At 65.4% G+C, this 114068-nt stretch carries 100 protein-coding genes, 1 tRNA gene and 3 pseudogenes (2 of these 104 only partly in view); 53 read left to right on the top strand and 51 right to left on the bottom strand.

The window, feature by feature from the left end:
* Window positions 1-329, bottom strand: partial view of a 4-hydroxy-3-methylbut-2-enyl diphosphate reductase gene (gene ispH / locus ACOGXA_RS03220; protein ID WP_419925845.1) — the beginning only. The gene continues 709 nt to the left of window position 1, outside the view; only the first 329 of its 1038 coding nucleotides appear in the window; it begins with the start codon at window positions 327-329; its stop codon lies off the left edge, out of view.
* A gap of 53 nt (window positions 330-382) precedes the next feature.
* Here ispH and ACOGXA_RS03215 point away from each other — a divergent pair, with 53 nt between their 5' ends.
* From ACOGXA_RS03215 to ACOGXA_RS03200, 4 genes are read left to right on the top strand one after another with little or no spacing between them, the layout of a single operon-like run.
* Complete coding sequence (locus ACOGXA_RS03215; protein WP_419925844.1) at window positions 383-1780, top strand: DUF512 domain-containing protein; 1398 nt, start codon at window positions 383-385, stop codon at window positions 1778-1780.
* A complete protein-coding gene (gene der, locus ACOGXA_RS03210) occupies window positions 1773-3143 on the top strand; it encodes a ribosome biogenesis GTPase Der (RefSeq protein WP_419925843.1) in 1371 nt (456 codons plus the stop codon). The genes ACOGXA_RS03215 and der overlap by 8 nt, the downstream gene beginning before the upstream one ends.
* 51 nt (window positions 3144-3194) lie before the next feature.
* Complete coding sequence (locus tag ACOGXA_RS03205; RefSeq protein WP_419925842.1) at window positions 3195-4304, top strand: PP2C family protein-serine/threonine phosphatase; 1110 nt, start codon at window positions 3195-3197, stop codon at window positions 4302-4304.
* Window positions 4305-4356: 52 nt separating this feature from the next.
* Complete coding sequence (locus tag ACOGXA_RS03200) at window positions 4357-5541, top strand: ABC transporter ATP-binding protein (protein WP_419925841.1); 1185 nt, start codon at window positions 4357-4359, stop codon at window positions 5539-5541.
* A 31-nt stretch (window positions 5542-5572) separates the two neighbouring features.
* Here the strand turns inward: ACOGXA_RS03200 and ACOGXA_RS03195 are convergent, their stop codons facing one another.
* Together ACOGXA_RS03195 and ACOGXA_RS03190 are read right to left on the bottom strand one after the other, a co-directional pair.
* A complete protein-coding gene (locus ACOGXA_RS03195) occupies window positions 5573-6646 on the bottom strand; it encodes an LLM class flavin-dependent oxidoreductase (protein WP_419925840.1) in 1074 nt (357 codons plus the stop codon).
* A complete protein-coding gene (locus ACOGXA_RS03190; protein WP_419925839.1) occupies window positions 6643-7548 on the bottom strand; it encodes an aldo/keto reductase in 906 nt (301 codons plus the stop codon). The genes ACOGXA_RS03195 and ACOGXA_RS03190 overlap by 4 nt, the downstream gene beginning before the upstream one ends.
* Before the next feature lie 51 nt (window positions 7549-7599).
* Between ACOGXA_RS03190 and ACOGXA_RS03185 the strand changes: the two genes are divergently transcribed.
* Window positions 7600-8676: a Gfo/Idh/MocA family protein gene (locus tag ACOGXA_RS03185; RefSeq protein WP_419925838.1), complete on the top strand. Its 1077-nt coding sequence runs from the start codon at window positions 7600-7602 to the stop codon at window positions 8674-8676.
* Here the strand turns inward: ACOGXA_RS03185 and ACOGXA_RS03180 are convergent.
* From ACOGXA_RS03180 to ACOGXA_RS03165, 4 genes are all read right to left on the bottom strand, one after another.
* Window positions 8666-9658, bottom strand: a complete 993-nt coding sequence (locus ACOGXA_RS03180) for a carbohydrate ABC transporter permease (protein ID WP_419925837.1) — start codon at window positions 9656-9658, stop codon at window positions 8666-8668. The genes ACOGXA_RS03185 and ACOGXA_RS03180 overlap by 11 nt on opposite strands.
* Window positions 9659-9667: 9 nt before the next feature.
* A complete protein-coding gene (locus tag ACOGXA_RS03175) occupies window positions 9668-11290 on the bottom strand; it encodes a carbohydrate ABC transporter permease (RefSeq protein ID WP_419925836.1) in 1623 nt (540 codons plus the stop codon).
* 162 nt (window positions 11291-11452) lie between these two features.
* Window positions 11453-12832 (bottom strand): ABC transporter substrate-binding protein, encoded by a 1380-nt coding sequence (locus tag ACOGXA_RS03170; RefSeq protein WP_419925835.1) that lies wholly within the window; start codon window positions 12830-12832, stop codon window positions 11453-11455.
* Between the two features lie 100 nt (window positions 12833-12932).
* Window positions 12933-14255, bottom strand: coding sequence for a DEAD/DEAH box helicase (locus tag ACOGXA_RS03165; protein WP_419925834.1), 1323 nt, complete (start codon window positions 14253-14255; stop codon window positions 12933-12935).
* Between the two features lie 248 nt (window positions 14256-14503).
* Between ACOGXA_RS03165 and ACOGXA_RS03160 the strand changes: the two genes are divergently transcribed.
* Window positions 14504-14722 (top strand): hypothetical protein, encoded by a 219-nt coding sequence (locus ACOGXA_RS03160; RefSeq protein WP_419925833.1) that lies wholly within the window; start codon window positions 14504-14506, stop codon window positions 14720-14722.
* A 9-nt stretch (window positions 14723-14731) separates the two neighbouring features.
* Here ACOGXA_RS03160 and ACOGXA_RS03155 read toward each other — a convergent pair whose 3' ends face one another.
* The 3 genes from ACOGXA_RS03155 to ACOGXA_RS03145 form a co-directional block, all read right to left on the bottom strand.
* Window positions 14732-18886, bottom strand: a complete 4155-nt coding sequence (locus ACOGXA_RS03155; protein WP_419925832.1) for an NACHT domain-containing protein — start codon at window positions 18884-18886, stop codon at window positions 14732-14734.
* Window positions 18883-20160 carry an ATP-binding protein gene (locus tag ACOGXA_RS03150; protein WP_419925831.1) on the bottom strand — a complete coding sequence of 426 codons (1278 nt, stop codon included), beginning with the start codon at window positions 20158-20160 and terminating at the stop codon, window positions 18883-18885. The genes ACOGXA_RS03155 and ACOGXA_RS03150 overlap by 4 nt, the downstream gene beginning before the upstream one ends.
* 102 nt (window positions 20161-20262) lie before the next feature.
* Window positions 20263-20340 (bottom strand) — tRNA-Pro (locus tag ACOGXA_RS03145).
* A 63-nt stretch (window positions 20341-20403) separates the two neighbouring features.
* Here ACOGXA_RS03145 and ACOGXA_RS03140 point away from each other — a divergent pair.
* Window positions 20404-22125 (top strand): N-acyl-D-amino-acid deacylase family protein, encoded by a 1722-nt coding sequence (locus ACOGXA_RS03140; RefSeq protein WP_419925830.1) that lies wholly within the window; start codon window positions 20404-20406, stop codon window positions 22123-22125.
* Window positions 22125-23654: a DUF2079 domain-containing protein gene (locus tag ACOGXA_RS03135; protein ID WP_419925829.1), complete on the top strand. Its 1530-nt coding sequence runs from the start codon at window positions 22125-22127 to the stop codon at window positions 23652-23654. Before ACOGXA_RS03140 ends, ACOGXA_RS03135 begins: the two co-directional genes overlap by 1 nt.
* Here ACOGXA_RS03135 and ACOGXA_RS03130 read toward each other — a convergent pair whose 3' ends face one another.
* Window positions 23655-24059 (bottom strand): HIT family protein, encoded by a 405-nt coding sequence (locus ACOGXA_RS03130; RefSeq protein WP_419925828.1) that lies wholly within the window; start codon window positions 24057-24059, stop codon window positions 23655-23657.
* Window positions 24060-24171: 112 nt separating this feature from the next.
* Between ACOGXA_RS03130 and ACOGXA_RS03125 the strand changes: the two genes are divergently transcribed.
* The 9 genes from ACOGXA_RS03125 (at window position 24172) to gcvT (ending at window position 29599) form a co-directional block, all read left to right on the top strand.
* The gene (locus ACOGXA_RS03125; RefSeq protein ID WP_419925827.1) at window positions 24172-24771 is read left to right on the top strand and encodes a CDP-alcohol phosphatidyltransferase family protein; all 600 of its coding nucleotides are present in this window, start codon (window positions 24172-24174) and stop codon (window positions 24769-24771) included.
* A 38-nt stretch (window positions 24772-24809) separates the two neighbouring features.
* Window positions 24810-25196: a glycine cleavage system protein GcvH gene (gcvH, locus tag ACOGXA_RS03120; RefSeq protein ID WP_419925826.1), complete on the top strand. Its 387-nt coding sequence runs from the start codon at window positions 24810-24812 to the stop codon at window positions 25194-25196.
* Entirely contained in the window at window positions 25193-25678 is a 486-nt protein-coding gene (locus tag ACOGXA_RS03115) for an FHA domain-containing protein (RefSeq protein ID WP_419925825.1), read from the top strand. The genes gcvH and ACOGXA_RS03115 overlap by 4 nt, the downstream gene beginning before the upstream one ends.
* Window positions 25675-26418 carry a MerR family transcriptional regulator gene (locus ACOGXA_RS03110; RefSeq protein WP_419925824.1) on the top strand — a complete coding sequence of 248 codons (744 nt, stop codon included), beginning with the start codon at window positions 25675-25677 and terminating at the stop codon, window positions 26416-26418. Before ACOGXA_RS03115 ends, ACOGXA_RS03110 begins: the two co-directional genes overlap by 4 nt.
* A 15-nt stretch (window positions 26419-26433) precedes the next feature.
* Window positions 26434-26991, top strand: a complete 558-nt coding sequence (locus ACOGXA_RS03105; protein WP_419925823.1) for a phosphoribosyltransferase — start codon at window positions 26434-26436, stop codon at window positions 26989-26991.
* A 10-nt stretch (window positions 26992-27001) separates the two neighbouring features.
* Window positions 27002-27508 carry a bifunctional nuclease family protein gene (locus ACOGXA_RS03100; RefSeq protein ID WP_419925822.1) on the top strand — a complete coding sequence of 169 codons (507 nt, stop codon included), beginning with the start codon at window positions 27002-27004 and terminating at the stop codon, window positions 27506-27508.
* A gap of 119 nt (window positions 27509-27627) precedes the next feature.
* Complete coding sequence (locus tag ACOGXA_RS03095; protein ID WP_419925821.1) at window positions 27628-28125, top strand: MerR family transcriptional regulator; 498 nt, start codon at window positions 27628-27630, stop codon at window positions 28123-28125.
* Window positions 28126-28151: 26 nt separating this feature from the next.
* Window positions 28152-28517: a hypothetical protein gene (locus ACOGXA_RS03090; RefSeq protein ID WP_419925820.1), complete on the top strand. Its 366-nt coding sequence runs from the start codon at window positions 28152-28154 to the stop codon at window positions 28515-28517.
* 20 nt (window positions 28518-28537) lie between these two features.
* The gene (gene gcvT / locus ACOGXA_RS03085; RefSeq protein WP_419927036.1) at window positions 28538-29599 is read left to right on the top strand and encodes a glycine cleavage system aminomethyltransferase GcvT; all 1062 of its coding nucleotides are present in this window, start codon (window positions 28538-28540) and stop codon (window positions 29597-29599) included.
* 7 nt (window positions 29600-29606) lie between these two features.
* Here the strand turns inward: gcvT and ACOGXA_RS03080 are convergent.
* From ACOGXA_RS03080 to ACOGXA_RS03060, 5 genes and pseudogenes are all read right to left on the bottom strand, one after another.
* Window positions 29607-29882: pseudogene (locus ACOGXA_RS03080) on the bottom strand (TlpA family protein disulfide reductase); the annotation flags it as partial.
* 15 nt (window positions 29883-29897) lie between these two features.
* Entirely contained in the window at window positions 29898-30194 is a 297-nt protein-coding gene (locus ACOGXA_RS03075; RefSeq protein ID WP_419925819.1) for a hypothetical protein, read from the bottom strand.
* A 1-nt stretch (window position 30195) separates the two neighbouring features.
* On the bottom strand, window positions 30196-30423 hold the full coding sequence (locus ACOGXA_RS03070) for a TlpA family protein disulfide reductase (RefSeq protein ID WP_419925818.1): 228 nt from the start codon (window positions 30421-30423) through the stop codon (window positions 30196-30198).
* A gap of 75 nt (window positions 30424-30498) precedes the next feature.
* Complete coding sequence (locus tag ACOGXA_RS03065) at window positions 30499-31056, bottom strand: hypothetical protein (RefSeq protein WP_419925817.1); 558 nt, start codon at window positions 31054-31056, stop codon at window positions 30499-30501.
* Between the two features lie 69 nt (window positions 31057-31125).
* Window positions 31126-32823: a hypothetical protein gene (locus ACOGXA_RS03060; RefSeq protein ID WP_419925816.1), complete on the bottom strand. Its 1698-nt coding sequence runs from the start codon at window positions 32821-32823 to the stop codon at window positions 31126-31128.
* Between the two features lie 122 nt (window positions 32824-32945).
* On the opposite strand from ACOGXA_RS03060, the gene ACOGXA_RS03055 reads away from it, so the two are divergent.
* Together ACOGXA_RS03055 and ACOGXA_RS03050 are read left to right on the top strand one after the other, a co-directional pair.
* Entirely contained in the window at window positions 32946-35186 is a 2241-nt protein-coding gene (locus ACOGXA_RS03055) for an ATP-binding protein (RefSeq protein WP_419925815.1), read from the top strand.
* A gap of 49 nt (window positions 35187-35235) precedes the next feature.
* On the top strand, window positions 35236-38094 hold the full coding sequence (locus ACOGXA_RS03050) for an ABC transporter permease subunit (RefSeq protein WP_419925814.1): 2859 nt from the start codon (window positions 35236-35238) through the stop codon (window positions 38092-38094).
* Between the two features lie 34 nt (window positions 38095-38128).
* Here the strand turns inward: ACOGXA_RS03050 and ACOGXA_RS03045 are convergent, their stop codons facing one another.
* Together ACOGXA_RS03045 and ACOGXA_RS03040 are read right to left on the bottom strand one after the other, a co-directional pair.
* Window positions 38129-39163, bottom strand: coding sequence for an aldo/keto reductase (locus ACOGXA_RS03045; RefSeq protein ID WP_419925813.1), 1035 nt, complete (start codon window positions 39161-39163; stop codon window positions 38129-38131).
* Between the two features lie 35 nt (window positions 39164-39198).
* Window positions 39199-39897, bottom strand: a complete 699-nt coding sequence (locus tag ACOGXA_RS03040; protein ID WP_419925812.1) for an alpha/beta hydrolase — start codon at window positions 39895-39897, stop codon at window positions 39199-39201.
* A gap of 158 nt (window positions 39898-40055) precedes the next feature.
* Here ACOGXA_RS03040 and ACOGXA_RS03035 point away from each other — a divergent pair, with 158 nt between their 5' ends.
* From ACOGXA_RS03035 to ACOGXA_RS03015, 5 genes and pseudogenes are all read left to right on the top strand, one after another.
* On the top strand, window positions 40056-40256 hold the full coding sequence (locus ACOGXA_RS03035) for a type II toxin-antitoxin system HicA family toxin (RefSeq protein WP_419925811.1): 201 nt from the start codon (window positions 40056-40058) through the stop codon (window positions 40254-40256).
* A complete protein-coding gene (locus ACOGXA_RS03030; RefSeq protein WP_419925810.1) occupies window positions 40202-40573 on the top strand; it encodes a type II toxin-antitoxin system HicB family antitoxin in 372 nt (123 codons plus the stop codon). The genes ACOGXA_RS03035 and ACOGXA_RS03030 overlap by 55 nt, the downstream gene beginning before the upstream one ends.
* A gap of 25 nt (window positions 40574-40598) precedes the next feature.
* Window positions 40599-40964, top strand: a pseudogene (locus ACOGXA_RS03025) (nuclear transport factor 2 family protein); the annotation flags it as partial.
* A 1-nt stretch (window position 40965) separates the two neighbouring features.
* Window positions 40966-41925, top strand: coding sequence for a quinone oxidoreductase family protein (locus ACOGXA_RS03020; protein ID WP_419925809.1), 960 nt, complete (start codon window positions 40966-40968; stop codon window positions 41923-41925).
* A 14-nt stretch (window positions 41926-41939) separates the two neighbouring features.
* Window positions 41940-42167, top strand: a complete 228-nt coding sequence (locus ACOGXA_RS03015) for a hypothetical protein (protein WP_419925808.1) — start codon at window positions 41940-41942, stop codon at window positions 42165-42167.
* On the opposite strand, the gene ACOGXA_RS03010 is transcribed toward ACOGXA_RS03015, so the two are convergent.
* Genes ACOGXA_RS03010 through aroC form a run of 4 tightly spaced genes read right to left on the bottom strand, consistent with a single transcriptional unit; the run spans window position 42164 to window position 45701 of the window.
* Complete coding sequence (locus ACOGXA_RS03010; RefSeq protein WP_419925807.1) at window positions 42164-42874, bottom strand: indole-3-glycerol phosphate synthase TrpC; 711 nt, start codon at window positions 42872-42874, stop codon at window positions 42164-42166. The genes ACOGXA_RS03015 and ACOGXA_RS03010 overlap by 4 nt on opposite strands.
* A gap of 53 nt (window positions 42875-42927) precedes the next feature.
* Window positions 42928-43812 carry an LLM class flavin-dependent oxidoreductase gene (locus ACOGXA_RS03005; RefSeq protein ID WP_419925806.1) on the bottom strand — a complete coding sequence of 295 codons (885 nt, stop codon included), beginning with the start codon at window positions 43810-43812 and terminating at the stop codon, window positions 42928-42930.
* Between the two features lies 1 nt (window position 43813).
* The gene (locus ACOGXA_RS03000) at window positions 43814-44599 is read right to left on the bottom strand and encodes an enoyl-CoA hydratase (protein WP_419925805.1); all 786 of its coding nucleotides are present in this window, start codon (window positions 44597-44599) and stop codon (window positions 43814-43816) included.
* A gap of 4 nt (window positions 44600-44603) precedes the next feature.
* Entirely contained in the window at window positions 44604-45701 is a 1098-nt protein-coding gene (aroC, locus tag ACOGXA_RS02995) for a chorismate synthase (RefSeq protein WP_419925804.1), read from the bottom strand.
* A 105-nt stretch (window positions 45702-45806) separates the two neighbouring features.
* On the opposite strand from aroC, the gene ACOGXA_RS02990 reads away from it, so the two are divergent.
* From ACOGXA_RS02990 to ACOGXA_RS02980, 3 genes are all read left to right on the top strand, one after another.
* The gene (locus tag ACOGXA_RS02990) at window positions 45807-46589 is read left to right on the top strand and encodes an SDR family NAD(P)-dependent oxidoreductase (protein WP_419925803.1); all 783 of its coding nucleotides are present in this window, start codon (window positions 45807-45809) and stop codon (window positions 46587-46589) included.
* A gap of 40 nt (window positions 46590-46629) precedes the next feature.
* Complete coding sequence (locus tag ACOGXA_RS02985) at window positions 46630-48147, top strand: class I adenylate-forming enzyme family protein (RefSeq protein WP_419925802.1); 1518 nt, start codon at window positions 46630-46632, stop codon at window positions 48145-48147.
* Window positions 48148-48265: 118 nt separating this feature from the next.
* Window positions 48266-49498 (top strand): ATP-binding protein, encoded by a 1233-nt coding sequence (locus ACOGXA_RS02980; protein ID WP_419925801.1) that lies wholly within the window; start codon window positions 48266-48268, stop codon window positions 49496-49498.
* 7 nt (window positions 49499-49505) lie between these two features.
* Here the strand turns inward: ACOGXA_RS02980 and ACOGXA_RS02975 are convergent, their stop codons facing one another.
* The 4 genes and pseudogenes from ACOGXA_RS02975 to ACOGXA_RS02960 all read right to left on the bottom strand — a co-directional run bounded on the left by ACOGXA_RS02975 (window position 49506) and on the right by ACOGXA_RS02960 (window position 54491).
* The gene (locus tag ACOGXA_RS02975) at window positions 49506-52007 is read right to left on the bottom strand and encodes an ATP-binding protein (protein WP_419927059.1); all 2502 of its coding nucleotides are present in this window, start codon (window positions 52005-52007) and stop codon (window positions 49506-49508) included.
* A gap of 42 nt (window positions 52008-52049) precedes the next feature.
* Window positions 52050-52142 (bottom strand): annotated as a pseudogene (locus ACOGXA_RS02970) (hypothetical protein); the annotation flags it as partial.
* Complete coding sequence (locus ACOGXA_RS02965) at window positions 52139-53269, bottom strand: metallophosphoesterase family protein (RefSeq protein ID WP_419925800.1); 1131 nt, start codon at window positions 53267-53269, stop codon at window positions 52139-52141. The pseudogene ACOGXA_RS02970 and the gene ACOGXA_RS02965, both read right to left, overlap by 4 nt.
* A 79-nt stretch (window positions 53270-53348) precedes the next feature.
* Window positions 53349-54491 (bottom strand): CaiB/BaiF CoA transferase family protein, encoded by a 1143-nt coding sequence (locus tag ACOGXA_RS02960; protein WP_419925799.1) that lies wholly within the window; start codon window positions 54489-54491, stop codon window positions 53349-53351.
* 67 nt (window positions 54492-54558) lie between these two features.
* On the opposite strand from ACOGXA_RS02960, the gene ACOGXA_RS02955 reads away from it, so the two are divergent.
* Entirely contained in the window at window positions 54559-54960 is a 402-nt protein-coding gene (locus tag ACOGXA_RS02955) for a hypothetical protein (RefSeq protein WP_419925798.1), read from the top strand.
* On the opposite strand, the gene ACOGXA_RS02950 is transcribed toward ACOGXA_RS02955, so the two are convergent.
* Window positions 54957-56432 carry an AMP-binding protein gene (locus ACOGXA_RS02950; protein ID WP_419925797.1) on the bottom strand — a complete coding sequence of 492 codons (1476 nt, stop codon included), beginning with the start codon at window positions 56430-56432 and terminating at the stop codon, window positions 54957-54959. The genes ACOGXA_RS02955 and ACOGXA_RS02950 overlap by 4 nt on opposite strands.
* Window positions 56433-56711: 279 nt before the next feature.
* Between ACOGXA_RS02950 and ACOGXA_RS02945 the strand changes: the two genes are divergently transcribed.
* Window positions 56712-58328: an AMP-binding protein gene (locus ACOGXA_RS02945; RefSeq protein WP_419925796.1), complete on the top strand. Its 1617-nt coding sequence runs from the start codon at window positions 56712-56714 to the stop codon at window positions 58326-58328.
* An 80-nt stretch (window positions 58329-58408) separates the two neighbouring features.
* Here the strand turns inward: ACOGXA_RS02945 and ACOGXA_RS02940 are convergent, their stop codons facing one another.
* Window positions 58409-59767: a mycothione reductase gene (locus ACOGXA_RS02940; protein ID WP_419925795.1), complete on the bottom strand. Its 1359-nt coding sequence runs from the start codon at window positions 59765-59767 to the stop codon at window positions 58409-58411.
* A gap of 10 nt (window positions 59768-59777) precedes the next feature.
* A complete protein-coding gene (locus ACOGXA_RS02935; protein ID WP_419925794.1) occupies window positions 59778-60668 on the bottom strand; it encodes an SDR family NAD(P)-dependent oxidoreductase in 891 nt (296 codons plus the stop codon).
* Between the two features lie 59 nt (window positions 60669-60727).
* Between ACOGXA_RS02935 and ACOGXA_RS02930 the strand changes: the two genes are divergently transcribed.
* The gene (locus ACOGXA_RS02930; protein WP_419925793.1) at window positions 60728-61768 is read left to right on the top strand and encodes a D-2-hydroxyacid dehydrogenase; all 1041 of its coding nucleotides are present in this window, start codon (window positions 60728-60730) and stop codon (window positions 61766-61768) included.
* A gap of 35 nt (window positions 61769-61803) precedes the next feature.
* A complete protein-coding gene (locus ACOGXA_RS02925) occupies window positions 61804-62706 on the top strand; it encodes an alpha/beta hydrolase (protein WP_419925792.1) in 903 nt (300 codons plus the stop codon).
* A 16-nt stretch (window positions 62707-62722) separates the two neighbouring features.
* On the opposite strand, the gene ACOGXA_RS02920 is transcribed toward ACOGXA_RS02925, so the two are convergent.
* Window positions 62723-63832: an acyl-CoA dehydrogenase family protein gene (locus tag ACOGXA_RS02920; RefSeq protein ID WP_419925791.1), complete on the bottom strand. Its 1110-nt coding sequence runs from the start codon at window positions 63830-63832 to the stop codon at window positions 62723-62725.
* A 19-nt stretch (window positions 63833-63851) separates the two neighbouring features.
* Entirely contained in the window at window positions 63852-65039 is a 1188-nt protein-coding gene (locus ACOGXA_RS02915) for an acyl-CoA dehydrogenase family protein (protein ID WP_419925790.1), read from the bottom strand.
* 132 nt (window positions 65040-65171) lie between these two features.
* Between ACOGXA_RS02915 and coaE the strand changes: the two genes are divergently transcribed.
* Window positions 65172-65783, top strand: a complete 612-nt coding sequence (gene coaE, locus ACOGXA_RS02910) for a dephospho-CoA kinase (RefSeq protein WP_419925789.1) — start codon at window positions 65172-65174, stop codon at window positions 65781-65783.
* A gap of 10 nt (window positions 65784-65793) precedes the next feature.
* On the opposite strand, the gene ACOGXA_RS02905 is transcribed toward coaE, so the two are convergent.
* The 8 genes from ACOGXA_RS02905 to ACOGXA_RS02870 all read right to left on the bottom strand — a co-directional run bounded on the left by ACOGXA_RS02905 (window position 65794) and on the right by ACOGXA_RS02870 (window position 76712).
* Window positions 65794-66996: an acyl-CoA dehydrogenase family protein gene (locus ACOGXA_RS02905; RefSeq protein WP_419925788.1), complete on the bottom strand. Its 1203-nt coding sequence runs from the start codon at window positions 66994-66996 to the stop codon at window positions 65794-65796.
* Between the two features lie 33 nt (window positions 66997-67029).
* On the bottom strand, window positions 67030-68232 hold the full coding sequence (locus ACOGXA_RS02900) for an ABC transporter permease (protein WP_419925787.1): 1203 nt from the start codon (window positions 68230-68232) through the stop codon (window positions 67030-67032).
* 1 nt (window position 68233) lies between these two features.
* Entirely contained in the window at window positions 68234-69013 is a 780-nt protein-coding gene (locus ACOGXA_RS02895; RefSeq protein WP_419925786.1) for an ABC transporter ATP-binding protein, read from the bottom strand.
* A gap of 45 nt (window positions 69014-69058) precedes the next feature.
* A complete protein-coding gene (locus ACOGXA_RS02890; RefSeq protein WP_419925785.1) occupies window positions 69059-70957 on the bottom strand; it encodes a peptidoglycan-binding protein in 1899 nt (632 codons plus the stop codon).
* Window positions 70954-71793, bottom strand: coding sequence for an amidohydrolase family protein (locus tag ACOGXA_RS02885; RefSeq protein ID WP_419925784.1), 840 nt, complete (start codon window positions 71791-71793; stop codon window positions 70954-70956). Before ACOGXA_RS02885 ends, ACOGXA_RS02890 begins: the two co-directional genes overlap by 4 nt.
* A 2-nt stretch (window positions 71794-71795) precedes the next feature.
* A complete protein-coding gene (locus tag ACOGXA_RS02880; protein ID WP_419925783.1) occupies window positions 71796-72596 on the bottom strand; it encodes a crotonase/enoyl-CoA hydratase family protein in 801 nt (266 codons plus the stop codon).
* An 89-nt stretch (window positions 72597-72685) separates the two neighbouring features.
* The gene (gene gcvP / locus ACOGXA_RS02875; RefSeq protein ID WP_419925782.1) at window positions 72686-75601 is read right to left on the bottom strand and encodes an aminomethyl-transferring glycine dehydrogenase; all 2916 of its coding nucleotides are present in this window, start codon (window positions 75599-75601) and stop codon (window positions 72686-72688) included.
* A 13-nt stretch (window positions 75602-75614) separates the two neighbouring features.
* Window positions 75615-76712 (bottom strand): hypothetical protein, encoded by a 1098-nt coding sequence (locus ACOGXA_RS02870; protein WP_419925781.1) that lies wholly within the window; start codon window positions 76710-76712, stop codon window positions 75615-75617.
* Window positions 76713-76831: 119 nt separating this feature from the next.
* On the opposite strand from ACOGXA_RS02870, the gene ACOGXA_RS02865 reads away from it, so the two are divergent.
* The 8 genes from ACOGXA_RS02865 (at window position 76832) to ACOGXA_RS02830 (ending at window position 87596) form a co-directional block, all read left to right on the top strand.
* Window positions 76832-77581 (top strand): SDR family NAD(P)-dependent oxidoreductase, encoded by a 750-nt coding sequence (locus tag ACOGXA_RS02865; RefSeq protein WP_419925780.1) that lies wholly within the window; start codon window positions 76832-76834, stop codon window positions 77579-77581.
* A gap of 34 nt (window positions 77582-77615) precedes the next feature.
* Window positions 77616-78074 (top strand): Zn-ribbon domain-containing OB-fold protein, encoded by a 459-nt coding sequence (locus ACOGXA_RS02860; protein WP_419925779.1) that lies wholly within the window; start codon window positions 77616-77618, stop codon window positions 78072-78074.
* Entirely contained in the window at window positions 78071-79261 is a 1191-nt protein-coding gene (locus ACOGXA_RS02855; RefSeq protein ID WP_419927035.1) for a lipid-transfer protein, read from the top strand. Before ACOGXA_RS02860 ends, ACOGXA_RS02855 begins: the two co-directional genes overlap by 4 nt.
* A 53-nt stretch (window positions 79262-79314) precedes the next feature.
* Window positions 79315-80532, top strand: coding sequence for a cytochrome P450 (locus ACOGXA_RS02850; RefSeq protein ID WP_419925778.1), 1218 nt, complete (start codon window positions 79315-79317; stop codon window positions 80530-80532).
* A 93-nt stretch (window positions 80533-80625) separates the two neighbouring features.
* Window positions 80626-81819: a sugar ABC transporter substrate-binding protein gene (locus tag ACOGXA_RS02845; protein WP_419925777.1), complete on the top strand. Its 1194-nt coding sequence runs from the start codon at window positions 80626-80628 to the stop codon at window positions 81817-81819.
* A 120-nt stretch (window positions 81820-81939) separates the two neighbouring features.
* Window positions 81940-82953 carry an ABC transporter permease gene (locus tag ACOGXA_RS02840; RefSeq protein ID WP_419925776.1) on the top strand — a complete coding sequence of 338 codons (1014 nt, stop codon included), beginning with the start codon at window positions 81940-81942 and terminating at the stop codon, window positions 82951-82953.
* 71 nt (window positions 82954-83024) lie between these two features.
* On the top strand, window positions 83025-84494 hold the full coding sequence (locus tag ACOGXA_RS02835; protein WP_419925775.1) for a sugar ABC transporter ATP-binding protein: 1470 nt from the start codon (window positions 83025-83027) through the stop codon (window positions 84492-84494).
* A 99-nt stretch (window positions 84495-84593) separates the two neighbouring features.
* Window positions 84594-87596, top strand: a complete 3003-nt coding sequence (locus ACOGXA_RS02830) for an insulinase family protein (protein WP_419925774.1) — start codon at window positions 84594-84596, stop codon at window positions 87594-87596.
* Between the two features lie 13 nt (window positions 87597-87609).
* On the opposite strand, the gene ACOGXA_RS02825 is transcribed toward ACOGXA_RS02830, so the two are convergent.
* The 3 genes from ACOGXA_RS02825 to ACOGXA_RS02815 are packed head-to-tail and all read right to left on the bottom strand — an operon-like array spanning window position 87610 to window position 90405.
* Entirely contained in the window at window positions 87610-89169 is a 1560-nt protein-coding gene (locus ACOGXA_RS02825; protein ID WP_419925773.1) for an AMP-binding protein, read from the bottom strand.
* 11 nt (window positions 89170-89180) lie between these two features.
* On the bottom strand, window positions 89181-89588 hold the full coding sequence (locus tag ACOGXA_RS02820) for a nuclear transport factor 2 family protein (protein ID WP_419925772.1): 408 nt from the start codon (window positions 89586-89588) through the stop codon (window positions 89181-89183).
* Between the two features lie 4 nt (window positions 89589-89592).
* Window positions 89593-90405, bottom strand: coding sequence for an SDR family NAD(P)-dependent oxidoreductase (locus ACOGXA_RS02815; protein ID WP_419925771.1), 813 nt, complete (start codon window positions 90403-90405; stop codon window positions 89593-89595).
* 121 nt (window positions 90406-90526) lie between these two features.
* On the opposite strand from ACOGXA_RS02815, the gene ACOGXA_RS02810 reads away from it, so the two are divergent.
* The 5 genes from ACOGXA_RS02810 to ACOGXA_RS02790 are packed head-to-tail and all read left to right on the top strand — an operon-like array spanning window position 90527 to window position 94924.
* On the top strand, window positions 90527-90925 hold the full coding sequence (locus ACOGXA_RS02810) for a Zn-ribbon domain-containing OB-fold protein (RefSeq protein WP_419925770.1): 399 nt from the start codon (window positions 90527-90529) through the stop codon (window positions 90923-90925).
* Window positions 90922-92073 (top strand): thiolase family protein, encoded by a 1152-nt coding sequence (locus ACOGXA_RS02805; RefSeq protein ID WP_419925769.1) that lies wholly within the window; start codon window positions 90922-90924, stop codon window positions 92071-92073. The genes ACOGXA_RS02810 and ACOGXA_RS02805 overlap by 4 nt, the downstream gene beginning before the upstream one ends.
* A gap of 4 nt (window positions 92074-92077) precedes the next feature.
* Window positions 92078-93304: a cytochrome P450 gene (locus ACOGXA_RS02800; protein WP_419925768.1), complete on the top strand. Its 1227-nt coding sequence runs from the start codon at window positions 92078-92080 to the stop codon at window positions 93302-93304.
* Entirely contained in the window at window positions 93301-94059 is a 759-nt protein-coding gene (locus ACOGXA_RS02795) for an SDR family NAD(P)-dependent oxidoreductase (protein WP_419925767.1), read from the top strand. The genes ACOGXA_RS02800 and ACOGXA_RS02795 overlap by 4 nt, the downstream gene beginning before the upstream one ends.
* Before the next feature lie 7 nt (window positions 94060-94066).
* Window positions 94067-94924, top strand: a complete 858-nt coding sequence (locus tag ACOGXA_RS02790) for an aminoglycoside phosphotransferase family protein (protein WP_419925766.1) — start codon at window positions 94067-94069, stop codon at window positions 94922-94924.
* Here the strand turns inward: ACOGXA_RS02790 and ACOGXA_RS02785 are convergent.
* Genes ACOGXA_RS02785 through ACOGXA_RS02775 form a run of 3 tightly spaced genes read right to left on the bottom strand, consistent with a single transcriptional unit; the run spans window position 94908 to window position 97961 of the window.
* On the bottom strand, window positions 94908-95702 hold the full coding sequence (locus ACOGXA_RS02785; protein WP_419925765.1) for an inositol monophosphatase family protein: 795 nt from the start codon (window positions 95700-95702) through the stop codon (window positions 94908-94910). The two genes, ACOGXA_RS02790 and ACOGXA_RS02785, sit on opposite strands and share 17 nt — an antisense overlap.
* Window positions 95699-96496: a DeoR/GlpR family DNA-binding transcription regulator gene (locus ACOGXA_RS02780; RefSeq protein ID WP_419925764.1), complete on the bottom strand. Its 798-nt coding sequence runs from the start codon at window positions 96494-96496 to the stop codon at window positions 95699-95701. Before ACOGXA_RS02780 ends, ACOGXA_RS02785 begins: the two co-directional genes overlap by 4 nt.
* Window positions 96477-97961, bottom strand: a complete 1485-nt coding sequence (locus tag ACOGXA_RS02775; protein ID WP_419925763.1) for a mannitol dehydrogenase family protein — start codon at window positions 97959-97961, stop codon at window positions 96477-96479. The genes ACOGXA_RS02780 and ACOGXA_RS02775 overlap by 20 nt, the downstream gene beginning before the upstream one ends.
* 246 nt (window positions 97962-98207) lie before the next feature.
* Here ACOGXA_RS02775 and ACOGXA_RS02770 point away from each other — a divergent pair, with 246 nt between their 5' ends.
* The 4 genes from ACOGXA_RS02770 to ACOGXA_RS02755 all read left to right on the top strand — a co-directional run bounded on the left by ACOGXA_RS02770 (window position 98208) and on the right by ACOGXA_RS02755 (window position 102563).
* Window positions 98208-99569 (top strand): ABC transporter substrate-binding protein, encoded by a 1362-nt coding sequence (locus ACOGXA_RS02770; protein ID WP_419925762.1) that lies wholly within the window; start codon window positions 98208-98210, stop codon window positions 99567-99569.
* Window positions 99570-99771: 202 nt separating this feature from the next.
* On the top strand, window positions 99772-100596 hold the full coding sequence (locus tag ACOGXA_RS02765; RefSeq protein WP_419925761.1) for a carbohydrate ABC transporter permease: 825 nt from the start codon (window positions 99772-99774) through the stop codon (window positions 100594-100596).
* On the top strand, window positions 100593-101450 hold the full coding sequence (locus ACOGXA_RS02760) for a carbohydrate ABC transporter permease (RefSeq protein WP_419925760.1): 858 nt from the start codon (window positions 100593-100595) through the stop codon (window positions 101448-101450). The genes ACOGXA_RS02765 and ACOGXA_RS02760 overlap by 4 nt, the downstream gene beginning before the upstream one ends.
* 30 nt (window positions 101451-101480) lie before the next feature.
* The gene (locus ACOGXA_RS02755) at window positions 101481-102563 is read left to right on the top strand and encodes an ABC transporter ATP-binding protein (protein ID WP_419925759.1); all 1083 of its coding nucleotides are present in this window, start codon (window positions 101481-101483) and stop codon (window positions 102561-102563) included.
* A 111-nt stretch (window positions 102564-102674) separates the two neighbouring features.
* Here ACOGXA_RS02755 and ACOGXA_RS02750 read toward each other — a convergent pair whose 3' ends face one another.
* The 3 genes from ACOGXA_RS02750 to ACOGXA_RS02740 are packed head-to-tail and all read right to left on the bottom strand — an operon-like array spanning window position 102675 to window position 105112.
* Window positions 102675-103445, bottom strand: coding sequence for an SDR family NAD(P)-dependent oxidoreductase (locus tag ACOGXA_RS02750; protein WP_419925758.1), 771 nt, complete (start codon window positions 103443-103445; stop codon window positions 102675-102677).
* 3 nt (window positions 103446-103448) lie between these two features.
* Window positions 103449-104246, bottom strand: coding sequence for a CoA-transferase subunit beta (locus ACOGXA_RS02745; RefSeq protein ID WP_419925757.1), 798 nt, complete (start codon window positions 104244-104246; stop codon window positions 103449-103451).
* Window positions 104243-105112 carry a CoA transferase subunit A gene (locus ACOGXA_RS02740; protein ID WP_419925756.1) on the bottom strand — a complete coding sequence of 290 codons (870 nt, stop codon included), beginning with the start codon at window positions 105110-105112 and terminating at the stop codon, window positions 104243-104245. The genes ACOGXA_RS02745 and ACOGXA_RS02740 overlap by 4 nt, the downstream gene beginning before the upstream one ends.
* Before the next feature lie 68 nt (window positions 105113-105180).
* On the opposite strand from ACOGXA_RS02740, the gene ACOGXA_RS02735 reads away from it, so the two are divergent.
* A complete protein-coding gene (locus ACOGXA_RS02735; RefSeq protein ID WP_419925755.1) occupies window positions 105181-106404 on the top strand; it encodes a cytochrome P450 in 1224 nt (407 codons plus the stop codon).
* A 183-nt stretch (window positions 106405-106587) separates the two neighbouring features.
* Here ACOGXA_RS02735 and ACOGXA_RS02730 read toward each other — a convergent pair whose 3' ends face one another.
* Together ACOGXA_RS02730 and ACOGXA_RS02725 are read right to left on the bottom strand one after the other, a co-directional pair.
* The gene (locus ACOGXA_RS02730; RefSeq protein ID WP_419925754.1) at window positions 106588-108201 is read right to left on the bottom strand and encodes an AMP-binding protein; all 1614 of its coding nucleotides are present in this window, start codon (window positions 108199-108201) and stop codon (window positions 106588-106590) included.
* An 11-nt stretch (window positions 108202-108212) separates the two neighbouring features.
* The gene (locus ACOGXA_RS02725) at window positions 108213-108995 is read right to left on the bottom strand and encodes a class II aldolase/adducin family protein (protein WP_419925753.1); all 783 of its coding nucleotides are present in this window, start codon (window positions 108993-108995) and stop codon (window positions 108213-108215) included.
* Between the two features lie 64 nt (window positions 108996-109059).
* Here ACOGXA_RS02725 and ACOGXA_RS02720 point away from each other — a divergent pair, with 64 nt between their 5' ends.
* Window positions 109060-109644, top strand: a complete 585-nt coding sequence (locus ACOGXA_RS02720; protein WP_419925752.1) for a VOC family protein — start codon at window positions 109060-109062, stop codon at window positions 109642-109644.
* A gap of 4 nt (window positions 109645-109648) precedes the next feature.
* Here ACOGXA_RS02720 and ACOGXA_RS02715 read toward each other — a convergent pair whose 3' ends face one another.
* On the bottom strand, window positions 109649-111289 hold the full coding sequence (locus ACOGXA_RS02715) for an AMP-binding protein (RefSeq protein ID WP_419925751.1): 1641 nt from the start codon (window positions 111287-111289) through the stop codon (window positions 109649-109651).
* 244 nt (window positions 111290-111533) lie between these two features.
* Here ACOGXA_RS02715 and ACOGXA_RS02710 point away from each other — a divergent pair, with 244 nt between their 5' ends.
* Together ACOGXA_RS02710 and ACOGXA_RS02705 are read left to right on the top strand one after the other, a co-directional pair.
* A complete protein-coding gene (locus ACOGXA_RS02710; protein WP_419925750.1) occupies window positions 111534-113048 on the top strand; it encodes a 4Fe-4S dicluster domain-containing protein in 1515 nt (504 codons plus the stop codon).
* Window positions 113049-113062: 14 nt separating this feature from the next.
* Window positions 113063-114068, top strand: partial view of a molybdopterin dinucleotide binding domain-containing protein gene (locus ACOGXA_RS02705; RefSeq protein WP_419925749.1) — the start only. 1808 nt of this gene lie beyond the right edge of the window; only the first 1006 of its 2814 coding nucleotides appear in the window; its start codon is at window positions 113063-113065; its stop codon lies off the right edge, out of view.

Below are 114068 nucleotides of genomic sequence, written 5' to 3'. Positions count from 1 at the left end.
TTGACCTCGTGATGCACCTTGGTGACCAGCGGGCACACCGCGTCGACCATGTAGCTGGCCTGCTCGGTGGCGGCGGCCACCACCTCGGGGGCCGAGCCGTGGGCCGAAAGCATGATCGGGTAGCCGGGGGGCACCTCGGAGATGTCGTCTACGAACACCACGCCGAGCTGCTCGAAGCGGCGGACCACCAGCTTGTTGTGGACGATCTCGTGGTAGCAGTACACCGGCCCGCCGAAGGTGCGGACCAGCCAGGCCAGCGCCTTGATGGCCATCTCCACGCCGGCGCAGAATCCACGGGGCGCGGCCAAGATCACCTTCTCCACGTGCATCAGGCCAATTTAGCGGTCGGACGAGGCTTTCTCAGCCTCGTATCATTCCTGTCATGCCCGCTCCCCGGATCACCGCTGTCGCCGTCGGGTCGGTGGCAGAGCGGTTCGGCCTGCGGACCGGCGACGAGCTCTTGGCCGTGAACGGCCGCATTCCCACCGACGTGATCGAGTACCAGATGCTGGTGGACGAGCCGGAGCTGAGCCTCGACGTGCGGCGCGACGGGGTGGTGCTGGAGCTCGAGGTACACAAACAGGCCGGGGCGCCGCTGGGCGCGCAGGTGGACTCGGCGCTGTTCGACCGGGTTCGCACCTGCGACAACCACTGCGAGTTCTGCTTCATCTACCAGCTTCCGCCGGGGCTGCGGCCCAGCTTGTACATGAAGGACGACGACTACCGGCTCTCGTTTCTGTACGGGAACTTCACCACCCTGACCCGCTTCACCGAAGCCGACCTGGAGCGGGTGGTGGCCGAGCGGCTGTCGCCGCTCAACGTGAGCATCCACGCCACCGACCCCGATGTGCGGGCCGCCATGCTCCGCAATCGACGGGGAGCCACCAGCCTGCGCTGGCTGCGGGCGCTGCTCGACCACGGCATCGAGGTGAACGGACAGGTGGTGGTGTGCCCCGGCGTGAACGACGGCGGCGTGCTGGAGGACACCCTGGCCGGGGTGGCCGACGAGTACCCCGAGCTGGCCAGCGTGTGCGTGGTGCCGCTGGGGGTGTCGCGCCACACCTCTGAGCCCCGGCTGAGGCCCCACACCGAGGCCGAGGCTGCGGCGGTGGTGGAGGCGGTGCACGAGTGGCAGGGGATCAACCAGGGGATGCTGGGCCGCCGCCTGGTGTTCGCCGCCGACGAGTACTACCTGCTGGCCGGCGTCGACTTCCCCGGCCCCGAGGCCTACGAGGGATTCTCCATGCACGAGGACGGGGTGGGCATGGCGACCACCCTTCGAATGGAGTTCTCGGGCCAGGCCCAGGAGACGACCGGGACCCGGCCCGGCTTCTTCGCCTGGGTTGAAGGGGCGCCGGCCGCCGGCTACCGGGCCCCTAGGGGAGATGGGGATGGAGGGGCCTGCGGGGCCCCGAGGGGAGATGGGACGGTTCCCGTCGGCCTTCGGCCCCGCCCGGGCACTCCGGTGGCGGTGGTCACCGGGGAGTACGGGGCTGCGGTTTTGGCCCCGCTGGTGAACTCTTCGGGTCGCGGCGATGTGAGGGTGGTGCCGGTGGAGAACCGGTTCTTCGGCGGGACCACCGCGGTGGCCGGGCTGCTGGTGGGCGCCGACATCGCCCGCACGCTGGCCGACCAGCCGGAGGGCCACCGCTACCTGCTGCCCGACGTGTGCCTCTCACAGGGGATGTTCTTGGACGGCACCCGGCCCGGGGACCTTCCCCGTCCGGTGGAGGTGGTTGCCACCGACGGGGCCGCGCTGAGGCGGGCGATCGATGGGTAGGCCGAGCCCCGCGGCCGCCTCTCCGGCGGTGTCGCGCCCCTTGCCCTCGGTGGCGATCGTGGGGCGGCCCAATGTGGGCAAGTCCACGCTGATGAACCGCATCTTGGGCCGCCGCGAGGCCATCGTGGCCGAGCAGCCCGGCATCACCCGCGACCGGAAGGAGATGCCCGCCCGCTGGCAGGGGCGGGAGTTCACCGTGGTGGACACCGGCGGGTGGCTGCCCCAGGGGGCGGGAGACAGCGCCTCGATGGACGCCAAAGTGTCGGCCCAGAGCGAGAAGTCCATGCAAGACGCCGATGTGGTGGTGATGGTGGTGGACACCCATGCCGGGGTCACCGGCGACGACGAAGGGGTGGCGGGGCGACTGCGGGGCCGGGAGGGCCCGGTTCTGGTGGCGGTCAACAAGGTGGACGACGAGGCCCACGAACACCTCATCTGGGAGTTCATCCGGCTCGGGTTGGGCGAGCCGTTCCCGGTGAGCGCCCTCCACGGCCGGGGAGTGGGCGATCTGCTGGACGCGGCGACAGCCGCCTTTCCAGAGGAGCTGGCCGAAGAGCTCGGGGCTGACGCTGAGGCGGCGCCTGATCCCGCCACGGTGTCGGTGGCTATCGTGGGGCGGCCCAACGCGGGCAAGTCCACCTTGTTCAACCGACTCATCGGCGACGACCGGTCGGTGGTCCACGACCAGCCGGGCACCACCCGCGACGCCATCGACACCGTGGTGGAAACCGAGCTGGGGCCGATCCGGTTCGTGGACACCGCGGGCATGCGCCGCCGCGCCCGCATCGACCAGGCCGCCGAGTACTACTCGCTGCTGCGGGCGCTGGCCGCGGTCGACCGCTCCGACATCGCCCTGCTGGTGGTGGACGCCACCGTGGGGGTGACCCATCAGGACCAGCGCCTAGCCGAGCGCGTCGACGCGGCCGGCTGCCCGATTGTGGTGCTGCTCAACAAGTGGGACCTGCTCGACACCGTGGCCCGGGGGGCCATTGCCGCCGACATCGACCGGCGGCTGCACTTTTTGGGCGAGGCGGCCGTGCTGCGGGTGAGCGCCCTTTCGGGCAAGGGCTTGAAGCGGCTGCTGCCGGAGTTGGGAGGGGTTATCTCCGAGTACCGGCGGCGCATTCCCACCCAGGCGGTGAACCGGGTGCTGCGCGACGCCCAGGCCGCCCATCCCGCCCCCGACGGCGCCCGGGTGCTGTACGCCACCCAGGGGGCTACCGACCCCCCCACCTTCACGCTGTTCGCCAACCGGACCCTGCCCCGCACCTATCTGCGCTATCTGGAGCGCCGCCTCCGGGAGTCGTTCGCGCTGGGGTCGGTTCCGGTCAAGCTCCGAGTTCGCCGGCGGTCGGGAGAGTAGTTGCCGCAAATGCGGCGGGAACTCCCCCAAGCGGCGGAGTAGCCTTCGACAATGGAGAACCTCCTCCTCGCCATAACCGCGGGGGTGTGCGCGGTGGCCTCCGGCGTGTTCACCCGCTCGGCCCGGCACCGCTATCGGTTCCTGCTGCGGGTTGAGCACACCCATGCCGGCGTAGGGTACGACGAAGAGGGCGAGGACGCCTATGAGGCGGCCTACACGCTGGCCCAGTCCAGCTTCCGCCGCGACGCCCACGCCGCCCTGCTGTACGCCGCGTTGACGGTGGTGGCCGCGGTAATGGCGGCAGCGGAATCCCGAGTGGTGGCCGCCGTTTTGGCTCTGGTGGTGGTGCCGGCCCTGTTCCCGCTGTGGTGGGGGCGGCGCTCGCTGGCCGAGGCCCGGCTAACCCAAGAGCGATTCGAGATGGAGCGCCGAGCCGAGGAGACGCTGAGCCAGGGCGACCTCGCGCCGCTGGCCTGGGCGGGCCGGCTCGCCCCCGACGACCTGCCCGACTTCGCCGGCTATGAGATGGGCCGGGTGTACCAGGCGGGCGAGGGGGTGATGGCCGGCGACTTCTTCGACGTGTTCCGGGTGGGCCCTTCCCGAGTGGCTGCGGTGATCGGCGATGTGGCCGGCCGGGGCATCGAGTCGTCGATCACCGCCTTCCAGGCCAAGTACCTTCTCCGGGTGTTCCTGCGCCAGTTCCGCGACCCGGCCCAGGCATTGGAGGAGCTGAACGCACAGATGTCGTCTATCGAGAGGGCCGAGGAGTTCATCTCGGTGGTGGTCGTGGTGTTCGACACCGAGGCCCAGACCATGCGATACGCATCGGCGGGCCACCCGGCGGCCTGGCTGTGGCATGAGCGGGAGGTGCAGCCGCTGCGGGCCACCGGTGCCCTTTTGATGCTCGACCCCGGCAGCTCCTACTTCAGCAAGGAGATCCCCCTCGACACCGGCGACATGGTGCTCATGTACACCGACGGCCTGGCCGAGGTGCGCTACGGCGACGCCCAGTTCGGCGAGGACCGCATCGCCATGCACCTCCGACGCGATCCCACGGTGTCGCCCGACGTGCTGTGCAAGTCGCTGCTGGAGGCCGCCCGGGATTTTGCCGACGGCACCATCAGCGACGACGTGGCCATCCTCGCCGTCCGCCGGGCCTGAGAATGCCAGTTAGGATGGCGCCTCGGCGGGTCCACAACCGATGGGAGGTCGCATGGCCGATGTAGTGCTCGAGGATGTCAACAAGGAGTACGACAACGGCTTCAAGGCGGTGGCCGACCTGAACCTCGAGATCAACGAGGGCGAGTTCTTGGTGATGGTCGGCCCGTCGGGATGCGGCAAGTCGACCACGCTGCGGATGATCGCCGGCCTAGAGGACATCACCGCCGGGACGCTGAAGATCGGCGGCCGGGTGGTCAACTCCCTGGCGCCCAAGGACCGCGACATCGCCATGGTGTTCCAGAACTACGCGCTCTACCCGCACATGAACGTGTTCGACAACATCGCGTTCTCGCTGAAGCTGGCCCAGCGGCCCAAAGCGGAGATCAAAGAGCGGGTACACGAAGCGGCCCGCATCCTCGAATTGGAGAGCCAGCTCGACAAGCGTCCGGCCCAGCTTTCGGGCGGCCAGCGGCAGCGGGTGGCGATGGGCCGGGCCATCGTGCGCCGGCCCCGGGTGTTCTTGCTAGACGAGCCCCTGTCGAATCTCGACGCCAAGCTTCGGGTGCAGATGCGGGCCGAGATCACCGAGCTGCAACGCGAGGTGGGCGTAACCACCTTCTACGTAACCCACGATCAGGTTGAGGCCATGACCATGGCCGACCGGGTTGCGGTGATCAGCGGAGGGATCCTCCAGCAGGTGGACAGCCCGATGAAGCTGTTCAACGAGCCCGACAACATCTTCGTGGCCGCGTTCATCGGCTCTCCGTCGATGAACCTCATGGAGGCCGTTGTCCACCGCCTGGACTCGGGGTTGTCGATGCAACTCGGGAGCCAGACATTGGCGGTTCCCGATTCGATTCTGGCCCAGCGGCCGGGCTTGGAGCGCTATCTGGGCTCGACGGTGGCGGTGGGCTTGCGGCCCAAGGACTTCGAGGATGCCGCCATCGCCACCGACCATCCTGTCGACCAGCGGATACGGGCCCATGTCTCCCACATCGAGGCCCTAGGGTATGAGGTGATCGCGTACTTCGGGATAGATGCCAAGCCGGTCATCTCGCTAGAGGCCTTGGAGCTGACCGAAGAACAGGTGGCAGGAGCAGAGCATAGGGTTTCCCGGGCCCACGCTCGGTTCCACCCCACATCCACGGTTCGGCCCAACGAGGCGATCGAGGTTGCCGTTTCGATGGAGAATGCCCACTTCTTCGACCTGGAGACCGGGCTGGCGATTCGGGGCTGAACGCCGAAGCCGCCTGCATTTGGCGGCCGGGTCAGCTCCAGGCCAGGGGGGCGTGGTTTAGGCCGGGCAGCACGGTGCGCCCGATCCGCTCGCACTCCGGGAGGTGCGGGTAGCCCGAGAGGATGAAGGCGTCGATGCCCGCCTGGCGGTAGTCCTCCAGTTTGGCCAGCACCTCTTCGGGGGAGCCGACGATGGCCGCCCCCGCCCCTGAGCGGGCCCGGCCGATCCCGGTCCAGAGGTTCTCCTCCGCATAGCCGTGCTCGTCGCTGGTGTCGCGCAGCTCGGCTTGGCGGCTGACCCCCACCGAGGCCGAGTCGAGCGAACGGCGCCGAATGGCGGCACCCGCCTCGTCGTCCAAGCGGCTGACCAATCGGGCGGCCGCCGTTTTGGCCTCGGCCGCGGTGGGACGCACGATTACGTGGCTGCGCAGCCCGAAGCGCAGCGAGCGCCCGTGGCGGCTGGCTCGACGCCGCATATCGGCCACCGTGTCGCCCACGGCCGCCACCGTGTCGGGCCAGGTGAGGAACACATCGGCCGCGGCCGCCGCGGTCTCCTTGGCGGCCTCTGAGAATCCTCCGAAGTAGAACGGCGGGCAGCGGCCCGACAGGGTGGAGGCTCGGGGAGGGTCCAAGGCCAGGTCGACGAATTCGCCGTGGAAATCCACCGGCTGGCCGTTCAGCAGGGCTCGCAGCACCTGCATCCACTCCAGCGTTCTCCGGTAGCGGGGGCCGGAGTCGAGGGTTTCGCCGGGGATGTCGCTGGAGATGATGTTTATGGTCAGGCGTCCGTGCAGCATCTGGTCGATTGTGGCCAACTGGCGAGCGAGCTGGGGGAGCCACATCTCGCCCATCCTCACGGCCAGCAGGAGTTGGATCTGGTCGGTTAGCGGGGCCACCGCGGCGGCGAATGCGGCGGAGTCGATGCCCAGCGTGTAGCCCGACGGCAAGAGGATGTTGTCGAATCCATGGCGGTCGGCGGCCAGCGTGATGTCTCGGCAGTGCTCCCAGCTGCTGGCCAGTGCAGGGTCGGCGACGCCGAGGAACTCGTAATCGTCGTCGCACAGGGCGGCAAACCACGCCACTTCGACCGGCGAAGACCCGCTCACGGCAGCGGCACCCCCTCGGAGGCCTCGATGATCGCATAGGCCTCGGCCCGGTCGAGGGCCACAGACAGTGCTTCAGCCGCGTCGGCCAGGCGCTCGGGATTCTGCGACCCCAAGATGGCGACGGGGCGGGACGGGTGGGCCAGCACGAAGGCGATGGCCAGGGTGGTCCGGCTGGTGCCGTGGTGATGGGCCAGCCGGTCGAGCGCGGCTATCAGCTCGGGGCGCACGTCGTTTCCGCTGGCCAGCCGGCCACCGGCCAGCGGGCTCCAGGCCAGGGGCACCACTGAGTCGCGCAGGCAGAGGTCCAGCGTGCCGTCGCGCAGCGCTCCCAGTTCGGCGGCGGAGTACTCGGGCTGGGTGGACACCAGCGGGAACGGCAGGTGGGCGGCGAGGGCCTCGTGCTGGCGGGGAGTGAAGTTGGAGACGCCCACCTCGCGGATCTTCCCCTGGTCGCGCAGCGCGGTGAGGGCCTCGGCCAAATCTGCTGGATGGACGAACAGGTCGGGGCGGTGGATCTGGTACAGGTCGATTACGTCGGCCCCGAGGCGGGCGAGCGATGCCTCGCAGGCCGCGGTGATGGCCGAAGGGCTTGAGTCGTAGGGGGTGGGCGGGATGATCCCTCCCTTGGTGGCCAGCACCATCTGCTCCCGCAACTGGGGCGCTGAGGCCAGAACCCGGCCGAGGTTGGCCTCGGCCTCGCCGAAGGAGGCCCCGCCCCAGTCGAGTCCGTACACGTCGGCGGTGTCCACCAGGTTCATCCCCAAGCCCAGGGCGGTCTCCAACAGCTCCTGGTACTGGGATTCCGGGCGCCCCACCAGGCGCCAGCATCCGAACGCCAGGCGCCCGACGCGCAAGTCGGCGCCCAGGGCAACGGGATCAGGGTTGATGAGGCTGTCGGGCACCGGATCAAGCTATCGTGTCGAGCCTCCGGCAGTGTCGTTCGAGGGGATGTGGTGATCCGTTACGGTGTGATTGGGACCGGCATGATGGGCCGGGAGCACATCGCCAACCTCTCCCGTCTGCCCGGCGCGGAAGTGACCGCGCTGGCCGATCCCCACCCCCCATCGCTCGAAGCGGCCGAGTCCCTGGCGCCCGGCGCCCGCCGTTTTTCCCACTGCCGCGACCTGCTGGCCGCCGACGCCTGCGACGCGGTGGTCATATGCACTCCCAACATGACCCATGTCGATGTGCTGGGCGACGTGTTGGGCACCGATCTCCACGTGCTGGTGGAGAAGCCGCTCTGCACCACCGTGGCCGACTGCCGGCGGGTGATCGACGCGGCCGCCGGCCATCGCGGGGTGATCCGGGTGGGTTTGGAGTACCGGTACATGGCGCCGTTCGCCCGGCTCATAGACGAGGTGCAGGCGGGCGCGGTGGGCCGGGTGCGGATGGTCTCGATGCGCGAGCACCGGTTCCCGTTCCTCTCCAAGGTGGGCGACTGGAACCGGTTTGGCGAGAACACCGGCGGGACGCTGGTGGAGAAGTGCTGCCACTTCTTCGACCTCATGAACCTGGTCATGCCTGGGCGGCCCGAGCGGGTGTTCGCCTCGGGGGGCCAGGCGGTCAACCATCTCGACGAGCGCTTCGGCGACCGCGTCCCCGACATCGACGACAACGCCTATGTGGTGGTCGACTACGACGACGGCGCCCGGGCGATGCTCGATCTGTGCATGTTCGCCGAGGCCACCCACAACCAGCAGGAGTTCGCGGTGGTCGGCGATGCCGGCAAGGCCGAGGCGCTTGTGCCCGAGCACATCGTGCGAATCGGGCGGCGGGGCCGGCACTCGATCGGCGATGTCGAGGTGGTGAAGACGCCGGTCGAGGCGCCCTATAGGGGGTTTCACCACGGGTCGAGCTTCGTGGAGCACCAGCGATTTCTGGAGGCCGTCGAAGCGGGCGACTGCGCCGATTCGAGGGCCCGATCGATTCAGGCGCTCGAAGCGGCCCTGTTGTGCGTGGCCATGGGTGTTGCGGGGCAGCAGTCGATGGCGACCGGGCTGCCCGTAGCCATCGCCGACATCAGCCCTTGACGGAGCCGGCGAGCAGTCCTCGGACGAAGTGGCGCTGAAGGCTGAAGAACACGATCAGCGGGACGACCATGATGACGAAAGCAGAGGCGAAGCGAAGCTGGAAGTTCGAGCCTCGCTCGCCCACCAGGTTGACCAGTGCCACCGTCATCGGCTCGTTGTCGGTGAGGAACACCGCGGCGATCAGGTAGTCGTTCCACGTCCACAGGAACTGGAACACGGCGAAGGCCGCCAGGGCGGGCCGGGCGAGGGGCACGACGAGGCGCCAGAAGATGGTGAGGTGGCCGGCGCCGTCGATGCGGGCGGCCTCGAACACCTCGCGGGGGAGCTGGCTGACGAAATTGTGCAGCAGCAGAACGGCCAGCGGCAGGCCGAAGGCGGTGTGGGTTATCCAGACCGCGGCCGCGGTGTTGGCCACGCCCACGTCGGGGATCAGCACGAATGTCCAATCCACTCCCGGAATGGTGAGCCGGGCCCCGTTGTTGAACATCTGGAGCAGCGGCACGAAGGCCATCTGGTTGGGCAGGGCGATCATGGAGACCAGGGCGATGAACAGCCAGTTGCGGCCCCTGAAGTCGATCCAGGCGAACCCGTAGGCGGCGAAGGCGGCGATGGCGATGGGGATGATGGTGGCCGGCACCACGATGGCCAGGGAGTTGAGGGCGAACTCCCACATGGACGGCTGCGCGGCGCTGTCCCGGAAGACGTCGCGGTAGTTCTGGAGGGTCAGGTTGTCGAGATCGTTCCACGACGTCCACCAGCCCGTGCTGTTTATGTCGGGCACTTTGCGGAACGACGAGATGAACAGCCCGAAGGTGGGCACCGTCCAGACCGCCACGATGAGCCACATCACCCAGCTTGGCGCGCTGGCCGCCAGCCGGCGGACACGCTGGCCGGTGGGCATGAGCGCAGTGTCGGCCGGGCTCACTTGGACTCCCGGCGCCGCCTGTTGGCCGGCCTCACTTGAGATCCTGCTTCGCTTCATCAGCCCGCATCACTTCAGCTCCGATTGCAGGCGGCGGATGTTGTAGATCATCACCGGCAGAACGAGGGCCAAAAGCACCACGGCGAACGCGCTGCTGGAGGTGAAGTTGCGGTCGCGGAGCTGGTCGAACATCTCGTTGGCCAGCACGTTGGTGCGGTTGGCGCCGTTGGTGGTGGCCTTGACCAGGTCGAACACCTTGGTGACGATGACCATGAGGGTGGTGACCACCACGATGATGGTGGGCCGGATCTGGGGGATGACCACCCGCCAGAAAACCTGGATCTCATTGGCCCCGTCCACTCGGGCGGCCTCGGTGAGCTCCTCGGGAACGGCTCGGATGGCAGCCGACAGAACGACCATGGCAAACCCGGTTTGGATCCACACCATGATGAACATGATCCAGAAGTTGTTCCACGGGATCATCGACGAGTTGATGAAGAAGCCCCGGGATTGGAAGCCGAGCCCCTGGAGGATGGCGTTGAGCAGACCGGTCTGGTTGCCGGTGGGCTGGACTTCGTAGATGAAGTCCCAGATCACCGCGGCGCCCACCATGGAGATGGCCATGGGCATGAAGATCAGGGTCTTGGCCACCCGCTCGCCCCGGGCCCGCTCGGCCAGAATGGCCAAGAGCAGCCCGAGCACGGTGGACAGCCCGGCCACGGTGACCACCCACCAGATGTTGTTCCACACCACCCCTTGAAGGGTGGAGAGCACGCCGAAAATGCCGGCCCCGATGGCCAGGGCCAGCATCAGCGAAGACGTCGGCGACCCCCAGTCGAGCTCCAGGTCGCCGCGGCGCAGCCGGACCGACAACCACCCCCCCAAGAGCACGGCGGCCACTGCCCCGACAATCACCAGCGTGACCCGGCTCGACACCAAAACGGTGAGCACGTCGACGATCTCCGACCGGTTCGGCTCGCGGACCAGCGATTCGACGAAGCCGAGCAGGGCCGCGACTCCGAGCAGGGCCGCGGCGAGGCCGAGGACGCGCATGGTTCTTTGGGCCAGCTTCCCCCGCAGCGGCCCGCCCACGATTCGCGATGCGCTGGCCCAGGCGGCAATGCCGGCTACCGCGGCAGCGGCCAAGGCGACGATGAAGAGGCGGCTGGTGAAGATCGAGCTCCATCCGTGGACGGAGAAGAACGTCCGGTCGGTGAAGATCTCCTCGTAGTACCGAAAGGTGAACCCGGCTTCTTGGCCCCGAGTCCCGTTCTTGAACGACAGAAACAGGGTTCGAAAGCCGGGGATCACCAAGCCGCCGGTGACGAACAACAGGGCCGGGCCCACGAAGACCCACGGTCTCAGCCGGGCCTCCAAACCGATGCGGCGATCCGGGCCGGGGACCAAGCCGCGCCCCGTTGCCATGCCCAGCGCCGCACCGGCGATTCCGCCGATGACGATCGCCAGCCAGCCTTCAGAAAACGGCCCACCGATGGCGGGGCCCCGGGGAACCCATCCATTGTGCTGGAGCACGGCGCCGGCGATCAGGCCCACCACAGCCCCGACGCAGGCCATGAAGGCGGGCCACCTGGTCAGAGCAGAGTCGACAGTGCGGTCGGCGCCGATGAAAAGCACCGCGGTGACAGCCAGCGCCCCGGCGACACTGAGCAGCATGGTGACGATCTGACCCATGGTTTCTACACCCTAGGCGGTTGACCAGCACCGCCGCGTGGGCGCGACATGGCCGGGGGTCAAATGACGCCGCGTGGGCGCGACATGGCCGGGGGCGAATAGGTCGCCCCCGGCCACGGTCGGAGTTGGTCAGCCGCTAGGGGCTGATGCGTTTGCCTGAGGCTATGGCCAGGCGTTCTCAGTGTCGTCGGCGAACTCCTGGGCGGTCTTGGATCCCGACACGTAGTCGGTGCCGGAGCGCCAGAACTCACCGGCGCCGACTTCACCGGGCATGAGGTCGGAAGCGTCGAACCGGAAGGGATTGGCGCTCACCAAGATGTTGGCCAGACCGCGGTCGAAGTCCGAGCTGTACAGCGAGGTGTCGTGCTCGCGGTTGGGCGACAAGAACCCGCCCTTGTCAGCGCTGATCCGGGCGTTGGCGTATTCGGCGGTGCCGATGTACTCCATTACTGCCAGGGTCTCGGGCTTGTCGGTGAAAGCCACCGCGTGGGTGCCCGCACCGAGCACGACGGTGCCGAACTCATCGCTGACCGTCGGCAGGTAGAACACGTTGATGTCACCGTTGGGGCCGAGCGAAGCGCCGATTTCGGTGTAGAAGGCTCCGGCGAAGCTTGCCTGGCGGTGCAGCACGCAGTCGCCGTCGGCGATCGGCAAGGAGGACTCCTTGAAGCCGGTGGCCGCGATCAGGTCGCGTCCTCCGAGCACGTTGCCCTCTTCGAACCAGATGTCGCCCACGAACTCGGCCACTTCGACCACTCGAGGATCATTGAACGGGATCTCGTGGGACACCCATTGGTCATAGACATCCGGACCCTGGAGGCGGAGCATCATGTCCTCCATCCAGTCGGTGAACACCCAGCCGGTGGCGTCGCCCGACCCGATGCCGATGCACCAGGGGGCCAGGCCGTCGGCTTTGATCTGCTCGGTCAGCGCCTCAAGCTCGGCCCACGTCGAGGGGATCTCGTAGCCGTTCTCGGCGAACAGCGGCGGGCTGTACCACACCAGGCTCTTCACATCGCCCTTGTTGGGAACGCCGTACACCTGTCCGCCGGTGGTGGCCAGGTCGAACCAGAACGGGTCGTAGGCGCCGCTGATGTTGTCGAGCAGCGACGGGGGCAGTGCCACGGCGTCGCCCGATTCCCCGAACTGGATGATCCGCCCCGGCTGGGGGATGATCACGATGTCGGGCGGGTTGCCGCCCTCCAGGGACAGGTTCAGCTCGGTGGTGGCGTCGCGAGTGCCGGAGTACTCCACGCTGATGCCGGTGCGGGCCTCGAACGGCTCGAAGCCGGCCAAGAAGCCCTCGGCCTCTGGGCCGGTTTCCGGGCCGAGGATGTTGACCACGGTGCCGGCCAGGCTCATCTCCTCTTCAGGCGCCTCTTCGGTGGGCATCGGCTCTTCTTCGGGCTCTTCCGCGGGAGCCGCGGTGGGAGCAGGCGTGGAAGCAGCCGGAGCATCGTCGTCGTTGCCGCACGCTGCGGCTACCAGGGCCATAGCGAACAGCACGGCGAACAGCGCGAGCAGTCTTGGTTTGAGTTTCATTTCTGGGATTCCCTCCGAATAAGCAAGCAATTGCTGGAAAACAACACGCTAACGCCCCTTTGGGCGTGGTCGCCAATAGGTCGGTTCCGATTCGGTTCCGCTATCGGGAGGAGGCGCCGCTTCGGGGCTTGCGCCGGGATCGATGTTGATTCCGGCCCTGCGGCTTGCGGTTGGATTTCTTTCCGCCGCGGTTGTTGGTTTGTCGGTCGGGCCGGTCGTGGCGCGCTTGATGGCTGCCGTTCGGCTTCCTGTCGGCGCGGTCGGCTGCGGGAGGCTGCGATGGCCTGCGACGACGGGGCGGCGCGGTGTTCCCGTCGATGGAATCGGGACTGGTGATGGGCTGGTTCAGGCCGAGCTGTCGTTGGATCTTCTGGGCGTCGGCGTGCTGGCCGGTTTGGACCAGCGACACCACCAGCCCGGTTTGGCCGGCGCGGGCGGTGCGACCCGAACGGTGCAGATACGCCTTGTGGTCCTCCGGTGGGTCGAAGTGGATGACGCATGCCACCGAGTCCACGTGGATCCCCCGAGCGGCGACGTCGGTGGCGACGAGGGCTTCGACCCGGCCGTCGGTGAACTCCTTGAGCGTTCGTGTGCGGCGATTCTGCGCGTGGCCGCCGTGGATGGCGGCGGCGTTAACCCCGCGCTGGGAGAGTTGGCGAGCCAGCCGATCGGATCCGTGGCGGGTCCGGCAGAACACGATCGCCGACCCCGCGGCTGCGATCACATCGACGCACGCGGCGACCCTCTCGGACTTCTCCACCGTCCAGAACCGGTGATCGGCTGAGAGGATGTCGGGCGTGGCGTCGCCCACCTCATGGGTGATCGGGCGATCCTGGTAGTGGCGGGTGAGCTTGGCCACATCATCGTCGAGGGTGGCTGAGAACATGACCGTCTGGCGCTGGGCTGCGGTTTGGTCGAGGATGCGGCGAACTGCGGGGAGAAACCCCATGTCGGCCATCCGGTCGGCCTCGTCGATAACCACCTGGTCGGCCTCGTGGAGGCTCACCGACTGTTGATCGATCAAGTCTTCAAGCCGGCCGGGGCAGGCCACCAAGATGTCGACCCCCCGCTGAAGCTGCTTGCGCTGATTGGTGTAGCCAACGCCCCCGTACACCGCGGCCACGGTGACCGGACCGGAGATCGAGCGCAGCTCTGATGCGATCTGCTCGGCGAGCTCGCGGGTGGGAGACAGGATCAGCGCCCGCGGCCGCCGGGGCCGGGCTTGGCCGACGTTGGCGATAAGCGGGATGCCGAAGGCGAGCGTCTTGCCCGACCCGGTGGGGGCTCGACCGCAGATGTCGCGGCCTTCCATGGCGTCGGCGATGACGGCGGATTGGATCTCGAACGGCTTGTGGATGCCGCTGCGCTCCAGCGCGCGGCAGATGGATTCGGGCACGCCCAACTGGGCGAATGTGGGGGGCATGGGGCTCCTCGCCCGCCTGTTGCGGGCACTCAGGCAATGGTTGGCGCCGGAAGTCGTTAGCGGGGCGCAACCCATCTTCGGGCAGCTTGCCCGGTATCGGAAGAGAGACTCGGAGGCGGCCCGCTTGGCAGAAATCTTCGGCCAAGTAGGCACAGGCTACCACCGCCTCCGGCAAAACCCTCATCTTTCCGCAACGCCCGGGGTACCCGGCCGACGGCGACGACCTCGGCACCTCGCGGTGGCAAGCTATGGCCGTGCCCTGGTGCGAGCCCTGCGACCGCTTCTGGAATCCCGGCTCGATAACCGCCGACGGTGCCTGCCCGACCTGCGGCGAAGCGGTGAAAGCCCCTACTGGCCAAGACACCCACGCCCGCCAAAAAGTCCCCTGGCACTTCTGGGTGGCCCTAGCCGCCGCCGCCATCTACCTGGGCTGGCGCGCCATCCAAGGCATCGCCCTGCTGTTTTGAGAAATCTGATTAATCGCCGGGCTTGGTGACATCGAGGACGAGGACGGAGATCTTGCGGGCTTCATCGGCGGTGAGGACTTGTTCGAGCCGTTTCTCTAGCTCCGCGGCAGTTGTAGGGCGGCGGCCTTGGGAGGGAGGAGTGGGTTTGCGGTCTTCACGGCCGAACCATAACGGCACATAGATGCCGTGCCCGTCAGTTGCCGGATCGGTGGTGTACTGGTCGATGAGCTGATCCCGAAGTCCGCTCCACAGCCGGTTGCTGTCGTCCTTCTTGAGTTCGATGGGAATGTTGAGATCGCCACAGGTCACGGTGATGTCAGCACGTTTGCTCGCGGCGTAGTTTCGCTCTGGCTCGGCCCTGACACCGGAAGGAAGTAGTACCCCCAATACTGTGAGGATTGCATCTCGGCAGGATTCTTCTGATTTCGATCTCGTCGGATAGCCGTGGGGATCTTCGTTCCAGAACTGACGCCATAGATTGCTGTTATCGCCTCGCAATTTAATGGCAATTTTGCAGAGATGCTCCCTAACCAGTGCGGCCAGATCAGCCGCGTTTGCAGGCAGGCCGTTGCTGAGAGTGTGCTGCACCTGCTCGATGCTGGGATGAACGTAGGAGGCATCTCCCAGGAGAGTTCTTTGGCATTCCATTGTTCGCCGAAGGAGGTTGTGCCACGCCGCTAGCTGGGGATTGTCCACCAGGATGCTCAATGCCTGTTGGGCCTCGTTGCCCGGCATGGACCCCAGCAACGAGATCAAACTTGCTATGCGATCGGATGCGTCCATTTCCAGGGTTACGAACCCGTTCACCATGAGCGGGGGATATAGCCGGCCCAGCATTTCGATGACGTCTTGCAGCAAGGACGGTTCAGAGCACTGGCCCATGACCGAGGAGCCAGGACGGTAATCTTCAGAGGCACCACGCAAGAACTCAGCCAGGTGTCTGGTTCGGTCGTAGTCGTCACCTACGAATTCTCGAAGTGGCTGTCGGTGCTCCTCAGGAGAAAGCAAGGCACCCACTGTTAGCCAACGGACCCGCTGGGCTTCGGTTGTGCTCTTGGCACCGAGCTTTTTGTCGACCAGTGCGGACAGCGCGGCGGTGTCAGGGTGTAGCAGTGCTTGTCCCAACAGCTGATCAAGCAAGGGATGCTGTTTGCTATGGGCTCGAACCGAAAGCGCTCTCAGCAATCTGATCCTTATGCTGTGGACTCGGCTGTCCAGACCGGCAACTCTGTCGAGGTCCACAAGGCCGGACGGGTAGACCTCTCCCGCTCTCAGCGTCGCGACGGCGCATTCGTAGAGAACATCGAGAACCAGATCGGGACTCTGGTGCAGCCAGACGTCGTGGCACTGGCTAGTAGCCTGCTGTCTGGACGTATCAGCTACGCAGTAGCGGATGGCCAAGGCCTTACGCTTTTGGGCATCGCTGAGGGCTTCTAGGCGAGGTGGACCGTCGGCTTGAAACAGATCCATGCTGGCAAGAACGGGAAAGGCCAGATAGTGGTGCCGGGACTCGGAGTGAAGCGAGATTGTCCTGTCGACGTCGGGCAAGTCTTCCCTGAACACCGCCGTCCGAAGTGCCTCTAGGACAGCAACCACTAGCGAGGCATCGCCGCCGACAAACTTGCTTATGCGTTCCTGAGGCAACGCTCGCTCTTCAACATTGATGAACAGGGCGAAATAGACCTTGGCCAAAGTGTCCAGGATGCGTGGGGCGGCCCGGTTCTCGCGCAATTCGACTTCGATGGAGCGCAGGTGAGCTTGCCAATCTGCTACCTGTTGGCGCTTCTCAGCGCCGTGCTCGGCCAACCGATCATCTAGTTCGCGCTTCCACTCGCTGGCCTCGTCGACTGGTGGTGGCGGATTGCAAAGCTGGTCGAATCGGTCTGCCAAGATGTCGAATTCTTTGGTTCGGCCATCCAAGAATTCAAGTGTCAGACCCTCGCTGATCGATGGATCATCCAACGAACGGTAAGACTGCCTGAGAAGTTCTTGGGCCGCAAGCGGTTCAGCATCAACGAGCTCCACCGCCTTCTCCAAGCACCACACCCCAAAATCGGCAGGAGGCTTGCTCCGATGCAGGGCATTGCAGTTCCAGTATTCGTAGATTTCGAAGCGCTCGTTTGACTCATGTCGCTTTATCCAAGTCAAGAAGACCGACTTCTGGACTTGAGGGCGAGCCTCCAACCAAGTCCTTATCCGCTGAACCGCCTCCTCGCCAACAGCTCGCAGTCTCTGAGAGCGCCTTGGGGCGTAAAGCCAGTCGTAGAGTTGCGAGGAGTCAAGACCATCACCCCACGTCTCCAGGCCCCGGTCCAGCAGCAAGAAGCAAAGATCCTCGAAACGGGACCGCTCCAACGCAGCCAACAGTTGAGAACTGTTTTCGCAAAAGGAACCAAGCAATTCGGCGATGTGGCGGTCGGAGGACTGCTCCAAGAGGTCGAAGCGCCAAAATCGGGCGAAGTAGCCGAAGTAGTTAGGCCGATTTCGGGGTGTGACGTACCTCCATACTTCAGAAGGGGGTACCCAGGTGGGGTAGAGATGCCGTAGCAGGTAACCCCGAAGGCCGTCATCTGGGTCTGATATCTGTCGATTGTGGACTTCTTCAAGAAGGCCAAGTAGGACATCTGCCTTGGCATCTCCTTCGGGAGTGATGCGGAGATAAGCCTTCAGGGCGGATTCCCTGACGTGTGGCGGCCATGTGGGATTTCTCAGGATCGCCATTAGGACGGGCTCCAGATCAGCCAGAAACGGCAATTCCGGGCCATCAGCCTCCGAGAGCACCCGCAGGATGAATTCCATGATGCGGTCTTGTTGGTACCCAGACTCTAGGCCACTGATGAGCTCGCCAATGGAGTTAGCCATGTCGGCTGAGGCCAACGACCGGAAAGCCGAAGCAGTGTTGTCCCCAAATCCCTCGACTCTTCCGTCTCGCCCTTCGTGACCGAACAGGGACCCTTGCGCGGCGAAGGTAGCCAGTGACTCCAGCAGGGACTCTCTCTCGCCAGTGGAGAAAATCCCAATGTCCCCGTAGAGGCCGACACCCACGGGATCGGCGTCGATGAGCAATTGGCGTGCGCCGGGGGAGTGGGCCGCGAGCCAAGCGGACAGACCCCTCAGCGGGGTTACCACTCGGCCATCACTGGGGCTGGTCATCAGCGCCACCACCCTTGAAGCTGGCAGTCCGTCGGTGACGAGCTTGGCCAGATGCCGGCCTGCCAAGTACTCAGCAACGTGACGGTGGAGTGGGCTGAGGCACTGTCCATCCCCACCAGTGAACATCGTCGTCTTGAGCGCTCGCTCCAAGCATTCCCGGGTCAGTGGAGCAGGGGGGCCGCTGAGTCTGTCGAGATGCACACAAGGGTCGAGTTCGGCGATAGGGACCGACGAAAAGCCTGCTACATCGGCCAAAAGGTACAAGGCAGACAGGTACCCGGCGCCGTCCAGAACAGACTCTGTTTGTACAGAGCCAGCGCCAACGAGGTGTTCCGGGTTCTGTTCTTCGGCCATCTTTTGGCACGCCAACTCAAACGTGTCCGTCCGGCTCTTCGGCCAAGCGTTGCCCAGGTCAACTGCATCGGCAAGCAGCTTTAGCGTCAGCGGGTTGCCCAGCAGCGCTCCTAGTCCTTGATCCCTGGCCTCTTCGATGAATTCCTCAGCCCTGCTGTTGCCGAGTCCACGCGACCGCAGAAGGTCGGCTGCTACTTCGTCGCTCAACGGGTCAAGGCGAAGCACAGTGATCTGCGAGTCAGGACTAACGTCTTCCAGGTTCTGGCGGTCATTCAATCCGAGCCAGTCTGCTTCGCGGCAGGAGATGCGGAATTTGGGTCTCTTTAGCAGGCCCAGTTTGCCGATGATCTGGTCAACAGGAGTCCGCAAGTCGGTGGTGCCAGCGCGCCTCTCATCGAGTCCGTCGACAAACAGGGTCTTTCCCAGCCACTCGGGATGCGCCTCCAGTGGGTCTCTGATGAACTTCCTGGCGCTCAAATACTCAGCGGCTTCGCCGAGGCGCTCAGCTTCCTCTTTGAACTCGGTGGTTTTGCCTGAGCCGGGATCGCCGAGCAGCACATAGGCGTCTCTGTCTCTGAACGTGCTGATCGGTTGTGAGGCTTCGGCCGAATCGGCCAGGCCCACTTCGGTGCAAGTACGGGCGACGTAGGTGCTCATGTCGAATCGAACCAATGGTCGGGGGGCACAGACAGGAACTCGTGGAGGGGCACGCCGGCATCTCCGACGACGATGGCGTTCTTGGGCTGGAACCGGCGTTGGAACTCAGTCAGACCTCTGGTTTCAGCAAAGGCTTGGCCGCTCTTGACCTCGATGCCGACGAGATTGGATCCGCGCTCTAAAACGAAGTCGACCTCGAAATTCTGGTCTCGCCAATACTTGACCTCGGTCCTCGTCGAGGCGGCGTTCAGGAGATGGGCACCGACGCTGCTCTCCACCAGTCGACCCCAGTAGGTGCGATCAGCCTGGGCTTCGTCGAAGCTGAGGCCGCAGACCGCGGACATCAGTGCGGTGTTGAATACGTTGAGCTTGGGCGTCGGGGATTTGGCCGATGTCAGGCGGTTGGCATGTTTGGGCAGCCCCGCGAGCATGCCGACGCGAGACAGCAAGTCGAGGTACCGCGTGAGGGTGGTGGTGTTGCCTGCTTCTTGAAGGTGGCCCATCAGCTTGGTATACGACACCTCCTGGCCCGAGTAGCGCGCTCCGAGTTCGAACAGCCGCTTGAGCAACTCCGGCTTGTCCACCCTGACCATGGAAAGAACGTCGCGCTCAATGTTGGGTCCGATGAATGCGCTTCGTACGTAGTCGCACCAACGGTTGGTCTCGGCGATCCTGGCCGCGGCCCCGGGGTAGCCGCCGAAGTAGATGTACTCGTCCAAGCTGAGGTCGAATGCCGCTGACATCTCCGAGTATGACCAGTGGGTGAACCGGATGGGTTCGAATCGCCCGGCCAGGCTCTCGGTCAAACCGGCCTGCATCAAGAGCGGAGCCGAACCGAGGAGCACCACGTGAAGAGGGCAGCCATTCCAGCGGTCTTCATCCCAGAGTTTCTTGACAAGGCTCGACCAGCGGTCGATCCGCTGAACCTCATCCAAGACGAGGACGAACCCGGCAGGCGAGTGCTCGGCCTGTTGGCGACAGTGCTCCCAGGCCTCGATGAGCTGCCGCTCATCAGCCTGAGGCGCCTCGGAGGTCACGCTCTCCGTTTGTCCTGTCGACGACGGAAGGCTCTCTCCGGGCGGCGAGCGCTCCAAGGCCTCCATTTGCGGTTCGATTGACACGTACCAGGATTCCTGGTCGATAGAAGCAAGCGCTTGGCGCACCGCCGTCGTCTTGCCGCTCTGGCGGGGGCCGAAAATCGCTATCAGGACATTCGGTTGCTCTGCCAGCCTCTCGATGAGAGTGGCGACCTGCGCCCGGCGAAATTCGGCCATAGCGGTAGGATACCAGGTTGATTTACTCACTCAATCGAAATTACTCAAGTGAATAATCAAATCAGCGGACACCATCGGTGCCGAGGCTGATCCTGCCACTAGTGGTCGGGCTGCCGGGATTTGAACCCGGGACCTTCGGTCCCCCAGACCGACGCGCTAACCAAGCTGCGCCACAGCCCGTAAGGCAGCGAGCATAGTGTGGCAGGGTGGGGGTGCCCCATACGGATAAGTAGGATTGGGGCTGTGTTGGACCTGGTAATCCGCGGCGGCATGATCGTCGACGGCTCGGGAAGCCCAGGGTTCCCCGGCGACATCGGGGTGAGCGGCGGTCGGATCGCGGCGATCGGGGCGGTCGCCGGCCCGGGGCACACCGAGATCGACGCCGGCGGCCGGGTGGTGTGCCCCGGCTTCGTCGACCCCCATACCCACTACGACGCCCAGCTGTTCTGGGATCCGTCCGCCTCTCCCTCCAGCCTTCACGGGGTGACCACCGTCATCGGCGGCAACTGCGGCTTCACCCTGGCCCCGCTCAACCCCGGCGACGCCCCTTACCTCCAGCGCATGATGGCCAAGGTGGAGGGCATGCCGCTGGCCGCGCTGGAGTCGGGGCTGGACTGGTCGTGGCGCACTTTCGACGACTATCTGGCGCGCCTGGACGGGAACCTGGGGGTGAACGCCGGTTTCCTGGTGGGCCACTGCGCCATCCGCCGGGCGGTCATGGGGGTCGACGCCACCGGCAACAAGGCCAGTCCCAGCCAGCTCGAGACGATGAAGTCCCTGTTGGCCGACGGCATCGCCGCCGGGGGTCTGGGCTTTTCCACCTCGCTGTCGTACACCCACAACGACGGCGACGGCGCCCCGGTGGCCTCCCGCTTCGCCGACAACGACGAGGTGGTTGCACTCTGCTCGGTGGTGACCGAGCACGAGGGCACCACCCTGGAGTACGTGACCGACGGCTGCATGCAGGGATTCACCGACGAGGAGCTCGACTTGATGGTGGCGATGTCCCGAGCGGCCCGGCGGCCGCTCAACTGGAATGTGCTCACCATCGACTCGGCCGACCCCGACCGCTACCGGGCCCAACTGGGCGCCTCGGAGCGGGCGGCCGAGCGCGGCGCCCGGGTGGTGGCGCTGACCATGCCGGTGCTGGTGGGCATGAACATGAGCTTTTTGAACTACTGCGCCCTCAACATGCTTCCCGACTGGGGGGAGGTGCTCGGTTTGCCGGCGCCCGAGCGGATGGCCCGCCTTGCCGATCCCCAGACCAGGGCGCACCTGGCCGAGCGGGCGGCGTCGCCCGATGCCGGGGTGTTCAGCCGTCTCACCGGGTGGGGCGGCTATCGGATAGGCGACACCTTCAGTTCGGCCAACGAAGGGCTGACGGGGCGCACTGTGGCCGACATCGCGGCCGAGCGGGGTGCTGGGCACTTCGACACCCTGGTGGACGTGGTGCTGGCCGACGAGCTGCGAACCGTGCTGTGGCCGGCCCCCACCGATGACGACGATGAGAGTTGGAGGCTTCGGGCTGAGGCCTGGCAGAGCGAGCACACCCTGTTGGGCGGATCCGACGCCGGGGCCCACCTCGACCGCATGTGCGGCGCCCCCTACACCACCGCATTTCTGGGCGACTGCCTCAGAGGCCGGCGGCTGGCCTCGCTGGAGTCGGCCATTCACATGCTGACCGACGCCCCGGCCCGGCTGTTCGGCCTGCGGGAGCGGGGCCGCATCGAGCAGGGCTGGCACGCCGACCTGGTGGTGTTCGACCCCGACGCTATCGACTCGGGCGCCATGCGCATGGTGGGGGACCTGCCGGGCGGCTCGGCGCGGCTGTTCGCCGACGCGGTGGGAGTGGACCACGTGCTGGTGAACGGCCAGCCCATCGTGACCGGCGGCCGGGCAACCGACTCCCGGCCCGGCACCCTGCTTCGATCAGGGCGCGACACCGACACCGTTCTGGTGGGGTAGTGGACTTGAAGCAGAACAGGGTCACGCTGGCCCAGTTCCGGCGGCGGCAGGAGATCTTCTCGCTGCGCTGGCAGGCCCGCCTCGACACCAGGCAGGTGGACCGGGCCGTCCCCTGGGTTATCGCGATACTGCTCGGCGGGATCCTGTCGGGCCTGTCTTTGGCCCGAGCCCGTTCGCTGGATGCCGGCGCCGACCTGTCCTCTCATCTCCAGGGGGTGTGGCTGATCGGGGAGGGATACGAGCCGCTCTCCAGCGTGGCGGGCCACAACCTGTTGTGGGAGCAGGCCGCGTTCATCCTCTACCCGGTGGCCGGCCTCACCGCTTTGTTCCCCGATCAGCCCACGCTGTTGGCCCTGCAAGCCTCGGTGCTGGCCTTGGCCGTGGTGCCGCTGTGGCGGATCGCCCGCGATGTGGGCGGACTCAAATCGGGGGCGGCGATGGCAGTGGTGTTCGCCTACTGCGCCTACCCGGCGGTCCACACGGTGAACCTGTCGGACTTCCACACCGAGGCTCTGGCCGTGCCCGCGCTGTTCGCCGCGGTGCTCACCGCGCTGAGGGGGCGGTGGAACTGGTTCGCGGTGTTCGCTCTGCTGGTAGTGACCTGCCGGGCTGATCTGGCCTTCGCGCTCTCGGGATTGGGGCTGCTGGTGCTGCTGGAGGGCCGTCGCCGCCCCGGTGCGACCATCGCCCTGAGCGGCCTGGCCTATGGGCTGGTGTCGATGACCGCCATCCAACCCCGGTTCAACGGCGGGAAGTTTCCCCACATCGAGGAGTTCTCAGACTTCGGCAGCGGGCATCCGGGATCGGTGCTGTGGGGCTTCATCTCCGCTCCCCATCAAGTGGTGGCCGACGCGGTGTCGCAGGCCAACTTCCAGATGATCGTGTTCCTGTTGGCCCCGGTGATGCTGCTGCCTTTGGTGGCGCCCCGCTATCTGCTCCCGGTGGTGCCCCTGTTCGCGGTGTACCTGGTGGCCGACGTGGCGCCCGGGCAGTTGGCGGAGGCATCCCAGACCGTGCCGATGATCCCGTTCGTCTTCGCGGCCACAGTGTTCGCTCTGGCCCGTTCCGGGCGGGTTCTGGTGGAGCGGGTGAACGTGGACCGCCGCCTGCTCACAGCGCTGGTGCTCACCGCCGGACTCTTCTTTCTGCGCGACGCCCCGAGCTCCCTGTACCACGAGCCATGGGACTGGGGTCGGCGCGACACGATGGACATCGCCCGTCAGGAGGCCGCTGACCTGATTCCGTCCGATGCCTCGGTGCGGGCCTCGGAGCAGATTCTTCCCCTGTTGTCGGACCGCACCCGGCTGTACGTGCTGGACACCGCGGGCGACCCCGACAGCGCGGCATCAGCGGCCACCCCCAAGGTGGAGTGGATCGTGTTCGATCCGTCCGCCGCGCCCGACTGGAGGCCCCTGGACGTCGAGAGCTTCGACTTGGACATCCGGCGAACCGGCTTTGAGCGGCTGGATTTGGAAGAGGGGGCAAACGGCCTGCGGGTCTACCGGCTCCGCAACGTGGTCCGGAGCTGACTAGCCGCCGGAGGGGAGGTGGGAGCGAAGTCGCTCAGCGGCCCTGGCCAGTTCTTCGGGGGGAACCGAGGCTCGGGCGTTGGCAAAGCTCAGGTCGCCGATCTCGAACATCGGGATCACGTGCAGATGGGTGTGGGGCACCTCGTGGCCGGCGATGACGAGGCCCACCCGGGGCGGTCCGAAAGCGGCCATCTGGGCGGTGCCCACCACCTGCGACACCACCATGAGGTGGGCGGCCAGCTCCGGGGGAACGTCCAGCCAGTGGTCGATCTCGGCTCGGGGGACGACGAGGGCGTGGCCGGTCTGGATGGGGTTGATGGACAAGATGGCTGCGCAGTGGTCGTCTTCCCATACAAAATGCCCGGGCAGGTCGCGGTTGATGATCATGGAGAAGACGCTGGGCATTCGGACATAGTACGACCCACCGGCGGGACCTGCCTCCGAGGCGGCCCGGCGGACAGTGTCGGCGGGACCTGTCGGAGCCACCCACCGGCCGGCCTCTGTAGCATTGGCCATCGTGAAGGTGGGGAATACTGAGTGGCGGATCCTGACGGTTCCCAACTTGGTGTCGGTGGTGCGGTTGGGGTGCGCGCCGGTGTTTTGCGTGCTGCTGCTGGGGATGGGCAATCGGGCGGGGGCCGCGGCGTTGCTCAGCGTGCTCGGCGCCACCGACTGGGTGGACGGCTACATCGCCCGTCGGTTCGACCAGGGTTCGGAGTTGGGCAAGATCCTGGACCCCACCGCCGACCGGTTGATGTTTCTGGCCGCGGCGGTGGCGATGATGGTGGACGGCTCTCTCCATGCGGCATTCGGGTTGACCATGCTGGCCAGAGAGGCAGTGGTATCGCTGGCCACCGTGGTGCTGGGGGCTATGGGGGCCCGCCGGATCGACGTGACCTGGACCGGCAAGACGGCCACATTCGGCCTCATGTTCGCCCTACCGCTCCTGTTGCTGGGAGATTCGAGCGTGGGCGGGGGGGCAGCCCTGCGCGGCGTCGGATGGGGCGTGGGCATTCCGTCGCTGGCCCTCAGCTATTACGCGGCGGTGGAATACGTGCCCCGAGTTCGCCGGGCGCTCGCTGAGGGGCGGGCAGGACGGGCCGCAGCCTCAAGCTGAGGTTGAGAGTTTTCGCGATTGCCAGTACGGTGTCGCCAATGAATGTACCGGTCGAACTGCTCTACACCGAAGATCACGAATGGGCCAGGGTCGATGGCAGCCGAGTATGCCTGGGCATCACCGACTACGCCCAAGACGCCCTCGGCGATGTCGTCTTCATCGATCTGCCCGCGGTGGGAACCGAGGCGGCCTGCGGCGACTCCTTCAGCGAGATCGAGTCCACCAAGTCGGTCTCAGAGATCTATGCGCCGGTATCGGGCACGGTGGTCGACGTGAACGCCGATTTGATCGACCACCCCGAGCGGTTGAACGAGGACCCTTACGGCGAAGGGTGGATCTGCGTGATCGAGGCATCCGACCTCTCCGAGTTGGACGGCCTGCTGGACGCGGCAGCCTACACCGATCTGACGGAGAGCATCAATTGAGCGCTGCCTCCTCTGTCGGTGGTTCCGAGGCCTATTGCCCGATGTGCGGCTACCGCAGCGGGGTGGGCGCGAACTTCTGCGCAGCGTGCGGTAATCGCCTCACCTCGACCGGCGACGGCGGCGCGGCCCACTCGTCCGAAGAGCCCACCACGGAGATGGCCCTTGAAGTGGACCTGATCCGCCAGCCGGCGGTGCTGGTGGTGACCCAAGGGGCGGCCGCGGGCAGCCGCTTCGAGCTGGCGGAATCCCGGGTCAGCCTGGGCCGCCACCCCGACTCCGACATCTTCCTAGACGACATCACGGTTTCGCGGACCCACGCGGAGATCTATCGGGACGGCTTGGTGCCCCATGTCAAGGACATGGGTTCGCTGAACGGGACCTATCTCAACAGCCGCCGGGTGGAAGAAGCCGGGCTGAAAGACGGAGACGAGCTGCAAATCGGGCGCTTCAAGCTGGTGTTCCACGATCGGATCGGTTGGTGAGAGACCAGCACCGGTCTATCGGACAGGTCTTGGACCTGCTGAAGGGCGAATTCGCCGACATAACCATCTCCAAGATCCGATTCCTGGAAAGCCAGGGCTTGATCGACCCCGAGCGAAGCCAATCCGGCTACCGGAAATTCGCCGAAGCCGATGTCGACCGCCTGCGGTGGATCTTGGAGCAGCAGCGAGACCACTTCCTGCCCCTCAAAGTCATCAAGGATCGCATCGCCCGCCAGGACTTCGACGGTCCCGCATCCAACGGAGGGCGGGGCAGGACCGGGGACGGCGTTGGGGATGGAGCAGCCTCCAGCATCTCAGGCCCGGGGCGGCCCAACCCGTTGGGGGCGGGGACAGTCTCGGTGTCGCTGACCGTGGACGAGGTGGCGGCGGCCAGCGGGCTCAGCCAGTCGAAGATCTTGGAGTTGGAGAAGTTCGGCCTCATCGAGCCCTTGGGCGGTGGCGCACCAACCCAATACGGGGCCGAGGCGGTCGTCGTGGCCAAGGTGGCGGCAGGATTCCTGGCCCATGGATTGGAGCCTCGCCACCTGCGGGCCTACAAGTCGGCCGCCGAGCGGGAGGCAGGGCTGCTCGAGCAGAGGATCATGCCATTGGTGATGCAGCGCACCGCCCATGCCCGCAAGCAGTCGCTCGACGTGTTGGCCGAACTGATCAACCTGGGGTCGGAGCTGAGGCTGTCGCTGCTTCGGGAGGCCTTGGCCAACCACACTCGGAACCGGTAGCGGAGCAGCGAAGCAGTGGTGGGCGGCGGGCCCGAGCTGTTCGCGAGCCGAGGAGCCATCGAGCAGGCGGTGAGGCGGGTCGCGGCCCAGATCTCCGAGCAGTGCTCGGACGGGGCAGTGCTGGTGTCGGTGTTGAAGGGGAGCCTGCCGTTTCTCGCCGATCTGGTCCGGGCGGTGGACATAGCCGTGGAGGTGGACTTCATGGCCATGTCCCGGTTCGCGCCCGATTCGGGACGGGTTCGACTGGTCAAGGATCTGGACTGCGACGTGACCGGACGCCAGGTGGTGCTGGTGGAGGACATCGTGGACACCGGGCTCAGTCTGGGCTACCTGAAAGGGGAGCTGGACCGCCGCTCGGCAGCCTCGGTGGCAGTGGCCGCGCTGTTGAACCGCAGTGCTCGCCGCATCCTGCCGGTCGAGCCCGACATTGTGGGGTTCGAGGCCCCCGACGAGTTCTTCTTGGGCTACGGGCTGGACTGGGCCGGCCGGTATCGCAATCTGGACAAGCTGATCATCGGCGACCCTGATCTTCTGGCCGACGATCCCGACGCTTACGTCTCGTTCCTCTACTAACGTGGGGGCGATGAAGGAGATGGAGCTGGTCGGGGTGCGGATCGAGCTGCCGTCCAACGCCCCGATCGTGCTGCTGCGGGAGACTGACGGCGAGGGTCGGCTGCTGCCCATCTTCATCGGGGGGGCAGAAGCCCAGGCCATCGCCTTGGCCATGGAGGAGGTGGAAACCCCCCGCCCCATGACCCACGACCTGTTCAAGGACGTGCTCGATCAACTGGGCGTGCGACTTGAGCGCATCGTGGTTACCGAGCTGCGGGATCGGACCTTCTATGCCGAGCTGGAGCTGGCGGGGGGCAACGGCAACGGGGCCCGGCGCATCTCCAGCCGCCCATCGGATGCAGTGGCTCTGGCCGTGCGGACCGGAGCGCCGATCTTCGCCGCCGAATCGGTGCTGGAGGCCGCCGGCCATACGGTGGATCCCGAGAATGCCGAAGGCGACGAGCCGCCGCCCGAAGAGGTGTTGGACCAGTTCCGAGAGTTCCTAGACCAGGTGACTCCCGAGGATTTCAACGGCTGAGGCCCCTCCGGCGTCCTTGACAATCCACAGGGAGAGGTTTACCCTGTGGAAATCCATTGGCGTAGTTTCCCCGGTGTAACCAGCCCACCTGGGGGCGCGCCCCGAAACCGGAGAGTGCGATGAGCGACCAGGGACAGATAGCGGGCGACTTCAGCTCGCCTCAGACCATTGAGATCATCGGTATCACCTACCGCCAGCTGGACTACTGGACCCGCACCGGGCTGGTGCGCTCGACCGCTCAAAGGGCTGTGGGGAGCGGAAGCCGCCGCCGGTATTCCTACAGCGACTTGCTGGAGTTGAAGCTGATCAAGCGGCTGTTGGACGAGGGCATCGCCCTTCAGCGGGTGCGCGACGTGTTCGAGTACCTGCGCGACGAGCTGGGCGAGAATGTGGCCAGCGCTGACCTGGTCATCAACGGCAACCAGTCGCTGCTGGTTCGCACCGACGAGCAGATCCTGGATGCGCTGCGCCAAGGCCAGGGAGCGCTTTACCTCCGGATGGAAGGCCTTGTCGAAGAGGTCGACGCCGCGGTGCGGGAGCTGCCCATCGAAGAGGCCCCGCCAGTGGAAGCGTCCTTGATTCAAACGGGCATGGGCGTTGCTCAGACCGGCTCCTAGGAGCGGTTGAAGGGGCTCGAGGCAGAGTGTTCGCCCACGATTCTGAGCGGCAGTTCGCCGAGCTGCTCGACTTCTACGGCATCGAGTGGCACTACGAGCCCGAGACTTTCGTGCTCTCCCGCAACGATTCCGGCGAGGTGACCGAGGCGTTCACCCCTGACTTCTATCTTCCCGGGTTCGACCGCTACGTGGAGGTCACTACGGCGCGCCAGAAGTACATATCCCGCAAGAACGGGAAGGTCCGCCGGCTGCGGGAGCTCTATCCCGCCATCGACGTGGTGGTGCTGTGCCAGCGGGACTATCGCAACCTGCTGAGCAAGTACGGCTTTGACGATGCCTCCGGGATTGGCGGCGACCTGACTCACGCCGGCGCGGCGGCCGGTTCCGCCTAGCCGAGGGTCGGGAGGTGGACATGCGCTCCTCTCCGCTGGAGGGCAGGCATCGAGCACTGGGCGCCAAGATGGTCCCCTTCGGCGGCTGGGAGATGCCGCTGTCGTATCCCTCGGGAACGCTGGCCGAACACCGGTCGTGTCGAGCCGGGGCGGTGGTTTTCGATGTGAGCCATCTGGGCACGCTCCGGGCAACCGGACCCGATGCCTATGACCGGCTTCAGAAGGCGTTCACCAACGATCTGGCCCGTATTGGCCCCGGTCGCACCCAGTACACCCACTTGCTGGACGACGATGGATCGGTTGTGGACGACATCATCGTGTGGTGGCTCGGCGATGACAGGTTTGATGTGATGCCGAATGCGTCCAACACCGATCGGGTGCGCGACGCCCTGGGCGGCTCTGGTGCCGGGGCCGGATTCCGGGCAGTAGATGTGACCGGCAGCCGGGCGGTTTTGGCGGTGCAGGGTCCCGAGGCCCGAAAACGACTGGCCGCGGTATCGCCCGAAGCGTCGGCGGTACCCCGCAACTGCGTGGCCGCCGTGGAGTGGGAGGCGACCCCGTTGACGGTGGCCGGCACCGGCTACACCGGCGAGGACGGCGTTGAGGTTGCGGTGCCCGCCGAGGCCGCCGAGCGTCTCTGGGATGCAGTCGCTGAAGCCGGGATAGTCCCGGCCGGTTTGGGGGCCAGGGACACACTGCGCCTGGAGGCCGGTTTGCCCCTGCACGGCCACGAACTGGGTCCGGGCATCACCCCGCTGCAAGCAGGGCTGGGCTGGGTGGTGCGCTGGGACAAGCCCTCTTTCCGGGGGCGGGAAGCGCTGGCCGCCGAGCGGGATCGGGGCATCCACCGGCGGCTGCGGGGATTGCGGGTCGAGGGTCGACGCCCGCCCCGGGAGGGCCAGGCTGTGCTTCAGGACGGCGAGGCGGTGGGTGAGGTCACCTCGGGCAACTTCTCGCCCATGCTGGAAACCGGCATCGCGTTGGCCTTCGTTCCCCCCGACGTGGACTTCGGCGATGAGCTGGCCGTGGACATGAGGGGCACCCCCATAACGGCCACCGTGGTCAAGCTGCCCTTCGTGTAGCCGGCCGCTAGGCGCCGACGGCTTCCAGCACCCGGCTCTGTGGTATACCGCCTCGCCATGAGCTGAGGATTGCGCCGTTGCGGTCCAGCAGTATCCCTGCGGGCTGACCGAAAATACCCAGCTGTCGCCAAGATTCAAATGTCGAATCCCAGAGCATGGTGAAGGTGGTTCCGGTGGACTGAACGAAGGCTTGGGCCAGCCCAAGGCTGTCTTGGGCACCCACTCCGATGACGGTGACCTTGTCGGCATTCTTTCGAGCGAACTGCTCGACGCCGGGGGCTTCCCGGCGGCAGGTGGATCAATGGGGCGCCCAGAACCACAGCACTATGGGACGATCAGACGGCGCGAAACCAGCCAGGTTCACCGTGTCACCAGTGGCCAAATCCACCACATCCACCGACGGCAGATCTGACGCCGGGGCCGGGGCCTCGGTCTGCGGCGCCGATTCGGCTGCCGGGGCCGGGGCCTCGGTCGGGGCTGTGGTTGCCGGTGTGGCGGTGGGAGGGGCGGTGCTGTCGCCGCAAGCCGCGGCCCCAAGGGCCACGGCGATGGCAAGCGCTATGAGCCGGGTTCTGGGTGCTCGGGGCAGATTCATGTCAGGTTGAGCTCAATTCTGCTACGGCGTCCAGAACCTGGCCGCGGGGGATGTCGCCCCTCCACTGGTCGATGATCTGACCGTAGCGGTTCATGAGCATCCCAGCGGGCTGGCCGGTTATGCCCAGCTGGTTCCAGGATTGGAATGTCCGGTCCCACAGCATGGTGAATGTGGTTCCGTGGCGGCTCACGAAATCTTCGGCCTGTCCCAGGGAGTCCTGGGTTCCCACTCCGACGACGGTGAGCTTGTCGGCGTTTTGTCGAGCGAACTGCTCGACGCCGGGGGCTTCCCGGTTGCAGGTGGATCAATGGGGGGCCCAGAACCACAGCACTATGGGACGATCAGCCGGCGCGAAACCGGCCAGGTTCACCGTGGCCCCAGTGGCCACATTCACCACCTCCACCGAGGGCAGATCTGAATCGGGGACCGGTGGCGGTTCCGGGGTGGGAGGCGGCGGGGGTGGCGGTGGCGGTTCTGGGGTGGGGGGCGGCGGGGGCTCCGGCGCCGGTTCCGCCGGGGACTCAGGGGCGGGTAGCGGTGTCGGCTCCGTTGCGGGGTCGGTGGTGGGCAGCGGTGTCGAGACAGGGGTTGGCAGTGGGGCTTGGGTGGCAGCAGGCGAAGGGGTGGAGGCGGATTCTTGGGTGGAGCCCGACTCGGAGGCAGGGGCGGGTTCGCCTTCGGGCCGATCAGGGGCTTGTGTACTGCTTGATGCGGCAGTGGGCGCCGTTTCCAACCCGGCGCTGTCGATCGTCGATGTCTCGGTGTCTCCGCAGGCCGCCGCGAGGAGGGCCAGAGCTAGGGCTAGGCCCGCGGCGGCAAACCCCAACGATCGCCGGCCCCGGCGGCGCCTCAGACTATTCACCCTCCCGATGCTACCGCCGCCCCATGGAAAGCGAGACGGCGACGGCGCTCGGGAGGGCCGCAGGAATCACTACCCGAGGCTTCGGTAGGGGGCAGTCTGCTGGACGCAGGTGGGAATGTCGGGATCGGCGGGACACGGGAAGTTGAACACCAACTCGGTCACCACGTCGGGGGCGCCGAACTTGTCGGGGCCGAATGTGGCGGGAAGCTGGTGCTGGATGTCCACCGAACCCAGGTTGGCAAAAGCGTTGTAGATGTCTTGGCGGGTGGGGTTGGGACCGGCGTCGTAGATGGCCCGGGCCACCATGCGCATCTCGGTACACACCGTGGAGGTCATGCCGTAGGCGCTGTCGTAGCTCCCGTACACGTCACGTATGTGCCGGGCGCCGATGGCGCTGTTGGCCGCGTATGTCTCGTTGCACATGATGTTCAGAGGCGCGTTGAAGCTGAGCACAGGATCCTCGGAGCGGAAGTTCCCGGTGGGGGCGTCATCAATGATGATCGTGCCGTTGTAGAGCTCAGCGGCCGCGTTTCCTCCGAACTGGGCCACCTTGCCCGACACCAAGTCGCCGGCCTGGCTGTTGAAGTCAGAGTTGTAGAACTGAACGTCGCCGGGGGCGAATCCCTGGTTGATCATCTCGTTGATGAACTGGGGCAGGCTGAGCACGTTGAGGGCGGGGAAGACCACGTCAACGCCCTCCTCGAGCATTCGCTCCACTGCGATGTCGTTGCCGTCGCGGCAGGTGGTTTCCCCGCCGCAGCCGATCTGCTCGGCTACGGCGATGTCGTAGCCTGCGGCCTCCAAAACCTCGATGATCCCGGTTTGCACGGTCTCGGGTTGCCCGGGGGTGTCGGGCCAGATCACCGCGATTGTCTTGCCGTCCAGGCCGCCGGTGTCGATGACCGCCTGGGTCATGTTGACCACCGAGTCCTCGGCGACAGGGCTGAGCGAGTACAGCAGGCCGCTGGCCTGTTCATGGAAGTGGCCGGGGTTGCCCTGGGTGGTAAGGAACAGGGTGTCGTGGTCGGCGGTTATGCACAAGATGGCCGTGCCCTGGAAGCCGGTGGTGTTGGTCACGATCACCGCGTTGTGATCCTCGGTGGCCTCGATGCAGGCTTGGTTGCGCAAGGTGTCGATGTCCTCGCCGCCGCCGCCCAATGCCGATACTTCCACAAGGCGGAGGTTGATTTGGCGACCCCAGATCCCATTGCAGTCGTCGTTGATGGCCTTGGTAAACGCTTCGAACATGTCCTTGGGATCGCCCACCGGAACGGCGAAACCTATGCCCTCCAGCTCCTCGAGCTTGGTGCGGAGGTGGACGATGGTGATGGAGTCCTCGGTGATGCCCGCATCGGTGGCCTGAGGCGGTGAGTCTGGATCAGGCGTGGCTGTGCAGAACACGTCTAGGGGCTGGAACGGGTGCGCGCGGTCGAATGTCCTGTGGAACTCGGTGAACAGCTCGCCTCGGGGCTCGTCGAAGCCGATGTCCACCGGTTCATCGGGGGCCGGTTCGGATGGCTCGCCGGATTCACCCGACGGGTCGTCGGGAGCGGGCTCGTCGGGGGCATCGGGTGTGTCGGGGGCGGGTTCGTCGCCATCGCCGGCGTCGTCGGGGGCATCGGGCCCGTCGGGGGCCGGAGCGGCGGTGGGCTCCGAAGGGGCGGGCGCCGCGCCTCCGCCGTCATCGTCGTTTCCGCCTCCACAGGCGGCGGCGACCAGCGCGAGCACAAGCAGCGCACCCCACAACTTCAGCATCCTTCGAGACACGGTTACCCCTCTCCGTAGCTTGGCGTTGAACAGTAGCCGATGAAGTCGTCCGCTGTGAACAGCCGCTGTCGTGCGCGGCGTAGAGCCGATGGCCTAGTGTCTTGCCCCGATGAGGGGCAGCTATGGATAAGCCTGTGGACGGGGAGTCTGCTCCAGGCGAGCCAGCCTTGGACGACCCGGCCAACCTGGCCTCTGCGGTATTCGAAGAGGAGTCCAAGCGCTTAGCCGAGCAGGCGGCCAAGTCGGAGGTGGTGGTGCTGCCCGACGACCTGCTGCCCGGGGTGGGCGAAGAGCCGATGACCCTCCGGCAGGGGATACGGGCCGGCGGGGCCAGCATGCTCGTTGTGCTCTTCTTGCTCAATGTGATCGACGAGTTCGACAGGGTGGCGATCGCCGTGCTCCTGCCCGACCTCCAAGACGCCTTCGGCGTGTCCGACACGGTGATCCTGGGCATCTCCTCGTTCGGCGGTGTGGCCCTGGTGCTGGGGGCGGTGCCGCTGGCCTGGCTGGCCGACCGGGTCAAGCGCACCCTCATCGTGCCCGTGGCCACTGCGGGGTGGGCGGTGAGCGTGTTCCTCACCGGATTGGTGAAGAACCCGTTCCAGTACTTTTGGACCAGAGTTCTCACCGGTGCGGGCCAGGCCAATCGCTTGCCGGTGCATTCTTCGCTGCTCACTGACACATACCCCATTCCCGCCCGAGCTCGGATTTTCGCCTTCGAGGGCATGGGCCGGCCCATCGGCCTGCTAATCGGCCCGGTCTTGGCCGGAGCGATTGCATCCATCGCCGGCGGAGATGACGGCTGGCGCTGGGCGTTCTACATCTTCGCCATCCCTCCGATTGGCCTGGCGCTGTTGTCGCTGATCCTGAAGGAGCCACCCCGAGCAGGCAACGAGCAGCAGGCCATTTTGGGCGAGCAGTATGAGATGCCGCCCATTGGCTCGGACCTGCCGGTGTCGATGTCCACCGCCTTCGCCCGGCTCAAAAAGGTCAAGACCTTCTATTTCCTCGCCGTGGGCGTGGGCACCCTGGGTTTCGCACTTGTGACGCTTCCCAGCCAGCTAAACCTGATGCTGAAAGACGAGTACGGCTATGACGCCTTCCAGCGGGGCTGGGTGACGTCGCTGGTGTGGTTGGCCAGCCTGGTGGCCATTCCCATCTCGGGATTCAAGTTCGATGGAATGTTCCGGGAGGACCCCTCCAAGATGGTGCGGACTGCGGGCATGCTCATCATCATGTCGGGCGTTTTGGTGCTCATCGCCATGAGGTTCCACCAGCCCGCCCTCATGATCTTCGGCATCAGCTTGGCCAACGGGTGTACGTCGGCCTCCTTCGTGGCCGCCGCGCCCACCATCGGCGCGGTGGCGCCCTACCGGATGCGGGCCCAGGCCTTCGCCCTGCTGCCGGTGTTCATCTTCTTGATGGGCGGGTTCATGGGCAGCATCATCGCCGGGTCCATCAGCGATGCCCATGGAGAGAGGCTGGCCATCAGCGTGGTGGCCCCGCCGGCCTCGATCATCGGCGGCCTGCTGGTGGCCTACGGCTCCCGCTACATCAAGCGCGACATCTCCTTGGCGGTGAGCGAGCTGGTGGAGGAGCAGGAGGAGATGCGGCGAATGTCGGAGCATCCCGACGACATCCCGGTGCTCCAGGTGCGGGGGCTGGACTACAGCTACGGCCCGGTGCAGGTGCTGTTCGACTGCGGCCTGGAAGTGCGCCGGGGCGAGACGCTGGCCCTGCTGGGAACCAACGGGGCGGGCAAGTCCACCCTTCTGCGGGCGGTCAGCGGGCTGGGGGCGCCCGACCGTGGGGCCATCCGTCTCAACGGGCGCACCATCACCTACGCCGACGCCGAACTGCGCTTCAAGCAGGGCATCGTGCAGGTGCGGGGCGGTGCCGGGGTGTTCCCCGGCCTCACGGTGGAGGAGAACCTCCTAGCCACCATGCTGTCCACAAAAGCAGAGAAGGACGAGGTATTCCGGAGGGTCGAGCGGGTGTACGACGTGTTCGGCGCGTTGCGGGAAAAGCGCGGCCAGGCGGCCAGCGACCTGTCGGGAGGCCAGCAGCAGATGCTGGCCTTCGGGATGGGCTTGATGCACGAGCCCGAGATTCTGCTCATCGACGAGCTGTCGCTGGGCCTGGCACCAGTGGTGGTGCAGGAGCTGCTGGAAGTGGTAGAGCAGCTGAAGGCAACCGGGCTGACCATGATCATCGTGGAGCAGTCGCTGAACGTGGCGCTCAGCGTGGCCGAGCGGGCGGTGTTCATGGAGAAGGGGCGGGTTCGCTTCGAGGGTCCGGCCCAAGAGCTGGCCGAGCGGGACGACCTGGTGCGGGCGGTGTTCCTGGGCGCCGAGGGCGGTTGAGCGTGGGCGGGGTTGACGCTAGACCGCGCCATCGCAGGGCGGGGGGGCAATGATCGACATCGGCTGGGAGATCTCCCAGCAGGACTTGTTCTCGGGCAGCGTTCAGGGGTTGATCGTGGCGGCTCTGGCGGCAGGGTTCGTGCTGATCTACCGGTCGACCGGGGTGCTGAACTTTGCCCACGCCGAGATCGGCAGCTTCGGCGTGGCGCTCATGGCCATGCTTACGTTCCGCTACGACGTGCCCTACTGGGTGGCGTTCTTCCTGTCGATCGGGGCCGCGGCCGGTTTCGCCATGGTCACCGAGCTGGTGGTGGTGCGTCGGCTGTTCAACTCGCCGCGCCTGGTGCTGTTCATCGCCACCTTGGGGGTGGCGCAACTGGCCATCTTCGCCTCCATCGAGTTGCCCGACGTGTCGCGGCCGGGGCCGTTCCCCCTGCCCCCGAAGCTCACCGCCCAGGATTTCCGGTGGGAGGTCACCGATCATCTCCGCATCGGGGGGCGCGAGCTGCTGGTGGTGATCGTGGTGCCGCTGGTGATCGTGATCTTGGCGCTGTTCTTGGGCCGCACCCGCTACGGGCTGGCCATCCGGGCCTCGGCGGAGAACGCCGACACCGGGCGGCTGTTCGGCATCAGCGTGCGTCGGGTGTCCACCATGGTGTGGACCATCGGGGGGGGGCTAGCCGGGGTGACCCTGATCCTGCTGGCGCCGTTTCGGGTGAGCGCGGCCGCCGCGGGAACCGCCAGCCTCGGGCCTGGCCTGCTCTTGCGGGTGCTGCTGGTGGCGCTGATTGCCCGAATGCGCTCGCTGTGGGTCACGCTGATCGCCGGCATCGGCCTGGGCATCTTCCAGCGGCTGTTCCAGGGGAACGTGGACCGGGATATCCGCGAGGCCGTGGATGTGATCTTCTTCATTGCCATCTTGGTGATCACAGTGCTGTTCGCCCGCCGGGGCAGCGAGGACGAGGGGGAGTGGTCGCTGTCGCCCAAGGTGAAGGCCGTTCCCGAGCGGCTCCGCAACCTTTGGTACATCCGCAACCTGACCCGGTTCGGCTTCGGGGCCCTCTTCGGCGGCCTTGTGCTGCTCGGGCTGTTTCTCAACAAGAACTCCAACCTCTACACCTGGACCCGGATTCTGGGCTTCGCGCTGATCGCTTTGTCGGTGTCGATGCTCACCGGCTGGGCGGGCCAGCTCTCCTTGGGCCAGTTCGCCTTCGCCGGCGTTGGCGGTCTCACCGTGGTGGCACTGACCGAGAACAGCGACATCCCCATTCCGTTCGACTGGTGGGACTGGTCGTTCGACCTGCCCTGGGGAGTGGCCATGGTGATCGCAGTGGCCGCGGGCATGATCACCGCCTTCATCATCGGCGTGCCCGCGCTGCGGGTCAAGGGCCTGATGCTGGCGGTGACCACGCTGGCGTTCGCCATCGCCGCCATGTCGTGGATCTTTGTGCAGGACGTGTTCACCCAAGGGGCCACGAACTCGCCCAAGGTCATCCCACCGGTGTGGGGCCCGTTCGATTTCACCGCCTCCCGCAAGTCGTTCTTCTTCCTGGTTCTGGTGCTCTTGGCCCTAGCCGTGTGGATGGTGGCCCACCTGCGGAAGACCGGGATCGGGCGGATGATGATCGCGGTGCGCGACAACGAGGACATGGCAGCCGCGTCCACCGTGTCGAGCAGCCGCATCAAGCTCATCTCGTTCACCCTGGCCGGGGGGCTGGCCGCGCTGGGCGGGGGCCTGATCATCACCGGCGAGCCCACCATCAATCCTCAAGTGCTGTTCAACGCCAACGAGTCGATCAACGTCATTGCCATCGCCATCATCGGGGGATTGGGATCGATTGCCGGCCCTCTGCTGGGGGTGCTGTGGGTGAAGGGCATCCCGGCCATCTTCGGGGCCAGCGACGAAGTGCGATTGCTCACGTCCGGGGTGGGGCTGCTGTTGTTGCTGATGTACTTCCCCGGCGGGATCATGCAGCTCATCTACAAGTTGCGCGACTTCTTGCTGGGGTTGGCCGATGAGCGAATGGCGGCCCGGGACATACCCGTGCCGGTCTCGGCGATGGACAAGCCGGTGCCCATCACCAGCGAGCGCATTGTGGCGGTGGAGGAGGGGCACCCGTGGCTGTCGGTGCGGGATGTTCACGTGCATTTTGGGGGCAAGGTGGCGGTGGACGATGTTTCCATCGATGTCTACCAAGGAGAGCTAGTTGGGTTGATCGGCTCCAACGGAGCGGGCAAGTCCACCCTCATGAACGCCATCAGCGGCTTCGTGCCGTTCCGAGGCGAAGTGGAAGTGCTGGGGCGGGATATCGCCCATCTGCCCTCATATCGCCGCCACCGGGGCGGCCTGGGCCGGGGGTTCCAGCACGCCAAGCTGTATCCCGACCTCACGGTGCGAGAGGCGCTGATGGTTTCGATGGAGGCCCGGGACCGCTCGCTTCTGGTTCCGTCGCTGCTGGGAGTGCCGCCGTCGCCGGGAATGGAGCGGCGCAAGCGGGCCGATGTGGACGGACTCATGGACTTCGTGGGCCTGGGCCGCTATGCCGACCACTTCATCTCCAACCTGTCCACCGGCACTAGGCGCATTGTGGAGTTGGCCAGCCTGTTGGCGGTGGACGCCAAAGTGCTTCTGCTGGACGAGCCCACCGGCGGGGTGGCCCAGCGGGAGAGCGAGGCCTTCGGGCCGCTTATCCGGCGCATCCAGGCCGAGCTGGGCGCGGCGGTGGTGGTGATCGAGCACGATATGCCGCTGGTCATGAGCATCAGCGACCGGGTCTACTGCCTGGAGGCAGGGTCGGTGATCTCTGAGGGGTCGCCGGAGGAGGTGCGGAACGACCCTTTGGTGATTGCTTCTTACTTGGGGACGGATGTGCGGGCTATTGAGCGCTCGGGGGAGCGGACAAGTTAAACCATCCACCGGCGAGGCTGCGGGTGGGGGGGTTTTACTTTCTTCGTCGTATAGCGGGATTTGAGACGGCTAGGGGGATGTAGAAGGCGTCGTCGGGGTTTAGGTCGGTTCCGGGGAGTACTAATTCGTCGATCCGGTCGAGGGCATCCTCGGTGAGGCGGAGGTCGGGGTCTTCGAGGGCAGCGTCGAGTTGTTGGGGGGTGCGGGGGCCGATGATGGTGGAGGTAACTGCGGGGTGGGCCAGGGTGAAGGCGTAGGCCAGGGTGGCCATGGAGCAGCCGACATCGTTGGCCAGGGCGTCGAGTTCCTCTACCAGGTCGAGCTTGTGGGCCACTACGGGGTTGTCCCGATCCCAGCGCTTGGCACTGACCAGGTTGCGGGTTGCTCTTGAGTTCTCCGGCCAGTCGGCGTCTTTGCGGTACTTGCCGGTGAGCCAGCCGCCGTTCAGCGGGCTCCACACGATCACTCCCATGTCGTAGGCCTGACAGGTGGGCAGCACCGACCGCTCGATCTCCCGGGTGAATACGGAGTAGGGGGGCTGCTCGCAGCGGACTCGCTCCAGGCTGCGGCGCTCGGCGGCCCACTGGCCCTCCACGATGAGCTCGGCTGGGAAGGTGGAGGTTCCGATCATGCGGATCTTGCCGGCTTGCACCAGATCGGTGAGCGCGGCCAGGGTGTCGCCGAAGTCGGTGCGGGGGTCGGGGCGGTGCATCTGGTAGAGGTCGATGTAGTCGGTGTCGAGGCGGCGCAGGCTGTCTTCGACGGCCTGGGTCACCCAGCGGCGGGAGCCGCCCTGCATGTTGATGTCGTCGCCCATCGGGCCGTAGAACTTGGTGGCCACCACGACGCTGTCGCGCCGCCCCTTGATGGCCCGCCCGACGATCTCCTCAGAGATGCCCATGCTGTAGCGGTCGGCGGTGTCGATGAAGTTGATCCCGGCGTCCAGCGCCTCGTGGGTCATGGCCGCGCACTCGGCCTCATCGTTGTTGCCCGCGGGGCCGTACATCATGGCGCCGAGGCACAGGGTGCTCACCTGGACCCCAGAGCCCCCCAGGGTGCGATATTCCATTGCCCTTCCTTTCCGATGATTCGACGAAGATGGGCCTATTGGCCTGCGGCCCTGGCGATCACCGCGGCGACCGCCTCAGGCTGGGCCAGCATCGGAGAGTGGCTGCCCTCCATCACGACTGAGCTGCCGACCAGGCCCGCGCATGTGCGCTGGAACTCGGCAGTCAGGGTGCGGTCGTCGGCGCACACGATGTAGGTGGACTCCACATCCCGCCACGCCGCCCGGGCAAAGCTGTACGGCGCTTGGCCCAGCCGCTGAGGGCGGAGCAGCGACTCGGCCCAGGCGATGTCCTCAGGAGTGCAGTCGTGGTAGAAGAGGTCGCCCGCGGCCCCAGGCTTCACCGAGCTGTAGCCGTCTTCGCCGTGCTCGAGAGCGGGGAAGAAGTTCTCGGCGATCACCGCCTCTGCCACATCAGGCGGATTCGCCTCGCCGCTCTCGTCGCCGGGCAGGATGGCGGCCAGGTACACCAGATGGTCCACCGTGGCCGGGTCGAGCCCGGAGATGGACAGGCCGCCGAGCGAATGGCCCACGGCCACCACCGGCCCTTGACCGCCCAAATGGTCTCTCATGCCGTTCACATCGGCTTGGAAGGCGGCGATGTCCTCCGCGGTGGTCGGACGGCAGAGATCAGAGGCGTGGACGGCGATGCCCATGTCCCCCAAGCACTCCTGCACCCGCTCCCAACACCATGGTCCGTGAAACGCCCCGTGGGCCAAAACAACTCCTGCGGTCATGGAGCCGCACTTTAGCTCGTGTCACATCAGGGTGGCCTTGGTGAGGTCCACAAAGACTTGTATTCAGAAATACAGGGTATTTACATAGGATATATTAAAAGATACTCTGCGGAATATGCAGGAACCGGTGAGCGTCTGAGCCGCTAGAGCGACACAAGATGCCTAAGGTCCGAGACGTAGTCCGTCTGGTGGCACAGGACGGATGGCGACGCGTGCGCACTCGAGGCAGTCATCACCAGTACCAACATCCGACCAAACCTGGCACTGTTACGATTGCGGGGAAGCCCAGCGATGATGTGGCGCCATGGATTTGGTCCAGCATCATGAAGCAGGCTGGCCTCAGAAGGGACAAGCGATGATGCGTGAATATGCGGTCGTCTATGCCGAAGGCCCAAGTAACTACTCTGCCTATGCACCTGACCTTCCCGGCTGTGTGATCACTGCAAGCACATGGGCAGAAGTTCAGAAAGTTGCCCGGGAAGCCATCGAGTTCCATATTCAGGGGCTCTTAGAAAACGGCGACCCTGTGCCTGAGAATCCCATGTCGCTCCGAGGGGCCATGCTTAGCCACACCAGTCTTCTAGAAGAGTGCGGTGACCCCGCATCCAAGTGGCCTACCACGGTGAGCATGGTTGCGGTAGACGTCGAGACGCTTGTTGCAGCCAGAGCGAGATGAGGCGACCCGCATTCTGGGGGTAACTGATCGGGCCCGCGGGGTGGTGTATTCCCGCAACGAGCATGAGACCGGCGACGAGTGGGTGATCATGACCATGATGTACTGGGACGACTACGAGCGCATCGACGGCCGCTGGTATTTCCGGCGGCGGCTGCCCCTGTACTGGTATGCCGCCGACCTGAATGCCCCGCCGGTCGGGGAGAACAAGATGCGCTGGCCCGACGAGGAGCCCTATGAGGGGGCGTGGCACCAGTTCTGGCCCACCTATCGGGATTTTTGGGAGTCTCGCCTTGAAGAGACATCCGATGTGGCCGAGCCTGCCCCAGTCGGTGAGTTCTTGACCTGGCTGCGAGATGGGGGCGAAGAACTGCCCAGTGTGCGGGTGCGCTGACGTGCGGGCCGCATACCACGAATCCCAGGGCGCACTGGATGTGCTGCGGGTGGGGGAGTTGCCCGACCCCGATCCCGGCCTCGGCGATGTGCTGATCCGCGTGAAGGCCACCTCGATGGACCGGGTGGACGTGTACTGGCGGGAGGGATCCCATGGCATGAAGCTGCGCTGGCCTCAGCACGTGGGCGGGCGGGACATCGCCGGAGTGGTGGAGTCGGTGGGGTCGCAGGTGACGACGGTGGCCGTGGGCGACCGGGTGGTGGCATCGGGGGAGCGGACCCACGCCACTTTGGCGCTGGCGCCCGAAGAATTGGTTTTTCCCCTGCCTGGGGGGGTCAGCTTTGAGGCTGGCGGAGCCACCCCCACCGCAGGCCGCTCCGCCCATCAGGCCCTCATCGAGAAGGCCCAGATCCAGTCAGGTGAGACCGTGCTGGTAATGGCGGCAGGATCAGGGGTGGGCAGCTTCGGGATACAGATCGCCCGGGCCATGGGCTGTCGGGTCATCGCCACGGCGGGCACTGCCGAGAAGCGGGCTCGAGCGATGGAGCTAGGCGCAGAGCTGGCCATCAACCACTACCACGACGACATCGTCGCTGCGGTGCGGGGAGCCACCGACGGCAGAGGGGTCGACGTGGTACTCGATCATGTGGGCACCCCGGTGTTCGCTGCCGCGGTGCGGTCGCTGGCCGCCGAGGGGCGATTCGTGACCTGTGGAGTGACCGCCGGGCATATCGGCGAACTGCATTTGGGCCAACTCTTCGTGAAGGGCATCACCCTCATGGGAGTGGGCCGTCCCGACAATCAGCGGATCGCGGCCACCATGCGGGGTCTGCTGGGCATGATCGACCAAGGTCAGGTAGCGCCGGCGATCGCCGCGGTATTTGGCTTGGAGGAGATCGCCGAGGCCCACCGGCTGATGGAGAGCTCAGAGTTCTTTGGCAAGATCGTGCTCACTCCCTAGGAGGCTGCTAGTTCATGCGCTCATTCGAGTTTCCCATCGCCGCGGTGTTCGGCGATGAGGGCTTGCAGCGCTATGGGGCTGATTTCCTCAAGCCGGTGTGGCCGGGGGACACCCTGACCGCTGAGCTGACGGTGACCGCGGTCAATTTCGACGGCTCGGTGGAAGTGGACATCTCCACCACCGATCAGCACGGCACCCTGGTGTTGCGGGGCACGGCTGCTGGAAGGCTTGCCTCAGATTAAGCCAGCAATTCTCTGAGGCGCTTCACCGGGTCGCCGGACGTCACTAGGGCCTCGCCTATGAGGGCGGCGTCGTAGCCTGCATCTCGCACCTCGGCCATGGTGGTGCCGCCGGGAACAGCGATGCCGGACTCAGCCACCTTCACCGCATGGGCTGGGAACAGCGGCGCCATGCGCTTGGCCCGCTGGTAGTCCATGGTGAACGCCGCACTCTTGGGCTTCTCCCGCTGATTGACCCCGATGATGTCGGCACCGGCTTCGATTGCGGCTTCCAGCTCGGCTTCCGACTTGACCTCGGTGAGCACGTCCATGCCCAACGACAGGGCCAGTTCGTGCAACTCGGCCAATTGCGCCGCGTCGAGATCGGCGACTATCAACAGCAGGGCATCGGCGCCCATCTGATGGGACTCGTGGACGTCTTCGTCGGTGGTAATGAAGTCCTTGCGGAGTACCGGCAGTCCGGAGGCCTCGGCCGCGGCAGCCAGATCATCACCGCTGCCGCCGAACATTTCCTCGTTGGTGAGCACCGACAGGCAAGCCGCTCCGCCGTCGCGGTAGGCCGCCGCCAGATCGGCCGGATCGAGGCCGGCGTTCAGATTGCCTCTGGACGGCGACCGACGTTTGATCTCGGCGATGATGGCCACGTCTTCGCCGGCCAAGAGAGCCTGCTTGAATCGGCCTGCTCGGCGGCCCCGCGCATCAGCTTCCATGCGTCGGCATCATATGGTGGTGCCCTGCTCTGGGAGAAGGCGGTTAGCGCGATCTAAGCCACCGCGGGCATGACTTCAGCGGCGAACAGACTGAGCGTCTCTGGGGAGGCGAAGTCGGTGAACTGAAGCACGAACTGCTCGGCGCCCATGGCCCGGTCGGCGTTCAGGGCCCCAGCCACCTCGTCGGGGGTTCCCGCCACTAGGGACCAATCTCCGAAACGGCGCTGAGCGGTGGCCACTACCTCGTCTCGGGCTGCCGACGAAGGGGCCAAGCCGATGGCTCGCTGCACCGACAGGCGGGCATCGCCGGCCAGCGGGATAAGTTCGTCTAGCTCGGCCATGCCGTAGACCGGGCAGTTCCACCAGTCGGCGAAGTCCCGCACCAGCGGCATGGTGAGTTTGCGGCCGGCCCCGCCGATCAAGATCGGAATGTGACCGTTCACCGGGGTGGGCTGCTGCTGGGCGTTTTCCAGCTGGAAAAAACGGCCCTGGTAGTCGATGGGCTCACCGGTGAGCAGGGCCTGAACCACCTCAAGGGTCTCCCGCAGGCGAGCGGCCCGCACCGCCGGCGGTTCGTCGCCGAGGCCGAACCGGCCCAGCTCATCGGGAACCGAACCCCAGCCGATGCCCAAATCGAAACGGCCTCCGCTGAAGTGGTCGAGGCTGACGGCCATCTTGGCCAGCAGCGCCGGATGGCGGAACTGCCCGCACAGCACCATGTGTCCGATCCGCACCCGCTCGGTCCAGGCCGCTACCGCGGTCGCCACCACAAAGGCGTCGTACATGGGCGAAGCGGGTAGCAGGGGTGGATTCAGATGATCCATGAGGTCGATCTTGTGGAATCCGCAGGCCTCTGCGGTTCGCACCCGCTCTTCAATGGTGGCCATGTCCATACGCATCTGGGGCATGAACAGGCTGAACTGCGCGGGGCTGAGCAAATCAGCCGCCCTTTCCCAGGCCGCGGCGCTCCATGTAGTCGGTGTCCACTTTCCAGTTGCGCATGAGCTCCTCCTCCAATGCCTTGGCCTCGGAGAAGCTCATGCCGTCGGCGGCATCGTAGATTCGCAGGGTGGCCGGTGTCGCCGGGGTGGTGGCAGCGGCTATTTGACCGGCCAGCCTCCTCGCGTGGGCCATTAGCCGGCTGTGGGGGACGACATGGTTGACCAGGCCGATGCGGAGGGCTTCCTCGGCCTCAACGAAGCGGGCGGTGGCGGTCATCTCCTTGGCCATGCGCTTGCCCACCGCCCGGGGAAGTAGGGCGGTCATTCCCCATGCCGGGATCACCCCGACCTTGGCGTGGGTGTCGGCAAACCGGGCCCGCTCAGAGGCCACGATGAAGTCGCAGCTCAAGGCGATCTCCAAGCCCCCGGTAACGCAGGTGCCGTTCACCGCGCAGATCAATGGCTTGGATGTTTCCCGGCATGCCCGGGCGGGATCCTTGGCCTGCCGCCTGTCGCCGCCCGGTCCCGGCGGCCCCTCGGCGGCCACCTCCCGGAGGTCTACCCCGCCGGTGAACGCGGGGTCAGCCCCGGTAAGAATGATGGCGTCCACCCCGTCGTTGGCATCGCACGCCTTCAGCGCGGCGTGTATGTCGTTGCGCATCCGCTTAGACATGGCGTTGCGGGCTTCGGGCCGGTTCAGCGTGATGGCGGCGATACGGTCGTCGACCTCGACTAGGAGGCGCTGGTCTTCGGGGGTGACGGGATTGCGGGGGGCTTCGGTCATGGAATCAGCCGCCGCAGTCGATCACATCGACGGCTTGCTGGCGTAGCCAGTGGTCGGCCAAAACCAGCAGCACTTGGGCTTCGACCATCGGCACGGCCCGGGGTAGAACGCAGGGGTCGTGGCGACCACGGGCAGCCAGTGTCACCGGGTTGTTGTCGCGGTCGACGGTGTCCTGGGCCGATGCAATGGTGGCGGTGGGCTTGAAGGCCACCCGGATCACGATGTCCTCGCCGTTGCTGATGCCGCCCTGCACTCCACCGGAGCGATTGGATGCGGTGCGGGGCTGGCCGTCGGGGCCGGGGATGAACGGGTCGTTGTGCTCCCGGCCGGTCATGGTCACCCCCGCGAAGCCCGAGCCGATCTCGAAGCCCTTGGCCGCGGGCAACGACAGGGCAGCCTTGGCCAAATCGGCCTCCAACTTGTCGAACACCGGTTCGCCCAGGCCGGGGGGCACCCTTCGGGCCACGCATTCGACAATCCCGCCCAGCGAGTTGCCGTCACGACGGGCCGCTTCGATGGCCTCGGTCATGGCCTCGGCGTGCTCGGGAGACGGGCATCGGGTGGCATCGGCCTCCACATCGGCCAGAGTCACCGCATCCAGATCGACATCAGCGGCAATAGCGCCCACCTGGCGGACCCAACCCAGAACCTCGATGTTGGCTGCGGTCTTCAAGAGCTGGCGGGCGATGGCCCCAGCCGCCACCCGGCCGATGGTCTCCCGGGCGCTGGCCCGCCCCCCTCCCTGCCAGTTGCGGATGCCGTACTTGGCCTCTGTGGTGTAGTCGGCATGGGAGGGACGGTAGACGTCCTTGAAGTCCTCATAGGCGCTGGGCCGGGCATCGGTGTTGCCCATCACCATGGCAATGGGCGATCCCAGCGTGTGGCCCTCGAACACCCCCGAGAGGAACTCCACCCCGTCGGCCTCGTCCCGCAGGGTGGTGAGCCGGCTCTGACCGGGCCGCCGACGGTCCAAATCGTGCTGGATCATCTCTGCGGTCAGCGGAAGCCGGGGCGGGCACCCGTCCACCACCGCGCCGATGCCGCCGCCATGGGATTCCCCAAACGTCGTGACCCGGAACAACCGCCCCGTCGAACTGCTCATTGCCTCTCAACACTACTTACCGGGATGTGATGGTTTGGGGGTCATATAGAGCTGAGCGTGGTGTCGATCATGTCTGGCTTGGCGCTGTTGTGGCAGTGTCGGGATATGGATCTAGGTCTTGCAGGACGGGTGGCGCTGGTAACGGGAAGCTACCGGGGGACGGGTAGTGGGATGGCTTGGGTGCTGGCCGACGAGGGCGCCGAGGTGGTGGTCCACGGGTTCGAGGAAGGGCAGGCCGACTGGCTGGCTGACGAGTTGGGGCCGCCGGCTCGGGCGGTGTGGGGGGACATTTGCACCGACGCAGGAGCTGAGGCGGTGGCCGAGCAGTGCGGCCCGGCGGACATCCTGGTCAACAACTACGGGGTGGCGGTTGGCGGCACCTGGGGTGACGATGACGCCAAGGTGTGGATCGACGCCTACAACCGCAACGTGCTCACCGCGGTGCGGATGACCCGGCTCATGGTGCCGGCGATGAGGGATCAGGGTTGGGGCCGGATCGTGCTGGTGTCCACGGTGGGAGCTACCCGCCCTGGTGATCGCATCCCGGGCTACTACGCGGCCAAAGGATCGCTGCCGGCCATGACAGTCAGCCTGGCCCGGGAACTGGCCGGCACCGGCGTGACGGTGAACTGCGTTAGCCCCGGTGCGATTGCCACCCCCGAGTTGGTGGAGATGTGGACTCGTCAGGCCGCGAGGGCGGGCCGCTCCACGGATTGGGCCGACATTGAGCGCCATGTGACCACCGAGGCAATGCCCACGCCGACCGGGCGCATCGCCACCGTGTCCGACGTGGGGGAGTTGGTGGCGTTCGTGTGCAGCGACCGAGCCCGCCAGATCCACGGCGCCCATCTGCGGATCGACGGAGGCGCGGCCGACGTGGTGACGTGAAGCAGCGCTCGCGGCGCCGGCATCACTAGGCTGCCCGGCGATGCCGACCTTGTACGACGTCGTCCGGGACTTCAGCCGCACCTGGCCCGACAAGCTGGCCGTGCTCACCGAGCAGGACGGTCACCGCACCTACCGCGAGCTGGCTGCCCACGGCGGGGCCCTGGCCCACCAGTTCCATACCCGATTTGGTCTGGGCTTGGGCGATCGAGCCTGTATCTGGATGCAAAACCGCCCCGAATACATCGAGTGCCAACTGGGAATGCAGGCCATCGGCTTGGCCGGGGTGCCCATCAACCCGGAGTGGACCGATCCAGAGTTGGAGTTCGTGCTCAACCACTCCCGATGCCGTCTGGTGTTCGCCGAGGCTGAGCGGGCCGAGCGGGCCATCGCCCTGACCGCGGGTATGGACGCGGTCGAGGCGGTGGTGAGCGTGGACGAGCCGGTGGACGGGGCATTGCTGCTGGCCGACCTCATCGGCGAGGCGCCGGAGGGCGCTGGTCTGGATCTGCCCCCGGTGGACGGGTTCGTGGAGGGCAACGTGCTCTACACCTCGGGCACCACCACCGGAAGGCCCAAGGCGGTGCCGATGAGCCCGGAGCTGTTCGCCGGGGGAGCGGTGCCTTATGAGGAGATGTTCGGCCTGAGCCATACCGACCGGTCGCTGGTGGTGACCCCGCTGTTCCACGGCAACGCCATGGGCGGGGCCATGTCGGCGCTCAGCCGGGGGGCCAGCGTGGTCATGCAGCGCACATTCTCCGCGTCGCGCTTCTGGGCCTTGGTCGATCTCTACCGCCCCACCTACTTCCTCACCCTGGTGCCCATCATCAACATCTTGATGGCCCAGCCACCCGGTCCCCACGAGAGATCACACTCGCTGCGGGTGATGATCCCGCTGGGCTGTGCTCCGATCATCGAGCAGATCGAAGAGCGCTACGGGGTGCCGTGCATGGACTGGTACGGAATGACCGAAGCCGGATCGGGCACCTATACCCGCCTGGACGAGCCCCGCCGACCTGGCTCGGTGGGCAAGCCGTTCGAGGGATCGGTGCTGAGGATCTTCCTGCCCGACGGCTCAGAGGCCCCGACGGGTGAGACGGGGGAGATCTGTTTCCTGCGGTCCACCATCGGCTTCAGCGGCTATATCGAAGATCCCGAAGCCACCCAGGCGGCCACCTCGGGCGACTGGTTCCGCACCGGCGACCTGGGTTACGTGGACGACGACGGCTACCTCTATTTCGTGGACCGCCAAAAGGACATCGTCCGCCGAGGCGGAGAGAATTTGTCCACCATAGAGGTGGAGACCGCGCTCCGCACCCACCCCGCAGTGGCCGACATCGCCGTGGTAGCCCGCCCCGACCCCGTGTTGGGCGAGACGGTGGCCGCCTTCATCGTGGTAGCCGACGGCTGCGATCTCCCCACTGAGGATGATCTGCGAACCCACACCGACGGCACCCTGGCCCCCTACAAGGTGCCCACCACCATCGAGCCAATAGATGAACTCCCTAGAACCGGTAACGGCAAAGTGGAGAAGTTCCGCCTCCGCCAGCGCTTAGGCTGATCCGGCCCGCTCCAAGTCAACTGCCTGCGATGTGCAGACTTAGCAATTAGGGCCGTGCGGGAGTGGTAGTGGTAAGTGTGCATGAGTAGCAGTAACAGGCGTGCAAGACTGGTACTCAATGATTGAGGCCAGCTATCTGACCCGCCTGGTGGATCCATGGATCGCTGAAGTGCTGGCCACAGCACCAGCAGTAATGATCACCGGGGCGCGGGCCACTGGCAAGACTACGACCGCGCTACGGCACGCTGCGAGCGTTGTGAGCCTTGACAAGGATCGCGAGGCAGCGCCGTTCAATGCTGATCCTGACGCCGCTTTGCGCAACCGGCCAGAGCCGGTGCTGCTCGACGAATGGCAGGAGTGCCCCGGAGTGCTCGGCGCGGTCAAACGGGCTATCGACGGCGAGCGCCGTCCTGGTCGGTTCATCCTGACCGGCTCGGTGCGCTCCGATATCGATCCGGCTCTGTGGCCGGGTACGGGACGGATGATCAGAGTCGCCATGCATCCTTTGACAGTGCGTGAGCAGCTTGCCCGCCATGGACCCACCTTTTTGGAGCGTCTTCTGGCCGAGGATTTACCCGTACCGGAGCTAGATCCTCCCGATTTGCGCGGCTACGCAGAAATCGCCTTGCGCGGTGGATTTCCAGAGCCGGCGACAAAGTTGCAAGGCAGAGTTCGCGACGGCTGGCTGGCCAGCTACATCGAGCAGTTCACGCACGGTCAGCCTGGACAGCGCAACGGACCCGATTTCGCGAGGATGAATGCGTTCTTTCGAGCCTATGCCGTGAACTCTGCGGGAATCGTCAACGACACGACTCTCGATGAGGCTGCGGGCATCAATCGGAGAACGTCCCGCTCCTATGTGAAATTGCTAGCCGATATTGGGGTAATCGCCGAACTCCCAGCATGGAGCACAAACCGCCTCAAGCGCCTCACACGCGGGCCGAAGCGGTACATCGCCGATGCAGGGCTATGGGGTGCGGCTATCGGTGCGGACATCGACGTAGTCATGAACGACGGCAATCTACTGGGTCGCCTCATCGACACTTTCGTCACCAGCCAGCTTCGGTCCGAAGCAGTCGTGGACCCAACCAGGCCCCTATATCACCACATACGCGACCGTGAAGGCCGCCACGAGGTGGACCTGGTCGCCGACCTAGGGGCACGTGGACTTGTCGGCATTGAGGTCAAAGCCCACAGCGCGCCCACGGCGAGAGACGCCCGACACTTGATCTGGCTGCGCGACCAACTCGGCGACCAGTTCAAGGCAGGAGCCGTGCTGCATACCGGTCCAGCCAAGTTCCGACTCAGCGACAGTATCTACGCCATCCCAATCTGCACACTGTGGAGCTAGCCCGCCCTCAAGCTGGCAAGCGAACTACTTTTGCGTTGCCAACATGGGCGTATCGACCCGGTGTGCAAGTCAGCACAATGACTTGGCAGTCCCGGCCAGCGGCGGCAATGGCCGCACCCATGGCCTGAAGGCGGGACGGATCGCTCCAGCCCAGGGCATCGTCGATCACCACTGGGGCGCCCCCGCCGTCAGGACTGACGATGGCCGCACAGGCCAGCCTGCTGATTACGCCGATCTGCTCGCGAGCGCCCACGCTGAGCTGCTCAATGTCGAGGGTCTTTCCGTCCAGCGTCCGTTGGGCCACACGTAAGTCGCCGTCTAGTTCCACCTCAAATGTGGGTCCGAACACGATTCGTCCCAGCTGCTCGATCTGCTCTTTGAACGGTGCGATATAGCGTTGGCGGGCATCTTGGCGGTGCCGCTCGAAAGTCTGATGGAGCAGGTGAACAGCCTGTGCTCGCGACTCAATTCGTTGATAATCCCGTGTCAGGTGCTGGTGCTCGCTTATTGCAACGTTGAGCCGAGAGTGCAGACCAGATTCGCCGTGGGCTTCGAGTCTGCCCTTCAGATCCCGCCGCCTGTCTTGGTTGGTCCTAAGGGCGTCTTCCGCCTTTACCTTGACGTCGCGGGCATTGTCGAGCTTGGCTTTCAGGCTATCGGGGTCTTGGGCTCGCAGTTCGCTTTCTGCCTGTTGTCGAGCGGTAGCCGCTTCTTGGACAACCGTTTCCTTAGCGCTTAGGGCCTCTTCGAGATCACGGTCGGGTTGCACGTGCCGTGCTTCTTCCAGCTTCTGCTCGGCTAGTTTCTTCGTGTCGCGGGCACTCTTGAGTTTTCCGGCCTGAAGCGCAGCGCCGACTTCAGCCTGCTTTCTCGCTTCAGCGGCTGTCTCCGCGGTGCTTTCGCAGCGATCAACTTCGTCCTGGCACTCCGCGGCATCGTTTTCTGCGCTGGAGACGACCTTCTTGGCTTCATCTAGGTCTTCCGGAAGAGGAGGGGCTTGTTGCCGGTCAGCTGGATATGAGGAGACCCGCTTGATGAGCCCGTCTAGCTTTTGAACCAAGCCTTCGAGGGTGAGATCCCGGAGGTTCTCCTGGATCGTCTTGACGGATTCATCACGGCTTCGCTCAGCCTCCCGGCGTTCGTCGACCTTATGTTTGGCTTCGGCAAGGTTGCCAACTCCTCCCAGGGCACACAAACGGGCGTGTTCTTGTTGTGCTGTTTCGAAGTCAGTGGCCAAGTCCTGAGACTCGTGGCCGGCTAGAACCCGCACCTGAACAATGTCGGGAACAACCAGCTCCCAATCGTCGGTGACATGGGCCCGCTGGACGGCATTGGTATCCATCGTGAAATCTTGACCGTCGATCAACACGGAGAGGTCTGATAGAGCGGTGGCCTCTACAGAGGCCGCCGAGGCTTGTAGAGCGATCTTGGCTCGGGTCTCTTCATCTCTGGCCTGTTCGATTTGGTCAACTAACTCATCATCTACTTGTGAAGAGTCCAGAACAGCCTCGGCGATGCTTAAGCCCTTCTGAGCACCAAGCACTCGCTCGTGGCGCTCGTAGAGCTGGTCCTTCTCGATCTGATTCCGACGGTAGTCGCGGTCGTCGTTGGCCAGACGCAGCTTGTCCCGCGCAAGTCGCAGAGCATCCTGGGCTGCGCGGAGGGCCATGGTTGCTTCTTCGCTTTGCTGCACGGCCAGAGCAAGCCCTGGAGCAGCCTGCTCTACCTCTTCTTCGAGTGAGGCCAGTTCTCGACCTTGATCCCTCACTGCGTCGACCAAGTCGCGCCGACGTTGCATATTGCCATCGATCACCTTTAGCTGGGCTTGGGCGGTGGTGTGATCGGAGGCTAAGCGCTCGATCTGGTTGCGCAGGCTCTCGGTCGCTTCCCACTGTTCACTGAGTATGGTCACAGCCTTGCCAGCCTCGTCGAGGCGGACAGCGAGGTCGCCCTCCTGACCGGCCAACCGGGCTGCTTCAGCGGCGTCGTCTTCGATAGCGCTGAGTTGGGCATTGAGGTCGTCGATTCTCCCGTGAGCCTGGTCGACTCCGTTGGCGAGCAACTTCCTCTCCTGCGACTCTCTGCCAGTGCCTGTCCAGTATCTGAGCCGCTCGGTACAAATGCGCTCCCACAAGGCGTCATCGCTGTTGGCTGCCTGCGTGCCACCAGCGGCCAGGTCGAGCGCCAGACCCAGTGAGGGCACGCCGAATTCTGGCAGCCCAGGCTCGGTGCCCTGCTCGATAGTCAACGCCTTCCACAGATCTTGGTCCAGTGTCTCTGCGAGTATCGCCTCTACCCGCTCGTGAGCTTCTCGCCCGGTAAGCTGTTCTCGCCGTGGGGCGATGACCTCGAGCGTCGTCTCTGGTTGGCGATGCCAGCGCTTGAAATACTTGAAGCGGTAACTACCCGAAGAGATCTCGACCTCTACTTCAGGGCCCGCATCGTGATGAACCGGTCGGATGGCCTTCAAGGGTTGTTTGCTGGACGAATCCAGGCGGTTCAAGATCATGTCGAGGGCCTCGGGAATGCAACTCTTGCCCACTTCGTTGTCGCCCTCGACGACGATGACTCCCTCAGCGGGGAATTCCACGTCACAGTCGACCACTCCTCGGTAATTCTTCAACCTCACTCTGTGGAGCCTCATGAGTCTGCCCCCGCCAGCCGATGTAGTAGCGCCAGGGCATCACGGGCGACCACCGCCTGCTCGCCGGATTCGGCTAGCCCGCTCAAATCCTCCGCTGCTTCACGAGCGAAACCCGACAATTCGAGCTTGTCCAGGTCGGTGTCGTCAGGAACAACCACCAACTCACTGCGCCGCTCCCATGTCTCCAGAGCGGCCAGCAGCTCGGAGTGGTGCTCTAGAAGTCGGTCGAGTCTGGCCTTTTGTGCCAGTGAGATCTGGCCAATAAGCGCGAGCTTGACGATTGTCCGCTCCTTGCTGTCCACGCTGTCTAACCACTCTTCTAGGTTGTCGAGATCTTCTTCGCTGGTCAGCTCCCGCTCATCACTGAGGAACCGCCAATCGCCTATGGGCCGCTCTTGCACCTGAATGTGATCGGTCTCGAGTTCCACGACAAGAACGTTGCCCGGACGGACCTCGTCGTAGTCGGTGGGTTCCGGCGCTCCCGAATACCAGACTCGCCCGGTTGGCCCCTCATCGGTAGTCGAGTGGCGGTCACCAAGGGCCACATAGTGGATCTGACCCCTTTCGATTCTCTCCTCCAGTGTCGACAGTGAGATGAGGGCGGGGTTGGACTTATCAGGCGACAGCGTGTCGATTGCACCGTGGCCGACGACGATCCGCGCTGCGTCACCGTCTTCCAGCAGGTCGCAGACATCGGCAACCAGGTCTGTTAGGGGACGCTTCGTGAACCAGGGCGCTGGGACCAACTCGACGCCGGAAGCGGCTTCTACTGGACTCGGATCTCCAAGAACCACCACATTGTCCGGCTTGTGTTCTGTGAAGGTAGGAGACATGTACACCGACGAAGCGTCCAGTGGGTCGTGGTTGCCGGGCAAGAGGTAGAACGTGACCTGCAGGGTGGCGCCCATCGCCTCGAAGGCCCGCAAGATCACCTGGCGGTTCACTTGGTTGGACTCAAAGACATCGCCGCAGACCACGACGAAACCGCACCCTTCGTCTACTGCCAGAGCGCCGATCCTGCGGATGACATCGATCCGGGCGCCGTCGAAGCGGGCTTGGGCTTCGCCAGCCAAGAAATGCCGGGTCATGCCAAGCTGCCAGTCGGCTGTGTGTAGGAATTTGACCATGAGCGCACTCTACAAACAGGGTGCGACAGTTTGTCTGGCCAGAAGCCCTCGCCGCCGTTGCCCCCAAACGGTACTTTTCCTAGTGGTCGGCGAATTCGGCTCGGATTTGGGGGCCGTGTTGATTGAGGGCGGGGAGGGAGAGGGCGTCGGCGGTGGTGGCTAGGTCCCAGTCGGCGGTGGTGGCGGGGGCGGGGAGTTCTACGGTGCCTTCGGCGTGGGCAACGGTGATGCGATTGATCTGGGGGTGTGACGAGAGACCGGCCACGTCGTTGACGGTGCCGAAGGCCATCCGGCTGTCAGTGAGCTTGCGGCGGAGATCGTCGGTTGTCATGCGGGCAAAGACTTCGGCTACGGCGGTGTCGGTTGCAGCCCGATTCGCGACTCGGGCCTTGTTGGTGGCGAAGCGGGGGTGATGGGCCAGCTCAGCCTTGTCAAGCACTGTTTGGCACAGGGTGACCCATTCCCGATCGGACTGCACAGCGATGAGAAGGGTGGCGCCGTCGGCGGTGGTGAAGGCGCCGTAGGGGGCGATGGACGGGTGGGCCAGGCCCACACGCTCAGGGCCCTTGCCGAGGTAGTCGTGGTGGAGCAGGGGGACGGTCATCCATTCGGCCATGGTGGAGAACAGCGATACCTCGATGGCGGCCCCTTCTCCGGTGCGGGCTTGGCCGACCAGCGCCTGGCTGATGGCCCGGGCGGCGGCCTCGCCGGTGGCGATGTCGGCCACCGACACCCCGATTCGGCCCAGCGGTCCGGGCGCACCCGACACAGAGACCAAGCCGCTTTCAGCCTGTACCAGCAGGTCGTAGGCCTTCATGTGGGCATAGGGCCCGGTCGGGCCGTAGCCCGAGATGTCGCAAGCCACCAGCCGGGGATGCCGTTTGCAGAGGGATTCCGAGCCGAATCCCAACCGGTTTGCCGCTCCCACGGCCAGATTCTGGATGAACACATCGGCTTGGGCGACCATGCGGCTCAGCAGCGCCGCTTCGCCGCTGTCCTTGAGGTCGAGGACGATCGACTCCTTGCCCCGGTTCAGCCAGGCGAAGTAGCTGGACAGTCCATCGGCGGCGGCGTCGTAGCCTCGGGAGAAATCGCCCTCGGCCCGCTCGATCTTGATGACCCGCGCACCGGCGTCGGCCAGCCGACAGGATGCCAGCGGCCCGGCCACGGCCTGTTCGACCGAAACCACCAGCACGCCATCCAGCGGCTTGGCTGAGGTCATTCGGGCAACGTACCGCAGAGAAGGCCCACAACAACCAGCCCCAGCATCGGCGATCTAGGCTGAGCCCATGACCCCACAGGAGATCTTGGACTTGGCCCGGGAACATGCTGCCGCGGAAGCTGAGAACGATGCGGAACGGACGCTGGCCACGCTGGTGGACGAGCCCACCTACGAGTTCTGGCCGATGGGCAAGGGCTTCACCGGCGGCGATCTGGCCCGGACGTTCTACTTGGAGCAGTACCCGCTGTTCGCTCAGCGGGTCAGCGGCTACGGAGTGCTGGGGGAGTGGACCAACGACCAGTGCGCCATCCAGGAGTACTGGATCGAACTCGACGGGAAGACCCGCCACATGGTCATGTCGATGATGCACGCCGCCGGCGATCTCCTGGCCGGGGAGAAGCTCTACTGCGACGACGCCTTTGTCGAAGCCCTGCTCGGGCCGCTGTGTGAGCACCTAAAGCCGCTCTAGCTCAACAGGTGCTTTTGTACCTTGCCCAAGGCGTTGCGGGGGAGGTCGTCTACGAGGTGGAGGAGACGGGGGTGTTTGAAGGGGGCGCACACTCCTTCAAGGTGGGAGCGCAGGTCGTCCAGTTCGGGCGCCTTGCCGGAGGCAGCGACCACCCAGGCAGTGACCACCTCGCCCCATTCCCGGTCGGGAGTGCCGGTGACGGCGACGTCCTCGATGTCGGGGTGGGTGCGCAGGGCGTCTTCCACCTCGCGGGGGTAGACGTTGTACCCGCCGGAGATCACCAACTCCTTGGCCCGGCCCCGGAGTCGCAGGTAGCCGTTCCCGTCGATTTCACCGAGGTCGCCGGTGCGGAACCAGCCGTTTTCGTCGAATGCCTCGGCAGTGGCTTCGGGTCGTCGCCAGTAGCCGGCGAACAGGTTGGGACCTCGCACCAATACCTCACCGGTGTCGGGGGCAAGCCTCAGTTCCACGCCGGGCAGGGGGAACCCCACTGTGCCTGCCCGGCGCTCGCCGTCGTAGGGGTTGGAGACGAGCATGATGGTCTCGGTCATGCCGTAGCGCTCCAGCACCCGCACCCCGGCGCCCTCCTCAAGGCGGCGGTGCAGATCAGCGGACAGGGGAGCAGAGCCGGCCACGCACAGCCGCAACCTAGAAAGCTCACCCACCCGGTCTGACTGGGACAGGCGGGTGTACATAGTGGGCACTCCGAAGAACAAGGTGGCGTCGTGGGCCTCGGCCGCATCCAACACCGCATCGGGGGAGAACCCGTCCAGCAGCACAGCAGACGCCCCCGACAGCAGTGTGCCGTGCAGCCCCACGCCCAGCCCGTGCATGTGGAACAAGGGAAGCGCGAGCACCAGGCGATCCTCCGGGGTCCACCGCCAGGCGATGCGCACCGACTCGGCCCCGGCCAGCAGGTTGCCGTGGGTCAGCACCGCCCCTTTGGGAACGCCAGTGGTGCCCGAGGTGTAGCCCAGCAGCGCAGGGTCGCGGCTGTCAAGCTGATCGAGACTGGGAGCAGCGGCGTCGTCGAGGTCGAGTCGAGGCGAAACCACCGTCATCTCAGGGGCCTGCTCAGCCAGCCATCGCACCCATTCGGGCTTGTCCACCACGGCCGCCCGAGGCCCGGCGTCGCCGACGATGTGGGCCAGCTCGACTTGCTGATAGGCCCCGTTGACAGGCACCACGATCAGCCCAAGCCGCAGCGCAGCCACGTGGGCCACCACCAAGTCGACCGATGCGGCGGCAGAGAGGATGATCCGGTCGCCCTTGCGCAGCCCCGCACCAAAGAGCCGTCCAGCGGCGGCCTTCGTGCGCCGGGCCAAATCGCCTCGCGTGATCCACCCGGTGCCCTCGTCCCACAGCGTCGGCTTGGTTGGCTGCGTAGCCCAGCGATTGCTCCAAGCCGCGGGCAGGCTGACCTCAGCAGTCAGGTCCACCGATCTGGGATCAACTCCCTCAGAAAAGTGCACAGCATCGGCTCGTCCCACCGCATTCATCTGGCGATCATGTCACAGCATCTCGGTATAGGCCGTTGTTGTTGTCGTGACCCAGCGATATCATGCCCCTAATGCCCGTACCCATAACCGATCCCGCCGAACACGGTTTCGATTTCTCGGTTTACGACGAGGCATTCTTGGCTGCCGAGGGCGTTGGGTCATGATTGATCAGACGCTTGTTGTCTTTCTGGTAGCCGAACCTCAGGGCCAGCTGATCGTCATGGATATACGAGACGGCTAGCCTCTTCCCTCGTGCCCTTGAATCTGGCCACTGTGTGGGAAGCGGCTGCGGAGACGGTGCCCGACGCCGATGCCGTGGTGTGCCATCCGGTCAGCCGGACATGGCGAGAGTTCGAGGACCGGGCTGCTCGGCTGGCCGCTGCGCTGGGTGAGTTGGGCATCGGGGCGGGCGACAACGTGGGCCTGTACTTGTACAACGGCAACCCCTACAGCGAGGTCACCTTCGGGGCGTTCAAGGCCCGGGCCGCCCCCTGCAACGTGAACTACCGGTACCTGGCCGGAGAGCTGCGCCACCTGCTCGACGACGCCGACGCCAAAGCGGTGTTCTTCTCCCCCGAATTGGCCGACCAGGTGGACGAGGCCCGGGCCGACCTGCCCTTGCTGCGGGCGGCCATCCAGGTAGGCGAGCCGGGCGACCAGGTGCCCGATTGGGCGCTGGACTACGAGAGGCTCATCACCGGGCACGATCCGGCCCCGCCCATCGTCCGCAGCGCCGATGATCTGTGGATCCTGTACACCGGCGGCACCACCGGCAAGCCGAAGGGAGTCATGTGGCCCCACGGCGCACTGGTGGGAACCATGGTGTCGCCGTTTCGGGCGCTGGCGCTGCCCCTTCCTGAGACCGCAGACATGGTGAAGTCCAACATCGAGGCCATCTACGACAGCAGGAGGGTGAGCCGGCAACTGGCGGCCTCGCCGCTCATGCACGGCACGGCCAGCATCGTGGCGCTTTCCACCTTCACCCAGGGCGGTGCGGTCATCACTATGCCGGAGCGCAGCTTCGACGCCGATGCCCTGTGGCGTTGTGTGGAGCGCGACCGGGCCACCGTGTTGACCATCGTGGGCGACGCCTTCGGCCAGCCGATGGCCGACGCCCTGGACGCGGCCGCAGCCCGGGGCGAACCCTATGACTTGTCTTCGGTGTTCATGATCATGTCCTCGGGGGTGATCTGGAGCCAGCCGGCGAAAGAGGCCCTGCTGGTACACAAGGACATGAAGCTGGTGGATTCTCTGGGATCCAGCGAGGGCACCGGCACCGGCATGAGGATCAGCGACCGCAAGGGCGGGTCGGCCACAGCCCGGTTCACACTGGGTGAGAACGCCGCGGTGTTCAAAGAGGACGGCCAGCCGGTGGAACCTGGCTCGGGAGAGCCCGGGATATTGGCAGTAGGTGGCCCCATTCCCATCGGCTACTACAAGGATCCGGAGAAGACGGCAGCCACGTTCCGCACCATCGGCGGGCGGCGCTGGTCGGTGCCCGGCGACTGGGCCACCGTCGAGACCGACGGCACGATCACGCTGTTGGGCCGGGGATCGGCCTGCATCAACAGCGCGGGGGAGAAGATCTACCCCGAAGAGGTGGAGGAGGCTGTCAAAGCCCACCCCGCAGTGGCCGACTGCCTGGTGGTGGGGGTGCCCGACCCGAAGTGGGGTGAGGCGGTCACTGCGGTGGCTCAGGTGGAGGGCGATGCCTCCGACGACGAGATCATCGCCGACGCCCGCACCCGTCTGGCCGCCTACAAGCTCCCCAAGGCGATTGTTCGCACCGACGCCGTGCAGAGGGGCGCCAATGGCAAGCCCGACTACAAGTGGGCCAAACAGACCGCTCTCGACTCTCTGTCCCGGTAGGCACCGATCTGAAAGCATGGTGCTATGAGCATCAAAGTGGCTGCGTTGCCCGCGGCTTTGGGGGCCTCCCCCGGGCCTAGCTACAGCTCTAATAGCGCCTGTTCGACCACCTCGGTGAGGGCGGGGTGTATGAATAGCTGGCCCCGGGCCATCTGATCCACGGTGAGGCCGAACTGCATTCCCTGGATGAGCTGCTGTATGAGAGTGGGGGCTTGTGGGCCGATGATGTGGGCGCCCAGCAGCAGGCGGGTGTCGGGATCGGCCAGCACCTTGGCGAAGCTGGCGGTGTCCTCCATGGCCCAGCCATAGGCGGTGTCGCTATAGGGGCGAAGAGCTCTGAGGTAGGGCCGCCCTTCGGCCCTCAGGGATTGCTCAGTAGCCCCGACCGCGGCTACATGGGGGTAGGCGAAAACCGCGTGGGGGATGCCGGAATGGTCGGGGGCCCGCAGATCGTCGGGGTGGGCGATGTTGTGGGCCACCGCCCGGGTGTCCTCGTTGGCGGTGTGCTTGAGCTGGGCGGCATGGCAGATGTCCCCCAGCGCCCACACTCCATCGACGCCGGTGCGGAGGAATTCGTCGGTCACCACATAGCCGTCATCGTCGAGCTCAATGTCGGAGCGGGTCACGCCCAGCTGCTCGCCGTTGGGCACTCGGCCGGTGGCTACCAGCAGCACGTCGCCGGTCACGTTGCGGGCCTCGGTGCTCACGGTGACCTGCGATCCAGACTGCGACACCCCGACGATGGGAGAGCCCAGCGCGCAGTCCATGCGCTGGGTCGCGATCTCGGTGAACGCGGCCGAAATGTCCTCGTCCTCGGCTCGCAGCAGTCGCTCCGAGCGGTTCACGATGGTAACTGACACCCCCATGGCGTCGAACACATGGCCCATCTCGGCGGCTATGTAGCCCCCGCCCAAGATCACCATGCGATCGGGCAGCGTTTCCAGGCGCATCACGGTGTCGGAGGTGTGGTAGGGAATCTCGTCCAGGCCAGGAATCGGCGGAATGAACGGCCGGGCGCCGGCGGCCAGCACGATGTGGTTGCCGGTGATCTGCTGCCCGTTGACCTCCAGCATCTTGTGGCCGGTGAACCGGGCATCGCCGTTGAACACGGTCACGTTGTCGAGGCTGTGGCGGTAGTCCTCCCCGCCTTGGGCGATGGGGTCGATGCGGCCGAACACCCGGTCGACGATCTCGGGCCAGCGCACACCGTCGAGCGAGGTGTCCACCCCCAAGGGCCCGGTGTGGCCGGCTTGGTGGGCCATGTCGGCGGCGTACACGAACATCTTCGAGGGGATGCAGCCCCGGTTCAGGCAGGTGCCGCCGAAGGTGTCCCGCTCGATCAGCGCCACCCGCCAATCGTCGAAATCGGGGGTCAGCACGCTGTTGCCCGACCCGGTGCCCACCACCACTAGGTCGAAGTTCTCGGCGGTCTCGGTCATGGGGCAGCAGTTAGCCGGCCTGAGGCGGGCCTTTGGCGGTTTGGTCCTCGTCGATGAGCTGGCCCCGGACACTGGGGTTGCGGCCCAGTTGGATGTCCTCGTGGCGCTGCATGATGGCCGGGGCGTACACGTAGTCGGTCCAGATATAGAACTGGTTGTCGAGCACCGCGTTGTACACCAACTCGGCCACCTCGGGCGGTTTCACCGCGTCCTCGTAGATGGCCATCATCATCTGGATCCGCTCATCGTCCTCCGGGGTGGGGTCGGGAGGGATAATGGGCGAGCGCAGCGACTCGGGGCGATTGCGCTCGGAGTTGATGATGTTGGTGGTCACCAAGCCGGGGCACAGCACCGACACGCCGATGGTCGAGCCGCTCTCCTCAAGCTCCTTGTAGAGCGTTTCGGAGATGGCCACCACCGCATGCTTGGTGGCGTTATAGGGGCCGATGTTGGGATACGAAGTGTGGCCGGCGACCGAGCCGGTGTTCACGATGTGGCCGTCGCCGTGCTCCATCAGATGAGGCAAGAACACCCGGATCCCGTGGATCACCCCCCACAGGTTCACCCCCAAGATCCACTGCCAGTCGGCGGTGGACACAGTGTGCAGCAACCCGCCGGTACCCACCCCGGCGTTGTTGCACACCACGTTGACCTGGCCGAATCGGGAGAAGGCCGCTTCGGCCAGCTCGTCCATGTCCCGCTCCGAGCTCACGTCGGTGAGCACGCCCACCGCGTCCACCCCGGCGTCGTTCATCTCGGCCACCGCGGCGTCCATAGCCGGGCCCTCCACATCGGCGATCATGATGCGGGCTCCGGCTGCGCCGAATCTATCGGCCATGGCCCGGCCCATGCCGCTGGCCCCACCGGTGATGACCGCTGCTTTGCCCTCAAGTGTGTCCATGAGCCGACGCTACTGCCTGTTTGCGGTGAGAAATGGTGTCGGAAACTATGGTTCCCGCCGTGAACACAGTCAACGCCGTTGTGATGTACCCGCTGGCCATGGACGGGTCGGAGTTGGACGACCTGCACCGACGGTTCCCAGGGGTGCGGTTCCACAACATCGCCTATTTCGAGCCCCACGGACTGCGGGACGCCAAGGCCAAGGGCCGGGTCACCGATGAGCTGTTGGCCTCTGCGCCTGCTCTCACGGAGTCGGAGAGGGCAGTCATTGCCGACGCCGATGTGCTGATGGCCCTCGACCTGCCCCCGGGGATCAGGGAGTGGGCGCCCCGGCTGCGGTGGGTGCAGGCCATCGGGGCGGGCATTGGGCAACTGGAGCCGGCCAAGCTGAAAGCCAAGGGCATCGCGTTGACCAACGCCGCCGGAGTGGCCTCGGCCCCCATAGCCGAGTTCGCCATCGGCCGCCTGCTGGAGGTGTGGAAGGACATCAGAGTGCTGGAGCGCCAACAGCGCGGCCGCATTTGGCAAATTCACCAGGGGCTGTTGGCGAAGGGAAAGACCATGGGCATCGTCGGTCTGGGCGCCATCGGCCGCGATGTGGCCCGCCGGGCCAAGGCCTTCGAGATGACCGTGCTGGCCAGCCGCCGCTCGGCCCAGCCCGGCGACACCGACCCCGATGCCGACGAGCTGTTCGGCCCCGACGGGCTTGATGAGATGCTGGCCCGCAGCGACGCGGTGGTGCTGTGCGCTCCCCACACCCCAGAGACCATCGACCTGTTCGACGCCCAGCGCCTGGGGCGGCTCAAGGCGGGATCGGTGCTGGTGAACGTGGGCCGGGGGTCGATGATCGACGAGGACGCGCTGGTGGCCGCGCTGAAGTCGGGGCACTTGGGGGCCGCAGTGCTGGATGTGACCCGCGAGGAGCCGCTGCCCGCCGACAGCCCCCTGTGGGATGCGCCCAACATGTATCTGTCGCCCCACTGCTCCACGGCCCGGGAGGGCTACAACGAAGCCCTGATGGAGCTGTTCTGCGACAACTTGGAACGCTTTCTGGCCGAAGAGCCCCTACGCAACGTGGTAGACCCCGACCGGGGCTACTAGGAATAGGAGCTGATCCCACCGAGGAGGAACCACCCATGCCCTCAGACGCCTACAACGCCGCGATCGCCGCCCTCAAGCAGCAGATGCAGGAGTCTGCCGCCGGCCCTCCACCCGATCTGGCCACGACTCGGGCCGGTTTCGAGGCGGGGTACAGCTCGATGCCCGTTCCCGATGGGGTGAGCTTTGCCCCGGTCGATGCCGGAGGAGTGCCCTCAGAGTGGGTGACACCCCCCGAGGTGGAGGGAAACCGGGCCATTTTGTACTTGCATGGCGGCGGTTATGTGGTGGGTAGCCTCAACACCCACCGACATGTGGTGAGCCGCTTGGCCCAAGGGGCCAAGGCCCGGCTGCTCAACGTGGACTACCGCCTAGCCCCCGAGAACCCCTATCCGGCCGCGCTGGACGACGCCATGGCCGCGTGGCAATGGCACCTGGCCAATGGGGGAGAAGCAGCTCACACTGCCATTTCCGGCGATTCCGCAGGCGGGGGCCTGGCCGTCGCGCTGTGCATGAAGCTGCGCGACGAGGGCCTGCCGCTTCCGGCGTGTGCCGCACCCATCTCGCCGTGGACCGATCTGACTTTCTCAGGCGATTCCATGACCGACCGGGCCGACCGCGACCCCATGCTCGCCGGAGCCAACGCCCTGTCGGGCATGGTTATGGCCTACGCCCAGGGCACAGACGCCACCGACCCCTACGTCTCCCCGGTGTTCGGCACCTTCGACAACCTGCCCCCCATGATGATCCAGGTGGGCACCGAAGAGGTGCTCTACGACGACAGCACCCGAGTGGTCAAGGCAATAGAGAACGCCAACGGCTCCGTGGAGTTCCGCCCCTGGCAAGACATGATGCACGTCTGGCACCTACTGGCCGGCGTCGCCCCCGAAGCCGAGGAGGGCATCGCCGAGCTGGCCGCATATATCGACGATAGGACCTAGCGGCCGACCCGCCGGTTCAGCTAGCCGCTAACTGCGCGCCCAGGGTGCGGAGTTGCTGGGTGCCGGCGCCCAGGCTGCACTCGATGTGCTTGTTCCACAGGGTGTAGCGGTGGAGGGGGTAGTCGACGCTCACCCCCATGCCGCCGTGGACATGCTGGGTGGCGTGGGCCACGTCGTGGGCCCAGTGGGAGGCGTACCACTTGGCGATGGGCAGCCGTGTGGACGCGTCGTTGTTGTTGGCCAAGTCGTAGAGCGCGGCGCCGGTACACAGCCGCACGGCCTCAACGTGCATGAACTGGTCGGCGAGACGCTGGGTTACCGCCTGGAACGTGGCCACCGGGCGGCCGAACTGCTCCCGCTCCGAGGTGTACTCCGCGGCCAGGCGCAGCGCCCGGTCGACCACCCCTACCTGGGTGGCGCACAAAAGGCCCACCGCCCGCTCGGCCAGCCACTGCACCGAGGCGCCGTCGGCCGGGCCCAGCGGCTCACACGGAACACCGTAGAAGCTCACCTGGTGGACGGGCTGGCGCCGGGTGGACATGCCCTCCACCTTGGCGACCCCGGGGTCGGACAGATCCACCAGGAAGAGCCCGGTGCCGCTGATGGTGCCGTTGTCGGTGCCGTCGTCTAGCCCGGCCACCACCACGATCTTGGACGACTCGGCGGCGAACTCCACCACCTCCTTGGCGCCCACCAGCCTGCCGCCCACCACCCGTGCCATCGGAGAGGCGATATCGTCGTTCAGGTACTCTTGGAGGCCGACGGTCAGCACATTGGAACCCTCGGCGCAGCCGGGCAGCTCCCGTCGGCGCTGCTCGTCGGTTCCGAAAGCGTCTACCGCCAACGCGGCCAGCGTCGCGCTCCACAGCGGCACCGCGGCCACATGGCGCCCCTGGGCTTCCAGCACCTGCCCGACGGCGATCAGGTCCAAACCGCCGCCGCCCACATCCTCGCCCAGGCCGATGCCCACCAGCCCGGCGGTGGCCAGGTCGCCGTAGAGATCCCGGTCGAACCACTCGCCGGCGGCCTCGATCTCCATGAGCCGCTCCATGTCAATGCGGTCGCCCATGATCCGGTTGGCCAACTCGGCCACCGCTTGCTGCTCTTCTGTCAGGGTGAAGTCCATCGCCTGATCTCCTCTCGCCCTACTTGCGGCGCTTCTCGCGGGGCAGGCCGAGGCCGGCCATGCCGATGATGTCGCGCTGGATCTCGTTGGTTCCGCCGCCGAAGGTCAGAATCCAGCAGCCCCGGTACGACTCCTCCATCCGATGGGAGAAATCGGCGTGGGGGGAGCCCTTCTTGAGATGGCCGGTAGCCCCCACCACCTCGGTGAGCCCGGAGTAGATGAGGTGCATGGACTCCGAACCCCACACTTTGATGGTGGACGCCAGGGCCGGGCTCACGCTGTTGCCCACGGTGGATTCGTAGGCCACTTTCCAGTTGAGCAGGTCCAAGAACTCCACCCGGGCCCGGCACTCGGCCAGCTTTACCTGCACCCACTCCTGGTCGATCACCCGGCGCCCGTCGGGCAGCTTGGCCTCTTTGGCCCACTCCACCGCCTGGTCCACCAGCTTGGCGATGCCCCCCGATGCGCACAGCGAAACCCGCTCGTGGTTGAGCTGGTTGGTGATGAGGCCCCAGCCCCCGTTGACCTCGCCCACCCGCAGCCAGTCGGGCACCCGCACGTTGTCGTAGAACGTGGAGGTGGTGTGGGAGCCGCCCATGGTGATGAAGGGCTGGATGTCGAAGCCGGGATCGTCGGTGGGGGCCAAGAACATGGTGATCCCCTTGTGGGCGGGGGCGTCGGGATCGGTGCGGGCGGCCAGCCACACGTAGTCGGCGTCGTAGGCCAGGCTGGTGAACTGCTTTTGCCCGTTGACGATCCACTCGTCGCCGTCGCGCACCGCCTTTGTCTTGAGTGCGGCCAAGTCGGTTCCCGCGGTGGGCTCGGAGTAGCCGATGGAGAAGTGCATCTCGCCGGCCAGGATCTTCTTCAAGAAGAAGTCCTTCTGGCGGTCGGTGCCGTAATCCCGGATGGTGGGCCCCACCGTGTTGATGGTCAGAAACGGCACTGGCACCTGGGCGGCCCAGGCCTCGTTGAAGAAGATGTACTGCTCGATGGGGGTGAACCCCTTGCCGCCGTACTCCACGGGCCAGCCGACCCCCAGCCAGCCGTCGCTGCCGATCTGGCGTATCAGCGCCTTGTAGTCCTCGTTGGCCTCGGTCTCGGTGTGGCGGATCTTGGCCCGCACTTCAGGGGTCATCAGGTCGGAGAAGTAGGCACGCAACTCCTGTTGGAGCTCCAGTTGGTCATCGGTCAGCTCAACGCGCATGGGCCAAGTCTGGCAGCACGAGCCAAAGCGGGGCCATCTGAGGCGGGTAGCCGGGATCAGCAGCCAGACGCGGGCATCGGCGATGTGGCGCGAGCCGAGGCGGGGCTGCACAAGGCGGGTAGCCTCTCGGCCATGCTGGTGGTGGGACTCACCGGGGGGATAGGCGCGGGGAAGTCGACCGCGGCGGCCCGGTTCGCCGAGCGGGGCGCGGCGGTGGTCGATGTGGACGCCATCGGGCGAGAGGTGCTGGCACCGGGGGGGCGGGCTGAGCGGGGGGTGGTCGAGGTGTTCGGACCGGGGATTCTCAATGCCGACGGCCGCATCGACCGGGGCAAGGTGGCCGCTGAGGTGTTCGGCCGCCCCGACCGGCTATCGGCCCTGGAGGCGGTGAGCCATCCGGCCATCAATGCCGAGCTCAACAGCCGTCTCCAGGAATTGGCCGATGGGGGAGAGGCTGAGGTTGTGGTGCTGGACATGGCGGTTCTGGCTGAAAGCCGCCTAGGCCAGCTCGAGTCGGGCCGGGGCTACACCAAAGTGGTGGTGGTGGAGGCGCCGGTGGAGGTGCGCCTTGCTCGGCTGCTCGAGCGGGGCCTTAGCGAGGAGCAGGCCCGGGCCCGCATGGCCAGCCAGGCCACCGACTCCCAGCGCCGGGCACTGGCCGACCATGTGATCGTGAACGATGCCGGCCCCGAAGATCTGGCCGCGGCCGTCGATGAGCTGTGGGCCGAGCTGACCGTCGAGTAGATCAAGCCGGTCAGGACCGGGGCACTTCCTCCCAGGGTTGGCCCTTGAACGGGTCGGGCTCCTTGGGCAAACCCAGCACCCGCTCGCCGATGATGTTGCGCTGCACCTCGTTGGTGCCCCCGGCGATGGCCATGGCCGGCGCGCTGATCACAGCACTGGCCCATTCGGCGGCGTCGCCGGCGGCGGCATCCCAGGCCTGGCCGGCCGGTCCGGCCAGCTCGATGGCCGCATCAGACGCTCGGCGGCTAAGAATGGCGGTGTTGAGCTTGGCTATGGAGCCCTCTGGCCCGGGTGCCTTCCCCGACGCGGCGGCCTGGCGGATCCGCATACCGATGAAGGTCTGGATGCGCTCGCGGATGTAGAGGTCGGCTATCGAGTCGCGCACCACCGGGTCGCGGTCGCGCCCCCGCTTGCGGGCCTCTTTGATCAGCTTGGCGCTGCCCATTGCCTGGGACATGGCCCCGCTGCCCCCGGCCCCGATGGCCACCCGCTCGTACATGAGCATGGCCACAGCCACATTCCAGCCATTGCCCTCGCCCCCGACCAGGCAGTCGTGGCCCACTCGAACGTCGGACAGGTAGACCTCATTGAAATGCGAGCTCCCGCTGATCTGGCGCAGCGGCCGGATGTCCACCCCGGGCAGCGACAGATCGACGATGAACATGGATAGGCCTCTGTGCTTGGGCTGGGCCGGGTCGGTTCGGGCCACGCACAGCCCGTACTCGCAGTACTGGGCGCCCGAGGTCCACACCTTCTGGCCGTTCAGCACCCACTGGTCGCCGTCGCGGATCGCCCGGGTGGCCAGCGAGGCCACATCGGAGCCTGCGCCGGGCTCGGAGAACATCTGACACCAGATCTCGTCGCACCGGATGACTCTGGACTGGTGGCGGTCCCGCTGCTCGGGAGTGCCGAAGTCGTTCAACACCGGCAGGCACATGCCATGGGAAATGGCCGCGGGAACGAGCGGGGCCTGGAATTGCGACAGCTCCCGGTTGAACACCTCGAGGTAGCCCTTGTCGAGCCCCAGCCCGCCGTATTCCACGGGATAGGTGATGCCCCCCAGCTCGGCGTCGGCCAGCGCCTGGTGGAATCGGCGGCACTCGGCCACCAGCTCTCGCTCGGTCCACCCCACCGGCGGCTGGCTGCGGGGCGCGGCGTTGGCTTCGAGGAACTCCCTGGCCCGAATTTGGAAGTCCTCGCGGGTGATGGTCATGGCCTGAGACTACGGAAGAATGGGTGGCTCCAACTAGGCGGCGGGCCGGACGGCTTCGGCGGGGTCCATGCGGGAAGCCCGCCATGAGGGGTACATCCCGGCCACCAGCCCTACTCCCAGCGTGACCCCCAGACCGATTCCGATGAACGACAGCTCCACCGTCATCGGCCAGTCGAGCACCTGCGTGGCCGCGACAACCACCGCAAGGCCCAGCACCGTGCCCATCAGGCCGCCGATCAGGGTCAACAGCATCGACTCGATGAGGAACTGCGCGGCGATGTGGGTCTTTTGGGCCCCGAGCGCCCGACGCACCCCGATCTCGCCCCGGCGCTCCAGCACCGAGATCAGCATGATGTTGCCCACCCCGATGGCGCCCACCACGATGATCACCACCACCAGCAGGCTGAGCAGCGACTCGAAGTTCTCGCTGATGACCTCCCGGGCTTCCAGATCCAGCGACGACACCGCTACCTCCCCGGGCGCCTCGGGGTTGGCCTGGCGGGGGAGCAGCTCGCGGACCTGCTCGATCACGTCGAGGTCGGCCTGCACCCAGATGCGCTCGGGGTTGGCATCGGCGTCGTAGAGCTCCTCGGCCACCGGGAACCCGATGAGCGCGGCCCGGTTCAAGGTGAGCCCCTGGCTGATCGCAAACGGCTCCAGCACGCCGATGACCGCGAACTCGTGGCCCGATATGTGGACGGTGGGCTTGGCGTACAGCTCATCGAAGCCCAGCACCTCGGCGGTGTCGGAACCCAGCACCACGGTGGGCACTCGCACGGTGGCGGCGTCGTGGAAGCGGCCGAACGCCACCCCGCCCCGCAGCGGCGCCAAGAGGTCCAGATCTCCCTCGTCCACCGCGAACAGGCGGATGCCTCCCGTCTCAACCGTGGGAATGAAGTCGGTCTTGCGGACCGTGGCCGGCACCCGGCGAATGGAGGCCACCACGTCGACCAAATCTCGCATGTGGGTATCGATGGCCGCGGCGGCCTCGGGCAACAGCTCGGGCTCCTCGGCGAAGGACGTGCCGGGGGTCAGCTCCAAAACGTCGATGCCCTGCCCCAGCAGATCGCGTTGGGCGTCGGCTTCGCCGGAGTTGATGATGCCCACCAGGGCCACCAGCGAGGCCACGCCGATGGCGATGCCTATGGCGGCCATGGCGGTGCGGCCCTTGCGGGTACGCAGCCCCAGCGTGCCCAGCGACAGGGCATCGCGGGCTCGCAGCCTGCTGCCAGTCATCTCAAGCGCCCGCCGAGTTGTGGCCGCCGGCTTCGGGGTCAGGCCGATCGTGGGACGAGTCTTGACCGCCGGCTTCGGGGTCGCGGGGATCTTGTGCCGAGTCGTGGCTGATGCGGCCGTCGAGAATGGAGACCGAGCGGGGCATCCGGGCGGCCAGATCCCGGTCGTGGGTGATGATCACGATGGTGGCCCCCGCCCGGTTCAGCTCCAAGAAGAGGCCCACGATCTCCTCGGTGGTCTGGGAGTCGAGGTTGCCGGTGGGCTCATCGGCCAGCACGATCGCCGGGTCGCCCAACAGCGCCCGGGCGATGGCCACCCGTTGGCGCTCGCCTCCCGACAGCTTGCCCGGACGGTGATCCAACCGGTGGCCGAGCCCAACCCGTTCCAGCACCTCGCGGGCCATCTGCCGCCTCCGGCGAAGGCTGACCCCCTGATAGAGGGCGCCGGTGGCCACGTTGTCGAGGGCCGACAACCCCTCCAGCAGGTGGAACTGCTGGAACACGAACCCAATCCGGCGACCCCGAACTGCGGCCACGTCGCGGTCGCGGATCTGCGACAACGCGTGGCCGTCCACCACCACCTCGCCCGAGCTGGGGCGGTCGAGGGCCCCCATGATGTTCAACATGGTGCTCTTGCCCGAACCCGATGGGCCGACTACCGCCACCAACTCGCCGGCCCGAACCATTAGGTCGACGCCGTCGAGGGCCCGAACCGGCGGCGAGCCCGGATAGTGCTTGACCACCCCGTGCAGCTCCAGCACATTCCGGGGCTCAATCGTCATCGAGTCTCGCCTCTGGTTGCTGTACGGCTCGGGGCCGTACCGGCATCAGGGGATGCGCACCTGGTCGCCCACGTTGAGGTTGCCGTCGGTGATCTCGACGAAGGCATCGACGAACGTACCCACCTCAACCGGCGCCAAAGTGGTCGCCCCGTCGGCCACTATCTCCACAGAGAAGCCGCCGTCCACCGTGGCGATCAGCGCCGATGCGGGCACCACCAAAGCGTCGGGGGTTACCTGTTTGGTGATGGTCCACTTCACCGGGGCGGCGTCGAAGCGGGCCGATGCCTCTTCGTCCAGCAAGATGATGATGACCTCGATGGTGGGGTCGCCCAGCCCGCCGGTCTGCGAGTTGGGCAGCCGCTTGGCCACCCTGGCCACCTCCGACACCACGCCCGGGCTGACCCGGCCATCGGGCAGCTCTACCTCCACCTCGTCCATCTCGTTCACAATCTCGGCATCGCCGGGATCGATATTGCTGACGATCTCCTGATACTGGCCGGTGACGGAGAACGCCGCCGCCTGGGGCCCAAGCTGCTGGCCCACCGAGACGTTCACCGACGAGATGCGGAATGGCTCCTCGATGAACACCACGAAGCCCATGTCGATCATGCCGGTTTCGTCCACCCCCAAGCGGTTCTGCCACTCCTGCACCACGTCCTCGGTGACCGGGGTGAAGTTCTCGTTGACGGTCATCTCCTCCCAGCCGGGGATCTCCATGTCGGCCAGCGCTTGCTCGAGCTGCTCCACATCGGGTCCGTCTTCCATTTGGCCCTGGAAGGGCCGGTACATGGGGCGATCTCCCCGCAGGAGCACGACCGGGTAGCTGTTCACCTCAAAGAGGGTCCTGCCCACATCCAGCACCTCGCCCTCCTCGGGCAGGAGCCCGGTAACGATCCCCGAAGTGTTGGTGTACAGCGGCTCGGGATCGCCGAAGCCCAGTGTGCCGGTGAACTCCTCGGTGTCGATCAGGTCGCGCCGCACCACTTCGGCGGTGTTCAGCTCCTCGGTGTCGCGCAGGATCCGGGCATTGACCGAAGGAGAGGCGGCCGCCGCAGTGGCGCCATCGGTTCTCGGCGCAGGCAGCTGGGTGCTGGTGGCGCTTTGGGCGGCCAGCGCGGCGGTGGGCGCCGGGCGGGTTGGGGTTTCGGGGGGCGGAGCGGCGGTTTGATTTGGCGCCGCTCCCCCCAACACCGGCAGACACACCCTCAATGCCGCCTGAATTTCGGAGGTCACCCCGGAGCCGTCGCCTTGTCCGGGGAAGCCGCTGTTGGGATATTGGTTGAAGTCGGGATCGGGAAAGTCGTCCACTCCTTGGTCGCGCATGCACTGGGAGAAGGCCACCGCGTTCTCCTCCCGCTCCACCTGCTGAACGTTGGTGTCCTGCTGAGGCGCTAGGGCGATCAATTCGCTGAAAACGCTGGCGCAGGCCTGGAGGGCTTGGGCCAGGCCCTGCTGGGTGAAGTTCACCCCGGCCTCCTGCATGGCGGCGAGGAACGAGGCCTGGTCGGTGATCTGGGAGCTGTCGATGTCGGGGAAGTCGGGGAATCCCTCATCGCGTATACAGCGGGAATACTCCACGAACGCCTCGTCGCGCAGCCTCAGCAGCTCCTCTTCTGATAGCTCGGCTTCGGTGTCGGCCTGGGCGGGGACCAGCGTCTCGAACTGCTCAGCCGACTGCGTCTCTGCCGGAGGATTGCCGATCTGCTCGGGCGAATCAGGTTGCCCGTCTTGGGGTTCTGGGCCGGGGGTAGGCGTTAGGGGGGGATTGGCGATGCGGTCAAGCGCGTCGAACAGCCCGTCGGGCAATGCGTCGGTAAGACCGGTGGTGGCGACGCCGTCGGAGTCGCCGCCCGGTGCGGTTCCGCAGGCCCCGGCTGCCAATGCGAGAGCCAGCAGGGCTCCGGCGAACCGCATCGGGCGTTTGATCTGTTTTTGTTCATTCATGTTGTGTCCAGTCCGAATAACCGGCGGGCGTTGTCGCCGGCTACTGCTGTTTTGTCCTCGTCTGAGAGATCGGACTCCAGGAGCTGGCCCAAGATGTGGCTGATGCGCCGGCCCAGCGGCCAGGAGTAGAGGTCGGTTCCGTAGACATAGCGGTGAGCGCCGTATTGGCGCACATGGTTAGCGATGAAGTCGAAATTGTACGAGAGGCTGCAATCGAACACCAGATTGGGGTGTGTGGCGGCCAGGTGCCCGCAGTGCTTGGTGCCCTCGTGGGTGGCATAGCCGTCGAGCACCAGCATGGTGAGGGTCGGGTGGCGGGAGGCGAGCTGCCCCACCTTCCACAGCGATTCCTCGGCGGTCTCGTCCAGCGCGTGGATCAACGGCAGCAGGCCCAGCTCGCCCATGGCCCCCACATAGGCGGACACCCAGTGGTTGTCGATGCTCACCCCTTGGAAGCGGGTGTGGAAGCTCATCCCGGCCAGGCCGAGGGGCCCCGCGGCCCGCTCCAACTCGGCCAGGCTGATGTCGCCGTCGCGGGGCTCCACGATGCCGATGGCCACCGGGAAGCGGTCGGGGGAAGCATCTCGGTAGGTGGCGATCCGGTCGTTGGCCGCCTGGGTGTCGGCGTGGCCGTTGGGGCGCAGGTAGCCGTGGCCGGGGATCACCGCGGCCTGGTCCACCCCGCCGGCGCCCATGATCTCGAGCCGCTTGGCCAGTTCCCGCGCAGCATAGGCCTCGGGGTCGGGGGCTTGTTCGGGGGGCAGGCCCAGCGCCCCCGAGGCGTCGCCCACATGGTGGTGGACGTCGAAGACCGAGATTTCCGATGAGGCGCCCATGGCTATCTGCGCTTGAACACCGGCTTTCGCTTCTCGCTGAAGGCCCGCGGCCCCTCCTTGGAGTCCTCGCTCTGGAACACCGCCCAGCCGTACTCGAACTCGTGGGCCAAGGCCTCTTCCTCGGTCATGCCGTCGGTCTCGTGCAGGGTGCGCAAAATGGCCTCCACGGCCAGCGGGCCGTTCTCGCAGATGGCAGCGGCGATCTCCTTGGCCTTGGCCAAGGCCTGGCCGTCGGGCACCACATGGCCGACGAGGCCGATGTCTTTGGCCTCGGCCGCGGTGATGTGCTTGCCGGTGAGCAGTATCTCAGCGGCGACGGTGTAGGGGATCTGACGGCGCAGTCGCACCGCCGATCCGCCCATGGGATAGAGCGACCAGCGGGCCTCGGACACCCCGAAACGGGCGCTCTCCCCGGCCACCCGGATGTCCATGGCCTGGAGGATCTCGGTGCCCCCCGCGATGGCCACGCCCTCCACCGCGGCGATGATCGGCTTGGTGGGGCGGTAACTGCGCAGCAATGCCTTCCAGTGGAGTTCGGGATCGGCGGCTTGGCGGGCGGCCACGTCGATTTCGGGGTCGGCGTTGCCGGCATCACCGCTCATGGCCTTGAGGTCGGCGCCCGAGCTGAAGTTGCCCCCTGCGCCGGTCACGATGATGCAGCGGATGTCGTCGTTGTTGTCCGCCTCCTCGTAGGCGTCCAGCATCCGCACCATCATCGCCCCCGACAGGGCGTTGTACCGCTCGGGGCGGTTCATGGTGATGATGATCAAATGGCCTTCACGTTCCACGATGGCGTCGGGCACCGGCTGGTCTCCTTGGTTCGAGGCCGCGTTCCTGGCAGCCCTCGAAAAACTAGCGGGCCGGTGGCTACCGGGGCGAAGCGGCTCTGGGGCTAGAAGCTGGGTTCTTGGAAGTCCTCAATGGGTGGGCAGGCGCAGAATACGTTCTTATCGCCGTGGGCGCCGTCTATGCGCCCGACCGGAGGCCAATACTTGCGGTCGCGGAACCCAGGCATGCCGAAGAGGGCCTGCTCCCGGGTATAGGGGCGGTCCCAGTCGTCGCCGGTTATGGCATCGGCGGTGTGCGGGGCGCGACGCAGCGGGCTGTCCTCGATGGAGACCAGCCCGTCGGCCACCTGGTCGATCTCGGCCCGGATGGCCGCCATGGCCGCAATGAACCGGTCGAGCTCGACCTTGGACTCCGACTCGGTGGGCTCGACCATCAGCGTGCCCGCCACCGGGAACGACACGGTGGGGGCGTGGAAGCCGAAGTCGATGAGCCGCTTGGCCACGTCTTCCACCGTCACGCCGGTCTCTGCGTGCAGGGGGCGCAGATCGATGATGCACTCGTGGGCCACCAAGCCGTTCTCACCCGTGTAGAGAACGGGGAACAAGCTGTCGAGGCGGGCTGCCAGGTAGTTGGCGCTGAGCAGAGCCACCCCGGTGGCCTCGGTCAGCCCCTCTGCGCCCATGGCGGCGATGTAGGCCCAGGAGATGGGCAGGATTCCGGCCGATCCCCAGGGGGCGGCCGACACGGCGCCCACCCCGGTGGAGGGGCCGGCTTCAGCCACCACGGGGTGGTTGGGCAGGTACGGGGCCAGGTGGGGGCGAACGGCCACCGGGCCCACCCCCGGCCCGCCGCCGCCATGGGGGATGCAGAACGTCTTGTGCAGGTTCAGGTGAGACACGTCGGCGCCGAACTGGCCGGGCTGGGCCAGTCCCACCAGGGCATTCAGGTTGGCCCCGTCCAGATACACCTGACCGCCGTAGGCGTGGATCAGATCGCACACCTCGGTCACGGTGGCCTCGTACACCCCGTGGGTGGACGGGTAGGTGATCATCAGGGCGCTGAGCCGGTCGTCGTGCTCAACCACCTTGGCCTTCAGATCGTCCATGTCCACGTTGCCGTCGTCGTCGCATTTGACCACCACCACCCGCATCCCGGCCATGACCGCGCTGGCCGCATTGGTGCCGTGGGCGGAGGCGGGAATGAGGCACACATCGCGCTGGGTCTCGCCGCGGGCGGCGTGATAGCCCCGGATGGCCAGCAACCCGGCCAACTCGCCCTGGGACCCGGCGTTGGGCTGGAGCGACACCGCGGCGTAGCCGGTGATGGCCACCAGCATCTGCTCCAACTCGGCGATCATCGCCCGATAGCCCTCGGTTTGATCAGCCGGGGCGAATGGGTGCATCTGGGCGAACTCGGGCCAGCTCACCGGCTCCATCTGGGTGGTGGCGTTGAGCTTCATGGTACACGACCCCAGCGGGATCATGGTTCGGTCCAGGGCCAGGTCTTTGGAGGCCAAGTGGCGCAGGTAGCGCAGCATCTCGGTCTCGCTGTGGTAGCGGTGGAAGGTCGGGTGGGTCAGGTAGTCGCCGGTTCGGACGGCATCGCGAGGAAGGGCATCGGGAGTCTCGGCGTCGAGGGCGTCGAAGTCTCCTTCATCGGCCTCGATGCCGAAGGCCCGCCACAGGGCAACCACGGTGGCCCGGGTGGTGGTCTCGTCCAGCGAGAACCCAACGGTGTCGCCGTCTACTGGGCGCAGGTTCAGCCCCTCGGCCCAGGCGGCGGCCAGAATCTCTGATGCTCGGCCGGGCACTCGCGCAGTGATGGTGTCGAAGAAGTGCTCGGCAGTTATCTCATGGCCGGACTGGCGCAGCCGGCCCGCGGCGATGGCCGTCAGGCGGTGGACCCGCCGGGCGATGCGGGCCAGCCCCTCAGGGCCGTGGTAGGTGGCGTACATGGCGGCCATCACCGCCAGCAGCACTTGGGCAGTGCAGATGTTGCTGGTGGCCTTCTCCCGGCGGATGTGCTGCTCTCGGGTCTGGAGGGTCAGCCGGTAGGCCACCGCCCCGGCATCGTCGACGGACACTCCGGCCAGGCGGCCGGGCAGCGACCGCATGGCCGACTCCGGCACCGCGATGAATCCGGCATGGGGACCGCCGAAGCCCAGGGGCACCCCGAATCGCTGCGACGACCCCACCACCGCGTCGGCCCCCAGCTCGCCGGGCGGCGCCAGCAGGCACAGGGCCAAAAGATCGGTGGCCACCGCCACCAGGGCGTGTACGTTGTGGGCGGCGGCGATGATCCCGCTCAGGTCGCCGATGCGCCCCGAACTGCCGGGGTACGACACCAGCATCCCGAATGATCCATCGGCGATCTCCTCGATGTTGGCCTGATCCAAGTCGGCTATAACCACCTCGATCCCCAGTGGTTCCGCCCGGGTGGCCACCACGTCGATGGTTTGGGGGTGGGTGTCGGCGTCCACGATGAACCGGTCGTCGGGGGCCTTGCGGTTGAGCCGCCGCAGCAGCGTCATGGCCTCGGCCGCCGCGGTGCCCTCGTCCAGCAGCGAGGCGTTGGCCATGCCCATGGCGCACAAGTCGGTGACCATGGTCTGGAAGTTGATGAGCGCTTCCAGCCGGCCCTGGGAGATTTCCGGCTGGTACGGGGTGTATGCGGTGTACCAGGCCGGGTTCTCCAGCACATTGCGGCGGATCACCGCCGGTGTGATGGAGTCGTAGTAGCCCATGCCGATCAGCGAGGTGGCCACGGTGTTGCGGTCGGCCAGCGCCCGCAATCTCTCGGTAGTGTCCCGCTCGGTCAGCCCCGGCGGCAGCTCCAGAGGGCTGTTTGAGCGGATGTTGGGGGGAACCGCGGCGTCCACCAGTGTTGCCAGGCTGTCGAAGCCCAGTTCGGCCAGCATGGCGGCCCTATCCTCGGCTCCAGGCCCGATGTGGCGGGCCTGGAACTCGTCGGGGTTCTCCAGGGTCGCCAGGCTCTCCGAGGAGGCGGGTGCAATAGACATGAAGGTCGGCGGATCAGGGGGCGCCGACGGCCCCGTCGGTCAGGCCGTAGCGGTGGAAGGGCCCGAAGAAGCCGTGCTCATACAGGCCGTAGCCCACGTTGCCGTCGTAGGTGTAGCGAGCCACATGATCGACCACGCCGTACTGCCCGATGGGCTTGACCTCGGTGTCCACATCCAACACCTTGCCCTGCACCACCAGGCTCGGACCCTGGTACATGCCGTGCCGCCAGTCTGCGTCCATGCCGTACCCGGTTCCCACTGACACAAAGTTTACCAGCAGGGGCTGGCAGTCAATCTCGATTCCGGCTTCGGGAAATGAGATGGTGGAGTGGGTCAGCACCCGGGTGCCCGACTCGAAGGTGTGGTCGTGCTCAGACCGGCCCAGATCCTCGTCGGGGCGGCCGTCGGCCCACACCCGCTTGCCCTCGACCAGCCGCCGGGTGCCGTCGTCGGCCTCGTTGTTCATGTACAAGACAGCGTGGTCTTCGAACATCATGGGGAAGTAGTTCCACATCCCCGACATGACATTTACGCCCTGGCGGATGCCGTCGCCCTCGGGCTCGCCCACCGGGCGGATGCCCCAGGAGCGGTCGCGGGCGCCGCCCCACCGGTCGGCGGTGACCGCGACGTCGTCGCCGCCCACCGAAAGGGTTCCCTCCCACCGGCCGAGTTGGGCGAAGCGCTGGGTGTTGAACACCACCCGGCCCTCGCTGCGGATGTACTGGTTGGGCTCCTCCATGGCCCGGATGGAGGCGTCCCAGGTCACGTCCATGGCGATGGAGTGCTCGTTGGGCTCAACGATAAAGCGCACCTTCTTGAGGGGCTCGATGACCTCGATGCGCATGGGACCGACCGACATGTCCATGCGGTCGGTGAGCGGCCGGGAGCCCCTCACCACATGGTGCTTGTCGCCCCGGCGGACACAGCAGAAGGCGTCCTGGACGCCCAGGTTCGGGTACTGGCCCATGCCGAAGATGGCGAACAGCTCGTCGCTGGAGCCGTGCATGCAGAAGTAGTTGCGGTCGTAGAAGTTGCGGTCGGTGGTGCCCGCATGGCGGATCCAGTCGGGGGACTGGTGGACCGGGAACTCGTCCCATGAGGAGATGGCCATTGCCGTCCTTTCGGTATCTCGATGTGCTCGCGGCCTACCTTATGTCGTCGTGGTGACAGCGATAGAAGGCAGGCAAACATGAAAGGCACAGTGGCGATCATGATGAAGGGAGCAGCGTTATGAAGGGCAAGGTTGCTTTGGTGACCGGGGGAGGCAGCGGGATCGGCCAAGCGGCCGCCGTGCTGTTCGCCCGCAAGGGGGCCAAGGTCGCGGTGGCCGACCGCAATGCGGAGGGAGGGGCCGAGACGGTTGCGCTGATCGAGGCCGATGGCGGCGAGGGCCGATTCATCCCCACCGACGTGACCGATGAAGACCAAGTGGCCTCTCTGGTGGAATCGGTGGTGGGGGCGTTCGGCCAGCTCGACTGCGCCTTCAACAACGCGGGCATCACCCATCCCTCCCGGCTGTTCCACGAGCTCACGCTGGACCAGTGGGATGAGATGATCGCGGTGAACCTGACCTCGGTGTTTTTGTGCATGAAGTACGAGATCATCCAGATGCTGTCCCAGGGCGGCGGGGCGATCGTCAACACCGCGTCGGGGGCAGCCCTCATTCCCGCCCCCGGCCAGCCCCACTACACCGCGGCCAAGCGGGGAGTGCTGGGGCTGACCACCTATGCGGCCGACGAGCTCAACAACAAGGGCATCCGGGTCAACGCCATTTGCCCGGGCATGATCGACACCCCGATGGTGGCGTCGTGGCGGGAGTCGAGCCCGGAGATGGCCGAAGCAGTCGTCCATATGATGCCCGGAGGGCGCATGGGCCTGCCCGAGGAGGTGGCCGAGGCCGCAGTGTGGCTGTGCAGCGACGAGGCTCGCTGGGTGTCGGGCGACACCATGGTGGTCGACGGCGGAATGCTCAACCGCTAGCAGGCCGGCGGCGTCTGATGCCTAAGCTGCTGGCGTGACGACTACACGGACGCAAGTGGCCGCGGTGGAAGGGCTCTTCACGCTGGACAGCGACGAGCCCCACCTGATCGGGGGGCGGGCCCGCAGCCGAGGTTCATATTTCTTTCCCAAGGCACTGGCTGGCTCTGATCCTGCCTGTCTCGGCGACGAAATCGAAGAGGTCCTGCTCAGCCGCACCGGTCGGCTGTGGTCGTACACCACCGGTGAGTATGCCCCGCCCGCGCCCTACGTCATACCCGGTGACGAGTTCGAGCCGTACGTGGTTGCGGCAGTAAGGCTGGCTGAGGAGAACTTGGTGGTGTTGGGGCAGGTGGTTAGCGGCATTTCTGTAGACGAGCTGTCGGTGGGCATGGAGATGGAGCTGGTGATCGACGTGCTCTACTCCGATGACGAGCACGACTACCTGGTGTGGAAGTGGGCCCCGGCAGGCCTTAGCGAGAACGGAGAAGCCTGATGGATGACATCGCCATTTTGGGTGTGGGCATGCACCCCTGGGGCAAGTGGGGCCGCAATTTTGTGGAATACGGGGTGAAGGCGGCCCGCGACGCCCTGGCCGACGCCGAGGTGGGCTGGGATGAGGTCCAGTTCGTGTCCGGGGCCAACAGCGTGCGGTGCGGCTACCCCGGCTATGTGTCGGGATCCACATTCGCCAACGCCCTGGGGTTCACCGGCTGCCAGTTGTCGAGCTCCTATGCGGCCTGCGCCTCAGGAGCCACCGCGCTCAGCATCGCCCGGGCCCAGATCCTGTCGGGGGTGTGCGAGGTGGCCATGGTGGTAGGCGCCGAGACCACCCCCAAGGGGTTCTTCGCCCCCAATGCCGGGGAGCGCCACGAAGACCCCGATTGGCTCCGGTTCCATCTGGTTGGCGCCACCAATCCCACGTACTTCGCGCTGTACGCCAGGCGGCGCATGGAGCTGTACGGCGACACGCCCGAGGACTTCGCCGCGGTGAAGGTGAAGAACTCCCGCCACGGGGTGTTCAATCCCAACGCCCGCTACACCAAGGAGTACGACGGCGACGACATCGCCAACTCACCGATGGTGGCCGACCCGCTGCGCCTGCTGGAGATCTGCGCCACCTCCGACGGAGGCGCGGCGTTGGTGGTGTCGAGCCTGGAGTGGGCGGCCAGCCGGGGTGTGACCGACCCGGTTCGGGTGTCGGGCATATCCACGGTGAGCCCCACCTATCCCAACAGCGTGATCGAACTGCCCTATCTGGCCTCTGACTCTTGGGCCGCGGTGGGCGACGAGACCATGACGTTCAAGGACAACATCGCGGGCCGGGCCTACGAGGAGGCCTCGGTATCGCCCGAGGATCTGGACTTCGCCGAGGTGTACGACCTGTCGTCGGCCTACGAACTCGACTGGTATGAGCACATCGGCCTCTGCGAGCGGGGCGAGGCGGCCCAGCTTCTGCGGGCGGGCGACACCGCGCTGGGCGGGCGCATCCCGGTGAACCCGTCAGGCGGGCTGGGCGCCTTCGGCGAGGCCGTGCCGGCCCAGGCCATCGCCCAGGTGTGCGAGTTGGCGTGGCAACTCCGGGGCGAGGCCGGCCACCGCCAGGTGGAGGGGGCCAAAGTGGGCCTGTCGATCAACCACGGCATGTTCGGCCACGGCTCCTCGGTGATCTGCACCCGCTGACCCGTTCGCCCTGTTCTCGGAACGGGGGAGTTTGCCCTCGCTAGAGTGCCGCCATGGCACCGCCTGATCTGCTCAGCTCCGACGAAGACCGCTATGACGTCTACCAGGTTTACCGGGACGAGTACCCGTGCTTTCACGACGAGGCATCCGACACCTGGTTCGTGAGCCGCTATGCCGATGTCGAGCACGTTTTCAAGAACCCGGAGTTCAGCACCGACATGTACGAGTGGATGATCGAGCCGGCCCACGGGCCCACGCTGCTGTCCAAGCACGGCGCCGAGCACTCCCGCTACCGGAACCTGGTGGCGCCCTTCTTCCGGGGGGCGATTCTAGAAGCCGACTTCATGCCCATGATCGAGGCCCAGGCCCGCTCCATGATCGACAAGTGGCTTGCCGACGGAAGCTGCGACCTGGTGGAGGGAATGTCGCGGTATTTGCCCATAAAGGTGATCGTGGCCATGCTGGGCCTGCCCGACGAGGACCACCCCAGGTTCCAGGATTGGTACGAGTCGATCAACCGGTTCGTGTCCAACATCAACCAGGATCCCGACATCATCGCCGAGGGGGAGCAAACTCGGGAGGAGTTCCAAGACTACCTCATGCCGGTGATCGCCGAGCGGCGCCGCAACCCCGGCAACGACCTCCTGTCGAATCTGGTTACCGCTGAGATCGACGGCAGCGGCTTGTCTGACATCGAGGTCAAGTCGTTCACCAGCCTGCTTCTGACCGCCGGGGGAGAGACCACCGACAAAGCCATCGCCAGCCTGTTCAAGAACCTGCTGGAGCATCCCGACCAGCTAGAACAGGTGCGAAACGACCGCTCCATGGTCACCATGGCCGTGGCCGAGACCCTGCGCTTCTCCCCGCCTGCCCACTGGATCCAGCGCCTGCCCCACGAGGAGGCCAAGCTCCCCTCGGGCACCGGCACCATCCCCGCAGGGGCCACGGTGACCGGCATAATCGGGGCGGCCAATCGGGACGAGCGCAAATACACCCACACCGACCCTGAGCGCTTCGAGATCAACCGCCAGGACCTTCCTGCGTCAAGCGCTTTCGCGGCCAACGCCGAGCACACCACCTTCTGCTTCGGCCGCCACCACTGCGTGGGCTCCTATCTGGCTAAAGCCGAGATCGAGGCCGCGCTCAACATGGTGCTGGACTGCACCGAGAACCTCCGCTTGGCCGACGGATTCGAGGCCAAAGAGGTCGGCGTGTTCCTCCGAGCCCCCGCCGAACTCCATGTGGAGTTCGACCCGGTGGCGCTCGGGTGAGCACTGAAGGGATTGGTACTAGATAGGCGAGTTTCCTACTATTGGAACTTCAGACGTTGGACAGTTCTTGAATCGTCCAGAGAGGGGAGCACCATGAAACGTTCATTGTGGAGGCTGCTGGCAGCACTGCTGGCGTTGACATTGGTTGCCGCCGCATGCGGCAACGACGATGACGACGCCGCAGACGAGCCGGCGCCAGCCCCGGCAACCGAAGCGCCCACCGCGGCTCCCACCTCGGCACCTACAGCGGCGCCAACGGAGGCACCTGCGCCGGAGCCCACCGAAGAAATGGCCCCGGAACTGCCGGATATCACCATTGGCTATCTCCAGTGGATCTACGCCGATGAGGCCGGAAAGCGCATCGAGGACGCAGCCAAAGAAGCAGTTGATTTTCTCGGCTGGGGCTGGATCTCATGTGATGCAAATGGCGACCCTGCCCAGATGCCTGTCTGTGGCAACCAACTGCTTGACGATGACATTGACGTGATGCTCACCGACGGTATACCCGAGGCGTTCATCACCGACGTGCTCGAGCGAGCCGCGGCAGAGGATGTGCCGGTGCTGTCGGCAGGCGGCGAAGTGGATCCGCGCGATTTCTACGTGGCTAGCTTCGCTTCGGACGACACGGACCTTGGCGTGCAGCTCGCCAACTATCTTGCTGAGCAATTCCCTGCCGGAGCCAGGATCATTGCGCAGGAAGTGCCGACGGCTTGGAGCGACAAGCGCATCACGGGGCTCAACTCTGTGATTGAAGGCAGTGGTATCGAGATCGTCGACTTGTGGGAGGGTGACTTTGCCAACTTGGTGGCCGGCACAGAGGCCGACGTGACCACCAAGCTTCAGCAGTTCGATGATATTGATGCGGTTTGGATCAACTTCTCGGTTGCATCCATTGGCGCCGCGTCGGCGATTGGGGCTCTATACCCCGATGGCGATGATCCTGATCGGCCGCAGCTTGTCACTTTCTACGCCAACCCCACAACGGTCAACGACATTCGCTCTGGAAGAGTTGATGCTGCGGTAGATGAGAAGCTCGAGTGGCAGAGCTGGGCCCAGGTTGATGCCGTGGCCGAGCTATTGGCTTTTGGCACGGAACCAAGCCAAGAGAGGGCACCAACTTATGACGGGCGAAACTTCTCAGTGCGCCAGGTGGTCACCATCGACACCGTCAATGCAATGCCCGCTGATAGCACCGAGGTTCCGGCACCGGATCCACCCGGCGACTACGAGGAGTACTTCCGCAATAAGTGGTGCGGACAGTTCAGCGGAATCGCCAGCTGCGGCTGATGAACTAAACCTACCCTTCGCTGGTGTAGGTAAGTTTACGCTTGATGGGCCGGTGGTGGATGTTTCTACCGCCGGCCCCGCCGCGCCAATACATCCTTGAGGTTACCGGAAGAGCTAGATATGTCTGATTCAACTACTACCCACATTCCCTCATCAGAATCGAGAGGTCCACGCAACAGGTTCAATGTTCTGATATTCCTTTCTAGGTATGGCGTAGTATTTGCTTCACTAGCAAGCATCCTGGCATTCGCTATATTAAATGACCGCTATATTCAGCTTGATGGTATTCTCTCTAGCCTAAGCTTGGGATCGCCATTACTCATGTTAGCCTTAGGACTAACTGTGGTTCTGACAATGGGCGATTTTGACCTTTCAGTCACGGGTCTTACATCAGCCGCCGGGGCAATTGTAGTTATTCTCATGGTCAACCATGACTGGTCTTGGGGTCTAGCCGTATTTGTTGGGCTGATATTCTGTCTTGTCGCAGGTTCGTTGAATGGATTGTTGGTGTCGTATGCAGGAATGCCTTCGTTCATTACTACTCTCGCCACTGGTCTGATCTTAATCGGGACCAGATATGAGAGTGCTGACGGGCGAAATATTACAGGCTCAACAAGCTTGCCAGACATATATCGAGACTTTGGGATAGGAGAGCCGGATCCTCTTTTGGGAGTTCGTACACCTGTATGGATTGCAGCAGGACTTGCTATTCTTTTGTGGCTTCTAATGTCGAAAACTGAAGTGGGTCGGTATATGTATGCCATCGGCGGCAATCCTGAGGCGGCAAGATTGTCGGGAATAAATGTCAAAGCACTTAGGGCTTCAGGATTTGCACTCGTCGGATTTATGGCCTTATTTGCTGCGGTCACTTCAACTGCCAGAACTGCCTCTTCAGTGGCTGATAGCGGCTTTTCTACGCTCTTGGGGGCATACGCGGCAGCATTCCTCGGAGCGGCTGCCTCTAGGAGGACACTGTTCAATGTCCCAGGCACAGTATTAGGTGTTATCTTCTTGCAAGCTGTTGACCGGGGACTGACCATCGAAGGGTATAGCACAGGAGTAAGAGACATTGCCAAGGGCTGCATACTGTTGCTGGCGATGGCGTTTACCCTGCTCGGGGCATCTCGGCGATGACCATGGCACCGCGAGTTGTGTTGCCTCCTCTTCTTGAGGTCACGAATGTTTCCAAGCATTATCCAGGGGTCGTGGCCGTCGACAACGTTACGCTGTCATTGGAATCGGGGCAGATTGTCGGGCTGGTCGGCAAAAACGGAGCGGGCAAGAGCACTCTGATCAAAATCATCGCCGGTGCTGAGTATGCCGATGAAGGCAACTTGCGGCTGGACGGCCAACCGTTGGACCTAAACCGCCCCCATGATGCCACTGTGGCCGGGTTGGCTTTTGTCCATCAAGATTTGCAGGATGTCGGCGATTTGTCGGTGGCTGAGAACGTGAGGCTGGGTTTGGGTTATCCCCGCAAACTGGGGTTGCTGGTGGACTGGACGGAGTTGAGGAAACTGGCAGCGGAGGCCATTGCGCGGTTGGACGTGGATATTGACCCCAGCGAACCAGTAGGCGACTTGAGTATCGCCCATCAACGACTGGTGATGGTCGCTCGTGGATTGGCTCAACAAGCCAGGCTCCTGGTGCTAGACGAGCCCAGCGCTTCGCTGACTGATGATGAGATCGAGCATTTGTTCGACGTTGTACGGAGGTTGCGAGACGACGGAATGGCCGTGGTGTATGTATCGCATCGGTTGGAGGAGATATTCGAACTCACCGAGCGGGTGATCGTGATGCGTAACGGTCATCTCGTGGCCGATGAGCCCACTACATCGCTGGACCGATCATCGCTCATCGCCCACATCACAGGCCATGAGCACGCCCAAACCGCTGTCGAACGGCGAGCCAGCCGTGGCGTGGGAGGACGTCCCGATACCGAGGTGGTACTTGAAGTGGACGGACTAAGCGCTGACACCGGCGTACACGGTTGCTCCTTCGACGTGCGCAAAGGCGAGATCCTCGGATTGGGCGGGCTAATGGGAAGTGGCCGCACCGAAATGGTCCGAGCGGTGTTCGGCGCCGATCACCGCCGGGAGGGAACGGTGAAGGTCCACGGCACTGAGGTGGGCGGCAAGCACCCGTCGGAGTCCTTGGCGGCGGGGCTGGCGCTGTTGCCCGAAGATCGCAAGACCCAGGGCAATATCATGGACTTCAGCGTGCGCAACAACATCACGCTGGCCTCTTTGGACCGCCATCGGGTGCGACCCAAGACTCCGATGCCTTCTCCCCGGTCGGAAAAGCAGGCCGCTGATCGTCGGATCGACCGCTTGAGCATTGCCACTCCCAGCGACCGCCAGCTTGTGCGGCTGCTTTCCGGTGGGAACCAGCAGAAGGTGGTTATCGCCAAGTGGTTGGAGCAGGGGGCCGACGTCTTGATCTTCGATGAGCCGACCATCGGGGTGGATGTGGACGGAAAAGAAGAGATCTACGACATAATGGAGGAACTGGCCGCTGAGGGGAAGGCGGTGGTGTTCATCTCCTCGGAGTTCTCCGAGTTGGTGGGCGTGTGTCATCGGGTGCTGGTGCTGCATGAGGGGCGCATCGTCGGCGAGCTAGAGGGCGACGCCGTGACCGAGCCGGCCATTGTGGAGATCTGCTACAGCCAGAACTGATCGTCAACCGGTGGTGTGGGTTGTGTCACCGCTGATCGGTACTGTGTTCGGCCACGGGCTCACTTGAGCCGAGAACAAGACTGACCTCCAGAGGCGGGCATGAAAAAGCTCCTAATCCTGCTGTTCAGCGCGGCCCTGATAGCGGCCGCCTGCTCGGACAGCGAATCGCATGTTCCGGTAACCGGACAGACCGACGCGGGCGAAGACACAGCGACGGACGAGGCGGCACCGACCGCTGGGGCCACGGCAGAGCCCACTCTAGAACCCACCGAGACGGCTGAGGCAACAGAAGATGAGAATGGGGCAACTCAGCCTGAGGCACCTCGAGCAGATGACGGGTGCCTATCGGCGGATGACACCGGGGCAGAGAGCCCGGAGGGTCTGCTGCCGGTGGATCCCGATGTGAAAATCGGCATGCTCGACAACGGCCTCACCTACTACTTGCGCTCGAACGACAGCCCTGGCGGCACTCTGGCGCTGCGCTTGGCGGTGAACGCCGGATCGCTCAACGAGCCGGTCGAGGGGGCAGGATTCGCCCACTTCCTCGAGCACATGCTGTTCAACGGCACCGAGAAGTACCCGGGCAACGACATCACCGAGGCCCTTCACGGCATCGGAGTGGAATTCGGCCCGGACATCAACGCGTACACCTCCTACGACGAAACGGTGTACCAGCTCGACTTGACCATCGATGAAGAAGAGGATTCGGTGGCGACTGCTTTCGACGTTCTCTCGCAATGGGCCCACGCGGCCACCCTCACTCCCGCCGATGTGGAGGCCGAGCGGGGAATCGTAAGGGACGAATACCGGCTGAGGGTCGAGACCGGCCTGGGCACGGTATTCCAAATATTCGACCGCACTTACAACCAAGGGTCGCCCTATGAGGGGCGGGACCCGATCGGGACGGTCGAGAGCATCGAGTCGACAACCGCAGATGATCTGCGGGACTTCTACGAGAAGTGGTATGTGCCGTCCAACATGGCCGTGATTGCGGTGGGCGACCTCTCAGTGGACGCTCTTGAGGAACTGGTGCAGGAATATTTCTGCGGTATTCCCGCAGGCGAGAGTCCACCCGCTCCCGACAATTGGTCGGCGTTGGACCCAACACCGGCCTTCGACCTGGCAACGTCGCCAGAACAGGGTTATTCCTACTTGTCCCTGGACATTCGCCTGCCGTCTTGGAACCCCAGCACCATTGAGGGCGATCGCGAGCTGTGGATAGAACAGATCATCGCCATCATGGTGGACAACCGCCTGCAAGACGGCTACGAGCAGGGTTTCTTGTCGCAGATCGATCCGACCCACTGGTCATCGTTCTCCCACACCCGGGGACTGCGGTACTACGGAACCAACCTCAGGGCCGATGACTATCGGGCTGCCCTAGCCGACTACTGGTCGCTGCTGCTCAGCCTCAAAGAGCACGGTTTCTCAGAAGACGACCTGGATCGAGCGGCCACTTCGATCAGGACCGATCTGGAGTCGGCGATCCAGGCCGAGCCCACCATTCAAGACGTCAGCTACGCCGACATCTATGCGGCGCACTTCTTGGAGGGGGGCGACATCGGGCGATTGGCAGACACGGCTGAGCGGTTTGATGCCCTGCTCGCGGAACTTGAGATTGACGACCTGTCCGAAAGATACCGGCGGATCCTCGACGAGAGCGGGCTGATCCTGATCGCGGTGGGCGCCGACCCGTCGCAAGTTCCCTCAGTGGAGGACATGCAGGCCGCGCTGGCCGCGGCCGCGCCGGGGGACTTGCCCACGCTGATCGAAGACGCCGACGAACTGCTTGCCGCGCCTGACCCCGTCGAGCCGGTAAGCGCCGGGCCCATCGAGGCTATAGCCGACGAATTGGAAGACGCGTATGAGTGGACTTTCGCCAACGGTGCCCGGGTGATGTACGCCTACTCTGATATTGCCGAGAACCAGGTCGACATGGAGGCCATTTCCTGGGGCGGCTGGTCTACCCTCGAGGAAGGGGATCGGCCATTGGCCCAGTACCTGGCGACTCGAGCGGTGAGCAACAGCGGCTTGGGCGAGCTGAGTCCGGCACAGATCTCCCGCTACCTCGACGGGCTCAATGCGGGGGTGCGACCGTTCATCAGCGAGACCACCGAGGGACTATTCGGGGCATCCGATACCGCGGGCACCGAGACGATGTTCCAGCTCATGCACCTTTACCTGACCCAGCCCCGAGTGGACGAGCAGGCGCTGGCCGAAGCGGTCGATGTCGGAGACATCATCATCTCGCTCATAGAGTCCGATCCCGACTGGCAGGGCGACCAAGCCTATTACGATGCCCGCTACGGGGATGCCTTCGGCTGGTTCGACCTGGCCCCCTCCCAAGAGGCTCTGGAGTTGCTGACCGCCGAGTCGCTGCTCGACATCTATCAGCAGCGGCTGAGCGGGGTGGATGATCTTGTGGTCATCGTCGTGGGCGATGTGGATCGCGACACCGTGGAGGAAATGTCCCGGCGGTATGTGGGCACTCTTCCTGCCCGGGAACCCGACAGCTTCGTGAATCGTCAGACACCGGAGCCCGACGGTGTGCTGCACCGCGAAGTCGTCCTCGGCCCCGATACCCAAGCAACCGTCTCCATCTATCGCTATGAGGCCCCGATCGAGTTGAATCCCGCGTGGCAGGCAGCCGCCGATGTGCTTGAGTCGCTGCTGGACGCCCGCCTGGTAGAAGACGTGAGGGAAGATTTGGGAGACACCTATGCAGTCTCCGCGTCCATCGGCTGGCGGTTCACCCCTGAACCCGTGGTTACGGCCTCAGTGGCCGCCTCGGGCGATCCCGAGCAGATGCCTGCCATTGAGGCGGAAATGTCCCGCGTCTTGGCCGAGGTGTTCGCAGGCGATATCGACGCCGGGGAGTTCGACCACGCGGTCTCGGTGGTGGGCGACAACTACAAGGTTGCGACGAACAACGACCTGATCTCCGTGCTGCTGCGCCGGGTTTTCGCCGAAGACGATGAGCTGCCAACCACAGTTCGCCTCCAACAAGAGCTGAGCGCTTTGCAGATTTCGGATGTAGAAGAGCTGGCCGCTCTGCTGTTCGATCCCGACCAGCACATCCAGATCGTGAGGGTGCTGCCCTAGCCGAACAGGCCAATCAGACCTGGCGCTCCTGGCCCTCCCAGTGGGGGTCGCGCAACACCCGCTTGAGGATCTTGCCGGTGGGGGCCTTGGGCAGTTCGTCCACGAAGGCCACAGAGCGGGGCTTCTGATAGGAGGCCAGGTTCTGGCGGGCGGCCTCGATGATCTCGTCCTCGGTGGCCGCCATGTTCGGCTTGAGCACCACATAGGCCATGACCGACTCGCCCCAGGTGTCGTCGGGGATGCCGATCACCGCGGTCTCCAACACCGCCTCGTGACTGGCTATGGCCTCCTCCACCTGCACCGAATAGATGTTCTCGCCGCCGGAGATGATCATGTCCTTGGCCCGGTCCACGATGGACACATACCGCTCGTCATCCCAAGTGGCGATGTCGCCGGTCCACATCCAGCCGTCCTTGATGGTGTCGGCGGTGAGATCGGGCCGGCGGAAATAGCCCAGCATGTTGGCCTCGGACCGCACGATGATCTGCCCCGAGGTCTTGCCGTCTTGGGGCACGTCGATGCCGTCGGGGTCCACCACCCGCACCGAGGTGACGAACCCCTCCCGCCCGCACGACCGCAGCCGCTCGGTGCGGTGGCCGTCGCGAATGGCTCGGATGTGGTCCTCTTGCGACAAGAAGCACATGGTGGTGCCCTCGGTCTGGCCGTAGCCCTGGATGAGGGTGCAGGGGAACTTGTCCATGGCCTCGGTGATGACCCGCGACGGCATGGGGCCGCCGCCGTACTGGATGTTGCGCAGGCTGGAGATGTCGTAGTCGTCGAACCCGTCCACCGCCATCATCCAGTTCAACATGGTGGTGACGCCCAAGAAGGCCGACACCTTCTCAGCCTGGATCAGCTCCAAAGCCAAGGTGGCGTCGAAGTTCATCAGCACCAAAGGGCAGCCGTGGGCCAGATAGTTCATGGCCAGCACCACCGGAATGTGGAACATCTGCCCGGTGAGCATGTACACGTCGCTGGGAACGATGCGCTCGGCCACCGTCTGGTTGAGCATCCCGAAGTAGACGCTGCGGTGGCTGTGGAGCGCACCCTTGGACTCCCCGGTGGTGCCCCCGGTGTAGAGGATGAACAGCGGGTCGGTGTCGCCGACCTCGTGGGACCCGGCGGGCTCGGCGTCGGAGGACGACTCCACCAACTGCTCGTAGGAGCCGTCGCCGCCGTCGCCGTATTGGAGCCAGTGCTCCACGCAGCTCACCAATCCCGACAGCTCGGCGGCCTCGGCGGCGTAGGCCCCCTGGGTGATGTAGGCCCGGGGCTCGCCGTTGTTGACGATCTTGGCCAGCTCCGGTCCCGATAGCCGCCAGTTCATGGGCTGGGCCACCAGCCCGGTTCGCCCGCAGGCGAAGTAGAGGGCGGCGTACTCCACCGAGTTCTGGCTCAGAATGCCGACCCGGTCGCCCTTCTCCAAGCCCAAGCCGACCAGCCCGTTGGCCAGTCTCCTGATGTGCTCGTCAAAGGCCGCGAAAGTGACCCGCTGGCCGGTGGTCGAGTCGATGATGGCCTCGCGGTTCGGCGTCTGCCGAGCCCATTTGGCCGGGATCTGGCCTATGTTCATGGCCGTGTGCCCTAGTAGGGCAGGTCGAGGGCCAGGAAGCGCTTTTGGATCTTCCAGTCGTCGCCCACCCGCACGCAGTCGTCGGTGTAGACGCCGCTGGAGAGGACTGAGAGCTGGCCGTTCTCCACGGTGATGAGCACCAGATAGCTGATGGCGGTGACGGAGTCCTCGGTCTCGTTTTCGAAGTAGAGGTTGGTCACCACGTGGCGGCGCTGGTCGGTCTGCTCTTCCATCGCCCCGCTGAACAGCCCGGCGATGGCCTCTGACCCCTCAAAGGTGATCGGGTCGCCGCCGGCGATGGTCATCGCAAACACCGGGTTGTCAGGGGCGAACATCCCGATGAGGAAGCCGCTGTCGCCCACGTCGTAGGCCACTCCCGCGTGGTTCAAAAGCTCGGTTACCGCTTGTTTGTCTGCCATTGGATCACTCCATTCCCAGTATGTCCACGGTGCCTCGCCATGCCAGCGAGCCACCGTCGATCAATATGTATGCGCCGTTGATGAAGCCAGCCTCTCGACTGGCCAAGAAGCACACCAGCTCACCCACCTCGGAGGGGAGGCCCAAGCGGGGGATGAGCGAGGTGTTGATGAGCGCCTTCTCGAAGGCAACCGGATCATCGGACTGCTTGACGAAGTTCGTGACCATGTCGGTGGCAATGGCGGTGGGGCCGTAGCAGTTGACCCTGATCCCCAGCGGCGCCAGATCCACCGCCAAGTTCTGGGTCTGGAGCCGGATACCGCCTTTGGAAGTGCCGTAAGCGGAGTTGTTCGGGTAGGCGGATTGCGCGCCGGTCGAGGCGGCGTTGACGATGGAGGGCCAGTCGCTCTCCTTGAGGTAGGGGAGGGCGGCCTTCGAGCAGATCCACGGGGCAACGGCGTTCACCTCCACCACCTTCTTGAACACATCGAGGGGCATTCCCTCCAGGCTGCACTGTTCTGGCGAAGCCAGCGCGGTCTCGTGGATGCCAGCGTTGTTGTGGAGCACGTCGATGCCGCCATAGGCCGCCGCGGCGGCGGCCATCAAAGCCTCAACCTGATCGGGGTCGGTCACGTCGCAGTGCTGGTACGCCGCGGTGCCGCCGGAGGCGTTGATCTCATCGGCGACCGCCTGGCCCTGTTCGTCGTTGAGATCGGACACCATCACCTTGGCGCCCTTGCCGGCCGCCACCTGGGCAGTAGCCGCCCCGATTCCAGTGGCCGATCCGGTGATGACGAATCGCAGTCCTTCGATGCCCATCAATGCCCCCTTGTTCGAGATACGGCCCGCAGCGTAGGCCGCAGTACTGGCGGCTGTAAAACAAAGGAGCTCTCAGGGGCCGAATCGCAGGGCCGGAGACACCTGTTGGTACATTTGGCCGGTGTCCACGCTGTCGACCACGCCGCCGGAGCGGACCGGCGCCGACCCCCGGCCTGAGTTGGTGGCGCGCGAGGGACGGGTTCTGTTGTCTGGCAGCCGATGTAGTTCCTGCCGCCACCCGATGGCGGTGTCGCCGCCGCGCTGCCCGGTATGCGGCGGCGACTCCATGTCGGCGGCCGCCTTCGGCCCCCAGGGAACCGTGTTCAGCTCCACGGTGCTGCGGATTCCGGTGCCGGGGCGAACTCCCCCGTTCACCCTGGCCTACGTGGACGTAGACGACGGCCCCCGAATCCTCGCCCACGTGGACGATTCCGACGAAGCGCTTGTTCCTGGCAGCCGGGTAGCGCTGTCGGGGTGGAATGGGCTCGGCGATCCAGTTGTGTCGAGATCTGGGCCATGACCGAAGCGAGCACCGCGATCTGGGGTGTGGGAACGTCGGCGTTCGGGAAGCAGGCCGAGCTGGGCGGTCCCCAACTGGCCTGGCAGGCCACGGTGGAGGCGTTGGACGACGCCGGGTTGAAGGCCTCGGACATCGACGCGGTGTTCGCGGGCACGGTGTTCGGCGATCCCGGAACCGTCACCCGCACCCTTCAGCAGATCGGCATTGTCGAGGTTCCGGTCATCACGATCGAGAATGCCTGTGCCAGCGGCACCTCCGCGTTTCACGAAGCACGCGTGGCGGTGGAGACCGGCCGGTATGAGCGGGTGCTGGCCTTCGGCATCGAGACCATGACCGCCCACTTCGATGGTGCCATAGTCCCCATCGCCTCCGACCCCGACGGTGCCCAGGGTTTCGCCATGCCCAGCATCTACGGCATGTCGGCCACCCGGTATCGCTATGAGTTCGGGGTCACCGGGGAGCAGATGGCCGCGGTGGCGGTCAAGAACCGCCGCCATGCGCTGGGAAACCCTCGGGCTCAGCACCGCAAGGCCGTCACCGTTGAGCAGGTGCTGGGCAGCCTCATGGTGGCCGACCCCATCACCTTGTTCCAATGCTGCTCCATCGCCGATGCCGCCGCGGCCGCGGTGATCGGGCCGTTGGGGGGATCGCGAGATTCCAGCCACGAGGTGGCCATACGATCCAGCGCGCTGCGGTCGGGGCGGCTGTGGGACCACACCACCGACAAGGTGTGGGGCTGGGACATCGTGGCCGACACCGCCGCGCAGGCCTACGAAGCCGCCGGGGTGGGCGTGGGCGACATCGACGTGTTCGAGGTCCACGACGCCTTCACCATCGGCGAGATAATCACCACCGAAGCGCTGGGGCTGTGTGAGTTGGGTTATGGAGGCAGGCTGGTGGAGTCGGGGCATACCGCCTTGGGCGGGGCGCAGCCGGTCAACCCGTCGGGAGGGCTGTTGTCGAGGGGCCATCCGCTGGGGGCCACCGGGTTGGCCCAGATCGCCGAAATCGCCTGGCAGCTTCGGGGCATGGCCGCCGACCGCCAAGTGCCCGACGCCCGCCTGGGAGCGGTGGAGACCATGGGGGGCGGAACCGCCGGGATCGACGGCAACGCCTGCGTGGTAACGGTGCTGGAGCAAGTGGGATGACGCGGTGAGCAACCACCCGCCCTCGGCACTCGACGACGAGGTTCTCTCGCCCGAGCGGATCGCCGACCCCCACTCCTATTTCTCGGTTCTCCGAACCCATGACCCGGTCCATTGGAATGAGAAATACCGGGCGTGGTTCATCCACCGCTACGACGATGTACTCGATTCCCTGAGGGATCCCCGGTTCTCATCAGAGCGCATCGGCCCGGCGTATGACCGCCTGACCGACGAGCAAAAGGCCCAGCGTCAGCCCACGTATGACATCTTGATGGACTGGCTGGTGTTCCGCGATCCGCCCGACCACACCCGGCTGCGCCGGCTGGTGAGCCGGGCGTTCACCCCCCGGGCGGTGGAGGCCTGGCGGGACCGGATCGTCGGTGTGGTGGACGAGCTGATCGACGGGCTTTCCAGCCGGGAGCATTTCGATCTGATCGAGGACTTCGCCTATCCCATTCCGGCGGTGGTCATCGCCGAGATGATGGGGGTTCCGGCAGCCGACCGGGACCGGTTCAAGGACTGGTCCGACGACGTGATGATCCTGGTTTTCGGCGCCCGGGGAGTGGGGGACCGCCGAGCGCGAGCCCAGCAGGGGCTGATCGAGTTGGCTGCGTATCTGGGGGAGTTGGTTGCCCACTATCGGCAACACCCGGACGACAACATCATCTCCAACCTGGTGGAGGCCTCCGAGGGCGACGACAGCCTGGAAGACCCCGAGATCGTGGCCAACTGCGTGCTGTTTCTCTTCGGCGGCCACGAGACCACCACCAACCTGATCGGCAACGGCATGCGGGTGCTGCTCCAGCACCCCGATGAGCTTGAGCGGCTGCGGGGCGACCCAGCGCTGATGAAGTCGGCGGTGGAGGAGATCCTGCGCTTCGACGGCCCGTCCAAGATGGAGGTCCGCACCCTGGCCGATGAGGTAGAGATGGAGGGCAAGACCCTGCCGGCCGGCGACATGGTGTATTTGGTGCAGCACGCCGCCAACCGGGATCCTGAGGCGTTCGAGCAGCCTGACCGGTTCGACGTGACCCGCGATCCCAACAATCACATCGGCTTCGGCTTCGGACTGCATTTCTGCTTGGGTGCATCGGTGGCCCGCCTGGAGGGAACCATTGCCCTGGAGGCTCTCGTTCGCCGCTTGCCCAACCTGGAGATGGGCCCCGATCCCGAAGTGTGGGTCCCCACGATGTTGAGCCGGGGGTTGGAGCACCTGCCGGTGAGCCTGCGGTGAGCTCTAGGCGCTCGCTGGAGGGCTTGGGCGCGGTGGTTACCGGCGCCACCGGCGACATTGGCGGGGCCATCGCCCGGGTGCTGGCCGACCAGGGGGCGCGGGTCGGCCTGATCGCCCGCCGAGCCGAGCGGCTGGAAGAGTTGGCCCAGGAATTGAGGGATGCGGGAGCTGAGGTCTCCATCGCCCCCTGTGACGTGACTGACTCAAATGCGGTTGCCGAGGCCGCTTCGCGGATCAATGCCGCGATAGGCCCGGTGGACGTTCTCATCAACAATGCGGGCGGGGCCCGGTTCACCGCCCCGGTGCTGGACATCGCCGAGCCGGGCTGGTCGAAAACCGTGGCCCTCAATCTGACCGCGCCGTTTCTGGTCTCCCAGGCCTTCGGCCGGTCGATGATCGAGCGGGGCCAGGGCAGCATCGTCAACGTGGGCTCGCTGTCGGGGTTGCGCCATCTGCCGGGGATGGCGGCCTACTCGGCGGCCAAGGGGGGACTGTTCCAGCAGACCAAGGCGCTGGCCCGGGAGTGGGCCCCCCACGGCGTGCGAGTGAACGCGGTGGCACCTGGATTCGTGGACACCAGCGGCTGGGACAACTACGACAAAGACGCCGTGGTGGCCGAGGCCGGCATCGGCATCCCCCTGGGAAGGTGGGCAACCGCCGAAGAAGTAGCCCTGCCAGTGGCCTTTCTGGCCTCCCCGGCGGCCTCCTACATCACCGGCGCCGTCCTGGTAATCGACGGCGGCATGCTGGCTTAGTTGTCCGATGAGCCGTCCCGGGCAATTGGTGGCCGCGGGCAGGACGTCAGATGTGTATGCGTTCGGGCCAGGAGCGGTAGTGAAGGTGCCCCGGCCGTCCGTGCCCGCCCATTGGGCCGCGGACGAGGCAGAGTTCACTGCGGCGGTGCGCGATCTGGGGGCCCCGGCCCCCGCGGTGCTGGATGTGGTGCAAGTCCAAAGTCGGGATGCCATCGTGTTTGAGAGGGTGCGGGGTCCTTCGATGTGGGAGCTGATCTTGGATGGCCCCCAGAAGGCCGCAGCGTTCGGGAAGGAACTGGCCGACGTACACCGGCGGATCCTTCGGGCTGGGCTTCCTGTCGCAGTGTCCGGATTGGTGGGGAGAATGCAGAGGAAGATCATCGAGATCAAACAGTTCTCTGAGGCCGAGCGAAATCGCGCCCTGCATATCTTGGAGGGCCTGCCGCGCGGGGCTGCTCTCCTGCATGGCGACCTCCACCCCGGAAACGTCCTAATGAGCCCGGCAGGCCCAGTAGCCATCGACTGGTTCGACGCTGCCATCGGTCATCCCGTTGCCGACGTTGTCCGATCCTCGCTGTTGATCCGACCCTTTGAATCTGTGGTGGACAGGCCGCACATGCCCAGGGTGGCTCGACCGGTGCTAAGGGAGTTGCACGAGTCGTATGTGTCGGCAATGCACGATGTGCTGTCGCTGCCCCGCGATGAGCTTTGCCAGTGGGAGGCGGTGGTAGCGGCCAGTCGGCTGGCCGAGGAGGCCGAGACCGACGAATCACCGTTGCTGGCCCTGTGGCAGGCTGGCGGAGAAGGCGGGGATGCCTCCTCGCTGGAGGCTCTGCTGGCGGGTGGCGTCAGTCGTTGGGGCTGACCAGAATCGCTCGGAGCGAGTCGAATATGCCGCCGGTGGCGGCGATGACCAGGTTGCGGTCCGCCGTGGAGGGAAGCTCGATCCTGGCCCCGGCCTCGTGGGCGACAAGGGCGCCGGCGGCGTAGTCGTAGACCTTCAGGTCGCGCTCGAAGTAGGCGTCGAGGCGACCGCATCCCACCCAGCAGAGGTTGAGTGCGGCGGAGCCCATGCACCGGATGTCGCGGCAAACGGGCAGCAATCGGGTCAGCATTTGGGCTTGGGTTGCTCGGAGTCCAGCGTCATAGGCGAAGCCGGTGGCCACCAGTGCGCCGTCGAGGTTGGCCAGCTCAGTGGGGGAGATGGGCTCGAACGCAAGTCTCGCCCCAAAGTTTCGGGTGGCGGAGAACACCTCGTCTCGGTGGATGTCGGCAACGGCGCCGGCCATCACTTCGCCGTCGATGGTTGCGGCAATGCTGACCGAGACCACCGGCAAGTCGTAGAGAAAGTTCACGGTCCCGTCGATGGGGTCGACTATCCAGCCTACGTTGTTGCCGCCGTCATCGTCGTCGAGCTCCTCGCCGACAATCGAGGATCCAGGACAGCGGGCCAGCAGTTCCGATCGGATGAGCTGCTCGCACTCCATGTCGGTGTGGGTGACCACGTCGGTGGGCGAGCTTTTGGTTCGTGCCGCGGTGGCTTGGCCGCTGCGAACTCGGACATAGCCGGCGGCCACGGAGGCGACTTCGATGGCCACATCTTCGAGATGGCGGGCTCGGGCCGATTGGGGGCCTTCGCTCACGCCAGCAACACGGTGGTGCCGAGTGACTCGATGGTGGCGATGATGCCGGGATCGACTTCGGAGTTGGTGACCAGCACATCCACTTCGGTCCAGTCGGCGAATCGGACGAACTGGTCCTGGCCCACCTTGGAGTGATCGACAAGGGCGACAACTCGGCGCGCCGCTCTGATCATGGCTTGCTTCAGAGCCGCTTCTTCCCGGTAGGGAGTGGTCAGGCCCCTAGTGGCCGACAGGCCGTCGCTGCTGATGAACAGGGTGTCGACCACCAGCGGCTCGACGGCGGCAACGGCGTCGGCATCCACCATGGCCAGAGTGTTCTTGCGGAGCTTGCCGCCGACCACGATCACGTCGATCGTCTCGTATTCGGCCAGGATCTGGGCGGTGTGCAGAGAATTTGTGACCACCCGGAGGTTGCAGTGGCGGGGCAGCACTTCGGCGAACCGAGTGAGCGTGCTGCCCGAGTCGATGATGATGGCCCCAGTGTCGGGCAGTTCTTGCACCGCCGCTTGGGCCAGGCGGCGCTTCTCGGGATCGTGCTGATCGGCGCGAACCGACAGAAGCGGTTCGAAGCCATCTGTTTCCCAGGGAATCGCCCCGCCGTGAACTCGGCGCACCACCTGCTGGCGCTGGAGATCGGACAGGTCGCGGCGGATGGTCTCGGTGGTCACCCCGAATCGGTTGGCCAGTTCGGCCACTTCGACTCGACCGCCTTGCCGCGTCATTCCCACAATCTCACGTTGGCGCTCGGTCTGAAAGAGCGTTGTCGGGGTCGGTTCAGTCAGCTGGTCGGTCACCGAAGTCTCTATCCCCCTTCAGTGCTGCGTTGATGGAAGAATCTACTCCCTGTTCCCGCAAGGAGCGGAGAGCCTGGTCGAAGGCGTCGGAAAACCGCTGCGAGCGCGGCAGATCGTCCCCGAACACTTCGGGGAAGTCGAGGAATGCCGCGGGGTTGTGCTGGGCTCGGCGGGCGTGGTTCGCAGCGAGGTCGAGCATGGGATCGGCGGCCAAGCGCTCCGGTGGCCCCGCGAGGTACTCGCACCACCCGGCCAAGGCCAATGCGCTGAGACCGATTGGTCCGCCTGCTTTGAGCTGGGCTCTGACTGTTGGCAGCAGGAACTTGGGGAACTTTACCGACCCGTCTAGGCAAAGACGACTGATCTGGTCTCCGATGCTGGTGTTGGAGAACCGGGCAATTATCGACGCCGCATATTGGTCGAGATCGATCCCGGCAATGGGCGGCAAGACGGGGCGACCCTCACGGTCTAGGAAGCTCGCCGTGAAGTTACTCAACTCGGGACAGGTCATGGCCGCGCCTATGGTTTCCATCCCCTTGAGGGCGGCCAGGTAGGCCAAACAGGAGTGGCTTGCGTTGAGCAGTCGGAGCTTCATGAGCTCGTAGGGCCTGGCGTCGGTTGTGGTCAGCACGTCTAGTTGCTCGAAGGGAGGGCGACCGGCGGCGAAATCGTCCTCGATCACCCACTGCCGGAACGACTCGGTGACAACTGGCCAGTTGTCATTGACGCCCTTGTGCTCGGCCAGCCAGGCCCGGTCGGAGTCGGTAGTTGCCGGCGTGATGCGGTCGACCATGCTGTTTGGAAAGGCCACCGAGTCGGCGATCCAGTCGGCGAGGCCGTCGCCCAGTGAGCGGGCTTCGCCGAGTGTGGCGGCGCGGGCTACCGAGCCATTGCTGGGGATGTTGTCGCAGCTGATAACGGTGAGCCCGGAGTGGCCGTTCTGGTAGCGCTGCTGGAGCCCGGCGGCGAGGATGCCGAAGGCCGATGTCGGTCCCGCGGTTGGCGATGTGGAGAGGTAGTCGCCGGTTGCGTCGTCTACCGGGTAGCCGCCCTCGGTGATGGTGAGCGACACGATTTGGGTGGCCGGGTCGGCGATGGACGCGAGCAGACGGTCGGGGCGGGGGGAGGCGTGAACGAAGTCGACGATGCTGCCGATGATCTCGACCTCGGTGGACTGGGGCCCCCGGGTGATGAGGGTATAGAGGTAGTCCTGCGGTCTTAGGGCATCGGCTATCGCCCGATCGCTGGGAAGCACGCCGGCCCCGGTGATCGACCAGTCGCGGTGGCCGGACTGGCACAGCTCATGGATATAGGTGGCCAGGTGCGACCGGTGGAAGCCGCCAACGCCGATATGGACAATGCTGCGCTGGAGTTGGCTGCGGTCGTAGGTGGGCACAGCGACAGACGCCCGCAAGCTGTGTAGAGACCGGCTCTGGAGGAGAGTGTCTGGTGGTCCGGCTGGCACGGCTAGACACTCTACTACCAACATAGACACAGATAAAATGGCGGAATGTCACGGCCATAACCACATAAAACCAATCCTACGGCTTGTAATCCCAACTAAACCCAACTAAGTTCGAGCGGAGTACCGTCGGGGAGGAGGTCTCCCACCGGTTCCTACCCAAGGGAGAAAGTGCCAATGTCAAGAACCAGTCGACCGAAGTGGAGCATTCGGCTCCTGTTTTTCAGTCTGCTCGCGGCGTTCGCTCTCGTGGCCGCTTCATGCGGCAACGATGATGACAGCGACACGTCGAGTGATGCGCCGGCCACTGAAGCCCCCACGGCTGCGGCCACCGAAGAGCCCGCAGCCCCGGTTGAGAGCCGGTCGATCAACGTGGCCATCGTGGGCAACCCGCAGATGGAGGACATCGCCAGCCTCACTCCGAGCCTGTTCACCGCCCAGACCGGTATAGAAGTCAACTACACGTTCCTGGAAGAACAGACCCTGCGCGAGATAGTCACCCGCGACGTGGGCGCTGGGGGCGAGCAGTTCGACGTCGTCATGATCGGCATGTTCGAGTCGCCGCAGTTCGGGGCCAACGGATGGCTCTACGATCTCAACGACTTCGCCGCCGACACGCCCGAGTGGAACGTCGACGACATCATCCCCGCAGTGCGCGGTGGCCTTTCCTATGAGGGGGGCCTCTACGCGGCGCCTTTCTATGCGGAGTCCTCGTTCGTCATGTACCGCCAAGACGTCATCGACGCCGCGGGTCTGACGATGCCAGACGCCCCCACCTGGGATGAGCTGGCCGACATCGCCCGCACCATCGACTCCGATGAGATGGCTGGCATCTGCTTGCGGGGCAAGCCTGGCTGGGGCGACCTCGGTGCTGCCTTCACCACCGTTCTCAACACGTTCGGGGGCACCTGGTGGCTGGCCAACGCCGACGGCTCGATCGGAGCGGCCCAGGTCGATCAGCCTGAGTTCCGCGAGGCCCTCGAGTTCTATGTCGCTCTCATCAATGACGCCGGCCAGGACGACGCGGCCAACGCCAGCTTCAACGAGTGTTTGAGCCTCTACCAGAACGGCCAGGTGGCCATGTGGTACGACGCCACTGTCGCAGCCGGCATCCTCGAAGCCGACGACAGCCCGGTCAAAGGCCTCAACGGCTTCGCCCTCGCACCGACCAAGGTCACCGACGCCTCTGGCTGGTTGTGGGCCTGGGCCCTGGCGATTCCGCAAAACTCCTCTGATCCCGACACCGCGTGGGAGTACGTGAGCTGGGCCACCAGCGAGGACTACATCAACGCTGCTGGCGAGTCGCTGCCCGGAGGCTGGGCCGCGGTCCCGCCCGGAACGCGTGAGTCGACCTACGCCAACCCGAACTATCAGGCTGCGGCGCAGGCCTTTGCCCAAAAGACGCTTGACGCCATGCTGGCCGCACCCATCGACAACCCGGGCACCACGCCTCGTCCGGGATTGCCGGGGGTGCAGTACGTCGGCGTGCCCGAGTTCCAGGATGTGGGCACCCGCTGCACCGAGCAGTTCTCGGCTGCCATCGCCGGGTCGATCAGCGTTGACTCAGCTCTCAGTGCTTGCCAGGACATCGCGTCCGAAGTGAGCAGTTAGGAGCACTTCGACTGAGGAATACCCACTGGCCGAGAAAGTGCATGCTCTCTGATTGAGATGCCTTGGCTTGGCCTAGGTTGAACAAGATTTCAGGAACAGGCTGGGGGGAGCCGTGTCGCAGCAAACCGATCGAGCGGAGCAGGTAAAGAGACTGCAACGTCGGGAAGGTTGGCGGCGGCGGCTCCCCCTTGTCCCTGCCCTGGTGTTCACCATCGTCGTCACCCAGGTTCCATTCATCCTGAGCCTGTGGTACAGCCTGACCGAATGGAAGATCGTTCCGCCTGAGCCGCGGAACTTCATCGGCTTCGACAACTACGTCGATCTCCTCGACAATCGGTTCTTCCGTGAAGCGGTGTGGACCAGCGTCTGGATGACGGTCTCCGCGGTGCTGCTCTCGTTGCTGCTGGGAACGCTTCTCGCCCTCCTGCTCGACCGAAAGTTCTTCGGACAGGGGTTTGTGCGGACGCTTTTGATCACCCCGTTTCTGATCATGCCCGTTGTTGCGGGGCTGGTGTGGAAGACCCAGGTGTTCAATTCGTCGTTCGGGGTATTGAACTGGCTGCTCGACTCCCTGGGATTTGAGCGGATCGAGTTCGTGACCCGCTGGCCGTTGTGGTCGATCGTGACTGTGCTGGTGTGGCAGTGGACGCCGTTCATGATGTTGATCGTGCTGGCCGGATTGCAGGGTCAAGACCAGTCGGTGTTGGAAGCGGCCCGGGTGGACGGCGCGTCGAGCAGGGCGATGTTCTTTCAGATCACGCTGCCCCAACTTCGGCCCTATCTGGAACTGGGGGTCCTGCTGGGTTCCATCTATCTCATCCAGGTCTTCGACTACGTGGACGTGATCACCGGAGGTGGTCCCGACTCCACCAACGTGCCCTACTTCGTGTTCCAGCGCTCCATCGGCGGCGGCTGGCAGTTCGGGCAGGCCTCGGCCTACAGCATCGTGGTGGTGATCGCCTCCATCGTGATCGCCACCTTCGGTCTGCGGGTGCTGTCCAATCTCCTGGAAGGTGAGAAGCCGTGAGAACCGGCGGGACTGGCACGGAAGTTGGGAAGAAGCGAGCCGTTTCCTTCTTGCTGGGACTCTTGAGTTGGGGGGTCGCCCTCGTTTTCTTCTTCCCCATCTTCTGGATGGTTCTGAACGGATTCAAAGAAGAGATCGACGCCAACACCGACCCGAAGCTCGTTTTCGACCCTACTTTCGACCGGTTCGACGAGGTGACCTCTCAGACCCAGGGCTTGCTCGGCTTCAGGGAGGCGTTCATGAACTCGGTGTGGGCGGTGTCGATCTCTACGATCCTGGTGCTGGTCCTTGCCGTCCCGGCTGCCTACGCCTTGGCCATTCGGCCCGTGGCCAAGTGGCGGGACGTGTTGTTCTTCTTCATCTCCACCAAGTTCCTGCCGGTGGTGGCGGCGATCCTCCCGCTGTGGATCATCGCCCGGGAGTTGGATCTTCTGAACACCCGGCTGGTGCTCATCATCCTCTACACCGCGATGAACCTCCCGCTGGCGGTATGGATGCTCCGGTCGTTCTTCAGCGAAGTGCCCAAGGAGCTCATCGAAGCCGCCCAAATCGACGGGGCGAAGCTGCGCGGTCAGATCACCTCGGTGATCCTTCCCATCGTCGCCCCGGGCCTGGCCGCCACCGCTTTGTTGTGCGTGATCTTCGCATGGAACGAGTTCTTCCTCGCGGTACAGCTCAACCCGGTGGACGGGTCGACGATTCCCATTTGGGTTACCTCCAACGTCAGCACTCGCGGCAACTTCTTGGCCAAGCTGTCGGCGGCGTCCACCTTGGCGACTCTCCCGGTGGTTCTGGCCGGGTGGTTGGCTCAGAAGCGGATGATACGCGGCCTTTCGATGGGAGCGATCAAGTGATTTTGTTCAAGTGCCGAAGGGAGCTGGGACATGGCTGAAGTCCGATACGAGAACGCCAGCCGAATCTATCCGGGAACCGACATTCCCGCGGTGGAGTCGCTGAACCTCGATATCCCCGACGGCGAGCTCTTGGTGCTGGTGGGCCCATCGGGCTCGGGCAAGTCCACCGCGCTGCGAATGCTGGCCGGGCTGGAGTTCGTCGACAAGGGCAGCGTCTACATCGACAACGAGGATGTGACGCTGACTCCGCCCCAAGACCGCGATATCGCCATGGTGTTCCAGAACTACGCCCTCTACCCCAATATGACCGTGCAGGCGAACATGGGATTCGCACTCAAGCAGCAGGGTGTGCCGAAGCCGGAGCGGGCCGAGCGAGTGGGTGAAGCAGCCCGCATCCTCGATCTGGAGCCCTATCTGGATCGCAAGCCGAAGAACTTGTCCGGGGGGCAGCGCCAGCGGGTGGCGATGGGCAGGGCCATCGTGCGCCGGCCGCAGGTCTTCTTGATGGACGAGCCGCTCTCCAACCTCGACGCCAAGCTGAGAGTTCAAACTCGAACTGAACTCGCCGATCTCCAGGCCAGGTTGGGGGTTACCACCGTGTATGTCACCCACGATCAGGTGGAGGCCATGACCATGGGCCATCGGGTCGCCGTCCTCAAAGACGGGATCCTCCAGCAGGTCGACCGACCGCGAACTCTCTACAGCCATCCGGTCAATCTGTTCGTCGCCGGATTTATCGGCTCACCGGCAATGAACCTTGTCGAGGTCTCTTCGGCGGGCGCCGACGGCCTCCGCCTCGGTTCTCTCGCCCTTCCCCTCGATGAGCAGACTTCCCATGATCTGGCTGACCGAGACCCGGGTGGTTATACGGTCGGAGTCCGGCCTGAGCATCTTCGCCTGGACAGCGAGGGCATCGCGGGGGAGGTCACTGTGGTGGAGGAGCTGGGCTCAGAGTCGTACGTCCACGTCACCGTTGAGCGCCAGGGTGGTCCGCTGCTTCTTGTTGTGCGCGCTGAGGGGGAGACCATGACCCAGCGCGGCGACAACGTCCAGATCTCGTGCCGAGGCCCGGTTCACGTATTTGCTCCCAACGGCGAGCGTATCGGAGCCTGAAGCACGAGATCGCAGCTGGCGGCCGAGGCGAAATCCCCTCCTCGTCTCGGCCGCCATTGCTCTTCGCGTCCGGAACAAGAGCTTGGGGCCAACTGGCAGCAGGCGACCCGTCTAGTTGCTGGTCAGACGCAGTCCGGCGTCGAGCCGTACCACTTCGCCGTTCAAGAATGTGTTCTCCATGAAGTGGGTCACCAGAGCGCCGACGTCGGCGGGAGTGCCCAGGCGGTGGGGGAATACGTTGTCTTGCACCAGCTTGGCGATGAATTCCTCGTTGAGGGTGGCCAGCATGGGGGTGTCCATGGTGCCGGGGGCGATGGCCATCACCCGGATGCCCCAGACGGCCAGATCTCGGGCCATGGGCAGGGTCAGACCGATCACCCCGGCTTTGGACGACCCGTAGGCCGATTGCCCAATTTGGCCCTCGTAGCCGGCTATGGAGGCGATGTTCACGATGAGGCCCCGCTCGCCGTCGGCGTTGGGCTCGTTGGCCGACATGGCCGACACGGCGTGGCGGGCCACGTCGAAAAGGCCGATCAGGTTCACCTCGATGTGGCTGCGGAAGTGCCCGAGGGGGTTGGGGGTGCCGTCGCGGGAAACCACCCGCTGGCCCGAGCTGATGCCTGCGCAGCTCACCAGAGCGTCGATGCGGCCGAATGCCGAGGCCGCGGCGGATACGGCTCGCTCGACGTCATCGGGGTTGGTGACGTCAACGGGGACGAAGGCGGCCTCGTCGCCCAGATCGTTGGCCATAGCCTCCCCGGCCGATGAGGGCAGGTCCAAGATGACCGCCCGCCCGCCCCTGTCCAACAGCGTCTTGACCACACCGGCGCCCAGTCCGGAGGCGCCTCCGGTGACCAGGGCAACAGATCCAGGAACCTGCATTGCTCAGAACTCCCGCAGGCGGGCGCTGGTGGGATCCACCTCGGTGCGCAAGATGTGCAGCTCGTCGGCGGTGGGCCGGGCTGTGGTGGGGATGTCCCCGTCGGGCATCAACACTTCGAACCCGGTGGACTCCTGCACCTGCTCTGCGGTCACCTCAGGATGGAGCGAGGCCAGCCGCATCCGCTTGCTGGCCGGCTCGAAGTCGAACACGCACAGGTTGGTGATGCACAGCTGGGGTCCGCCGGGCATCCCCATGCGCTCCCGGTGGTCGCCCCCGTCGCCCCAGCCGATGCCGGAGCGGAAGTCGAGCCGATCCACAAAGGTGCGGGGGTCGTGGGTGGACGACCACAGGTAGATGCGGGGGATCATGGCGCCGAGGTCGGCCATGCCGCCGCCGCCGGGCAGGCGCACTTTGGGGGCGTCGTAGGGGCCGATCACCGTGTTGTTCACGTTGCCGTAGGCGTCCATCTGCGCCCCCCGGAAGGCGAAGGTGTTGTAGCGGGCGCCCTGGGCGTAGGTCCAGAAGTCGAAGGGGGAGTTGCTCAGCATGGAGGCCCCGCCCCACAGCGAGTCCGACAGGGTGGAGTCGCCGATCTCGTTTGGGTCGGCGTCGATGGCGATGGAGCTGGCGGCCCACACCAGCTCGGGGGCGTGGGTGCGCCGGGCCAGCAGATAGCCGCACACGGGGATGAACGACACCGCGCCGTTGAATGCCCGGGTGTCGTTGGACATGGCCCGGGAGAACGTCACCACCATCAATTCGTCAATGGTGCAGTCGTAGCCGGGGACCGGGGTGCTCATGCTGAGACTCCCGTCGAGACGTTGTTGGCGGCCAGGAAGTCCTCCCAGGTGTCCGGGCTCACAACTCGTTCTTGGAAGAACTGGCCGAACGTCTCCCGGTCGGAGGCCGCTTGGGAGTAGTCCATGAAGAACCCCGAGTCGTGGCTGTAGTCGGGGAAGCACGAGCAGGGGTAGGCCCCCATAGGGGCGGGGGCCACCGTGTCGATCATGAATCGGGGATAAGTAGTCCGCTCCGGCTCCTCAGTGAACGCCGCAGTGTCCACCACCCGCTCTACTGAGGCCACCGAGCGGGCAGCGGCGTTGACGATCTCGTTGTCCATCCACACCAGCTTGGGGTTGACCCGGGTGGTGCCTCGCTGGTCGGCCTCGTGGGCATGGACGAGCGCCACGTCCACCGGCAGGCGGGTGCAGGCCACATAGTGCTCCCCGGTGGGGCCGTCCTTCTCCTCCCGCACCGCGCCCGACTCGGCGTGCAGGCCGAGCACGTCGGTGCCCAGACCGGCCTTGGTGGGCATGAACGGCAGGTTGTAGCTCTGGGCCTGGAGCCGGCGGATCAACAAGTGCTCGCTGTACTCCTCGATGGCCACCTGCCCAGACTGCACCGCGGCCCGGAAGTTGGGGGCCAGGCCGAGGCCCTCGAAGCTGACCAGCCCGGACATGACCCGGCGCACGCAGCCTCCGGCCACCAGCCAGTCCACCGCCATGCCAGCCACGATGGCCACCAGATCCAGGTCCTTTTTCTGCTGGCGGACCAGCTCCCGCACCAGGGCCATGGGGGCGCTGTTCATCGACAGCCCGCCGATGGCCACGGTGGAGCCGTCGGGTATGGACGCCGCCGCCTCTTCCAGTGTGGTGACTTTGCTCATGGGATTGCTCGCCTCCCCCTGTGCTCGCTGTTCTTGTTGTACTTGCAGCCCGCCGTACTATACGGCCCATGACTGCTGCCCCAGACATCCTCTCCCCCGAGTACGACGCCAACCCGTACCCCTTCTATGAGGTGCTGCGCGACGAGCATCCGGTGATGTGGCACGAGGGCACCCAGGCCTACGTGATCAGCCGATATGAAGACGTTGCCGGCGCCTTCCGCAACCCCCAGATCTCCAGCCGCAACTACGAGTGGCAGACCGAGCCGGTCCACGGGCGGACCATCTTGCAGATGGAGGGCAAGGAGCACTCCTCCTACCGGGGAATCGTCAACCCGATCTTTCGGGGCAGCTACCTGGAGCAGAGCATCGTGCCGGCCATCACCAAGGCGGCCCGCAGCCAGATTGGCGAGTTCTTTTCCGATGGCGAGGTGGACCTGTGCAAGCGGTTCAGCACCTACTATCCGATCGGGGTGATCGTGCAGCTTCTCGACCTGCCGATGGAGGACGTGCCCCAGTTCTATGAGTGGTACACGATGATCATGGACTTTGTGTCCAACATCACCGGCGACGAGGAGAAGAACCGCCGGGGCATGGCCGCCCGGGTGGAGATGGGGGAGTACCTCATGCCCAAGATCGCCGAGCGGCGGGCAGACCCCGGCGACGACTTGCTGACTGCCATGGTGACCAAGGAGTTCGACGGAGTTCAGATGACCGACGACGACATCCGCGGCTTTTGCAGCCTGCTGCTGACCGCGGGCGGCGAGACCACCGAGAAGGCCATCACGCTGACCATGCGGAATCTGCTGGACAACCCCGAGCAGATGGCCGAGGTGCGGGCCGACCGCCAGCTCATCGGCCGGGCCTTCGCCGAGACCCTGCGCTTTACCGGGCCGGTGCAGATGATCATGCGCCAAACGGAAGAGGACGTGGAGTTCACTGGTGGCACGGTGGCAGCGGGCCACACCCTGGAGTTGCTATTGGGTTCGGCCAACCGGGACCCGGAGGTGTTCAGCGAACCCGATCGGTTCAACATCCACCGCACCGACATGGAGTTCGACAAGGCGTTCACCGCCGCGGCAGATCACACCGCGTTCGCCCTAGGCCGCCACTTCTGTGTGGGCTCGATGCTGGCCCGGGCCGAGCTGACCGTGGCCTTAGACGCTTTGCTGGACGCCATGGACGACATCGCCTATGCCGATGGCTATGAGCAGGTCGAGACCGGGGTGTACACCCGGGGGCTGACCTCTCTGCCGCTGACGTTCACGCCAAACCCAGATTTTGTTGCTGGCTGAGGACGGCCCGGCCGTATACTGATTACGGTCTTTGAGACCAACCAGGTTGGACCGGAGCGAGGGTGGTAGAACCTCTTTAGGGTGCCTCGCTCCGGCCCGACTGGAACTCTATCCACCTGGGTCAACAAAAGTGATTGAAAGTCACTAGAACGCGGTGGAAGCTCAAGTTGCTTGGATGGGCTATTACCGCGGAACTACGTACCCGGCGTCGTCGCGGTCCCAGGTATCTGGCGTGATGCCCTCTTCGCGCAGCTTGAACTTCTGCACCCGCTCTGACGGGGTCTTGGGCAGATCGTCGCACCAGCGCACGAATCGGGGGACGGCGAAGTGGGCCATGCGGGGGACGCAGAAGTCGAGCAACTCCGTCTCGGAAAGCTCGTGGTCGGGCTTGAGCACCACCACGGCCATCACCTCTTCTTCGCCCAACTCGGAGGGCACGCCGATCACTGCTGACTCCAGCACGGCGTCGCAGGTGTTGATCACTGCTTCTACTTCGTAGGAGGAGATGTTCTCGCCTCGGCGGCGCACGCAGTCCTTCATGCGGTCGATGAAGGTCAGGTAGCCGTCGGTGTCGAGGCGGCCCCGGTCGCCGGTGTGGAACCACAGATTGCGGAACGTCTCCACGGTGACGTCGGGCATGTCGAAGTAGCTATCGATCATGATGTGGGGCTTTTTGGGCCGCACCACGATCTCGCCCGCAGTTCCGGGGGGCACCGGCCGGTCTTCGGAATCCACCACCGCCACGTGGTAGAGCGCCGATTCACGGCCCGCGGTGCCGATCTTGCGCACCCCGCGACGGTTCTCGGTGGTGATGGCCACCTCGGTCATGCCGTACACCTCGGAGAGATGGACCCCGAAGCGCTCTTCGAACGGCTCCCAGATCTCCACCGGGCAGGGGGCTCCGAAGCCGTTTCGCACCGGGTTGTCGGCGTCGTCGGCCCGCTCGGGCTGCTTCCAGAGCATCATCAGCAGCCCGCCCTGGTAATTGAAGGCGGTGATGCCCTCGGCCCGGCAGCGGTCCCAGAAGCGGCTGGCTGAGAACCGCCGGTCCATGATGAGGCGGGCATCGGCCTCCATGGCGCACATCACGCTGGTGTATTTGGCGTTGATGTGAAACAGCGGAAAGGCGGTGTAGAGCACATCGTCGGCGCGGTAGCCCACCAAATCGACAGTGTGGCGAGCCAGGTTCAGGTTGGCCTCATGGCACAGCATCACGCCCTTGGACGGGCCGGTGGTGCCTGAGGTGTACAAGATGACCGCGGTATCCCGGTAGTCCACGTCGGGCTCAGGGGCGGGAGTGTCCAGGTACAGGTCGGCCAACTCATGCACGGTGACGTGGTCGGGGAATTCGAGGGTGCCCGCGTCCTGCGTACCGGCTGCCCGGTTGACCACCACGTGCTCGAGGCCGGGCAGGCTCGGAGCCGCCTCGGCGATGCGGTCCAAATAATCGGCATCGCAAACTACCGCCGAAGAGCGTGACTGGCTGATCAGGTACTCCAGCAGATGGCCTCTATAGGCCTGGTTGATGGGTACTTCCACTACTCCGGCCTTGTTCATGGAGAACCAGGCGTCGATGCACTCCAGGGAGTTCTGCATCATCAAACAGGAGCGGTCGCCTGGTCCGAGGCCGAGTGAGGCCAGGCCCGCGGCCAGGCGGTCGGAGTCGGCATGGACCCCTGCATAGGTCTTGTCCCGACCCTCTACGGTGAGGGCCAGACGGTCGCCGTTGACCTCGGCCTTATGGCGGATCCACGAGCCGATGGTGCGCGGGCTGTCTGGGTTAATCGTCCAACTCATAGAAGTTCCTGTCAGTTCAACACTTCGGGGGCCTCGCGCAGCAGTTTTCGCACCGCCCCCTCCCAGAAATATCTGACCGTCATGTGGTGGCTGTTGACCGCGGCCTTGAGCGTGGGACGCTGCTCGGGGGGCACTGGCACCGGGGTCTGGCCTGCCTGCATGGCGTCGTAGTTGAGCCGGCATACCCGCTCGAAATTGGAGGCCCGGTAGACGGCTTGCTCGGTGGTCTCGCCGGCGATGAGCACCCCGTGGTTGGCCAGGATTACCGCTGTGGCGCTGCCCACTGCGTCGGCTAGGTGCTGGCCCCCGGCGGCGTCGTCCACCCCGCCGGTGTAGGTGCCGAACAAGGCGATGTCGCCGTCGAACATACAGGCCTGCTGGTCGGTAATTTCGGGCAGCTTGTGCATGGTGGACAGCAGGCTGCCGTAGTAGGGGTGGTTGTGGATCACGACCTGGGCGTCGGGGCGGGCCCGGTGCATCTCGGTGTGGATGTGTACCGCCGGGGTCACGTCCCAGCGGCCCTCCAGCACTTGGCCATCGGCGTCGATCGCCAAGATGTCGGAGGCGGTGATCTCGTTCCACCACAGCCCATAGGGGGTACACCACATGGAGCCGTCTTCGGCATCGTCTCGCACCACCGTGATGTGGCCGGCCACATCTAGCGCATATCCCTCGGCGTCGAGGATGCGGGCCGCACAGGCGATCTTCTGGGGAACGGTGAGCGGCTGTTCCAATCCGGGCATCACCCGGGGAAATCCGCTTTGTCCGGCGATGGCTTCGTCAAGCTTGCCCATGCCCTGCTAGATAGCACACTTGGAAGCTTCCCAAAGAATGTGGGAGCACCGAGAGGAGTCGGCCATGGGCTGGAGAACAATGGGCGAGGCCGGATATCCGGCCGGTTTGGACTCGAACCCGGCGGTGTCGCCCCGCATTCAACGCTGGGACCACATCGGCATCGCGGTGCGCTCCATCGAGGCTGCCGTGCCGCTGTTTCGAGATGTGTTCGGCGGGCAGTTCGTGATGGGAGCCGACGATATGCCGCTGGATATCCGCACCGCCATGTTCAAACTGCCCGACACCGTGAAGGTGGAGTTGCTGGAGCCGCTGAACGAGCAGAGCTACCTGCGCCGTTTCATCGACAAGCATGGGGAGGGCTTTCACCACGTGACCATCTTCGTGGACGACGTGGAGGCGACCATCGCCGACTTGGAGGCCACCGGCTATGAGGTGGTCGACACCGATCTGAGCGAGCCGCACTGGCGGGAGACCTATGTGCGTCCCAAGTCAGGACACGGCTGCCTGTTCCAGATCGTGGACTCCGAGATCGACTGGCTCGAGCCCCACCCGCGCTGCACGGTTGAGGATGTGATTGCCGGCAAGTGGCGCTGGTGGAGGAGCCAAATCTGGCACGTCGACCAGCTACCTGAGGGTTACGCGGAGTAGAGGCTCACAGCCCCAATTCGGCTTGGAGTTTGTCGGCTAGGCGGAATTTTTGGATCTTGGTGGCGGACATGGGCCATTCGTTGGGGGCGACGAATTGGACGTGTCGGGGGATCTTGAAGCTGGCGATCTGGCCTCGGCAGAACTCAATAAGCTCTTCCTCGCTGGCCTCCGCGCCTGGCTTGAGCTCGACGAAAGCGGCCGGAATCTCCTGGTATTTCTCGTCGGGCAATGGGACCACCTGGGCGATGGCCACCGCCGGGTGGGTTTGGAGGTAGCTCTCGATCTCCACCGCGGCCACGTTCTCCCCGCCCACCTTGAGCATGTCCTTGGTGCGGCCCAGGTAGCTGATGCGCCCGTCGGGGTCGAGCGAGCCGATGTCGCCGGTGAAGAACCAGCCCTCGTCGTCGAAACACTCGGCGTTCTTCTCCGGGTCTTTGTGATAGCCCTCGAACACGTTGTAGCCCCGCACCCAGATCTCGCCCGCTTGGTGGGGCTCGGTGAGGGTTTCTCTGGTCTCGAGGTCTTTGATCTTTACTTCGATGCCCCGGAACGGGCGGCCTGACGACACTGCCCATGTTTCCGGCGGATCGTCGGGGCCCGAGAAGGCCACCACTCCGCCGCACTCGGTGAGTCCGTAGGCGTTCATGTGGCGGGCCCAGGGAAGCAGGGCGTGGATGGCCCGCAGGGCGTCGGGGGGCGCCACGTTGTTCACCAGCCGGATGCGCTGGAACTCGTCGGAGTCCCAGTCGGGGTGGTTGATCATGGCCTGGGTGACCGGTGGGAAGGTGGAGAAGCAAACCGTGGCCTTCTCGTCTCGCATCTGGGCGATGGCCGAGGCCGGGTCGAAGTGGGTGATGGTGACGTAGGACGATCCAGCGTCCAAGCAGCCGATGAGCGGGAGGATCGAGCTCATGTGGAACAGGGGGAGCGGATCCCAGAACACGTCGGCGTCGGTCAGCTCGAACCGGGTCCGACAGGCGGTGACGGCAGTGCGCACCAGCGATTCGTGGTTCAGGGGGCAGCCCTTGGGCTCGGCGGTGGTGCCTGAGGTGTAGATCATCAGGGCCTCATCCCGGATGGCCACCTGGCTGCGGAGCAGTTCCACCTCGTCGTCGGAGCCATCGGCGGCGAGGGCCTCGAATGCGGCCCGGTCCACCATCCCGGCGGGGGAGGTGCTGCCCAACAGCACCACCGCCTTCAACTCGGGAGCAGCGTCGAGATCGAGATTGGCCGGGTCGGGGGCGTCGGCCAAGCCGGGCAGGCAGTCGTGGAGGATCACCACATAGTCGGTGAACTGGTCGATGATGTCGCTGGTGACCAGCACCTTCAGGTCGGCGTTCTCGGTGACGTAGGCCAGCTCCCGGCCCTTGAACCGGGCATTGATGGGAACCGGGACCGCGCCGATGAGGGAGGCGCCGAACATCACCTCGATGAAGTCCATGCAGTTGGGCATGAGGATGCCCACCCGATCCTTGGGCCGCACTCCCAGCGCGAGCAGCGACCGGGCCGACCGCCGGGCCGCCTGCTCCAGGGAATCGAAGCTGTGCCGGGTGTCGGGGAACACCACCGCATCGTTGTCCCCATACAGCGCCGACCCCCGCACCACGAGGTCGCCGTAAGTTGTGAAATCAATCCACTCGCTCATTCCGGTAGCTTTCCACGCCCGAAAGGACCCCGACGAAAAGTTCCCAACTTGCCTCATCCGTATGCCATGACTGCTGGCGTATATAAGCTCTCTCTTTTGTTGTGTTATCTAACTCACCTCGAGTCGGGCGGCGGCTACACCGTGCCCCGCGATCCCAAGCACACCTTCGACCGCCTGTGGAACTGCTGGGCGCGGGCACCCATCGACTCTCCCACAAGCCCGACATGAGCACGGAAGGGTCGGCGTGACCCGACTCGGGTTCCTCCTCGACAGCGAGAGCTGTATCGGGTGCCATGCCTGCACGGTGGCGTGCAAGGCCGAGCACGACGTGCCCCTCGGGGTGAACCGCACTTGGGTGAAGTACATCGAGACCGGCACATTTCCCGACGTCGAGCGGCATTTCTCGGTGATGCGGTGCAACCACTGCGACGATGCGCCCTGCATTTCCATCTGCCCCACCAACGCCTTGTTCCGGGCAGAGAACGGGGTGGTCGACTTCGACGACGCCAACTGCATCGGCTGCAAGGGGTGCATGAACGCCTGTCCCTACGACGCCATCTACATCAATCCCGCTACCAATACGGCCAACAAGTGCAATTTCTGCAACCACCGCATCGAACAGGGCCTCGAGCCGAGCTGCGTGGTGGTATGCCCCACCCACGCCATCAAGGTGGTCGACCTCGACGATCCCGCCGACGAAACCACCCAGATCATCGCTCGGGGCGAGACTGCGGTGCGGGCCCCTGAGCAGAAGACCCTCCCCAAGGTTCACTACCGGGGCGCAGACGCGGCGTCGCTCGACCCGTTGCGCACCGCCATCGCCGGCGACGGGATGATCTGGGCCGACACCACCGCCCATCATCCGACTGCTGAACCCGACAGCCCCGATGTGGTGGCCCGCACCGTCTACACCACGGCCCATCAGATGACGTGGAAGGCGAAGGTGTCGAGCTATCTGGTGACCAAGGCGGTGGCGGCGGGCATGATGGCAGTGGCGGCGCTATTGGTGCTGCTCGGCCACGGCGGCGAGCAGGCCGCGGTGGGTGTGGTGCCCCCGGTGGTGGCGGGAGTCTTCCTGGCTGCGACTGGGGCGTTGCTGGTGGGCGATCTGAAGCGTCCCGAACGCTTCTACTACCTGATCACCCGAGCCAATCCCCGGTCTTGGCTGGTCAAGGGCGCCGTTGTCCTCGGTGCCTTTGCCGCTTTGTGCGCCGCGTGGTTTGTTGCCGGTGTGGGCGGCTCGGTTGGCGCGTTGCAAGTACTGGCCGCGCCGGCCGCGCTGCTGGCTGCGGCCACCGCGGGCTACACCGCCCTCTTGTTCGCCCAGTGCGAGGGGCGCGACCTCTGGCAGTCGCCCTTGGTTCTGCCCACGCTGCTGGCCCAGGCGGCCACCGCCGGCGGTGCCGGCTACGCCGTATTGGAGCTTGCCGTGGACGGCCCCGACCCTGCTGTCGTGCAATGGGTTCTGCTGGCGGGGGCGTCGGCCACCGCAGTGCTCATTGCTGCCGAGGTCTTGGGGCGAGGGACCGTCCATGTGGAGGCGGCGGTGGTGGCGATGACCCGCGGTCAATACGCCCGGCGATTCTGGGGGGGCGGGGTGGTGTTGGGCCTGGTGGTCCCGATTGCCCTGGCCAGCGTCGGCCTGGCCGCCGATTGGGGATCGCTGCCCGCCGCTCTGGCCGGGATCAGCGCGGTGGCGGGCATGTGGTTCTACGAGGACAGCTTCGTGCGGGCGGGGCAGTCCGTCCCGCTGTCGTAGGAGAGCGTCGCCTCGTGAACGAGCTGCACAGCTACCCCCCGCACGAGACTTGGCACGATGTCGTGTCGCTCGACGCCAAGGCCTGGCCCCGCCGGGAGGAGCACCACCACACCCTGGTGCCCACCACCTGTTTCAACTGCGAGGCCGCTTGCGGGCTGCTGTGCCATGTGAACCATGCCACCGGGCGCATAGACCGCATCGAGGGCAACCCCCTGCATCCGGCCAGCCGGGGCCGCAATTGCGCCAAGGGCCCGGCCACGCTCAACCAGATCGACGACCATGAGCGCATCCTGTATCCCTTGCGGCGGACCGGCGAGCGGGGCGGCGGCCACTGGGAGCGGGTGAGCTGGCCCGAGGCCCTCAGCGACATCGGCAGCCGCATCGGCGCCGCCATCGCCGAGGGTCGCCACAACGAGGTCATGTACCACGTGGGCCGCCCCGGCGAGGACGGCTTCGCCGAGCGGGTGCTCCAGTGCTGGGGGATCGACGGCCACAACAGCCACACCAACGTGTGCAGCTCCAACGCCCGCATCGGGTACCAGAGCTGGATGGGCCACGACCGCCCCTCGTCGGATTTCGCCAACGCCGAGGTGATCTTCTTGATCTCGTCGCACTTGGAGGCGGGCCACTACTTCAACCCCCACGCCCAGCGGATCGTCGAGGCCCAGGGCAAGGGGGCGACGGTCATCTGCGTCGACCCCCGGCTGTCCAATACCGGCGCCAAAGCCGACCATTGGCTGCCGGCATGGCCCGGCACCGAGCCCTTCCTGCTTTTGGCCATCGCCCGGCTGCTGGTGCTGAACGGCACATGGGAGGGCGACTTCGTGCGGCGCTGGACCAACTGGGAGGTCTACCTGCGAGAGCGCCACCCGCACCGGCCGGCGGAGTTCGACTCGGTGGGCCCGGCGCTGCTCGACGACTATGCGGCCCACACGCCGGAGGAGGCCGAGCGGGTTTGCGGTGTGCCCGCGGCCCAGATCATCGAGATCGCCCGGATCATCGGCGCCCATCCCGCCAAGT

Origin of the sequence: Candidatus Poriferisocius sp. (genome assembly GCF_965208475.1) — a bacterium.
In the GTDB taxonomy this organism is placed as follows: Bacteria; Actinomycetota; Acidimicrobiia; order Acidimicrobiales; family Bin134; genus Poriferisocius.
This window is presented reverse-complemented; position numbering and strand designations above follow the sequence as displayed.

Coding starts and splice junctions, on each gene's coding strand:
- ACOGXA_RS03215 (WP_419925844.1), top strand. CDS start 383: ATGCCCGCTCCCCGGATCACCGCTGTCGCCGTCGGGTCGGTGGCAGAG.
- der (WP_419925843.1), top strand. CDS start 1,773: ATGGGTAGGCCGAGCCCCGCGGCCGCCTCTCCGGCGGTGTCGCGCCCC.
- ACOGXA_RS03205 (WP_419925842.1), top strand. CDS start 3,195: ATGGAGAACCTCCTCCTCGCCATAACCGCGGGGGTGTGCGCGGTGGCC.
- ACOGXA_RS03200 (WP_419925841.1), top strand. CDS start 4,357: ATGGCCGATGTAGTGCTCGAGGATGTCAACAAGGAGTACGACAACGGC.
- ACOGXA_RS03180 (WP_419925837.1), bottom strand. CDS start 9,658: ATGAAGCGAAGCAGGATCTCAAGTGAGGCCGGCCAACAGGCGGCGCCG.
- ACOGXA_RS03175 (WP_419925836.1), bottom strand. CDS start 11,290: ATGGGTCAGATCGTCACCATGCTGCTCAGTGTCGCCGGGGCGCTGGCT.
- ACOGXA_RS03170 (WP_419925835.1), bottom strand. CDS start 12,832: ATGAAACTCAAACCAAGACTGCTCGCGCTGTTCGCCGTGCTGTTCGCT.
- ACOGXA_RS03165 (WP_419925834.1), bottom strand. CDS start 14,255: ATGCCCCCCACATTCGCCCAGTTGGGCGTGCCCGAATCCATCTGCCGC.
- ACOGXA_RS03160 (WP_419925833.1), top strand. CDS start 14,504: ATGGCCGTGCCCTGGTGCGAGCCCTGCGACCGCTTCTGGAATCCCGGC.
- ACOGXA_RS03155 (WP_419925832.1), bottom strand. CDS start 18,886: ATGAGCACCTACGTCGCCCGTACTTGCACCGAAGTGGGCCTGGCCGAT.
- ACOGXA_RS03150 (WP_419925831.1), bottom strand. CDS start 20,160: ATGGCCGAATTTCGCCGGGCGCAGGTCGCCACTCTCATCGAGAGGCTG.
- ACOGXA_RS03130 (WP_419925828.1), bottom strand. CDS start 24,059: ATGCCCAGCGTCTTCTCCATGATCATCAACCGCGACCTGCCCGGGCAT.
- gcvH (WP_419925826.1), top strand. CDS start 24,810: ATGAATGTACCGGTCGAACTGCTCTACACCGAAGATCACGAATGGGCC.
- ACOGXA_RS03100 (WP_419925822.1), top strand. CDS start 27,002: ATGAAGGAGATGGAGCTGGTCGGGGTGCGGATCGAGCTGCCGTCCAAC.
- ACOGXA_RS03095 (WP_419925821.1), top strand. CDS start 27,628: ATGAGCGACCAGGGACAGATAGCGGGCGACTTCAGCTCGCCTCAGACC.
- gcvT (WP_419927036.1), top strand. CDS start 28,538: ATGCGCTCCTCTCCGCTGGAGGGCAGGCATCGAGCACTGGGCGCCAAG.
- ACOGXA_RS03075 (WP_419925819.1), bottom strand. CDS start 30,194: ATGAATCTGCCCCGAGCACCCAGAACCCGGCTCATAGCGCTTGCCATC.
- ACOGXA_RS03055 (WP_419925815.1), top strand. CDS start 32,946: ATGGATAAGCCTGTGGACGGGGAGTCTGCTCCAGGCGAGCCAGCCTTG.
- ACOGXA_RS03050 (WP_419925814.1), top strand. CDS start 35,236: ATGATCGACATCGGCTGGGAGATCTCCCAGCAGGACTTGTTCTCGGGC.
- ACOGXA_RS03045 (WP_419925813.1), bottom strand. CDS start 39,163: ATGGAATATCGCACCCTGGGGGGCTCTGGGGTCCAGGTGAGCACCCTG.
- ACOGXA_RS03040 (WP_419925812.1), bottom strand. CDS start 39,897: ATGACCGCAGGAGTTGTTTTGGCCCACGGGGCGTTTCACGGACCATGG.
- ACOGXA_RS03035 (WP_419925811.1), top strand. CDS start 40,056: ATGCCTAAGGTCCGAGACGTAGTCCGTCTGGTGGCACAGGACGGATGG.
- ACOGXA_RS03030 (WP_419925810.1), top strand. CDS start 40,202: ATGGATTTGGTCCAGCATCATGAAGCAGGCTGGCCTCAGAAGGGACAA.
- ACOGXA_RS03015 (WP_419925808.1), top strand. CDS start 41,940: ATGCGCTCATTCGAGTTTCCCATCGCCGCGGTGTTCGGCGATGAGGGC.
- ACOGXA_RS03010 (WP_419925807.1), bottom strand. CDS start 42,874: ATGGAAGCTGATGCGCGGGGCCGCCGAGCAGGCCGATTCAAGCAGGCT.
- ACOGXA_RS03000 (WP_419925805.1), bottom strand. CDS start 44,599: ATGACCGAAGCCCCCCGCAATCCCGTCACCCCCGAAGACCAGCGCCTC.
- aroC (WP_419925804.1), bottom strand. CDS start 45,701: ATGAGCAGTTCGACGGGGCGGTTGTTCCGGGTCACGACGTTTGGGGAA.
- ACOGXA_RS02990 (WP_419925803.1), top strand. CDS start 45,807: ATGGATCTAGGTCTTGCAGGACGGGTGGCGCTGGTAACGGGAAGCTAC.
- ACOGXA_RS02985 (WP_419925802.1), top strand. CDS start 46,630: ATGCCGACCTTGTACGACGTCGTCCGGGACTTCAGCCGCACCTGGCCC.
- ACOGXA_RS02980 (WP_419925801.1), top strand. CDS start 48,266: ATGATTGAGGCCAGCTATCTGACCCGCCTGGTGGATCCATGGATCGCT.
- ACOGXA_RS02975 (WP_419927059.1), bottom strand. CDS start 52,007: ATGATCTTGAACCGCCTGGATTCGTCCAGCAAACAACCCTTGAAGGCC.
- ACOGXA_RS02965 (WP_419925800.1), bottom strand. CDS start 53,269: ATGGTCAAATTCCTACACACAGCCGACTGGCAGCTTGGCATGACCCGG.
- ACOGXA_RS02960 (WP_419925799.1), bottom strand. CDS start 54,491: ATGACCTCAGCCAAGCCGCTGGATGGCGTGCTGGTGGTTTCGGTCGAA.
- ACOGXA_RS02955 (WP_419925798.1), top strand. CDS start 54,559: ATGACCCCACAGGAGATCTTGGACTTGGCCCGGGAACATGCTGCCGCG.
- ACOGXA_RS02940 (WP_419925795.1), bottom strand. CDS start 59,767: ATGACCGAGACCGCCGAGAACTTCGACCTAGTGGTGGTGGGCACCGGG.
- ACOGXA_RS02935 (WP_419925794.1), bottom strand. CDS start 60,668: ATGGACACACTTGAGGGCAAAGCAGCGGTCATCACCGGTGGGGCCAGC.
- ACOGXA_RS02925 (WP_419925792.1), top strand. CDS start 61,804: ATGCCCTCAGACGCCTACAACGCCGCGATCGCCGCCCTCAAGCAGCAG.
- ACOGXA_RS02920 (WP_419925791.1), bottom strand. CDS start 63,832: ATGGACTTCACCCTGACAGAAGAGCAGCAAGCGGTGGCCGAGTTGGCC.
- ACOGXA_RS02915 (WP_419925790.1), bottom strand. CDS start 65,039: ATGCGCGTTGAGCTGACCGATGACCAACTGGAGCTCCAACAGGAGTTG.
- coaE (WP_419925789.1), top strand. CDS start 65,172: ATGCTGGTGGTGGGACTCACCGGGGGGATAGGCGCGGGGAAGTCGACC.
- ACOGXA_RS02905 (WP_419925788.1), bottom strand. CDS start 66,996: ATGACCATCACCCGCGAGGACTTCCAAATTCGGGCCAGGGAGTTCCTC.
- ACOGXA_RS02900 (WP_419925787.1), bottom strand. CDS start 68,232: ATGACTGGCAGCAGGCTGCGAGCCCGCGATGCCCTGTCGCTGGGCACG.
- ACOGXA_RS02895 (WP_419925786.1), bottom strand. CDS start 69,013: ATGACGATTGAGCCCCGGAATGTGCTGGAGCTGCACGGGGTGGTCAAG.
- ACOGXA_RS02890 (WP_419925785.1), bottom strand. CDS start 70,957: ATGAATGAACAAAAACAGATCAAACGCCCGATGCGGTTCGCCGGAGCC.
- ACOGXA_RS02885 (WP_419925784.1), bottom strand. CDS start 71,793: ATGGGCGCCTCATCGGAAATCTCGGTCTTCGACGTCCACCACCATGTG.
- gcvP (WP_419925782.1), bottom strand. CDS start 75,601: ATGTCTATTGCACCCGCCTCCTCGGAGAGCCTGGCGACCCTGGAGAAC.
- ACOGXA_RS02870 (WP_419925781.1), bottom strand. CDS start 76,712: ATGGCCATCTCCTCATGGGACGAGTTCCCGGTCCACCAGTCCCCCGAC.
- ACOGXA_RS02865 (WP_419925780.1), top strand. CDS start 76,832: ATGAAGGGCAAGGTTGCTTTGGTGACCGGGGGAGGCAGCGGGATCGGC.
- ACOGXA_RS02850 (WP_419925778.1), top strand. CDS start 79,315: ATGGCACCGCCTGATCTGCTCAGCTCCGACGAAGACCGCTATGACGTC.
- ACOGXA_RS02845 (WP_419925777.1), top strand. CDS start 80,626: ATGAAACGTTCATTGTGGAGGCTGCTGGCAGCACTGCTGGCGTTGACA.
- ACOGXA_RS02840 (WP_419925776.1), top strand. CDS start 81,940: ATGTCTGATTCAACTACTACCCACATTCCCTCATCAGAATCGAGAGGT.
- ACOGXA_RS02830 (WP_419925774.1), top strand. CDS start 84,594: ATGAAAAAGCTCCTAATCCTGCTGTTCAGCGCGGCCCTGATAGCGGCC.
- ACOGXA_RS02825 (WP_419925773.1), bottom strand. CDS start 89,169: ATGAACATAGGCCAGATCCCGGCCAAATGGGCTCGGCAGACGCCGAAC.
- ACOGXA_RS02820 (WP_419925772.1), bottom strand. CDS start 89,588: ATGGCAGACAAACAAGCGGTAACCGAGCTTTTGAACCACGCGGGAGTG.
- ACOGXA_RS02815 (WP_419925771.1), bottom strand. CDS start 90,405: ATGGGCATCGAAGGACTGCGATTCGTCATCACCGGATCGGCCACTGGA.
- ACOGXA_RS02805 (WP_419925769.1), top strand. CDS start 90,922: ATGACCGAAGCGAGCACCGCGATCTGGGGTGTGGGAACGTCGGCGTTC.
- ACOGXA_RS02790 (WP_419925766.1), top strand. CDS start 94,067: ATGAGCCGTCCCGGGCAATTGGTGGCCGCGGGCAGGACGTCAGATGTG.
- ACOGXA_RS02755 (WP_419925759.1), top strand. CDS start 101,481: ATGGCTGAAGTCCGATACGAGAACGCCAGCCGAATCTATCCGGGAACC.
- ACOGXA_RS02750 (WP_419925758.1), bottom strand. CDS start 103,445: ATGCAGGTTCCTGGATCTGTTGCCCTGGTCACCGGAGGCGCCTCCGGA.
- ACOGXA_RS02745 (WP_419925757.1), bottom strand. CDS start 104,246: ATGAGCACCCCGGTCCCCGGCTACGACTGCACCATTGACGAATTGATG.
- ACOGXA_RS02740 (WP_419925756.1), bottom strand. CDS start 105,112: ATGAGCAAAGTCACCACACTGGAAGAGGCGGCGGCGTCCATACCCGAC.
- ACOGXA_RS02735 (WP_419925755.1), top strand. CDS start 105,181: ATGACTGCTGCCCCAGACATCCTCTCCCCCGAGTACGACGCCAACCCG.
- ACOGXA_RS02730 (WP_419925754.1), bottom strand. CDS start 108,201: ATGAGTTGGACGATTAACCCAGACAGCCCGCGCACCATCGGCTCGTGG.
- ACOGXA_RS02725 (WP_419925753.1), bottom strand. CDS start 108,995: ATGGGCAAGCTTGACGAAGCCATCGCCGGACAAAGCGGATTTCCCCGG.
- ACOGXA_RS02720 (WP_419925752.1), top strand. CDS start 109,060: ATGGGCTGGAGAACAATGGGCGAGGCCGGATATCCGGCCGGTTTGGAC.
- ACOGXA_RS02715 (WP_419925751.1), bottom strand. CDS start 111,289: ATGAGCGAGTGGATTGATTTCACAACTTACGGCGACCTCGTGGTGCGG.